This is a genomic window from Pantoea sp. NGS-ED-1003 (assembly GCF_000738765.1).
GTDB lineage: Bacteria > Pseudomonadota > Gammaproteobacteria > Enterobacterales > Enterobacteriaceae > Pantoea > Pantoea septica.
The window spans coordinates 1-113162 of the sequence record NZ_JPQA01000010.1; the positions used below are offsets into that span (position 1 = coordinate 1).

Here is a 113162-nt window from a genome sequence, read left to right on the forward strand (position 1 = left end):
CCGAACTCAGAAGTGAAACGCCGTAGCGCCGATGGTAGTGTGGGGTCTCCCCATGCGAGAGTAGGGAACTGCCAGGCATCCAACTGCGATAACCCTGACCTCACGGTCAGGGTTTTTTGCTTTTCAGACCAGAAAACAACGCGCTAAAAGATCTCTCCTTCAGCACGTCGGATCGCGTTACGCTCTGCCTAACCATTTGGCGATAAAGGCAGTAATCTCGTCGGGACGATTGAGATCCAGCAAGGGCACATCTGTGTCAAAGCGGCTATCGCTGGCGACAGCGATAACGTGCTCGTCCAGCAGCGGCAAATCCTCACCTTTTACGCCGGCGCGCCACAGAATAATTTTCGGCACCGGCTCATCTTTGAATCCTTCCACCAGCACCATATCCAGCAGCGTCGCATCCATACGACTGACCAGATAGCGCAAATCGAGCGTGACGTCCGGCGTCTCGCACATCAGCGCCCAGCGCTGCGAACTGGCGACAATAACCTGATCAGCACCCGCTTTTCGCAGCAGATAGCTGTCTTTTCCCGGCGTATCGATCTCCATCTGATGATGCGTATGCTTTATCAAGCCGGGCCGAATGCCTCGCGCTTTCAGCTGCGGGATCACCTGTTGCAAAAGCGTGGTTTTCCCGGTGCCGCTCCAGGCGGCGATAGCCAGTAACGGCAGCGTCATCGCGCGTTATCCTCGAGATCGTCAGGTGTATTCACATTGCGAAACGCGGCGTCATCCTGGCTTATCGTCACCGCATGGCCGCCCTGTTCGCGTAAAAACTGCATCAGGCGTCGCTCCCCGCGCTGCAAATAATCAGCAAGCGGCTCCGCAAGGCTGCGATGCAACAGCGCCAGCGCGGGATGATCGCGCTCGACCGAGCGCGCCCACACGGCAGGTGCCTGTGCTTTGCGTCGTTCTAGCTGCTCTACGTAATCAATGGGCACGAAGGGCGTGTCGCAGGAACAGAAGACCACCCATTCCGTTTGCGCGGCTTGCAGGCCGCTCAGCATGCCCGCCAGCGGTCCCGGATAGTCAGGCAAAGTATCAGAGATCACCCTACAGCCGCTCGACTGATAACGATCAAGGTTACGGTTGGCGCTTATCATGACAATGTCGACTTGCGGCCTGAGCCGTTGAAGAACATGCTGATAAAGCGGGATGCCGCGAAACAGCACCAGCCCTTTATCCTGACCGCCCATGCGACGCCCCTGTCCGCCGGCCAGAATAACGCCGGTTAATGCTGTCATGCCGATACTCCTGTTTAAAGGCTTATAACAAAGCTGTGATGAGGACAAATAGATGAAATACCATCGCCTGAATGAACTGCTTGAGCTACTGCGTCCTGCGTGGCAACAGGAGCCTGACCTTAACCTGACGCAGTTTTTACAAAAACTGGCGCAGGAATCGGGTTTCAGTGGCCCATTAAGTGAATTAACCGATGACGTATTGATTTACCATCTGAAAATGCGCAATGCCGATAAGTATGCGGAAATTCCCGGCCGACAAAAAGATTATGAAACGGATTTTAAAACTGCGCTGCTGCGCGCGCGCGGTGTGATTAAGGATGATAACTAATGCTATGCTTGGCGGCTTCGAGTAAAGACTGTAACGGATAATCCTATGGATGCCGCTTTTAATTTCCAGACGCTTGATCCTGACGCCATCCTCGATGCGCTATGGGAAACCGGACTTCGGGTTGAGTCTGGATTAACCGCGCTTAACAGCTATGAAAACCGCGTCTATCAGTTCAGTGATGAAGACCGGCATCGCTACGTGGTGAAGTTTTATCGCCCGCAGCGCTGGAGCGCGGCGCAAATTGAAGAAGAGCATAGCTTCACGCGCGATCTGCAGGCGGATGAGGTGCCGGTTGCCGCGCCTCTGATCCTGCAGGGAAAAACGCTGCATAGCCATGCTGGCTTCATGTTTACCGTGTTTCCCAGTCTTGGCGGTCGTCAGTATGAAACCGACAATGATGAGCATCTGGAGTGGGTGGGTCGCTTTCTCGGGCGCATACACCAGACCGGGCGCAAGCAGCGCTTTGAACACCGTCCCACCATGGATTTAGAGGAATATCTGCATCAGCCGCGCGCCGAACTGGCGAGCAATGCCCTGGTGCCCGCTTCCCTGAAGCCGGCGCTGTTGCAGGCCGTAGATAAGCTTGGCGTCGCCTTACAGCAGCGCTGGCATCACAGCTGGCAGCCGCTGCGTCTCCATGGCGATTGCCATCCGGGCAATATTCTGTGGCGCGACGGACCCTTCTTCGTCGATCTCGACGATGCGCGTAACGGGCCGGCGGTGCAGGATCTCTGGATGCTGATCAACGGCGATCGGCAGGAGCAGCGCATTCAGTGGGATATCCTGCTTGAGGCTTATACTGAGTTCAGCGATTTTGATATTAATGAATTGTCACTGATTGAGCCTTTACGCGCCATGCGCATGGTTTATTATCTGGCCTGGGTTGCGCGCCGCTGGCAGGATCCAGCCTTTCCCCGTGCGTTTCCATGGATGACGGATGAGGATTTCTGGCGCAGACAGATTTCGCAATTTACCGAGCAGGAGAAGCTGTTGCAGGAACCGCCGCTGCAGCTGACCCCGCAATTTTAAATAGAGAAGTCAGGAGAATTTTTCACAATGAAGAAAATTTGGTTTGCACTGGTTGGTTTAGTGCTGGCGTTCAGCGCTTCTGCTGCCCAGTTTACCGATGGTCAGCAATACGTCAGCCTGCCAAAACCCGTTGCTGGCGAACCGCAGGTGCTGGAGTTCTTCTCCTTCTTTTGTCCGCACTGCTATCAGTTCGAGCGCGTCTATCACATTGGCGAGGCCGTAAAAAAGAATCTGCCCGCTGATACCAAAGTGGTTAAATATCACGTCGACTTTTTGGGCGGCGATTTCGGTCCGGTTGTAACGCATGCATGGGCGGTGGCAATGGCGCTGGGCGTCGAGGATAAAGTCACGGCGCCGATCTTTGATGGCATTCAGAAAACCCAGACTATTACCGATGCCGACAGCCTGAAAGCCGCCTTTATTAACGCGGCAGGCATCTCTTCTCAGGAATATGACGCCGCCTGGAACAGCTTTGCCGTAAAAGCGCTGGTTGCGCAGCAGCAAAAAGCCGCTGCTGACGTTGATCTGCGCGGTGTGCCGGCAATGTTCATCAACGGCAAATATATGGTTAACAATGGCGGTCTCGACACCAGCTCCATGGATAACTTTGTCGCGGAATATGCCAACGTGGTGAAATTCCTGGTCAGCCAGAAATAAAAACGCGCATTACGTCTGAAAACGCCGACAGTGTCGGCGTTTTTTTATGATTGAAATTATTTAGCTAAATAGTCCATCTGCATCCTTTCCGATTTAATATCCACATAAGCCACTGCCTGTGCAGAAAGGCACACCCTGTCACGGTAATAACTTAAGTTGCTGATTTAGAGTGCTTTTACAAAACATGTCGGCATTTTATACCGTTAGCCGTAATACGTTATGATTTTTGCGCACAAAGTTATCCACAGAAAGATCCTTGCGATCCGTACCGTAAAAGCGCGAAAAAATCGCAGCATGGGCGGCCTGCGTTCAACATTCTGCTCAAGCTGTGGCATCCTTATAGTCCAATCCATGGCAACGAAGATTACACAGACTTATGGCGCAAATTGCAGAAAATCCCCTGATTCTGGTTGATGGCTCATCCTACCTTTACCGCGCTTATCATGCGTTTCCGCCGCTCACCAATAGCGCAGGCGAGCCTACCGGCGCGATGTATGGCGTGCTCAACATGTTGAAAAGTCTGCTGGCGCAATACAATCCAAGCCACGTTGCCGTGGTATTTGACGCCAAGGGCAAAACCTTCAGGGATGAGCTGTTCGAGCACTACAAATCGCATCGCCCGCCGATGCCGGACGATCTGCGCGCGCAAACCGCGCCGTTGCACGAGATGGTGAAGGCGATGGGCCTGCCGCTGCTGGCGGTAAGCGGCGTCGAGGCGGACGACGTGATCGGTACGCTGGCGTTGCAGGCGGAGAAAGAGGGTCGTCCCGTGCTGATCAGCACCGGCGATAAAGATATGGCGCAGCTGGTGACGCCCAATATCACTCTGATCAACACCATGACTAATACCATCCTCGGCCCTGAAGAAGTCGAGCAAAAGTATGGCGTGCCGCCAGCGCTGATTATCGACTTTCTGGCGATGATGGGCGACAGTTCGGATAACATTCCAGGCGTGCCGGGCGTGGGCGAAAAAACTGCGCAGGCGCTGCTGCAGGGATTAGGCGGCATGCGGTCGATTTATGAAAATCTGGATAAGGTCGCGGAGCTCTCTTTCCGCGGCGCGAAAACCATGGCGGCCAAGCTTGAGCAGAATCGCGACGTCGCCTTTCTCTCTTATCAGCTGGCCACCATTAAAACCGACGTTGAGCTTGAGCTCAGCTGCAGCGAACTGACGGTCGCCGAGCCGGACGTCGCCGCTCTGCAGGCGTTATTCAGCCGTTACGAATTCAAACGCTGGCTGGCCGATCTGCAGGACGGCAAATGGCTGCAGGGTAAAAAGAGCAATCTGAAAGCGCAGCAGGCGCTGCCGGATGAAGCGCCTGCTAAGCCAGAGGCGACCAGCGTGCTCGCCTCTGACGGTTACGTCACCATTCTCGATCAGGCGACGCTCGACGAATGGCTGGAGAAGCTGCAACAGAGCGATCTGTTTGCGTTCGATCTCGAAACTGACTCGCTTGATACGCTCAGCGCCAACATTGTTGGCATCGCGCTGGCCGTCGCGCCGGGCGAGGCCGCTTATCTGCCTGTAGGTCACGACTATCTCGATGCGCCGGATCAGCTTGATCGCCGCGAGGTGCTGGCGCAGCTCAAGCCAATTCTTGAAGATGACAATGCGCTAAAGGTAGGCCAGAACCTGAAGTACGACCGGGGCGTGCTGAAAAACTACGATATCGAACTGGGCGGTATTAAGTTCGATACCATGCTGGAGTCATACATCCTTAACAGCGTAGTGGGCAAACACGACATGGACAGCCTGTCGGCGCGCTGGCTGAATCATAAAACCGTGACTTTCGAAGAGATCGCCGGCAAAGGGAAAAATCAGCTGACGTTCAACCAAATCGCGCTAGAGCAGGCAGCGCACTATGCGGCGGAAGATGCAGACGTCACGCTTCAGCTGCACCTGAAAATGTGGGCGGAGCTGGAAAAAGAGGCGGGCCCGAAGCATGTCTTCGAAGAAATCGAAATGCCGCTGGTCACGGTGATCTCGCGCGTCGAGCGTAACGGCGTGCTGATCGATCAGGGCATTCTGGCGCAGCACTCCAAAGAACTGACGCTCAGGCTGGCGGAGCTGGAGCAGAAGGCGCATGAGCTGGCGGGCGAGCCTTTTAACCTGTCGTCTACCAAGCAGCTGCAGACCATCCTGTTTGAAAAACAAGGCATCAAACCGACCAAGAAAACGCCGGGCGGCGCGCCTTCTACCAGCGAAGAGGTGCTGGCGGAGCTGGCGCTCGATTATCCGCTGCCGAAAGTCATCCTGGAGCATCGCGGTCTGTCGAAGCTTAAGTCCACCTACACCGACAAACTGCCGCAGATGATCAATCCGCTCACTGGCCGCGTCCATACCTCCTATCACCAGGCGGTAACCGCGACAGGGCGCCTCTCCTCTACCGATCCTAATCTGCAGAATATTCCGGTGCGCAATGACGAGGGCCGCCGCATCCGTCAGGCGTTTATCGCCGGGAAAGGCAACCGCATCGTCGCGGCGGACTACTCGCAAATCGAGCTGCGCATCATGGCGCACCTGTCGCAGGATAAAGGCCTGCTGGACGCCTTCGCGCACGGCGAAGATATCCACCGCGCCACCGCGTCAGAAGTCTTCGGCGTCGCGCTGGATAAGGTGAGCGGCGAACAGCGCCGCAGCGCGAAGGCAATTAACTTCGGCCTGATTTACGGCATGAGCGCGTTTGGCCTGTCGCGTCAGCTCAACATCGGCGCGGGCGAAGCGAAGCGCTATATGGATCTCTACTTTGAACGCTATCCTGGCGTGCTGCGCTATATGGAAAACACGCGCCAGCTGGCGGCCAGCAAAGGCTATGTCGAAACCCTGGACGGACGTCGACTGTGGCTGCCGGACATCAACTCCAGCAACGCTATTCGCCGTAAAGCGGCTGAACGAGCGGCTATCAACGCGCCGATGCAGGGCACGGCGGCGGATATCATTAAGCGTGCAATGATTGCGGTAGACGACTGGCTGCAACAGCGCAACGACGGCGCGATCAGGATGATCATGCAGGTTCATGATGAACTGGTGTTCGAAGTACAGGGCGATGAGGTTGAGTCCGCCAGCCAGCAGATCCGCGCGCTAATGGAAGGCAGCATGAAGCTGGACGTGCCGCTGCAGGTTGAGGTCGGCGTCGGCGAAAACTGGGACGAGGCACACTGATTGAGATCGCTCAGGCTGGCGACGACGCTTTGTTGCCAGCCTGCTCAGGATATAAGAAAAAAGTCTGTTTAACCGATTCAGCGCGAGACAAAAGCACGCGGTTTCTAACTGCTTCTCGGTTAAGCATTTTTTTAGTAATTAAACTACAGTCAGAGGCGATTTTTGTGACGAACGCATGAAAAATCATGTCGTTTGATGAAAGCTAACTACAAAAAACCCTTTGTCCGTCAGAAAAAATCAGGTAAAGTTCGAGGCGTAGGGTACAGAGGTAAGATGTTCTATCTTTCAGACCTTTTACTTCACGTAATCGGATTTGGCTGAATATTAGCCGCCCCAGTCATTTTATGACTGGGGCGTTTTTTATTGGGCTTTTGCTAAATTTCGCAAGGCTGTTACGCCTCAGCGGAGTCATCCTGCGCAGGCGCCAGTTCGTTAAACCAGACGTCCAGTTTTTGACGCAGCTTGTCGACGCCCATCTTTTTCAGGGAGGAGAACATCTCCACCTGCACATCGCCCATAAAGGCCAGCGCCGCTTCGCGCACCATATTGAGCTGCGCTTTGCGCGCGCCGGAAGCGAGTTTATCCGCCTTAGTCAGCAGTACCATCACCGGAATCCCGCTCTCTACCGCCCACTGAATCATCTGCTGGTCGAGATCTTTTAACGGATGACGAATATCCATCAATACCACCAGGCCTTTCAGCGCTTCGCGCTTTTGCAGATATTCGCCCAGCGCGCGCTGCCATTTGCGCTTCATCTCTTCCGGCACTTCGGCATAGCCGTAGCCGGGCAAATCCACCAGGCGTTTGCCTTCAGTGACCTCAAACAGGTTGATCAGCTGCGTGCGTCCAGGCGTTTTACTGGTGCGCGCCAGACTTTTTTGATTGGTCAGCGTATTCAGCGCGCTGGATTTACCCGCGTTGGAACGCCCGGCGAAGGCGACCTCAATACCGGTATCGGCTGGCAGATGGCGGATATCCGGGGCGCTGAGGATGAAATGGGTAACGTGATAATTCAGTGCAGACAAAGTTTAACTCCAGAGACGAATGCGGGCATTGGCGCTGATTATACGCGTTATGGCGCAAAAGTGCCCGAGAGCATCGATCGACCGGCTTTTGTAAGATATCAGCCATAAAAGCTGCCAGCGATTACTGTTTTTACTAAAAAATTTGAAAATTTAAAACCTTTATAATCATGTGCTTGAAGGCTGATGGGCGTTTAAAGGCGCAAAAAAGCCTGATGTCAGGTTGTGGGTTCCGCAGGTTGGTCTACATTATTGGGCAGTGCAGGGCTGCACCCATCAGGATGATGTGCTCAGGAGCGTCGGGACGACCGCGAGCAAAGGAGAGGAGACGGTCAGGGATAACAGGCCGGACAAGGACATGGATTCGCTCAGGAGTTGGGCAGGCGCGGGATCGACCGGGACGTTGCGAGCCAAAAGGGATTAAAAATATGATTCCTTCTGCGGAAGGTGCGAAATAAGGCGACAGCATAGGCTGTCGCCTTTTTTCTTTGTCCGCTTTCTGCTAGATTTCGCCGCAATTCTGTCCCCTCTGTTGTCAGACGAGCTTGAGAAGAAGATACGTACGTTAAGGTGCGCATCGCCGACAAAAAAGCAGCGACAGGAGTGAGAGGGTTATACTGATACTGATTAAAAACAGTGAGACCTGACATCATGAAGCAACCTGTACGCGGCGCGCACGCTAAACCGGCAAGTAAAACAAAGCGCAAATCGCGCGAAGAACTTAACGAGGCCGCACGCGATCGCAAGCGTGATAAAAAGCATCGCGGCAACGCATCCGGCAGCCGCGCCAATCCTGCCGTCAGCGCAGGGAAGGCTGGCCAGGGCAATAAAGCCAAAGATCCGCGCATCGGCAGTAAAAAACCGATCCCGCTGGTGGCGGATGGCGCAACAGCCAGCGCGCCGGTAAAAAAAGCGGCGAAGCCCGTCGCGAAAAAAGTGCGTCTTAGCCCGGAAGAGGAGCTGGCGCAGCTGGAAAACAGCGAGCGTCTCGACGCGCTGCTGGATCGCATGGAAAACGGCGACACGCTGTCGGCTGAAGAGCAGGCCTGGCTGGATGAAACCCTGGACCGCATCGATGAACTGATGGAGCAGCTCGGCATCGACATGGATGATGAAGCGGAAGACGAGCAGGCCGAAGAAGATATGTATCGCCTGCTGAAAGGCAACTGAGTTTTTTGATCGGCATGCGCTCCGGCGCATGCCGCGCCAGACAGGTAAATCGTTATGTTTTGGCCTGGATCAATTTTAGCGCTGCTGCTGTCGTGTTATCTCATCTGGTTATTGGCTAAACTACGCCGCCTGTCGCGTCTGAAGTCACGTTTACGTCGGGTTCAGTCCCGCCCACCTTTCCTCTCTTCTGCATCGCGACCTTCTCTCAGACGTCACCGGAAGGAGTAAGCATGTCTTTGCAACCTGTCTCCTGGGACCAGCGGCTTATTGAAAAATACAATTACGCCGGTCCGCGCTATACCTCATACCCTACTGCGCTTGAATTCAGCGACAGCTACGGCGAGGCGGATTTTCTGCGTGCCGTGGCGCGCTATCCGGAGCGCCCGCTGTCGCTCTACGTTCATATCCCGTTCTGCCATAAGCTCTGCTATTTCTGCGGCTGCAATAAGGTCGTGACGCGTCAGCTGCATAAAGCTGACCGCTATCTGGACGCGCTGGCGCAGGAGATCCGCCAGCGCGCGCCGCTGTTCCGCGACCGGCGCGTCACGCAGCTGCACTGGGGCGGCGGCACGCCGACCTTCCTTAATCATGACCAGCTTTCACGGCTGGTGGCATTGCTGAGGGATCACTTCAGCCTGGCGGACGATCTGGAGATGTCGATCGAGGTCGATCCGCGCGAAATCGATCCCGATACTATTTCGCACCTGCGCCAGCTCGGCTTTAACCGGCTGAGCATGGGCGTGCAGGATTTCAATAAAGCGGTGCAGGAACGCGTAAATCGCGTTCAGGACGAAGAGGCGATTTTTGCGCTGATGGCGCGAGCGCGCGAGCAGGGCTTTCACTCTACCAGCATCGATCTTATCTACGGCTTGCCGCTGCAAACGCCGGAGAGCTTTGCGTATACCCTGCAGCGCGTGATTGCGCTTAATCCGGACCGTATGAGCGTGTTCAACTATGCGCATCTGCCGGCGCTGTTTGCGGCGCAGCGTAAAATCAAAGAGCAGGAGCTGCCGTCGGCGCAACAGAAGCTGCAAATCCTGCAGCAGACCATCGCGACGCTGACGCAGCAGGGCTATGACTTTATCGGCATGGATCACTTTGCGAAGCCGCAGGACGAGCTGGCGCAGGCGCAGCGCGCCGGATTGCTGCATCGCAACTTCCAGGGCTATACCACTCAGGGCGACAGCGATCTGCTGGGGCTCGGCGTGTCCGCCATCAGCATGGCTGGCGACAGCTACGCGCAGAACGAGAAAGAGCTGAATCGCTGGTACGATGCGGTAGCAACGCGCGGCGAGGCGCTGTGGCGCGGCGTAGCGCTTACCGCGGACGACTGCCTGCGGCGCGACGTCATCAAGCAGCTGATTTGCAACTTCTCGCTCGATTTCCGCGCCATTGAAGCACAGCACGCGATTCGCTTCTGCAACTATTTCGCCGAGGATTTAGCGCTGTTGCAGCCGCTGATCGACGATGGGCTGGTGGAGCGGCGCGCTGGCGGTTTGCAGGTCACCGGCGCAGGCCGTTTGCTGATCCGCAACATCTGCATGTGCTTTGACGTTTATCTGCGCCAGAAGGCGCGCCAGCAGCAGTTTTCGCGCGTGATTTAAGGCGAAAACGCGCTGGCGCGGAGTTTAGTTAAACAGGTTGACCATGATAGCGCACAGCACGGTCGCGAAGGCAGCCTGCGGCGAGTGGCCGAAGGCGCTGCCGATAACGGCGACATTGTGCGAAATCATGTGAAGAAAGGAATCTAACATCGTTCATCTCCCGATAGCCGCCCGTATGATACTGAACGGCATCGGCATGTAAAGCGGGACAAGGCGACGCTTTGTGTAAAAAGCCGCCTTGCCCCTCGCTCGTTACTCCATGCCCAGCTCTTTCAGCTTGCGCGTGAGGGTATTACGTCCCCAGCCCAGCAATCTTGCCGCTTCCTGCTTGTGTCCCTGCGTATGACGCAGGGCGGTGGTCAGCAGGGTGCGCTCCATCTCCGGCTGCGCTTCGGAGAGCAGGTTTTGATGACCGGAACGCAGCGCGCGGTCGGCCCACTGCGCCAGCAGGGTCGCCCAGCTGTCCGGCAGCGACTGCACCGGACTTTCCGGCGTGCTGGACTCGAACAGCTCAGGAGGCAGATCCTGAATCAGCACCTCCTGACCGGCCGCCATCACCGTCAGCCAGCGGCAGGTGTTCTCCAGCTGGCGCACGTTGCCGGACCAGTGCAGACGCGTCAGCGCCGCTTCGGTTTCTGGATGAAGGATTTTCGCCTCGACGCCCAGCTCGCGGGCCGCCACCTGCAGGAAATAGCGCGCCAGGCGAGGAATGTCCTCACGGCGCTCGCGCAGCGGCGGCAGATGCACGCGGATCACGTTCAGGCGGTGGAACAGGTCCTCGCGGAACTTGCCTTCCTGCACCCGCAGCTCAAGATTCTGGTGCGTAGCCGCAATTATGCGCACGTCGACTTTGACCGGCGCATAGCCGCCGACGCGGTAGAACTGCCCGTCGGCCAGCACGCGCAGCAGGCGCGTCTGCACGTCGAGCGGCATATCGCCGATCTCATCCAGAAACAGCGTGCCGCCGTCCGCCTGCTCGAAACGGCCCTGACGAATCTGATTCGCGCCGGTAAACGCCCCTTTTTCATGACCGAACAGCTCTGACTCGATCAAATCTTTCGGGATAGCCGCCATATTGAGGGCGATAAAAGGCGCTTTGGCGCGCGGGCTGTGACGATGCAGCGCATGCGCGACCAGCTCTTTCCCGGTTCCCGATTCGCCATTGATCAGCACGCTGATCGACGAGCGCGACAAGCGGCCGATAATGCGGAACACATCCTGCATCGCCGGCGCTTCGCCGATGATATCGGTGGTGGGGCCGCTGACAGGCTGATTGCGCGGCTGCTGCTGCTCCTGATAGTGACTAATGGCGCGCTCGACCAGCGCTACCGCCTCATCAATATCGAAGGGTTTCGGCAGATAGTCGAACGCCCCTTGCTGATAAGCGCTGACGGCGGCGTCGAGGTCGGAGTGCGCCGTCATAATGATGACCGGCAGCATCGGATGACGCTGTTTGATTTGTTTCAGCAGCGCCAGCCCATCCATGCCCGGCATGCGAATATCTGACAGTAAAACGTCTGGGGTTTTGCTTGAGAGCGCGTCCAGCACCTCATTGCCGCTGTCGAAAGTGGCGCAGCTTAACCCGGCTCCAGTAAGCGCGCGTTCAAGCACCCAGCGGATGGAGCTATCGTCATCGACGATCCAGACTATCCCTCGTTGCATAGAAACCTCACTGGCGAATAGGCAGATAAACCGAAAATTCGGTGTGTCCAGGCCAACTGTTGAACTCAATTTTTCCTGAATGCTGATCAATCAGGCTACGGGCGATAGAGAGACCCAGGCCGGTGCCGCCTTCGCGCCCGCTCACCATCGGATAGAACAGCGTATCCTGCAGCTGCGCCGGAATGCCCGGGCCGTCATCCTCAACGTCGATGCGCGCCACAAGGCGGTAGCGCGTGCCGTGCAGGGTAAGCTGGAAGGCGGTGCGGGTGCGTAGAATAATGGTGCCGCCCTCGTCGCCTAGCGCCTGCAGCGCGTTGCGCACCACGTTCAGCAACACCTGCTCAATCTGATCGGGATCGTGCGGCAGCTCCGGCAGACTGGGATCGTAATCGCGCACCAGCGCGACATTCTCCGGCAGCTCCATCGACACCAGATTCACCACCCGTTCCGCAACCTGGTGAATGCTCTGCGTGATATGCATGCCAGGCTGCTGCGGACCGAGCAGACGATCCACCAGGTTACGCAGGCGGTCCGCCTGCTCGATAATGACTTTGGTATATTCGTTCAGCGACGGATCGGGCAGCGCGCGCGACAGCAGCTGCGCTGCGCCGCGAAGTCCGCCCAGCGGATTTTTAATTTCGTGTGCGAGTCCTCGCACCAGATCGCGCGCCGCCACCTGCTGCGCATGCTGAAGCTGCTCCTGGCTGAGACGGCGCTGGTTATCCATCGGCGCCATCTCCAGCAGAATAAAGCCGTCCGGCAGCCGTTGCGCCGTTAGCGCCATTACGTGCGCGCGACCGTCGACCACCAGCGTCACTTCGCTGTCGGTAAAACCCTGGCCAGCCTCCAGACTCTCGCGCATCACCTCGATATTCAGCGAAAAGTAGCCGGTCAGATCGGGCAGCGGGGTGCCGAACAATTTGCGTGAGCTTTGCGCCAGTAACTGCTGCGCCGCCGGGTTGGCGTAATGGATGACCAGATCGTCGTCCACCAGCAGAATACTGTTTATCAGGGAGTTGAGAATTTGCCCCGCGTCGGGCAGGGAGCCAGTTGCCATACAGCGTTCCTCTGCACTAATTTAGTGCATTATACTCTTCCGCGTCTGTTTCCAGACGGCTGAACGATGATTTCGCGGCGAAAAAAGCCCATCCGGAGATGGGCTAAAGTTTCCACGGCAACAAAAATCTTCTGCGCCTTGCGCGTCGCCGCTGCGTTAGCAGCCTCGGGATCTATCCTGTTGCCGCCTGAGGCGGCAACGCGACCGGTGCAGAATAAAGATTAAACGCTGTAGTAAAGCTCGAACTCGACCGGGTGCGGCGTCATGCGGATACGGTCGTTTTCGACTTTACGCAGTTCGATGTAGGCGTCGATGGCGTCGTCGGTGAACACACCGCCGCGGGTCAGGAACTCGCGATCTTCGTTCAGTGCGTTCAGCGCTTCTTCCAGCGAACCAGCAACTTTTGGAATCTCCGCTTCTTCTTCCGGCGGCAGATCGTAAAGGTTCTTGTCCATGGCATCGCCCGGGTGGATCTTATTGATCACGCCGTCCAGGCCAGCCATCAGCAGCGCGGTGAACGCCAGGTACGGGTTAGCGGCCGGATCCGGGAAGCGCGCTTCGATACGGCGCGCTTTCGGGCTGGCGACGACTGGAATACGGATAGAGGCAGAGCGGTTACGGGCAGAGTAAGCCAGCATAACCGGCGCTTCGTAACCAGGCACCAGACGCTTGTAGGAGTTAGTGGTCGGGTTCGCCAGAGCGTTGATCGCTTTCGCGTGCTTGATGATGCCGCCGATGTAGAACAGCGCGGTTTCAGACAGGCCGCCGTATTTGTCGCCTGCGAACAGGTTCACGCCGCCTTTAGAGAGAGACATATGGCAGTGCATACCTGAACCGTTGTCGCCGAACATCGGCTTCGGCATAAAGGTCGCGGTTTTGCCGTAGGCGTGCGCGACGTTGTGCACCACATATTTGTAGATCTGAATTTCGTCCGCTTTCTTGGTCATGGTGTTGAAGCGGGTCGCCACTTCGTTCTGACCAGCGGTCGCCACTTCGTGGTGGTGCGCTTCAACCACTAGGCCCATCTGCTCCATGGTCAGACACATGGCAGAGCGGATATCCTGCGCGGAGTCGACCGGCGGAACCGGGAAATAACCGCCTTTCAGGCCCGGACGGTGGCCTTTGTTGCCGCCTTCGTACTCTTTGCCGGTGTTCCAGGCCGCTTCGATATCGTCGATAGCGACGTGCGAACCGGAAGTTGACGAGCCGAAACGGATGTCGTCGAACAGGAAGAATTCCGGCTCCGGTCCAAACAGCACGGTGTCGGCGATGCCGGACGCGCGCAGATACTCTTCAGCGCGTTTGGCGATAGAACGCGGGTCGCGATCGTAGCCCTGCATGGTGCCTGGCTCGAGGATGTCACAACGAATGATCAGCGTCGGGTCTTCGAAGAACGGATCCAGAACGGCGGTGGTCGCGTCCGGCATCAGCACCATGTCTGATTCGTTAATGCCTTTCCAGCCGCCGATAGAGGAGCCGTCAAACATTTTGCCTTCTTCGAAGAAGTCAGCGTTAACCTGGTGAGCAGGGATAGTAACGTGCTGTTCTTTACCTTTGGTATCGGTAAAACGCAGGTCAACAAACTTAACTTCGTGCTCGTTCATCATCGAGAGAACGTGTTCAGCGGACATACTCAACTCTCCTGGAAATGGTCATTGTCATCGTGGTGAGTGGCTGCGTCGTCTGAAACATGAAGTGTCTGACCGCCATTCCCAACCAACCGATCTCGGCAAGCTCTGCAACCGTCGTGCAACTGCTGTTTTCGCTTGAAAGAGATAAAGCGAATTCTGTGCCAACTTTCTTTTTTGCAGCTAAATCACGCCTGCGCGCACTCTTTTGTTGCCAGCGTGCTGCACCAGACTGGCGAATTTGCACCAAAACTGTGCTTTGCCGCCTTTTGATAGCACCAAAATGGTGCGAACCTCCAACTTAGTGCATTAAGTGCACCGCATCCAGCGCAAATTTCCGCCAGTGCAATAAACTTCAGGTGAAAAGTGTGATCGTGTTCAGTATCCCGCTTAATCCGTGTACAATAGCGCGCTATTTCTAATGCCTGAGGCAAAGTTGTGATCGAAAATTTGCGTAACATCGCCATCATCGCGCACGTAGACCATGGTAAGACCACCCTGGTTGATAAGCTGCTGCAACAGTCCGGTACCTTTGACGCGCGTACCGAAGCGACTGAGCGTGTGATGGACTCCAACGATTTGGAGAAAGAGCGTGGAATTACCATCCTCGCTAAAAACACCGCTATCAAATGGAATGACTACCGTATCAACATCGTTGATACCCCAGGACACGCCGACTTTGGCGGTGAGGTAGAGCGCGTCATGTCCATGGTTGATTCGGTGCTGCTGGTTGTAGATGCGATGGATGGCCCTATGCCGCAAACTCGCTTCGTGACCAAAAAAGCCTTTGCCCATGGTTTGAAGCCGATCGTTGTAATCAACAAGATTGACCGTCCGGGCGCGCGTCCTGACTGGGTTGTTGACCAGGTATTCGACCTGTTCGTCAACCTGGACGCGACCGACGAGCAGCTTGATTTCCCGATCATTTACGCATCTGCGCTGCAGGGCATCGCCGGTCTGGATCACACCGACATGGCTGAAGATATGACCCCGCTGTACCAGGCGATCGTCGAGCACGTTTCTCCGCCGCAGGTGGAAGTTGACGCGCCGCTGCAGATGCAGATCTCGCAGCTGGACTACAACAACTACCTGGGCGTAATCGGCATCGGCCGCATCAAGCGCGGTAAAGTTAAGCCAAACCAGCAGGTGACCGTTGTCGACAGCGAAGGCAAAACGCGCAACGGTAAAGTCGGTAAAGTGCTGGGCCACCTGGGCCTGGAGCGTATCGACACCGACCTGGCGGAAGCGGGCGACATCATCGCGATCACCGGCCTGGGCGAGCTGAACATCTCCGATACCATCTGCGATCCGCAGAATGTAGAGGCGCTGCCAGCGCTGAGCGTCGACGAACCGACCGTAACCATGTTCTTCAACGTCAACACCTCGCCGTTCTGCGGTCAGGAAGGCAAGTATGTGACTTCGCGTCAGATCCTTGAGCGCCTGAACAAAGAGCTGGTACACAACGTTGCGCTGCGCGTAGAAGAAACAGAAGATGCGGACGCGTTCCGCGTATCCGGCCGTGGCGAACTGCACCTGTCGGTGCTGATCGAAAACATGCGTCGCGAAGGCTTCGAACTGGCGGTTTCCCGTCCGAAAGTTATCTTCCGTGAAATCGACGGCCGTAAACAAGAGCCGTTCGAGAACGTCACGCTGGATATCGAAGAGAACAATCAGGGCGCGGTTATGCAAGCCATGGGCGAGCGTAAAGGCGATCTGAAAAACATGGATCCGGATGGCAAAGGCCGCGTACGTCTTGACTACGTTATTCCGAGCCGTGGTCTGATCGGCTTCCGTAACGAATTCATGACCATGACTTCAGGTACCGGTCTGCTCTATTCCACCTTCAGCCACTACGACGACATTCGTCCGGGCGAAGTGGGCCAGCGTCAGAACGGCGTGCTGATCTCCAACGGCCAGGGCAAAGCGGTTGCCTTCGCCCTGTTCGGTCTGCAGGATCGCGGCAAGCTGTTCCTGGGCCACGGCGCGGAAGTCTATGAAGGCCAGATCATCGGTATTCACAGCCGCTCCAACGACCTGACCGTTAACTGCCTGACCGGTAAGAAGCTGACCAACATGCGTGCTTCCGGTACGGATGAAGCGACTACGCTGGTGCCGCCGGTGAAGATGACCCTTGAGCAGGCCATCGAATTCATCGATGACGACGAGCTGGTTGAAGTTACGCCGCAGTCGGTCCGTATCCGTAAACGTCACCTGACCGAAAACGACCGCAAACGCGCGTCGCGCGGTCCGAAAGAGTAAGACGTTTCGCTCTGATAAAAAGCCCCGCTCGTCGGGGCTTTTTTTATTCCTGCCGCCTTTCTGACACGCGTTGTCCCCCGCAACGGCGCCGCCCGCCGCCCGCGCGCGCTAAGCCCGCATGCGCAAGCTTCCATAACGGATTTTCTCCTGCCTGTTACCTGTTCAGCCCCTGGTTTTGCCGCTAGAGTGAATGATCCAGGGAACCAGAGGAGTAACGACATGTTGTACATTTTTGATTTAGGCAATGTGATTGTTGATATCGATTTCAATCGCGTGCTGGGCGTCTGGAGTGACCTCGGCCGCGTACCGCTGGCGCTGCTGCAAAGCCGCTTCCAGATGGATGAGGCGTTTGAGCAGCACGAGCGCGGCGAGATCAGCGACGAACATTTCGCCGCGGAGCTGTGCGAGCGGCTCGACATTGCGCTGAGCTACGAGCAGTTCGTGGCGGGCTGGCAGGCGGTATTTATGGGCGCGCGCGCCGATACGCTGGCGCTGATGAACCAGCTCCGCGCCGACGGACATCGCGTGGTGATCCTCTCCAACACCAACAAGCTGCACACCGAATTCTGGCCGACGCAGTATCCGGAAGTGCGCGCTGCAGCGGACGCCATCTATCTGTCGCAGGAGCTGGGAATGCGCAAGCCTGAAGCGCGCATCTTTGAGCACGTGCTGCAGCAAGAGGGCTATCGGGCCGATCAGGCGATCTTCTTTGACGATAACGCGGACAATATCGCAGGCGCGGAGGCGCTGGGCATCAGAAGCGTACTGGTCACCGACAGCAAAACCGTGCCGACCTGGCTGGCAAGCCATCGCTGAATGATGACGTCGCGCCCTTTTATTTCGACCTGCCACGCGCTCTGGCTGTGGCTCAGGCTGCTGTGGAAACGCATCGACGAAGACAACATGACGACGCAGGCCGGCAATCTGGCCTTTGTCTCGCTGCTGGCGCTGGTGCCGCTGATCGCCGTGGTGTTCGCGCTTTTCTCCGCGTTTCCGGTCTTTTCTGAAGTCAGCGTTCAGCTGAAAAATTTTATCTTCGCCAATTTTGTGCCGGCGACCGGCAACGTGGTGGAGCGCTATCTCGATCAGTTTGTGGCCAACGTGCACCGTATGACGGCGCTGGGCGCGATAGGACTGATTGTTACCGCGCTGCTGCTGATGCATTCGGTCGATACCGCGCTTAACACCATCTGGCGCAGTCGTAAGAAGCGTCCGCTGGTTTACTCTTTCGCCGTCTACTGGATGATCCTGACGCTGGGGCCGCTGCTGGCCGGCGCCAGCCTGGCAATCAGCTCCTACCTGCTCTCGCTGCGCTGGATAAGCGCCAGCGGGGTGTACGGCGTTATCGATCAGGTACTGAGGGTCTTTCCCTTGCTGCTCTCCTGGCTCGCGTTCTGGCTGCTTTACAGCATTGTGCCGACGCGCAGCGTGCCGTCGCGCGACGCCTTAATCGGCGCGCTGGTGGCGGGCGCGCTGTTCGAGCTGGGTAAAAAGGGCTTTGCTCTCTATGTTACGATGTTTCCTTCATACCAGCTGATTTATGGCGTGCTGGCGGTTATTCCAATTCTGTTTCTCTGGGTCTATTGGACCTGGTGTATTGTGTTGTTGGGCGCGGAAATTACCGTGACGCTGGGCGATTATCGCCAGCTAAAACAACAGGAAGGCGAAAAAGAACGAGAGGTTGCATGATTGCGTTGATTCAACGAGTACTCAGCGCCAGCGTCAGCGTGGATCGCGCGGTGGTAGGCGAAATCGGTCCTGGCCTGCTGGTGCTGTTAGGCGTAGAAAAAGAGGACGATGAGAAGCGCGCCGAGCGGCTGGCGGAAAAAGTGCTGGGCTATCGCATTTTCGGCGACGAGCAGGGAAAGATGAACCTTAACGTCCAGCAGGCGGGCGGCAGCGTGCTGGTGGTGTCGCAGTTTACGCTGGCGGCGGATACGCAAAAAGGCATGCGCCCCTCTTTCTCCGGCGGCGCGGCACCCGCCGAGGCGAATCGCCTGTATGAATATTTTAGCGACTGCTGTCGTCGCCGGGGTGTAACTACCGCCAACGGACGCTTCGCCGCCGATATGCAGGTCGCGCTGGTCAACGATGGTCCTGTCACCTTCTGGTTGCAGGTGTGAGTCTGGCAGCCGAGCGGCACGGGATCGGCCACGCAAGCTCTGAACGAGAGAACCACTTTATGTATCATCTTCGGGTACCGCAAACTGCGGAAGAACTGGATATGTACTACCAGTTCCGCTGGGAAATGCTACGCAAGCCACTGCGCCAGCCGCAGGGCTCGGAGCGGGACGGCTGGGACGCGCTGGCGCATCATCAGATGGTAGTGGACGAGCACGGCCAGCCGGTGGCCGCCGGACGTCTCTATATCAATGCCGACAACGAAGCGTCGATTCGCTTCCTCGCCGTGCATCCGTCGGTGCAAGGGAAAGGGCTGGGCACGCTGGTGGCGATGACGCTGGAATCGGTGGCGCGGCAGGAAGGCGTTAAGCGCGTGACCTGCGCCGCGCGCGAAGATGCGGTCGAGTTCTTCGCCAAGCTGGGCTACCTCAATCAGGGAGAGATCACCGCGCCGCAGACCACACCGGTGCGCCACTTCCTGATGATTAAACCGGTGGTGACGCTGGACGATATTCTGCATCGCGCCGACTGGTGCGGTCAGCTACAGCAGGCCTGGTACGACAATATTCCGCTCAGCGAGAAGATGGGCGTGCGCATTTTGCAGTTCACCGGGCAGAAATTTATTACCACCATGCCGGAAACCGGCAACCAGAACCCGCACCATACCCTGTTTGCTGGCAGCCTCTTCTCGCTGGCGACCCTGACCGGCTGGGGATTAATCTGGCTGCTGCTGCGCGAGCGCCATCTTGGCGGCACCATCATCCTGGCGGACGCCCATATTCGCTACAGCAAGCCGATTGCCGGCCGTCCGGGCGCGATTGCCGATATCGGCTCGATGAGCGGCGATCTGGATCGCCTGGCACGCGGCCGCAAAGCGCGCGTGCGCCTTGAAGTCGAGCTGTACGGCAATGAGGAGCCGGGCGCGGTGTTTGAAGGGGTCTATATCGTACTGCCCGCCGATCCCGACGAGCCGTTAGAAGAGGGCGGTTCCGGCGCGCGTATCAACTAAAGCACCAGGGCCGATGATGCGGCCCTGATGCTCTCTTTATCTTACTTCGCCCGCCTGCATCTGCTGCTGAACCTGCTGCGTATCGGTGCGCAGTGAGAGCGAGCCGTTGGCCGAGGATTTCAGCGGCGCGTCCGCCTTGAGCGAGGCGTTGAGCTCAAGCTGGAAATTGCTCGGGCCACTCGCTGGCAGCGCAGGCCAGCCCCAGTTTTGCAGTATCCCTGCGGGCACCGCCTGGCCTTTCAGCGTCAGCGCCACTGGCCGATCCGGCTGCTGGCCGACGCCGCCCGATCCTTCCAGCAGTCCATTGCCGCTAAAGGCGCTCATCTCCGTGACCTGAATCTGCCGATCGTCGGCGATAAGAGACAGCGATGGATGGCGCAGATCGACGCGGTTAAAGGTCGCTTCGGCGGCGTTGAGACTCAGCTTGCCTGACCAGATCCCCCACTGATGCTGACGCGCCAGCAGCAGGTTTTCGCCACTGCCCTCCAGCGAGGTCATCTGAAACGGAAACGCCGGATTGATATCGATGATCAGGTTGCGATTAGAGGTGAAACGTCGCACCTCCAGCGAATCGAGCCAGGTCGGCAGCGCCGCCAGCCAGCGATCGCGCCAGGCTTCCGGCAGCGTATATTCCAGTCCTGCGACCGCCAGATTATTCAGCGTCAGACGCTTGTCGCTGCGGCTCCAGCTGCCGTCGGCGCGGATCACGCCGTTGGCCCAGCGCGAGCTGAACTGGGTCAACGCAATGCCCTGCGGCGACAGGTCGAGATTGAGGATCGGATCGTTTAGCTCGAAGCGTCCGTTGATAAAGTTGCTGGCGTTTAGCGAGAGTGAACCGTCGTCGCTGCGCCAGTCGTCGCCCTGCCAGGTAAGATTTTTCAGCGTCAGGTCGAGATCGGTGACCGCCCAGTCCGGGCCCTGAAGGCGCGCGTCGGTCATATCCAGACGGTTAATAGTGACGGAAGGCAGCGCCTGAATCGGTCGCAGAAAGTCCGCCAGGCTCTGGGCGGTTTGCAGGCGAATATCGTTGAGGCGAAGCTGACGGATCAGCCAGTTGCCCTGTGCGTCGCGCTCGGCGCTGCCGGTCATCGAACCGCGCGCCAGATCGGCGCCGACGTTGCTGAACAACATGCGGCCCTGGGATACGCTGCCCTGAATCAGGACGTTAGCGCCTGACACCTTGTTCAGCGTCAGGTCGCCAGCGCTCATCTGAAACTGCGCGTCGCTGCCCAGCATGCTCTTCGTCGTGGGTCTCCACGGCATAACGCCGCCGTTTACCTGCTGAGCCTCAAGCGGCAGCGGCGTGTCTGGACTGTCGATACGCATATTGTTCAGCTGCAGGCGTCCCGCCTGGAAAGGCAGGGCGTCGCCGGGCGTCAGGTTCGCCAGATTCACCACGCCGTCGCGCAGCTCGATGCTGCCGAAGTTCAGCGGATCGCTGAACTGCAGCAGCGCGAATCCGAGATCGACGCGCTTCGCCACTACTGCGGCCGGCTGGCCGTCATGACCAAAGGTGAAGTTGTCGAGAATGATGTGCGAAGGCGAGGAGAAGTTATGCTCTATCTTGCTGAGGGAGAGATGCCAGGCGGTTTTATCGCTCACGTAGCGGCTGAACCAGCCCGCGCCCCATTGCGTCTGCAGCAGAACGTAGATTACCACCAGGCTCAGCACCAACAGCAACAGTACCGTAAGAAAAAATTTTCCAAGAAATTTCATTGTATCCATCCCGCCATCTTTCCGGTCAGTGCTTGTTATGCCTGAATTACCGTTGTAGCTCAACAGCCTGGATGTAAATACGAATAAATAGCAGAGGCGGGCCGCAGCCCGCCGGAGAGGTTACTTTTCCTGCGGGAAGATCAGGTTCAGCACGATGGCGGTGATGCCGCCGGCGGCGATGCCGGATGAGAGCAGGGTCTTCAGCCAGTCTGGCGCGAACTGCAGGATCAGCGGCTGCTGCGATACGCCCAGCCCGACCGCCAGCGACAGGGCGATAATCATAATCGCGCGGCGGTTGAGCGGCTCGCGCGACACGATGCGCACGCCGGAGGCGGCGATGGTGCCAAACATGACAATGGTCGCGCCGCCCAGCACCGGTTCCGGAATATGCTGTACAAATCCGCTCACTGCCGGAAACAGACCCAGCACGATCAGCATCAACGCCACCACGAAGCCGACGTAGCGACTGGCGACGCCGGTCAGCTGGATCACGCCGTTGTTCTGCCCGAAGCAGGAATTAGGGAAGGTATTGAACAGCGCGGAGACAAAGGAGTTCAGCCCGTTCGCCAGCACGCCGCCTTTCAGGCGCTGCATATAGAGCGGACCGCTAACCGGCTGCTCTGAAACGTCCGAGGTCGCGGTAATATCGCCGATCGTCTCCAGCGAGGTGACCATAAACACCAGCATCAGCGGGATCAGCAGGTTCCAGTCAAAGCCCAGCCCATAATAGAGCGGCGTCGGTACCGCGACCAGCGGCTGGCTGGTCGGCGCGGCGGTTTGCGGCAGCATATCCATCAGCCAGGCGGCGAGATAGCCGACCGCCATGGCGATAACCAGCGACGCGACGCGCAAATAAGGATTACGCTGACGGTTGAGCACGATAATCACCGCCAGCACCACGCCCGCCAGCAGCAGATTTTTCGGCGCGCCGAAGCTGTGATCGTTCATTGCGGCAAAGCCGCCGCCAATAGAGGTCAGCCCGACCTGAATCAGCGACAGGCCGATAATCATCACCACGATGCCGGAGACCAGCGGGGTGATAATGCGGCGCGCCAGGTGCAGAACGCGCGACAGCACCATCTCGGTACAGGAGGCCACCATCAGCGTGCCGAACAGCGCCGCCATCATGGTCGGCACGTCGGCGCCGCCGTTTTTCAGCGCCATACCGCCCATAATCAGCGGCGTTACAAAATTGAAGCTGGTGCCCTGAATCGACAGCAGGCCCGAGCCGACCGGACCCCAGGTTTTAATCTGCAGCACCGAGGCCACGCCGGAGGCGAACAGCGACATGCTGATAATGTGCTGCGTATCCTGCGCAGGCAGGCCCAGCGCCTGACAAATCAGCAGCGCGGGCGTGATGACCGCCACGAACATCGCCAGCAGATGCTGACCGGCGGCAAACAGCGTTTGCGGCAGCGGCGGACGATCTTCAAGACGGTAAATCAGTTCGCTCTGGCGCGGCGTCGTCGATTTTTGGAGTGTGGCGTCTGGTTGATTAACGGACATAAAGTGGCTTCCCAATCTGTGAAGAGGGGGATTTTAAACCGCTGCTGGCTGAAAGCAATCGTTTGCCAGCCTTTATCTTATGCGCGCCCGGGCGCAAGCGCTGTCAGATCAGAAAGGAGAGGGAATTAGACGTTGGTATAGCGCGCGGTTTCCGGCAGCCAGCGCTCGATCAGCGCCTTCGCCTGTTCAGGATAGTGCTGGTGAATATGGCGCGCCACGCGTTGTACTTCCGGCACCATCGCCTGATCGCGCAGCAGATCCGCTACCTTAAACTCGGCGTTGCCGGTCTGGCGCGTGCCCAGCAGCTCGCCGGGACCGCGAATCTCCAGATCGTGCTGGGCGATGACGAAGCCGTCGTTGCTGTCGCGCAGCACCTGCAAACGACGCTGCGCGGTTTTGCTCAGAGGCGCTTTGTAGAGCAGTACGCAGTGCGACGCCACCGCGCCGCGGCCAACGCGTCCGCGCAGCTGATGCAGCTGCGCCAGCCCCAGGCGTTCCGGGTTTTCGATAATCATCAAACTGGCGTTAGGCACGTCGACCCCGACCTCAATTACCGTGGTCGCCACCAGCAGCTGCATTTCATTGGCCTTGAAGGCCGCCATCACCGCCTGCTTCTCCGCAGGCTTCATGCGGCCGTGCACCAGACCGATATTCAGGTCGGGCAGCGCGACTTTCAGGGCTTCCCAGCTTGCTTCCGCCGCCTGCGCTTCCAGCAGATCGGACTCTTCGATCAGCGTGCAGACCCAGTAAGCCTGGCGGCCGTCCTGGCAGGCGTGCCGCACGCGTTCGATGATGTCGTCGCGGCGGCTGTCAGGGATGGCGACGGTGGTAACCGGCGTACGGCCAGGCGGCAGCTCGTCAATGGTTGAGGTGTCGAGATCGGCGTAGGCGGTCATCGCCAGCGTGCGTGGAATCGGCGTCGCGGTCATAATCAGCTGATGTGGATGGAAGCCCTGCTCTTCGCCTTTCTCCCACAGCGCCAGCCGCTGATGCACGCCGAAACGATGCTGCTCGTCGATAATCACCAGCGCCAGACCGTTGAACTGCACCTGCTCCTGGAACAGCGCATGCGTGCCGACCACCATCGCCACCTGTCCGCTGGCGATCGCCTCTTGTTGCGCCTGCCGCGCTTTGCCTTTCTGCTTGCCGGCCAGCCAGCCGACTTCGATGCCCAGCGGCGCGAACCAGCTGCGGAAGTTGTTCGCGTGCTGCTCTGCCAGCAGCTCGGTGGGCGCCATCAGCGCCACCTGCTTGCCGTGCGCGATCACGTCGAGCGCCGCCAGCGCCGCGACCAGGGTTTTACCGGATCCGACGTCACCCTGCACCAGACGCATCATCGGGAAATCTTTGGCCAGATCGCGCTCAATCTCCTGCACCACGCGTTTTTGCGCGTTAGTCGGGGAGAAGGGCAGCGCCGCCAGCAGTTTGTCGCTCAGCGTATGGCGCGGCGCCATCGGCAGCGCGTAATAGCGCTGCGCGCCAGCGCGTACCGCCAGCATGCTGAGGTTGTGCGCCAGCAGCTCTTCAAGGATCAGGCGACGCTGCGCCGGATGGCGGCCGTGCTCCAGCTCGCTCAGGCGCAGGTCCGGCGGCGGGCGATGCAGCGTGCGCAGCGCCTCCGGCAGACTAATTAATCCCTGCGCCAGCTCCTGCGGCAGCAGTTCGGCGATCGGCACGCTCTCCAGCAGCGTCAACGCCTGATCGGTCAGGCTGCGCAGCGTAGCCTGACGAATACCTTCGGTAGTGGGATAGACCGGCGTCAGGGTCTCTTCCAGCGTAACCGGGCTCTGCTCGCCCTGAACGCGATACTCGGGGTGAATCATTTCCGCGCCGCGCTGGCCGCGCTTGATCTCGCCATAGGCGGTCACGCGACGACCCGGCGCCAGGCTGTTCTTCATTCCGGCATTGAAGTTGAAGAAGCGCATGGTGAGCACGCCGCTGCCGTCGCTGATCTGACACACCAGCATGCGGCGTCGGCCAAAAGAAACATCGGACTGCAGCACTTCGCCCTCTACCGTCGCCCAGATGCCGGGCAGCAGATCGTTAATGGCGTAGAGCTGAGTGCGGTCTTCGTAGCGTAGCGGGAGGTGGAGCAGCAGATCCTGAATGGTATGCAGGCCGAGCTTAGCCAGCTTCGCCGCCTGACTGGCGCCGACGCCGGTCAGGGTACTGAGCGGAATGGCATCCAGCAGGCGGCCTTTCATTTCTTTTTCCCTGTGGCCTGCATGCTGGCCCACCAGTCGGCGTCAGCTTCCACTTCGCCCTGGGCGTTGATATGCGGATAGGGCAGACCTTTCTGCTTCGCTACGCGCGCCAGCACCGGATAGCCGCCTTCGAACAGCAGGCGCTGCTGCTCCTCTTCGTCCAGCAGGCTGTGCCGACGCTGATAGAGTCCGGCGTTCTGCCGCTGGCGCTGCGCTTCGTAGAGGATCAGCGCGGAGGCCACGGAAACGTTCAGCGACTGTACCATGCCCACCATGGGAATAATGATGTCGCAATCGGCCAGCGCCAGCGCCTCGGCGGTGATGCCGGTTTTTTCCTGACCCATCAGAATGCAGGTCGGGCGGGTGTAATCTATTTCGCGAAAATCGACCGCTCTGGCCGACAGGTTGGTCGCCAGCACCTGCATGCCGCGATCTTTGAGATGGGTAACCGCCTGGGCGATATTGCGATGGGTTTTGACCTTCACCCAGCTGTTGCTACCGGCGGAAGCGGAGACCATGGTGCGCATGCGTTCACTGGGCCAGACGGCGTGCACTTCGTGAATGCCCACCGCATCCGCCGTGCGGATCACCGCCGATACGTTGTGCGGTTTGTGCACCTGTTCCATGCAGACGGTGAGGTCGTGCTGGCGAAGCGCCAGCATCTCCTGAATACGAGCGAAGCGTTGGGCGTTCATGCGCTAGTTACGGTTACGGTGGACTTTGATCACGTCCGGCATCACGCGAATTTTACGCATAATATTCGCCAGATGGACGCGATCGCGCGCGGTCAGGCGGATAAACGCGCTGTAAACGCGGCCGTCGCGCTCTTCGGTGTTGAGACTCTGGATATTCGAGCCTGCGGTATTAATCGCCGCCGTCAGGTTCGCCAGCGCGCCCTGATGGTTGAACATGTCGACTTTAATCTCCGCCACGAACTCCTGATCGGTGACCTTATCCCACTCCACCGGCATGAATTTTTCCGGCTCTTTCTGGTAGCCGCGAATATTACGACAGGATTCGTGATGCACCACCAGGCCCTTGCCGGGACTGACGTGGGCCACGATGGGGTCGCCGGGAATCGGGCGGCAGCATTTGGCGAAGGTGATCAGGACGCCGTCCGCGCCTTTGATCGGCAGCTTGCCGCGTTTGCTGCTGCTCGGCGGCGTCGCATTGCTCGACTGCAACAGGTTCTTCGCCACCACCACGCTCATGGCGTTGCCGAGGCCGATCTCTGCCAGCAGGTCGTCCAGCGACGTCAGCTTCATGCGATCCAGCTCTTGCTTGATATTCGCGGGCGAGATTTCCGCCAGCTTGCGGCTGCCGCCGAGCGCGTGGCTCAGCAGGCGACGGCCGAGATTGACGGAGTCTTCGCGCTTGAGGTTTTTCAGCAGCTGACGAATTTTGGCGCGCGCTTTGGAGCTGACGACGAAGTTAAGCCAGGCAGCGTTGGGACGCGCGCCCGGCGCCGTAATGATCTCTACCGTCTGGCCGCTGGTGAGCGGCTGAGAGAGCGGATAGGGCTGGCGATCGACGCGCGCGCCGACGCAGGCATGGCCGATATCGGTATGCACCGCATAGGCAAAATCGACCGGTGTCGCGCCGGCCGGCAGTTCGACGATACGGCCTTCCGGCGTAAAGACGTAGATCTCGTCAGGGAAGAGATCGGATTTCACGCTCTCGATAAATTCAAAAGAACTGCCCGCGCTCTGCTGCAGCTCCAGCAGGCTTTGCAGCCAGCGCTGGGCGCGAATCTGCGCGGTAGTGCCGCTTTCGCCCGCCTGTTTATAAGCCCAGTGCGCGGCGACCCCCATTTCCGCCATCTGATCCATATCTTCGGTACGGATCTGCACCTCGACCGGCACGCCGTGCGGACCAATCATCGAGGTATGCAGCGACTGATAGCCGTTGGCTTTGGGGATAGCGATGTAATCTTTCATACGGCCTGGACGCGGTTTGTACAGGCTGTGCATCTGACCGAGCACGCGATAGCAGGTATCCACGTCCTTCACGATCACGCGGAACGCGTAGATATCCATGATGGAGTGAAAGCGCTGCTCTTTCAGCGTCATTTTGCGGTAGATAGAATAGAGATGTTTTTCACGGCCGCTGACGCGGCAGGGAATGCCCGCTTCCTGCAGACGCCCGTCGATTTCCGACAGGATCTTCTGAATCATCTCTTTGCGGTTGCCGCGCGCCGCTTTGACGACCTCTTTAATCACGCGATAGCGATTAGGGTAGAGCGCCTCGAAGCCCAGCTCTTCCAGCTCGATCTTCAGGTGATGGATACCCAGGCGGTGCGCCAGCGGACTGTAGATCTCCAGGGTTTCCAGCGCGATGCGACGACGCTTGTCTGGACGCAGCGAGCCCAGCGTACGCATATTGTGCGTGCGGTCGGCCAGCTTGATGAGAATGACGCGGATATCCTGCACCATCGCCATGATCATCTTGCGGAAGTTCTCAGCCTGCGCCTCTTTCTTGTCGCGGAAGGTCAGCTTATCCAGCTTGGATACGCCTTCTACCAGCTCCGCCACGCTTTTGCCGAACAGCTGCTCCATATCCTGATAGGTTGCCGGCGTGTCTTCAATCACGTCGTGCAGCAGCGCGGCCATGAGCGTTTCATGGTCGAGCTTCATTTCCGCCAGAATGCAGGCGACGGCAACAGGATGGGTAATGTAGGGCTCGCCGCTGGAGCGTGTCTGTCCCTCGTGAGCATCACGTGCGACAAGATACGCTTGCTGGAGGCGCTTGATTTGCTCCTCCGGCAGGTATTTTTCAATCAGCTGATTGAGGCTTTCAAACAGATACAAGGTTGGCCTGCAGGTTGCTGTTAACGACGGCCTTCAGCGATAGCGGTAACGGCCTGTAATTCAGCGGCTTCCTGCTCTTGCTGTTCCTGACGATCGCGCACGTCGAGGATCTGGTTGGTGATCAGGCCTTCTTCGATTTCGCGCAGGGCGATAACGGTGGCTTTATCGTTCTCTTCCGGAACCAGCGGATCTTTGCCGCCTACCTGCATCTGACGTGCACGACGTGCAGCGACCAACACCAGGTCAAAACGGTTACCAATTTTTTCTACTGCGTCCTGAACGGTTACGCGTGCCATAGGTGTGCTACTCCACAGATGAAGAAATGACTGGGCATAATACTGAAACTGTCTTCAGACTGCCAATAGTTTGCTGATTAAAGCATCATGACGCGCCTTCTGGCGCCCCATGCGCAGGCGTTCAGCGCGGATGATGGTCTTCAGATCGGACAGCGCCAGATCGAAATCATCATTGATAATTAAATAGTCGTATTCGGCGTAGTGGCTCATCTCAGAGACCGCCTGAGCCATGCGGCGGGCAATCACCTCTTCGCTATCCTGACCGCGACCGCGCAGACGGCGGTCCAGCTCGTCCTGCGAAGGCGGCAGTACGAAGATGCTGCGCGCGGCGGGCATTTTCGCACGGATCTGCTGCGCGCCCTGCCAGTCGATATCAAGGAACACATCGACGCCGGTGGAGAGCACCTGCTCGATCGCTTTACGCGACGTGCCGTAATAGTTGTCGAAGACTTTCGCATGCTCGAGGAAGGCGTCTTCCGCGATCATCGCTTCAAATTCATCTTTCGAGACGAAGTAATAGTGTTCGCCATGGGCTTCGCCGGGACGCATGCCGCGGGTAGTGTGAGAAACAGACACCTGCGTATCGTACAGCGGTTGTGTCTTCAGTAACGCCTGAATCAGGCTGGATTTACCCGCGCCGCTGGGGGCGGAAACAATAAAAAGCGTGCCTTGAGCCATGGTCTTCTTGAATTGAGTAAAGAGCGGAATCGATTTCCTGCAAAGTATACACGGCTTGGGGCCGTCACGCAGCGTTTGCGCATGGCGCTGCGCTAAATCTTTTGCGGCGCGGCGCGTAAAACCGCCTTTTCCAGCCTGCAAACGCCCCTGTTTTCTGCCTGTTCCCTTCCGTTCTGCTGTTTTGGCTGTCGCCCTGTTGCTTCCATGCCGCTTCAATAGGCGAAACGTTGAGGAGGCTCATGATGAAAGAGACGCTACGCCTGCTGCTGTGCCTGTTGTTGCTGGCTGCCGATCCGGCACACGCGCTTTGTCCGGTATGGACGCCTGCGCGTGCCGGAGAGGAGATCGCCCGTCTGCAGCGGCAGCTGGAGCGCTGGGACGAAGCCTACTATCGCGACGGCAAGAGCCTGGTCAGCGATGCGGACTACGATACGCTGCTGCAGCGGCTGAAAAGCTGGCAGCGCTGCTTCGTGCCCGCTCGCCCGACCTATTCCTCTCAGCTGCCCGCCAGCGGCAGGGGCGCGCATCCGGTGGCGCATACCGGCGTAAAAAAAGTGCGCGATAAGCTGGCGCTGGCGTACTGGATGCAGGATCGGCGCGACCTATGGGTGCAGCCGAAAATCGACGGCGTCGCGGTCACGCTGGTCTACGAGGCGGGAAAGCTGGCGGCGTTAATTAGCCGCGGTGATGGCCTGCACGGCGAATCCTGGTTAGCGAAAGCGCCCTATATTCCCGCCATCCCGCTGAAAATCGAGAGCGATGCGCCGCGGGTGGTGCTGCAGGGCGAACTCTTTCTGAAGATGACCGATCATCGCCAGTCGCGCGACGGCGGTAAAAACGCGCGGGCGCAGGTAGCGGGCGCGCTGATGAGTCAGACGCCTGGGCCGCTGCTGGCCGATATCGGCCTGTTTATCTGGGGATGGCCAGATGGGCCCGCCGCGATGACGGATCGCCTGCGGCAGCTTGCCGGCTGGGGACTGGGTCTGGCGCAAACGTGGAGTCAGTCCGTACGCGACGAGGAAGAGGTCGCGGTCTGGCGCGATCGCTGGTTCAACGCGCCGTTGCCTTTCGCAACGGACGGCGTGGTGGTGCATCAGACGATGCGTCCCGCCGGACAAAGCTGGATGCCTGGCGAAGGTGACTGGGCGGTGGCGTGGAAATTTGAGCCGCCGGACGTCACCAGCGAAGTACGTTCGGTCGATTTCACCACCGGCCGCACCGGCAATATTGCCGTGGTGCTCACCCTTCAACCGGTCGCGCTCGACGATAAAATAGTCCGGCGCGTAAACATCGGCTCGCTGCGGCGCTGGCGGACATGGGACGTTATCGCCGGCGATCAGGTGGCCATTAGCCTGGCGGGACAGGGCATTCCTCGTCTGGAAAGAGTGATATGGCGAGTCGCAGAACGCGACTACCCGCAGCCGCCGGATGCTGAAAGCTTTACGCCGCTCAGCTGCCTGAGCATTACGCCCGCCTGCCGCCAGCAGCTGCTGGCGCGGCTAAGCTGGCTAAGCCAGAAGTCGGTGCTGGATATCGCCGGCGTGCAGCGCAGCACCTGGCTGCGGCTGCTGGAGAACCGCGCCATGTCGCATCTTTTCTCCTGGCTGACGCTGACGCCGGAACAAATCGCGCAGAGCTCAGGCATCAGTCCGGCGCGCGCGCAGCAGCTCTGGCATCAGTTCAACCTGACGCGTCAGCAGCCGCTGCGCCGCTGGATCGGCGCGCTTGGCATACCGCTGCCGCGGCGCGCGCTAAACGCCTTGCCGGATCTGACCTGGGATGAAGTTCAGCAGCGCGACGTGAAGCAGTGGCAGGCGCTGCCGGGCGTCGGCGCGATCCTGGCGCAGCGTATTCACGCCATGCTGCAAGACGCGCGCATACAAAAACTGATCGCGTTTCTGCGTCAGCAGGGCATTCCGGATGAGGTCAGTGCTCCGGGTGGGGATAGTTGAAAACCGGCAGGCCAAGCCGGAAGCGCAGCGCCAGCAGGCGTGCCAGAAAGCCGAACAGCAGGGTAATAATCACCACGGCCTCATGCGCCAGCGAGGTTTTCAGCAGCAGAATATAGATCCAGCCGGAGGCGAAGGCGATACCGGCATAGAGCTCTTTCTGAAACACCAGCGGAATACGATTACAGAACATATCGCGCAGCACGCCGCCGAATACGCCGGTAATCACCGCCGCAATGGCGGCAATAATCATCGCATGGCCGCTGTCCAGCGCAACCTGCGCGCCAATAATCGAGAAGACCACCAGGCCCAGCGCATCCAGCACCAGGAATACTTTGCGCAGGTGGGTCATCAGCGGTGCAAGCCAGGTCGTCAGCACGGCGGCGGCGGCAACGATCATGATGTATTCCGGATGCTTCACCCAGCCGAGCGGGTAATGGCCCAGTAAAATATCCCGCACCGATCCGCCGCCAATCGCCGTTACCGACGCGATGATAATCACGCCGAACAGATCCATTTTGCGTCGTCCGGCGGCAAGCGCGCCTGTCATGGCTTCTGCCGTAATGCCGATAATATAGAGGACGGTTAATAACATAGCTGGCTCCAGAGGGTGGGCGGCAAGGCTACGGGGTGAGTAAAATATCAGCAACTGAAAATTTCTCAGGCGATCGCTTCGCATCAGTTTAACTTATGCCGGCCTGCGGAAAAATGCCGACGTAGAGGGAAAGCACGTAGAGCGGCGCGGCAGCAGGATAAGAAAAATGAATCGCTAATTGGGCAGCCTGTAGAGCGAAAGGCTATTCAGGTAACGTTATCGGGGAAAAGCGCGAAAGGCGCAGCCTGGCTAGTCAGGAATAGCCGGAGGAAAGGAATAAAAAAATAGCGCGGATAAAAAGAAAAAAGCGTGCTGTCGCCAGCACGCGAATGCATCTTGTCAGATGCCCAGAGCCCACCATACAGACTTATTTTTATTATGCGATTCTTGCACGAATGCGACTGTAATCTTTAAGATTAAAACGATATTCCGGCTGAAAGCTCGAGCGGCCATAATAGCAGTAGATCAGCATGCGAATAGAGGCCATTGCCAGGTAACCCCAGATGGCGCACAGTACCGACGGCGTCAGCCAGACGGTAAATAACGTCACACCAAGTCCAAAAAGCACAGACAACGTTTCAGTAAAGGCGATGCGAGTATATTGCTTTTCGCGCTGTAAAACGGCGCGGTAATGCTGTCCCTGCGGAATAATAATAAAAATAACAGAGACCATTTCCAGCATAATAGCCAGTTCAGGCTGCTGCAGATAGTTGCCGATAAGATCGCTGCCGGTAAACAGCACGGCGAAAATAACCAGGCTCAGCAGCATATTGCCCCAGTAAAGCATCGACTGATCGCGTACCGACAGCGTGCCGCTGCGGATCAGCGCGTTGGAAAAGCTGCGGTCAGCCAGCGTATCGATGACCAGCAGCCCGATGATGGCGATCGCCAGCAGGTTCAGCTCGTTAGCCTGCAGTATTTGCGCCAGTAAAGAAAGCTGAAGCACCCCAATGCCGATGATTTTAATCGATGAAAGAATCGACCATTTTGCGCCGGTAAAGCTTCGTTCACGTATCGCCATGATATGCTCGTTAGGTACAGGTACCGAGTAAAATGTGACGTATGAAATAACAGGCTATTTCACACTAATAATTAATGCCATTCGCCTGCGCGAAGTCCAGACGCAGTACGCCAGGCCTCACCTGTTATTATTGATTCAATGCGATGGATTTCTGAAACGTAAATAATTTCCCCATTATTATTATCCCGGGACAGGGCCGTCTTTTCTGTGGTTAACAGAAAAGCGGCCAGATCCTGGGCAAATCCTTTTATATTTTTATATTCTCCAGCCAGCATCCTACCGGCGATCTCAACAAGTTCTTCTTCTGACAGCAGAGCCGTAGTTGAGCAATCCATTTTTTATTTCCTGGTGTTGTTATTTTTAAGTGTTGCTGTGTGTGGCTAATTTATACCTCGTTTTTTTTAATTTCACACCATAAGAAAAGTCCGATAACGTTGCTGCAGAAATAAATGGATTCACTATTTGCATGAAAATTTTTTAACTTCCGTTCTAAAGGTTTATTAATCGTTGTGCAGTAAAAAGGGTAAACCGCGGGTATAAAAAATGCGCACGCGCAGAGAATGCATGTATTTCAGGCGTTACAGCGAAACGGCAGTGTTCGCTACCCAGGACTTTTCCCGGATAGCGGGCTTTAATGAAACTGTTGTGAATCGAGAAGATGGCTTATGAAAAAGGTGAAAGCGCTTATGCGTTTTTACTGAACTTTTTTCACTTTTCTGAGCCGTAAGGCCCAGCCATGACTAAAGATCGGCGGCTTCTTCGCCGGTTTTACTGGGTGAGCAGGCAGTCGAGACGAGCAAGATCGCTTCTTACCCATTCAATATCCTGAGAAAACTTCCCGTCAGACATAAGCGGCTGGCGATAAACCACCATCACGACTTCCGCGCCCTGTTCATTGGCGACCACGCGCATCGGCATATAAATCTCTTTGCCAAAGCCGCTGTCAATCCAGTGATCCATTACGCCAAAGGGATTATGCGGGGTAAAGCGAAGCTTTACTGAACCTTGCGGCCCGCGAGCGCGCCAGTAACTGCCTTCCTGCTCCAGCTTGCTGCTGCTTAGCCCGGAAGCCCATCTGGCGAAGTATTCCGGCTTCCAGATAGTTTCATACAAATCTAACCAGTTACGCGCAATGGTCTGACTGACAACCTGGGACAACAACATGCTACCTCCGGAACCGGGTTAAAACGGCATTAAAGCATGTTGGGTGCAGGGGGAGAATCACGCGCAACCAGAAGTGTGGCGCAGACAGGGTTTCGTCCGGCAGGCCGGGCGGCCTGCCGGGAGCGGTCAGAGGAAACGTCCGCGCGCGTCAATCAGCTGGATCTCTGCGCGACCATCGGCGTGACGCAGCACATAGCTGTCCGACTGCGCCATAACCGCACAGCTGTGATTGGGGTAGATACGCAGCAGAGCGCCGACGCGGGGCGCGCGATCCTGCCAGGCGATAAAGCCATGCTCCTCCGACAGCTTGCCAATCTCATAGCAGGCGCCGTTCTCATCGACGGCGATACCGAAGCCGCTGGCGCTGGTGCCGTGCGGCCCTTTATCCGAACTCAACATTTTGGAACCGGCATCGATAATAGCGAAATGGCGGTTTACCGCCACCACGCGAGCGATCACGCTCAACGCCAGCTCATCAACGCGGCTCAGGCCGAGGCGGCAGGCGGTCAGATCGAGCAGGGCGTAGTTTCCCGGACGGATCTCATCGGTTCCGTCGGCCACCGGCGCAGCGAGCGCCGTGGGCGTCGCGCCGACGGAAACGGGGCAGTCGTCGAAACCCGCTGCGCGCAGCTGGCTTTGCACCTGCCGCATCAGCCGCGCCTCTTCCAGGGCGATCTTCGCAATGGCGTCGCGGTTCCCCGCGCCGTAGGCGTGCCCGGCATGCGAGACCAGACCGGCAAAACGTAGCCGCGCTGCCTGCATTGCCTGCGCCAGACTTACCGCGTCGTTGCGATGCGGATCAACGCCGATACGGTGGAGTCCGACATCGACCTTAATCGCTACCCCAACATCGGCATCAGGCTGCTGGTGCAGCGCCTCGGCGATAGCGGCTACGCCCTGCGGCGCATCGACAATCAGCGTCACTTTCGCCTGATGCTGCGCCGCCAGCTTCAGCAGCGGCGCAATGCTTTCGGCGCGAATAATGGGGTAAGCCAGCAGGATGTCGCGCTCGCCGCCGCGAATAAAGACTTCGCCTTCGCTCGGCTTGGAAACGGTAATGCCGCAGGCGCCCAGCGAACGCTGGCGGCGGGCGATATAGAGGCTTTTATGCGTTTTGATATGGGGACGAAGCGCGACGCCTGCGCGGCTGGCTTTTTCCTGCATGCTTTGCAGATTGGTTTCCAGCCTGTCGGCGTCGATTTCAATATAGGGCGTCAGGCGATCGTCAGGCAGAGGACGCTGCCAGCGTTGGTTCATATCCATACGAGGTTCCTGCACGAACAGAGAAAACCTCATCATTCAGCAATTCGCTGCGGGATGCCAGCCGCAAAAAGCGAAAACCGCATCATGAACGTCGTCATGATGCGGCTGCGAAACAGACTAAACGTAGAGCGAGGCTTCACCCGGCGGGCGGGTTTTGAAGCGGCGGTGCAGCCACAGATACTGCTCCGGCGCGCGCAGAATCTGGCTTTCGATCACCTTGTTCATATAGGCGGCGGCGGCCGCTTCATCGGTATGCGGGTAGTTTTCCAGCTCGGGATCGATAATCAGCTGATAGCCGTAGTTATCGGGATTGCGGATCAGCGAGATGGTCAGCATCGCCGGATTGGCCAGGCGCGACAGAACGAAGGTGCCATTGGTGGTTGCGGCTTTCTCAACGGCGAACAGCGGAGCAAAGACGCTGCCTTTCGGGCCGTAATCCTGATCCGGCGCAAACCACACCGATTCGCCTTTCTTCAGCGCATGCACCATACCGCGCAGATCGCGTCGATCGATCATCGCCTTGTTAGAGCGCATACGGCCTTTGGTCTGCGCCCACTCCATCGCCCGATTGTTGTGCGGGCGATACATCGCCATCATCGGCTGACACAAACCGCTGATGCGGCCGCCCAGCTCCAGCGACATAAAGTGCACACCGATAACCATTACGCCGCGCTTCTGCTCCATGGCGGACCGCAGATGGTGCATGCCTGACACCTCAAACAGTTTTTTCACCGCGCGATCGGACCAGAACCATGCGATGCCGGTTTCCACCAGCGCCATGCCCAGCGAAGCGAAGTTGCCCGCAATCATGCGCTCTATGTCGTGTTCGGCAATGCCGGGAAAGCAGAGTTCGATGTTGCGTCGCGTAATGCGTTCCCGACGCTTAAGGAAATGACGAGAAAGCGTGCCGGCGTTGGCGCCGAGACGCATCAGAAGAGGATAAGGAAGCTGAACCAGCAGCCACAGGATGCCCAGACCTAACCAGGTTAACCAGTAACGCGGATGCAGCATTGAACGGCAAAAAGCTCCGGTCTTTTTCATAGCGCACCTTTATGTGATGAGTGTATGTATCGCATAAAGAAGCACTTCCCTAAGTTCCCCAGGCGCTACAGCTTGTAGTCAATCGGACCGGCACATTAGCAAAAAGTGCCGCGAAAGAAAGTGAAACTGCGGAATCATATGGAGATGAATGTTTCATTGAACGGGTGATTATCGTAGAGAGGGATAATGTGGAAGGTAAAATTAACAATAAAAACAATAAATTAAATAAACACTGAAGCGGTAGCTTATAGCCAGCGCCCTAACATTAAGAGTGGTCTGGAAATGAATCCTTATGTTTATTTACGCAGAATTTACGCTAGCGGACAGAGAAAAATGGCCAAAAGCTCGCCCGGAGGCGAGCCTTTCGTTCAGCAGGCGTCGCCTGTCACTCGATGTTCTGAATCTGCTCGCGCATCTGTTCGATTAACACCTTCAGCTCAATCGCCGATGCGGTGACGTCCGCATTGATCGATTTCGACCCCAGCGTGTTCGATTCGCGGTTGAACTCCTGCATCATAAAGTCGAGGCGGCGGCCGACGGCCTCTTTTTTGCCAAGGATGTTATAGGTCTCTTTAACATGCGCTTCCAGGCGATCCAGCTCTTCCGCAACGTCGATGCGCTGTGCCATCATCACCAGCTCCTGCTCGAGACGATTGTTTTCCAGCTGCACTTCCGCCTCTTCCAGCTTCGCCACCAGACGCTCGCGCTGCCATTTCAGGATCTCAGGCATCTGGGCGCGCACTTTCGCCACTTCCTGCTTCACGCCTTCGAGGCGCTGTTCGATCATGCCTTTCAGCGCGGCGCCTTCGCTTTCGCGCGCAACGATGAAGTCATCCAGCGCGCCGTCCAGCGCGCTCAGCAGCTGGGCGTTAATCGCATCGAGATCCTGCTCCTGCGCGGACATCACGCCAGGCCAGCGCAGAATGTCCATCGGATTGATGGCGCCTTCGTCGCTCTGCATCTTCACCCAGTTGGCGGCCTGCACCAGCTGCTTCGCCAGGGTTTCATTCAGCATCAGTTCGCCCTGCGCGCCGGGATCGGCGTCGAAACGCAGGTTGCACTCGATTTTGCCGCGCGTCAGGCGCTGACGAATGCGTTCGCGGATAACCGGCTCCAGGCTGCGAAACTGCTCCGGCAGACGGATATAGGTTTCAAGGTAACGCTGGTTAACGGAGCGAAGCTCCCAGGCGGCGCTGCCCCAAGTGCCTTTGGCTTCGCGGCGGGCGTAAGCGGTCATACTGCGGATCATAATCGGCTACTCTTTGTCAGAAATTATGCAGCAAGTATAGCGACACCCGCCGCGCGCTAACAGGCATAAGCGCAGGTGCATGCGAATAACGAAACATTTCCGCTTTTGCGGACAGACACTTATGATGGCCGCTAACCGTATTGATAAGGATACCGCCGATGTTCCGCTCTGTTGCCCTTTCCGTGGCGCTGGCCGCGCTACTGGCCGGTTGCCAGGCGCCGCTTCCGCCGCCGACCAAACCGATTGCCGTGTGCGCCGGCGGCGAAATGATGATGCAGACCACGCTCTGGTTTGGTCTCAGCAAACCGCAGGGCGGAGTGGTGAGCCGCGACGACTGGCAGCAGTTCCTTGATAAAGAGGTGACGCCGCGCTTCAAATCGGGACTCAGCGTCTACGACGCCAGCGGTCAGTGGCTGGAGAAAAGCGGCAAGCTGGCGCGCGAGCCCAGCAAGGCGCTGATGCTTATTCACGGCGCGGAGAACGGCGTCAACGACGATATCGAAGCGCTGCGCACGCTTTACAAGCAACGCTTCGGCCAGGAATCGGTGATGCGCGTCGACGCGCCGGTGTGCGTGGGATTCTGAATAAAAACGGCGGCTGGAAGGCCGCCGTACAGAGATTAGATAAACAGACCGGCGAAGGCTGCCGACAGCAGGCTCACCAGCGTGGAGCCGTAGACCAGCTTCCAGCCGAACCGGGAGACCACATTGCCCTGCTGTTCGTTCAGTCCTTTGATCGCGCCGGCGACGATGCCGATCGAGGCGACGTTGGCGAACGACACCAGGAACACCGAGAGAATGCCCAGCCCACGCGGCGTCATGCCGGCCGCCACCTTCTGCAGCTCAATCATCGCCACGAATTCGTTCGCCACCAGCTTGGTCGCCATAATACTGGCGGCCTGCAGCGCGTCGGCGGCAGGAATGCCGATCAGCCAGGCAAACGGATAGAAGAGATAACCGAGGATCTGCTGGAAGCTGTAGCCGAATAGCGCGCTGAATAGCGCATTGACCGCGGCGATCAGCGCGATAAAGCCGATCAGCATCGCCAGAATAATCATCGCGACCTTAAAGCCCGCCAGGATGTACTCGCCGAGCATCTCGAAAAAGCTTTGCTCTTCATGCAGCTTGTCGAGCGGGATCGCCGCTTCATCCTGCGCTTTGCCGGGATTGATAATCGAGAGAATAATAAAGGTGCTGAACATATTGAGCAGCAGCGCGGCCACCACATATTTCGGCTCGATCATCGACATATAGGCGCCGACGATAGAGAGCGACACGGTAGACATCGCCGTGGCGGCCATGGTGTAAAGGCGCTTCGGCGGAATATCGCCCAAAATGCCTTTATAGGCGATAAAGTTCTCCGACTGGCCGAGAACCAGCGTACTGACGGCGTTGAACGACTCGAGCTTGCCCATGCCGTTAACTTTCGACAGCAACGTGCCTACCAGCCGTATCAGCAGCGGCAGAATGCGCCAGTGCTGCAGAATGCCGATCAGCGCCGAGATAAACACGATGGGGCAGAGTACGCTAAGAAAGATAAAGGCCAGCCCTTGCTTGCTCATATTGCCAAACACGAAGTCGGTGCCCTGCGCGGCGAAGGTCAGCAGTTTCTCAAAAAAGCCGCTGAAGGCGCCGACCGCCGCCTGTCCGCTGACGGAGTGCAGGAAAAACCAGCCCAGCGCGGCTTCCACCACGATCAGCTGCACGATGTAACGCAGGCGTATCTGTTTACGGTCATGACTGACCAGCAGCGCAAGGGCGAAAATCACCGCCAGCGCCAGCAGGAAATGAAGAATTGAGGTCATACTTTTTATTTTCAGTGAGTGAGGAAGGCGCATTTAGCCACAGACCGCGCGGAAATTCATCCGCCGATGCGTAATCCCGTCAGCAAGACAGGCGACGAGGAAGTCCGTATAATGCGCAGCCAATTCATTTCAGCCGGAGATTACCATGCGTCCAGCAGGCCGAAGCGCACAGCAGGTGCGTCCCGTCACCCTGACCCGAAACTACACCAAACATGCCGAGGGCTCAGTACTGGTGGAGTTCGGCGAAACCAAAGTGCTCTGCACTGCTACCGTGGAAGAGAGTGTCCCGCGTTTCCTGAAAGGACAGGGACAAGGCTGGGTAACCGCCGAATATGGCATGCTGCCGCGCTCCACCCATAGCCGTATGGCGCGTGAAGCGGCCAAGGGCAAACAGGGCGGACGTACGCTGGAAATCCAGCGCCTGATCGCCCGCTCGCTGCGCGCGGCGGTCGATCTCAAAGCGCTGGGCGAATTTACCATCACGCTGGACTGCGACGTGATTCAGGCTGACGGCGGCACCCGTACCGCGTCGATTACCGGCGCCTGCGTGGCGCTGGCCGATGCGCTGAACAAGCTGGTAGCCGACGGCAAGCTGAAAGCGAACCCGATGAAAGGCATGGTGGCGGCGATTTCCGTCGGCATCGTTGAAGGCGAAGCGCGCTGCGATCTGGAGTATGTAGAAGACTCCGCCGCCGAAACCGACATGAACGTGGTGATGCTGGAAGATGGCCGCATGATCGAAGTGCAGGGCACGGCGGAAGGCGAACCGTTCAGCCATGAGGAGCTGCTGTCGCTGCTCGCGCTGGCGCGCGGCGGTATCGAGGAACTGATTCAGGCGCAGAAAGCGGCGCTGAACAACTGATTTACCAGGCGACCAGAGAGTCGCCTTTTTTTTGCGAGAGGAGTGAGAGATGAAAGCCTGGCAGCGTCAGTTTATTGAATTCGCCCTGAACAAGCAGGTGCTGAAGTTCGGCGAATTTACCCTGAAGTCTGGCCGTAAAAGCCCCTACTTTTTCAATGCCGGCCTGTTTAACAGCGGTCGCGATCTGGCGCTGCTGGGCCGTTTCTACGCGCAGGCGTTAGTGGACGGCGGCGTCGACTTCGATCTGCTGTTCGGACCCGCCTATAAAGGCATTCCTATCGCCACCACCACCGCCGTGGCGCTGGCCGATCACCATGACCGCGACGTGCCTTACTGCTTCAACCGCAAAGAGGCAAAAGATCATGGCGAAGGCGGTCTGCTGGTAGGCAGCCCGCTGGCGGGCCGCGTTATGCTGGTGGATGACGTCATCACCGCCGGCACGGCGATACGCGAATCGATGGACATTATCAACGCGCACAACGCCACGCTAGCGGGCGTGCTGATTTCCCTGGATCGACAGGAGCGCGGACGCGGCGATATTTCAGCGATTCAGGAGGTGGAGCGCGACTATAAATGTCAGGTTACCGCCATCATTACCCTGAAGGATCTGATTAGCTACCTGGAAGAGAAGCCTGAAATGGCGGACCATCTGGCGAAAGTGCGCGCCTATCAGAAAGAGTACGGCATTTAATGCCGTGGCTTCCCTTTCCCGCCTGGGAAAGGGAAGCCAGCCCGGCGGACGTAGGCGGACTACACCAGCTGCGCGGCCAGCAGCGGCCAGCGGATATCGAAGTCGGCGGTCGGCCGAAAACGAAATTCCGAGCGCACGTAGCGCGACAGGATGCCTTCGCAAAACGCCAGCAGCTGGCTCGCCAGCAGCGCCTCGTCCGTCTCGAAGCCTTCGCCTTCACGCATTCTGCGCTCGCGCATCACCTGACGTAGCTGCACTTCAATACGCTCAAACAGCTGATTAATGCGCCCCTGCAGGCGATCCTGCTCAAACATCAGCGCATGGCCGGTCAAAATGCGGGTCAGCCCCGGATTACGCTCACCAAATCCCAGAATCAGCTGCACGATAAGACGCAGGCGCGCCATCGTCTCTTTTTCATCTTTCAGGATCAGATTGATGCGGGTAATCAGACTGTCTTCAATAAACTCAATCAGGCTGTCGAACATGCGCGTTTTGCTGGGAAAGTGGCGATAGAGCGCCGCTTCAGAAACGCCGACGGTGGCCGCCAGCTTGGCGGTGGTAATACGCTGGCTACCGTCACTGGATTCCAGCATTTGCGCCAACGCCTGCAAAATTTCTTCGCGACGGTTCCGTTTGGCGAGTTTTTTTTCTGCCATGACCTTAAAAACCCCTGAAATTCACCTTAAACAGGCACATCTTCCTGTCAGCCCTAAGCGCGAAGCTTAAGGCTGATAAGAAATAAACAGATGGTTAAGCAAAAATGGGCGTTACTGGTGGCCTGAATGACCGAAACCGCCTTCGCCGCGGGCGCTGGCGTCAAAATCTTCCACCAGGTTGAACTCTGCCTGAACGACCGGTACGAAGACCAGCTGCGCAAGACGATCCCCTGGCTGCAGCGTAAAGCTCTGCTGGCCACGGTTCCAGACCGATACCATCAGCTGGCCCTGATAGTCGGAGTCGATCAGGCCCACCAGATTGCCCAGCACGATGCCGTGCTTATGACCCAGGCCGGAGCGCGGCAGGATAACCGCCGCCAGGCTGGGATCGCCGATGTGGATCGCCAGGCCGGTCGGCACCAGCGTGGTCATGCCAGGCGTGATTTCCAGCGCGCTGTCCAGGCAGGCGCGCAAATCGAGCCCGGCTGAGCCAGAGGTCGCGTAGGTCGGCAGCGGAAATTCCGCGCCCACGCGCGCGTCAAGAATCTTAACGTCGATTTTTTTCATCATAAAGGCGGACAATCTCGTCTAATAAATGTTGGCCAAGGAGCGTCTTATCGCTGAGCGGTAAGCGTTTTTCTCCCTCCTGCCAAAAAAGGTGAAGCGCATTGGTATCGCTGTTAAAACCCTGTCCGGCTTTCGCTACGTCGTTAGCGCAGATCAGGTCCAGATTTTTTCTTACCCGTTTTTGTCGTGCGTATTCTTCCACATTCTGGGTTTCTGCGGCAAATCCAACCACGTAGGGCCGGTTTTGCGACATTGCGGCGACGCCCGCCACGATATCCGGGTTTTTCACCAGCTGGAGCGTGATGGCATTATCTTCGCTGCCCTGTTTTTTCATCTTTTCCGTCGCGATGGCCGCAGCGCGATAGTCCGCTACGGCGGCGCTGGCGATAAAAATGTGCTGTTTCGCCGCGTCAGCCATCACGGCTGCCTCCATCTCCAGCGCGGAAGTCACGTCGATACGGCGGACCGCTGGCGGCGTCGGCAGGCTCACCGGGCCGCTTACCAGCGTCACGCTGGCGCCACGGCTGGCGGCGGCGGCGGCAATGGCGAAGCCCATCTTGCCGGAGCTGTGGTTGCTGATATAGCGCACCGGGTCGAGCGCTTCGCGCGTTGGACCGGCGGTGATCATAATGTTGAGATGTTGCAGATCGTTGACGGGCGAGGCCCACTGCACCGCATGGTCGACAATTACCAGCGGATCGAGCATGCGGCCAGGGCCCACGTCGCCGCACGCCTGGCTGCCGCTGTCGGGCCCCCAAATCAGCAGGCCGCGCGCCGCAAGCTGCTGCAGATTATGCTGCGTGACGGCGGCGCGATACATCTGCTGGTTCATCGCCGGCACCACAGCGACAGGCGCGGCGGTGGCGAGGCAGGCGGTGGTCACCAGGTCGTTGGCCATACCGGCGTGCAAACGGGCGATAAGGTCGGCCGACGCTGGCGCCAGCACCACTAAATCGGCCCATTTCGCCAGTTCGATATGGCCCATCGCCGCTTCGGCCGCGGGATCGAGCAGGTCTTCGAATACCGGATGGCCGGAAACGGCCTGCAGGCTGAGCGGCGTAATAAAGGCTTTGGCGGCGGGCGTCATCATAACGCGCACTTCGGCGCCGCGATCGCGCAGGCGTCGCACCAGCTCGGGCGCTTTATACGCCGCGATGCCGCCGCTCACGCCAAGCAGAATTTTTTTTCCGGCTAATCCCATCATGCTGTAGGCCTCATTTCGCTGGATGCCGCGTCAGGCGCGGCAAGTGGCAGGACTTTATCATAAAGCCGCCTCCGCGCCTTTTCACCTCCTGCGTTTGCGAGCCGCCTCGTAAATCCGGCAGAAGTTACTGGTTAAGTATACAGTATTTAACCATGATGTCGTCAACGGCAGGAGGCATTTATGGACGATATGACACCACGGGAAAAATTGCGGTTGATGGGCGCAGAGGCGTTAAGCGACGTCGAGCTGCTGGCGATCTTTCTGCGCACCGGCACGGTCGGCGCGAATGTCATCACGCTGGCGCAGCAGATGCTGCAGCGGTTCGGCTCTCTTTATCACATCATGACCGCGGCACCGGCGGAGTTCGACGAGATAAAGGGCGTCGGCGCCGCTAAGCTGGCGCAGCTGCACGCCATCGCTGAACTGGCGCGGCGCTTTTTCGCCAGTCAGATGGCGCGGGAAGATGTCATGGCGAACCCGCAGGTCACGCGACACTATTTACAGAGCGTGCTGGCGCATCAGGAGCGGGAAATCTTTATGGCGCTGTTTCTTGATAATCAGCACCGCGTATTACAGGCGCAGAAGATCTTTATGGGCTCTATCAACAGCGTCGAGGTGCATCCGCGCGAAATCGTGCGCGAGGCGCTGAAGCTTAACGCGGCGGCGATTATTCTCGCGCATAATCATCCTTCCGGCATGGCGGAGCCGAGCCGCGCCGATCGCCATATTACCCATAAGGTCAGCGCGGCCTGTACCCTGCTGAATATTCGCCTGCTCGATCATCTGGTGATCGGTCACGGCGAATATGTCTCTTTTGCGGAGCGCGGATGGCTGTAAAAAGCCAGGGCCGGCAGGTGCAGATGGCGGGTTTTTGCACGATCTTCAGGGATCTTTATCTGTTCGGGACTTGAGCACTTGCGCTGAGCGGCGTATACTACGCCACCTTTGAGAATCTCGGGTTTGGCGTTTGGGCCAGCTTAGCGGGTTCACATGGAACTCGCCTGGCGGGCTATGAGCCTGACGAGGCGGCCAAGACCTAGTTTTTAAAGCTCGAGCTGATTTGATTTTTGGAGAATAGACATGTCACGAGTCTGCCAGGTAACTGGAAAGCGTCCGGTGACCGGTAACAACCGTTCCCACGCAATGAACGCGACGAAACGCCGTTTCCTTCCGAACCTGCACTCACACCGTTTTTGGGTTGAGAGCGAGAAGCGCTTCGTTACTCTTCGTGTATCTGCTAAAGGTATGCGTGTTATTGATAAAAAGGGCATCGATACGGTTCTGGCCGAAATCCGCGCCCGTGGTGAGAAGTACTAAGGAACTGAATCATGGCTAAAGGTATTCGTGAGAAGATCAAGCTGGTTTCCTCTGCTGGTACAGGTCACTTCTATACCACCACGAAGAACAAACGTACTAAACCTGAGAAGCTGGAACTGAAAAAGTTCGATCCGGTTGTACGTCAGCACGTGATCTACAAAGAAGCCAAAATTAAATAATTTTGGTGTTCTGTGAAAAACCCGGCTTCGGCCGGGTTTTTTGTTTTTGCCGCTTTTTGAGGAGAGAACATGCCGGAATTACCCGAGGTCGAAACCAGCCGACGCGGCATAGAACCGCATCTGGTGGGCGAAAAAATTTTACATGCGGTGGTGCGCAATGGCCGCCTGCGCTGGCCGGTGTCGCAGGAGATCCATGCGCTCAGCGACCAGCCGGTGCTGAGCGTGCAGCGCCGCGCCAAATATCTGCTGCTGGAGCTGCCGCACGGCTGGATCATTATCCACCTCGGCATGTCCGGCAGCCTGCGCGTGCTGCCGGAAGAGCAGCCCGCCGCGAAGCATGACCATGTTGATTTGGTGATGAGCAACGGCAAAGTGCTGCGCTACACCGATCCGCGCCGCTTCGGCGCCTGGCTGTGGAGCACCGATCCCGAAGGCAGCAACGTGCTGGCGCACCTGGGACCTGAACCGCTCGGCGACGCCTTTAGCGGCGACTATCTGTATGAGAAGTCGCGCGGCAAGCGCACAGCGGTCAAACAGTGGCTGATGGACAACAAGGTGGTGGTCGGCGTCGGCAATATCTACGCCAGCGAATCGCTGTTCACGGCGGGGATCCTGCCCGATCGTCCGGCGATGAGCCTGAGTGATGAAGAGGCGCAGCGTCTGGCCGCGACCATTAAAGCGGTGCTGCTGCGTTCGATAGAGCAGGGCGGCACCACGCTGCGCGACTTTTTACAGAGCGACGGCAAGCCCGGCTATTTCGCTCAGGAGCTGCAGGTTTACGGCCGCGCCGGCGAACCCTGTCGCGCCTGCGGCACGCCCATCGTCAGCGGCAAGCACGGGCAGCGCAGCACCTTCTGGTGCCCTAACTGCCAGCGTTAATCAGGCCAGCTTCGCCAGCAGCGCCTGCAGCACGTGCGGCGGCAGAAAGGCACTGACGTCGCCGCCGTGACGCGCCACCTCTTTGACCAGCGAAGAAGAGACGAAAGAGAAGCCCTCGGTCGGCATCAGAAACACGCTCTCCAGCGTCGGCAGCAGATGGCGGTTCATATGGGCGAGCTGCATCTCATACTCGAAGTCGGAAACCGCGCGCAGGCCGCGCACCAGCACGTTGGCCTGCTGCGCCCGGGCGAAGTTCGCCATCAAATCACTAAATCCCGCCACCTCGACGTTCGGCAGATGCGCCACCATGTTTTGCGCCAGTTCGACGCGCTCGTCCAGGCTAAACATCGGCTTCTTGCTCGGGCTGGCGGCGACCGCCAGCACCACCCGATCGAACATCCGCGCGGCGCGCGTCACGATATCGAGATGGCCGAGCGTAACGGGATCGAAGGTTCCGGGATAAATCGCTTTGGTGCTCATAGACGGCCTTTGTCTGCGGCATGATTCAGCGCCCACAGCGCGGAATATTTGTTGAAGGTGTACTGCGCGTTGACCACGGCCAGAATCCAGCCCTGTTTGCCGTCGAGAAAGCCTGCGCGCAGCAAAAGCGTTTTCAGAAAGGCGCCCAGCGTATGGGAAAAAACAGAGAAGAGGCCGCAGCGCTTGCCGCGCTGATGGCGCTCCTGCGCCCAGGCGGCGGCGTAGGCCAGCTGCTTCTGCTGGAAAACGATCAGGTCACGGCAGGTGAGATGTTGCAGGTCGCCCTGCAGCCGTACCACCGGCGCGCCCTGCGTTTCCAGCGACTCGTGCACCAGGTTGTCGTTATAGCTCAGCGCGCGCGGATAGAGGCGCATAACGCGATCCGGGTACCAGCCGCTGTGACGCATAAAGCGGCCGAGAAAGAGGTTGCTGCGGTTCAGACTGTAGACGGTACCGGAAGGCGGCTGCGTCAGTACCGCTTCAATGCTGGCGCGCAGCGTCGGCGTCACGCGCTCGTCGGCATCGATCATCAGAATCATCTCGCCGCTGGCGTAGCGCTGCGCGCGCTGGCGCTGTTTGCCGAATCCGGCCCACGCCTCGGCGCGATAGACTTTAGCGCCAGCCTGGCGCGCAATCTCGGCGGTCTCGTCGCTGCTGCCGGAATCCAGCAGGATAATCTCGTCCGCCCAGCTGACGGAGGCGAGACAATCGGGCAGCAGTGTCGCTTCGTTTTTGGCGATCATCACTACGGAAAGGCGTTGGCGAGCGGTCATCAGTGGGCCCGCGGCGGTAAATGGGGTTCAAGCAACTGCAGCAAACGCTGCAGCGCGCCCTGATTCTGATGCAGCACTTCGACCGCATGACGGCCGTAATAAAGACGGTAATCTTCATCCTGCAGCAGATTGGTCACCTCTTTCTCCAGCGATATCACGTCGGTCACGGTAATCAGGCCCTGCGCCTGCTGTAACCTGGCGCAGATGTCTTTAAAGTTCCAGATATGCGGACCCATCAGCACCGGAATGGCGTGGGCGGCAGGCTCCAGCGGATTGTGTCCGCCGCGCTCTACCAGGCTGCCGCCGACGAAAGCGAGGTCGGCGATGCCATAAAGCAGCATCAGCTCGCCCATGGTGTCACCGATCACCACCTGGGTCGAACCGGAAGGAATTTCGCCGCTGCTGCGCAGGATAAAGCTGAAGTTGCGTTTCTGCGTCAGGTTGCGCGCATCGGTGAAACGCTCCGGATGGCGAGGCACCAGAATCAACAGCAGATCGGGAAAGGTTTGCAGCAGGCGACGATGGGCGTCCAGCACGATCGCCTCTTCCCCTTCGTGAGTGCTGGTGGCGATCCAGACCGGACGGCGCGGCGCCCACTGACGACGCAGCGTTATCGCTCTGGCGGCCAGTTCGGGCGTTACGGAAATATCGAATTTCAGGCTGCCTGTCACCGCCAGCTGCGAGCGTTTCAGCCCCAGCGCAAGAAAGCGGTCGGCATCTTCCGTATTCTGCGCGGCAATCAGAGTAATGCGCTGCAGCAGGTCGCGCATAAAGCCGCCCAGCTTGCGATAGCCTTTAGCGGAACGCTCCGACAGGCGCGCATTGGCGATGACCAGCGGGATCTGACGCTGATGCAGGATGCGGATAATATTGGGCCACAGCTCGGTTTCCATGATGATTACCAGCCGCGGATTGACCGTGTCGAGAAAACGGTTGATGGCGCCAGGCAGATCGTAAGGCAGATAAACGTGATGCACATCTTTGCCGAACGCCGACTGCGCGCGCTCAGAGCCGGTCGGCGTCATGGTGGTCACGGTAATCGGCAAGGTCGGATAGCGATGACGCAGCGCGCGCACCAGGGGAACCGCAGCCAGGGTTTCGCCGACGGAGACCGAATGCAGCACGATACCGTCCGGCTCCACTTTTCCCATGCAGTAGCCGTAGCGCTCTGCCCAGCGTTTACGGTACGCCGGCGCTTTACGGCCGCGCAGCCAGAGGCGCAGCCAGATGAGCGGCTGGATGAGGTAGAGCAGAACGGTATAGAGGGTTGTCATAGTTATCGTTTCGACAGCCTGGCAGAAAAAATTTCACATAAATCAATCTATGTTACCAGAAAGCCCAGATACGCTCACCACTTTGTCAGCGTCGCAGCAGGACCTGCTGATAAAGGGAAGTCAGCGACTGCGCCAGACGCTGAGGGCCGTAAGGCTCGATTCTGCGCCTTGCGGCTTCGCCTAAACGCGAATCAACCGAAAGCGCGGGTATCGACATAATAGCCTGGTTTAATTCCTTGATATCTAAAGCATCGCAAACGAAGCCTTCCTGACCAGCGGTAATAAATTCTGCGCCGCCGCAGCCGGTGCTGGTGATTACCGGTAAGCCGCAGGCCATCGCCTCCAGCACGACATTCGGAAAGGGATCGTAGAGCGTCGGCAGCAGCAGGCCGTCGGCGGCGTGGTAGAAGGGCTGCACATCCTGCTGCACGCCGACGAACCGCAGCCTGTCGAGGCAGTTCAGCTGATTGGCGAGCTGCTGATAGCGTGACAGCTGCTTGTCCTGGCCGACCACAATCAGATAGCGGTCGCTGTTCGCCAGCGCTTCGATCGCCGCCTTTAATCCTTTACGCTCGAAGCCGGAGCCGACGTAGATGAGCACCGTCGCGTTCTCCGGCAGCTGCAGCTGCTGACGCGTCGCACGGCGGCTCGCCTCGCTGGCGGGCTGAAAGCGCTGAGCGTCGATTGCGTTATGGATAACGTGGATTTTCTCCGCACTCAGCGAAAAACAGCGCAGGATGTCGCGCTTCACCATCTCTGAGTTGCAGATGACCGCCTTCAGGGACGCGGCGTTGAACATTTCCGCTTCCGCCCGCAGCACGTAGCGATGATAGGGACTCAGGGCGGCGCTGATGCGCTGCCACGGCGAGACGATGCGCGCCCGCTGCTCCAGCCAGACGCGATGCACGCCATCGCCGGCGCGAAAAATATCGCAGCCCGCGATGCGCTCGTGGCTCTGGACAATATCGAACCGCTCTTTTTCCCAGCAGGCGCGCGCCGCGCGCGCAAAACCGCGCTCGCGCGAAATCCGTCCCAGCTTCGGCGGATTGCAGATGTGCAGATGCCAGTCGGGATTCGGCGTTCCCTGCCAGCTGCGCGTGATGATATTGAGATCCAGCTGCTCGCTGCCAAGCGCTTCCAGCGCGCGCGAGATAAAGCGTTCGGCGCCGCCGTCGGGGCGATACTTCTGTCGGACGATCGCCAGGCGTAATTTAGTCATGGAGAAAATCCCTTGCGGCTTCGACTACATCGTCGACCGGAATAGTGCTGAGATAGCGCTCGCGGGTGTTGGTATCGATGGCGTCGGGATTGGGCAGCGGGCCGTAATCGCCGGCCCAGATAACGCGATTATGATCGCCCCATGGCCGCCAGAACTGCAGCTTGGTCGGCCCGAACAGCGCGATGCAGGGCGTGTCGAGCGCGGCGGCCATATGCATCGGCGCGGAGTCGACGCCGATAAAGAGTCGTGCGCGATCGATCAGCGCCGCCAGCTGCGGCAGCGTGAGCTGGCCCGCCAGCGTCACCAGATGCGGCGTCGTGCAGAGCGCCTGGATGCGCGCGATCATCGCCATCTCATGCTTGTCGGGCGCGGCGGTCAATACCACTTTGCGGTTCGCCTGCGCCAGCTGGTCGATGGTCGCGGCGACCTTCTCCTCTTCCCAGCACTTAAAATTCCAGCGAGAGGTAGGCTGAAAGACGATGAACGCCGAGTCGACGCCCTGTTCAGCCAGCAGCGCATCGACTTTTTGTCCGTCGACGGCGCTGTAGTGCATAGAGGCGCGCGCGCCCTGCGGCGAGATGCCGAGCGGCGTCAGCGCCGTCATATTCTGCTCTACCGTATGCAGCTGATTATGGTTGCTGGTCGGCACCAGACAGTTGTGGCAGCGCCGCCAGAAGGCGTTATTGCGCTTATTGAATGCGAAGCCGATACGCAGCGGCGCGCCGCTAACCAGGGTAATCAGCGCGCTGCGCCACTGATCGGCGAGATTGATAACGATATCGTAATGGCTGGCGCGCACGGCGGCGAGCAGGTCGCGCTCGTGGCGCAGTTTGCGCCAGCTTCCTTCCTGCTTCCACTTGCGGTCGATAACGTGCAGCTGGCGAATCGCCGGATGCGCCTCCAGCATCGGCCGCGTCTCTTTGTAGAGCAGCACGTCGATATTGGCCTGCGGATAGCGCTGGCGCAGCGCGTTGATAACCGGCGTGGTAAGCAGCATATCGCCGTGGTGGCGCAGCTTGATTAGCAAAATATTGTGTGGGGTAACGTCTGCGTGAGTCGGGTTTGCCATACACAAATGCTCTTAATTTTCAGTGAGGCGATTGTAGGGCAAACCCTTCGGAGGGGAAACCTGCGGCGGCGGTTATTTGTCTCGCCAGCGCCAGAGGCGAGTCAGCCACAGCAGCAGCTGATACCACTGTTTAACGCCACGCGCGTTGCGCAGCATACGCAGATGCGTCTTGCTGGCGAAAATATCCTGGATAATCGCCTGTTTCGCGGCCGGGTCGGGCTCGCGGCGCACGCAGTGGCAGACGCTCAACGCTTCGTGAGTAATCTGCGCATGAAAAGCCGGATAGATGGTCACGCTCTCTCTATAGCGCGCGTTGATCTCCTCCAGCATGCGGGCGATCTTCAGGTAGTGGCGCTGATACTCCACGTTGCGCTGGCCGGTACGCTTGCGGTTGCTGATCGAGGCGTCGTGCATGTAGTAGCGATAGAGCACCTGTTCGGTATAGCGCACGCGCCGCGCGTTAAACATAAATTCGGTGGTCCAGGGAATATCCTGATGATGCAAACCGGGTTCGAACCAGAGCTGCTTCTGCTCGATCAGCGACCGGCGGTAGATGCCCAGCCAGACCACATGCAGGTAACGCCGGGTTTTCAGCGCGGTATTCAGCCAGGCGGCGCCGTCCAGCACCGGCGTGCTGCGCAGGCGCTCCAGCGGGATCATCGGCCTGGTGCGCTGGTCGCGCTGGAAAAACCATTCGGCGTTGCACTGCGCGGCGTCGAGATCGTCCTGTTCCGCCATCTCTACCAGCGTTTTATACATCTCGGGCCGCATGGTGTCGTCTGAATCGGGAAAGGTGACGTACTTGCCGCGCGCGACGCGCAGTCCGGCATTGCGCGCGCGTGATACGCCGCCGTTTTCCTGATGAATAACCCTGATATGGGGATGCTGCGCCGCCCAGGCGTCGGCGCGCGCGCCGGAATCGTCGGTAGAGCCGTCGTCGACGATAATGATTTCCAGCGAGGTCAGAGTCTGCGCCAGCAGCGACTGCATAAAGGCATCGAACATCTCGCCTGCGTTGTACATGGGAGAGATGATACTGAGCAGCGGTGAAGTAGGAGTTGAATGCATAAGCTCTATTTTTTTAGTTTGTGCTTTCGGTAATTCTGACGACATCCTTTAACGTCGGTCGTACCCGCTTCGATGCGAGGTAAAAATTGCCTGACTAATTATGGGGGCTAATAAGATTTTTGTGACGCATTTCATGCGGTTATCGCATCTTACTGCGCCGTGTCAGGCTGGCGTTAGCTTAGCCTGACGCTAGCCTGCATACTAGTCGCAGCGATTTTGCATAAAGCTGGCGTGATATTCCGTCAGCGTGCGCCCCTGAAAGCGCGGACCGACCCAGCTGAATAGCGCCTCCAGATCCGCATACAGCCGCTCGATATCCTGTTCGTTTTTAAACGTCGGGCTGCCGTCCGGCATAAATTCTGAGGAGTGCAACATAAACTCCACATAATCCTGGCCCTCCGCCAGCGATTGTTCAATCACCCGCTTCATGCTTGCCACATTGCCGCCGGAAGGGCGCAGCCAGTAAACCGCAGGGCTACGCTGCTTGCCGCGCAGCTTATAGATACCCTGTTTAAAGGCGCTCATCAGAGGAGAATATTTATACTGGATGCTCATCGGCACTTCCAGCAGCGGCGAATCACCGGGACGAGAAATATTACTGGGATCGATAAAATAGGCGCAGCGCGGAAAATGAGTGTAATCCGTGCCGCCGTTGCCCTGCGGCGCGCCGCGATTGAAACGCCAGTTTACGCGCGGCGTAACAGAGCAGTCTACCAGATAGCCCAGTTCCGTGAGCGCCGCTGCGTAGCGTTCGTCGAACGCCCAGCGGCCTGCGCGATGGCTGCGCATTTTGGTCTGAAACGTCTCCTCCAGCAACTGCGTCATAAAAGCGACTTTCGCGCGCAGCACATCATCAGGATATTCAATCAGGTAAGGCTGCCAGCGCCAGTCGTCGTCTGTCAATGGCGCTTCTGGCGGGCTGTTCCAGGCGTGTAGATGCATGCCGACTTCGCCTTGGTTGCGCACAATCACGTCGCGCGCGAATTCGACGTAGGCTGGATCGGTCGCCATTTCATAGTTGGTTAACCAAGTTGGCTTCAAGCCAAAACGTTCGCACAGAGACTGAAAGCGCGGCAGAAAAGCCGTATTGCGCGTGGTGATGATGCGATGGTTGCGCCAGAGATTATCACCTTCAGTATCGATGGTAATAATGAATGATGGCTGTTTCATAGTGTCTTCCCGAACGCCCTGAAAAGGCGCAATAGTACGCCGGGCCGTTAGTCCGCGCAAAGGCTTGTGTCACGCATTTACTGCTTGTCAGCGCTTCCGTACTATAGCTGAGCACAGAGAGTCCTGATGGCGGACTTTTCTCTTTTTCAATAAGGAAATACTTTGTCGAAACGTATCCTGATGGTGATCGACGGCCTGCCCGGCGGCGGCGCAGAAAAAGTAGTCATAACGCTGGTCGCGGGATTGCTTGCCGCTGGACACCGGGTGTCTCTCTTTTCACTGCGTAAGGTGTGCGAATATGTGTTGCCGACGGGCGTAGACTATCAGGTTATCGAAGATCGCTGTCGTCAGCCTTGGCGTAAGCTGACGGAGCTGGCGCGTCGAGCGCGTCAGCTGGAAAAGGCGGTAGCGGAGGCTGAGTGCGCTGGCGGCCCGTTCGATCTCGTCGTCTCGCATCTGCATAAGACCGACCGCATCGTCAGGCGTTGCACCGCGCTAAAGGCGGAAAAAACCTGGTTCTGTCTGCATGGCGTGTTTTCCGCTTCTTATCTGGGGCATCGTCGCGGATGGTCGCGCTGGCTTAAAGCGTGCAAAATCCAGAAGGTCTATCAGCAGCGTAACGTGATAGGCGTTTCCGCTTATGCGTTGGATGATTTAAAACGCACTTTTAACGTCAGCCCACGACGTGAGGCGGTGATCGCCAATCCTTTCGATATCGCCGCCATACGCTCACTGGCGCAGGCACCGCTGACGCCGCCCGCCCGCGAGTTTATTTTGCACGTAGGCCGCTTTCACGAAACTAAACGCCACGATCGTTTACTACAGGCCTATGCGCTTACCGATCTTGCGATGCCGCTGGTGCTACTAGGCAAGGGAAGCGCGGAAAAAACGGCTGCTCTGCAGGCGCAGGCGGCAGCGCTGGGTATTGACCAGCGCGTGATATTTCAGGGCTTCGCCGACAATCCTTACGCCTGGATGGCGCGTGCCAGTTTGCTGGTGGTCAGTTCGGATAGCGAAGGTTTCGGCAATGTGCTGATAGAGTCGATGCTGTGTGGCACGCCGGTGGTCAGTACGCGCTGTCCGGGCGGTCCGGAGTCGCTATTGCAGGGCGAACTGGCGCGCGGACTGGCCGATCTTAATCCCGTTTCCCTGGCGAATGCGATGCTGGAGATTTACCGACAGCCACCGGACTTAACGCAGATCGACTTTTCGGCGTTTGCTACGCCTGCTATCTGCGAGCAGTATCTGGCGCTAATCGCGAAAGAGTGATTGTGATAGGCGGATGGGCTGGGGCAGATGCGCAATGCGTCCCAGCCCATTTGTAAGCTAATCCCAGCTCAGCACCACTTTTCCTGAACGTCCGGAGCGCATCTCATCGAAGCCCTGCTGGAAGTCGTCGATAGCGTAGCGGTGCGTGATGATGGGCGTCAGATCGAGCCCTGACTGAATCAGCGCCGCCATCTTGTACCAGGTTTCAAACATCTCGCGGCCGTAGATGCCCTTAATAAACAGCCCTTTGAAGATCACCTGATTCCAGTCGATCGCCATCTCGCCCGGCGGAATACCCAGCAGCGCAATACGCCCGCCGTGGTTCATTACCTCCAGCAGGGTACGAAACGCCGGCGGCGCGCCGGACATCTCCAGCCCTACGTCGAACCCTTCCGTCATTCCCAGCTCGCGCATCACCGCGCGCAGATCTTCATGCGCCACGTTGACCGCGCGCGTCACGCCCATGGTGCGCGCCAGCTCAAGGCGATAGTCGTTGATGTCGGTGATCACCACATTGCGCGCGCCGACATGTTTGCACACCGCCGCCGCCATAATGCCGATAGGGCCGGCGCCGGAGATCAGCACATCTTCGCCCACCAGATCGAACGACAGCGCGGTATGCACCGCATTGCCGAAGGGATCGAAAATCGCGGCCAGCTCGTCGGAAATGTTGTCGGGAATGCGGAAGGCGTTGAAGGCGGGGAGCACCAGATACTCGGCAAAGCAGCCCTGCCGGTTGACGCCGACGCCAATGGTATTGCGGCACAGATGGGTGCGGCCGGCGCGACAGTTGCGGCAGTGCCCGCAGGTAATATGCCCTTCGCCGGAGACGCGATCGCCGATGCTGAAGCCGCGCACCTCCTGGCCGATGGCGACGACTTCGCCGACATACTCATGCCCGACGATCATCGGCACCGGAATGGTTTTGCGCGACCAGTCATCCCAGTTGTAGATATGGATATCGGTACCGCAGATGGCGGTTTTACGGATCTTGATCAGCAAATCGTTATGGCCCGGCTCCGGGATCGGCGCATCGGTCACCATCCAGATGCCTTCCTGCGCGTGAAGTTTGGCTAACGCTTTCATACAGAGCTCCTCAGGCAATGACGCCAAGCTGTTGTCCAATGCGGGTAAAGGCCTCGACCGCGCGCTCCAGCTGCTGCTGGGTATGCGCCGCCGAAATCTGCGTGCGGATACGCGCCTGGCCGCGCGGTACCACCGGGTAGAAAAAGCCGGTAACGTAAATGCCCTCTTGCTGCAGCAAACGGGCGAACTCTTGCGCCACGCTCGCTTCGCCCAGCATCACGGGAATAATGGCGTGATCGGCGCCCGCCAGGGTAAAACCAGCCGCTGTCATCTTTTCGCGGAAGAAACGGGCGTTGTCCCACAGGCGCTGCCGCAGACCGTCGCCCTCGCTCAACAGATCAAGCACGCGGATCGAGGCGGCAACGATCGCCGGCGCCAGCGAATTAGAAAAGAGATAGGGACGCGAGCGCTGGCGCAGCCATTCGACGACCTCGGCGCGAGCGGCGGTATAGCCGCCGGAAGCGCCGCCCAGCGCCTTGCCCAGCGTGCCGGTAATAATGTCGACGCGATCCATGACGTCGCAATATTCATGCGTGCCGCGACCGGCCGCGCCGACAAAGCCCACCGCATGGGAGTCATCTACCATCACCAGCGCATTGAACTCGTCGGCGAGATCGCAGATGCCGCGCAGGTTGGCGATCACTCCGTCCATAGAAAAGACGCCGTCGGTGGCGATAAGAATATGGCGCGCGCCTTTCTGCCGCGCCTCGACCAGACAGGCGCGCAGCGCCTGCATATCGTTATTGGCGTAGCGATAGCGCTGCGCCTTACAGAGCCGTACGCCGTCGATAATCGAGGCGTGATTGAGCGCGTCGGAAATAATCGCGTCTTCCGCGTCGAGCAGCGTTTCAAACAGGCCGCCGTTGGCGTCGAAGCAGGAGGAATAGAGAATGGCATCCTCCATGCCGAGAAACGCCGCCAGCTTTTTCTCCAGCTGCTTATGCGTCTCCTGCGTGCCGCAGATAAAGCGCACCGATGCCATGCCGAAACCGTGCGTTTCCATGCCCTCTTTCGCCGCCTGAATCAGCGCCGGATGGTTTGCCAAGCCTAAGTAATTATTAGCGCAGAAGTTAATGACCTGCTGCGCGCCCACCTCAATATCGGTTTGCTGCGCGGAGGTAATAATGCGCTCCTGCTTAAACAGCCCTTCCCGGTGCGCCGTATCCAGCTGCTGGCGGATCTGCTGATAAAATTGCGCTGTCATCATTGTTCTCCTCAGATGGCATAAATTCGGCACATCTTACTGAAGAAGAAGGGTGCTAACGATAAATCCACCAGGAGAATGTTAATTTTGCAGCATAGTTCACGTCAGAGAGGGGGGAGGCGACGGCGTGTCGGAGTCATCTGGCTGTCTGCTCCGTGATGAAATGTTATGATGTGAGACATTAGCGCGTGAAACCGCCTGTTTCATGCCCCAACGTTTAAAGGTAGAGCACATGATTATCGTCACTGGCGGCGCAGGAATGATTGGCAGCAATATCGTCAAGGCGCTCAACGATCGCGGCATCAGCGATATTCTGGTCGTCGACAACCTGAAAGATGGCACCAAGTTCGTCAATCTGGCCGATCTCGATATCAGCGACTACATGGATAAAGAGGAGTTTCTCACCTATATCGCAGCGGGCGAGGATTTCGGTCCGATCGAGGCGGTATTCCATGAAGGCGCCTGCTCCGCGACCACGGAGTGGGACGGCAAGTACATGATGGACAATAACTATCAGTACTCGAAAGATCTGCTGCACTACTGCCTCGAGCGCGAAATTCCTTTCCTTTACGCCTCCTCCGCCGCCACCTACGGCGGCCGCAATGACAACTTTATCGAGAAGCGCGAATATGAGCAGCCGCTGAACGTCTACGGCTACTCTAAAATGCTGTTCGATCACTATGTGCGCCAGATCCTGCCGGAAGCGGATTCGCCGGTGTGCGGCTTCCGCTACTTCAACGTCTACGGCCCGCGCGAAGGCCACAAAGGCAGCATGGCGAGCGTGGCGTTTCATCTCAACACCCAGATCGCTAACGGCGAAAATCCTAAGCTGTTTGAAGGCAGCGAAGGCTTCCAGCGCGACTTTATCCACGTTGACGACGTGGTCGCGGTCAATCTGTGGTGCTGGGAAAACAAGATTTCTGGTATCTATAACTGCGGCACCGGTCGCGCCGAATCGTTCCAGGAAGTGGCGGACGCGGTGCTGAAATTCCATCAGAAAGGGCAAATTGAGTACATTCCCTTTCCGGAAAAACTCAAAGGCCGCTATCAGGCCTATACTCAGGCGGACCTCACCAGTCTGCGCGCGGCCGGCTATGACAAGCCGTTCAAAACCGTGGCGCAGGGCGTGGCCGAGTATATGGCCTGGCTGAACCGCAGCGCATAAGGAACGCGTACCCGCGATGAAAATTCTGGTTATTGGCCCATCGTGGGTCGGCGATATGATGATGTCGCAAAGCCTCTATCGCACCCTCAAAGCTCAACATCCGGACGCCGTGATTGACGTAATGGCGCCAGCATGGTGCCGTCCGCTGCTGTCGCGCATGCCGGAAGTGAGTCAGGCGCTGGCGATGCCGCTCGGACACGGCGCGCTGGCGCTCGGCGCGCGTCGACGCATCGGCAAATCGCTGCGCGCCAGCGGGTACGATCGCGCCTATGTGCTGCCGAATTCATTTAAATCTGCACTGGTGCCTTTTTTCGCCGGGATCAAACGTCGCATCGGCTGGCGCGGCGAGATGCGCTACGGCCTGCTGAACGATGTGCGCGTGCTGGACAAAGCGGCGTTTCCGCTGATGGTGGAGCGCTACATCGCGCTGGCCTGCGACGCGCCGGTCGCTTCGGCGCAGCAGCTGCCGCAGCCGCTGCTCTGGCCCCAGCTTCAGGTAGACGACCAGGAGAAAATCGAAACCTCCGCCCAGTTTCAGATCCCGGCGGAGCGGCCGCTGATCGGTTTTTGCCCGGGCGCGGAGTTTGGTCCGGCGAAGCGCTGGCCGCACTATCACTATGCCGCGCTGGCGCAGCAGCTGATTGCCGAAGGCAATCAGGTAGTGCTGTTTGGTTCGGCAAAAGATCGCGAGTGCGGCGAAGAGATTATCGCAGCGCTGCCCGCCGAAGCGCGCCGCTACTGCCGCAACCTGGCGGGCGAGACGCAGCTTGAGCAGGCGGTTATCCTGATTGCGCGCTGCGACGCCGTGGTCAGCAACGATTCGGGACTGATGCATATCGCCGCCGCGCTCAACCGGCCGCTGGTGGCGCTGTACGGTCCCAGCAGCCCCGATTTCACGCCGCCGCTTTCAAAGCAGGTGCGCATTATTCGCCTGATTACCGGCTACCATAAGGTGCGCAAAGGCGATGCCGTGCAGGGCTATCATCAGAGCCTGATCGACATCCCGCCGCAGCGCGTTTATCAGGAACTGAGCGAACTGCTGGCTCATCCGCAGGAGACGGCATGCACGTCCTGATCGTCAAAACATCGTCGATGGGCGATGTGCTTCATACCCTTCCCGCTTTAACCGACGCCATGCAGGCGATCCCTGGCATTCGCTTCGACTGGGTGGTGGAAGAGAATTTCGCCCAGATCCCCTCCTGGCATCCGGCGGTGGATAAAGTCTTGCCGGTCGCCATTCGCCGCTGGCGCAAACACTGGTTCGGCAGTCAGCAGCGCGAAGAGCGGGTGCGCTTCAAGCGCGATTTGCAGTCGCGCCAGTATGATGTGGTGATCGACGCGCAGGGCCTTATCAAAAGCGCCGCGCTGGTGACCCGTCTCGCCAGAGGCGTCAAGCATGGCCAGGATAGCCGCAGCGCGCGCGAACCCTTCGCCAGCTGGTGGTACGACCAACGCCATGAGATTGATAAAAAGCAGCATGCGGTAGAGCGCACGCGCGAGTTGTTCGCGAAGAGCCTCGGCTACGAGAAGCCGCAAACCCAGGGCGACTACGCCATTGCCGCGCACTTTCTGCGCGACGTGCCGCAGGATATCGCACCCTATCTGGTGTTTCTCCACGCCACAACGCGCGACAACAAGCACTGGCCGGAAAGCCACTGGCGCGAGCTGATCGGCCTGCTCCAGCCCTCGGGACTGCGTATCAAGCTGCCGTGGGGTGCCGAGCACGAGCATCAGCGCGCCCAGCGTCTGGCGGAAGGCTTCGACTATGTCGAGGTGCTGCCGAAGCTGACGCTGGAAGCGATAGCGCGCGAACTGGCGGGGGCGAAGGCGGTGGTGTCGGTAGATACCGGACTAAGCCATCTTACCGCGGCGCTCGATCGCCCCAACATTACGCTCTACGGCCCGACGGATCCGGGGTTGATTGGAGGATATGGGCAGAATCAGCAGGCCATCAAAGCCAGCAACGGCGATTTGGCATCGACCAGCGCCGAAGCAGTCTGGAACAGGCTTAGGGAACTACTTTGAATGGGATCGCTCTGGAAACAAATTTATCGCTATACCCATCCGCGCGATTATCGGCACAGTGAAAACCTATGGCCCCATGTGAAGATAGCGCGCGCGCCTGAGGGACACATCCGTTCGCTGGTCTGGAAAGGCCGCCAGATCGCGATTGAGGATTTAACGGCGCTGCGCGCTACGCATCGTGATACGCTGGCCATTGTCGCGACCGGGCCGTCGGTCAAAAGGCTCGATACGCAAAAGCTGGCGCAGTTTAGCGCGCTGGGCGTCAACGGCGCCTACCACCTGCGCGATCGTCTGGCTTTTCACTACTACGTTATTGTCGATCGCGACTTTGTAAAAAATAGGCAGGAAGTGGTGCGTCAGGTGGTTCAGGACCGCGATCTGCTGCTGTTTATCACTGTCCACTGTCTGCACGATATTTTAAACATGCTAGGCAGTGATGTTGTTAAATGCCGTCTCGCGATTATCGAAGATGTCAGACACAAGGTTTATCAACCCCTGGTGGAGCCGTCCGGTTACGCTGCGCAAAGCAGGCATCTTGCCGGACTGAGTCTTGATGCCGAAAGGCGTGACATCGGGTTTTGCCGCGATATCCGCTGCGGCGTGGTCGATGCGGGAACGGTTGCCTATTGGGCGCTGCAAATTGCGTACTATTTAGGCGCGCAGACCGTTCTGCTCGCCGGGGTCGATATGACTAATTTTTCAGCGCCGCGTTTTTATGAAAGCGAGGCGGACATTATGCCGAGCCAGCTCGAATCTCAATTTATGTCTTTGATTAAACCCTCATTTGCGCACTCCAGTCGAATAATGAAGGAGAAGAATATCGTGGTATATAATTTGTCACCAGACAGTGCTCTGGGCAGCGAAATTTTTGAGAAGGTATCTCTGAATGATCTCTGAGCATAATCGAAAACGCATCGTTACTGTCGCCTCCTGCTCTTTTATGGTATTTCTGTTTTTAATGCCGCTGTTTACGTCTCAGGGAAAAATTAATAATTTCTTCTATCTTTCGCTGATTTTAATGGTAGTGATTTTTCTGGTCGATCGGCAACGTTTGCAGCATTTTATTCAAGACGCAAAAACGCCGCTGGTGTTTATTTCTGCCTTCCTTTTTTACTTTAGCCTTAGCAATTTATGGAGCATTGGTGAAGGGACCTTCACCTCGGCGCTGAAACACAGTTTTTATATCCTGTTTTTTATCCTGATGGTTAATCATGTAGTTAAGAACTACGGGATAATCAGGCTACACTCGCTGATTTTCGCCGCCGTTTTCACGCTATTGATCCTGACCTTTATTTTCGTCGATAAAAGCACGCTGCTGACTGGCCGGCTGGAAAACGGCTTCTTTGGCGCGCCGAGCAACGTGATCGATTTGGGTGGCTATTTCGCTATCGGCATTATCAGCGCCTTTATTATCGCGCGCGAGTCGGGCAAACACTGGATTTACTTTCCCGCATCGCTGCTGTTTATCGGCCTGCTGCTAACGCAAAGCCGCGGCCCGCTGCTGGCGTTGATCGTTTCCTCTTTTCTACTGTTTGCCAAATATAAACATATTCATCTGCGGCATATTCTCTCGACCTTGGGTTGTATTGTGGTGATCAGCCTCTTTTTTTACTTTACCGGCTACGGCAGCGAATATTCGCAGCGACTGATTGACGCCTATCAGCAGAGCTATGTGCGCTTTGGCATCTGGCACCATACGCTGGAGCTGGTCGAGCAGAAGCCCTGCTTCGGCTGGGGATTCGATAAAACGCTATCTTTCAGAAATAGCTTGGGCGACATTGTCACCACCACGCACAGCGTCTATTTCTCGACGCTGCTCAAAGGCGGCGTCGTAGGGTTAGTCCTGCTGTCGGGCGTCATTATCTCAGGGCTGGGCTGCGCCTGGCGGCGTTTCCACGAGGAAATGGCGCTAGAGGCGATGCTTTACCTGTTTTCGCTGATGTTCTTTATTACGCAAGGCATGTTCGTTATCGGTTCACCCAGCGAAGCCTGGATGTTGTTTTGGCTGCCGCTGGCGGTTGCGATGGCCAGCCGTCGTGTCGCAGATTAATGTCCGGGCTGCGTAATTAAGCCCTTTATCAGCGACTGGATCTGAGCGAACACAGATTCAGCGCTGATCTTGCGCAGCGGCAACATCTTGTCATCGCCAGCCTCAGGCTCAATGCGCAGAATTTTATGCAGATGTGGATCCTGATAAGGACCCGTATGACGAGGATTCGCCCCGACGTATAAGCTGAGCGTTGGCGTGCGTGCGGTAATAGCAAGGTGCAGCGGACCAGTGTCGCCAGTAACCAACAGCGTAAACGTACCGATCTGCTGGATAAGCTCCGTCAGGCTGGTCTTGCCGATAAGCGAGGTCACCCTGGCGTGCAGCGTGCCAGGCAACAGCGCAAGAAAGTCGCGCGCCAGTCCGCTATCCTGACCGGCACCCGTCAGCACGATTTCCGTCTGCGGATCCGCAGCTAAAATAAGGGTCGCCAGCTCGGCGAAACGTTCAACCGGCCAACAGCGATCGGGCTTCGACGCTCCCATTTGAAAGCCGATGCGGCGCCTGTCTACGGGTTTCGGCGGCAAAGGTATCTCAAGTGGGAAGGTCATGCTGATATCCGTCGTATCGCAACCTAAATATGCCAGCGTATTGAGTTTACGCTGGATAATATGCGTATCTTCAAACCGAGAGTAGTGGTCCAGCCAGCGGTTGAGGTTGGTTGGATCCTGGGCGAAATTGTCGCGCACAATGTAAGTTGAGCCTGAAAGCTTAGCGCACAGCACATCGTAATAAATATTTGAGTGCAGGATAAAGGTGATTTCTGGTTTGAACGCCCACAGCTTTTTCAACAGGCGATGCATATTTTTTACTTTATTATCCCAAACTTCCACTTTGTCAAACCAGGGACTGCCGTTTACCAGCGCACTGTTCTTCTGGCTGGTAACGAATGCTATTTTCGCCTGCGGATAGCGTTTTCTGATCGCTTTGATTGCTGGCGTATTAAATAAAAGATCGCCTAGCGCCGTAGTTGAGTAAATAGCGATACGTTGGAATTCAAGATCCTTGCTCAGAACCGCTTTATTCCGGTGTCCGTTAAACAGCGAATATAAAGCGATAGCGGCATTAATAACAAATATCTTTTTTTTCGGTTTCATTGAGATTGAGCGTAGTGGTCTTTACAAAAAAATAGCAAGGAATCGCCTTTCGGGCGCCTGAAATTGCGCATCCATCATAGGGGATGCGCAACGGATAACAAGTCACGTGAGCATTTATTACGCTTTCTGGCCGATATCAAAACAGTTGCCTGATTGTTGTCGCCAGCACGCCTGACGCTACACTCTCCCACACCGCATCAAGCGCCTTCGTCGCCGGAACCGGCTGCGGCTGCACTTTACAAATGCCTGGCGGCTGGAAGCCCGGCTTATGCGGGCGCGGCTGCGGCTGCGGTTTCGCTGGCGACGCTGCGCCGTGCAGCGGTTCGTTCAGCAGCTGGCTTGGGCGCACCAGCGTAATATCCGCAGGCAGCGTCGGCAGCATCTGCTGCAGCACGCGCACCGTATTGGGATGCGGATGGCCGATAGCGATGGCGTAGCCGTCGCGCTGCGCCAGCTTCACGGCGCGCGTAAACTGCTGGCGAATCGCGTTGATATCCTGGCTGTCGTCCAGGAATACGCGGCGCTTCAGCACCTTCACGCGCGTGCCTTGCGCGGCGGGCACCGACTGGCTGTTGCCGATGGTCATGCTGTCGAGAAAGTAAAAATTGTACTGATTAAGCGCCTGCATCATCTTTACCATGCCGGGCAGGCTGGAGGTCATTTTGCTGCCCATATGGTTGTTCAGGCCGACGGCGTAAGGCACGCTGTTGACCGCGCTGCGCAGGATGCGCGCGATCTCTTCGCTGCTCATCTCCGGCGTCAAGGTATCCTTCTCCAGCGGCTGTTTGCTGAGCGGCGCCATAGGGAGATGGATCAGTACCTCATGGCCGCTTTGATGCGCTTTCGTTGCCATCTGGCGCGCGCCGGGCGCATCAGGCAGCACCGCGACGGAGATCGCGGCGGGCATCTGCAGCACTTTGTTCTCTTCAGAAGGGCGATAGCCGAAGTCGTCGATAACGATGGCGAGTTTGCCCGCATGGGCGGCGCAGCTTAACAGCAATCCGCCGATAGCGGCGGCGAGATGGCGACGTTGAAAAAACACTTATCTTCCTAACCACGGGAGTGGATTGACGGCCTGTCCCTGACGTCGGATTTCAAAATAGAGCGACGGCGTACCGCGTCCGCCGCTGGTGCCCACCAGGGCGATAGGCTGTCCTGCCTTCACCTGGGCGCCAACGCTAACCAGCGCGCTCTGGTTATAGCCGTAGAGACTCATATCTCCTTTGCCGTGCTCAAGCACCACGACGAGCCCGTAACCCTGCAGCCAGTCGGCCATCAGCACGCGCCCGTCGGCAATCGCTTTGACTTCGGCGCCTTCCGGCGCATCGATCACCAGCCCTTTCCAGCGCAGTTCGCCCTGAAGCTGTTCGCCGAAGCGATGTTCGATACGACCGCGCACCGGCCACAGCGCCTGGCCGCCTGCGCGGCCCAGACCGCCGGTTCGCGCCACCAGCTCGCGCTCGCTCTGGGTAGGCTGGTAGGTCGAGCCTTTGGCTTTCGCCTGCGCCTGACGCTGGCGCACTTTTTCCGCTTCCCGCGCCTCGCGCGCCGCGCGCTCTCGCGCTTCGCGTTCCGCCCGGGCGATTTTGTCCTGCAGGCGGCTTTCGTTCTGCCGCATCTCCACCAGATCGGCCTGGTCTTTTTCCAGCGCGTTCTCCAGTTCGCTCAGCGTTTTCTTACGTGCCGCGCTCGCCTGCTGCAGCTTCTCCTGCTGGCCTTGCTGCTGCGCCAGCAGCGTTTTTTGCTGCTGCTGTTTCTGCTCCAGCGACGCTTTTTGCTCACCCAGCGTTTGACGCGTTTTTTGCAGCGCGTCGATGCTCTGCTGACGCGCGTCGTTAAGGTAGCCGAAGTAGGCGAGAATACGTTCGCTGCGCTGGCTCTCTTCGCCGCCCAGCAGGAGCTGCACGCCGTTATGCTTGCCCTGACGGAAAGCCGCATCCAGCTGCTGAGCCAGCAAGGTTTCCTGCTGCGTCTGCTGCTTTTCAAGCCGCGCGATAGAGGCGGTGAGCTGGCTGACTTCGCGGCTGAGCGCGCTCAGGCTGTTGCGAGTATCGCGCAACTGACGGCTGGCCTGCGCAATGATCTTTTCCTGGCTCTGCAGCTGATCGAGCAGCTTGCTGCGCGCAAGCTTCTGCGCCTTAACGCTTTTCTCTTTTTCGGCGATATTTTGCTGAATGGATTTCAACTGCGATTTGCTGTCGTCGGCGCTGTGCGCGGCCGCAGGCAATAACAGAACGCCCGCGCAGAGCAGGCTGAAGGAGAGAGTGGACAGGTGTGCAGGCAACGGGCGTTTCTTTCCGCTGTGACGAGTCCTTGTGGCTAAAACAGTCGCTTTTCCCTTCATAGGCCAGTGATTATTCCACGATGAACAGCCGCTTACCAGCGCAACGCCGCGGGATTTCCTTTTCCAAAGATGTCGGTATTTATCCTGATGCCGAATAAGGGTTGCGTCATTTTTGCGATACGGCAATTTTTTTTAGAAAATGACGCACAAATCGTAACTCTGGCCGCTTAGCGTCTGTACATGAGAAGTGGCGCAGGTATACTCAGAACCCTTGTTTTTAGCTTAATTAGCCCGGTCTGGAGTCTTTACCCCTCATGCAAGAAATTATGCAGTTTGCAAGCAATCACACCATCCTCAGTCTGGCATGGGTCGTTTTACTGGTTTTGGTGATTGTTACCACCTTTAAAGGGATGTTTTCTAAGGTGAAAGTTATCAGCCGCGGCGAAGCGACCCGCCTGATTAACAAAGAAGAGGCGGTAGTAGTGGACGTGCGGTCGCGTGACGATTACCGCAGAGGACATATTTCGGGCGCGCTGAACGTTGCGGCGGCGGACATCAAAAAAGGCAGCTTCGGCGAGCTGGAAAAGCATAAAGCTCAGCCCATAATTGTGGTGTGCGCCACCGGCCAGAGCGCGAGCGAGCCGGCTGAAAAACTGAGCGCCGCTGGCTTTAGCCAGGTGACCGTTCTGAAAGACGGCATCAGCGGCTGGAGCGGAGACAACCTTCCGCTGGTGCGCGGAAAATAACATCTACCGAGGTACGTAACATGGCTAATGTTGAGATTTACACCAAGGCGACCTGTCCTTTCTGCCACCGGGCGAAGGCGCTGTTGAGTCAAAAAGGTGTGTCGTTTCAGGAGATCCCTATCGACGGGAACGCCGCGAAACGCGAAGAGATGATCAAACGCAGCGGCCGCACCACCGTGCCTCAGATTTTCATTGACGCGCAGCACATCGGCGGCTGCGACGACCTTTACGCGCTGGACAGTCGTGAAGGATTAGATCCGCTACTGCAGGCGTAAGAGCGGCGCAGGATTTTTCAACTCACAGGACTTAGTCAGATGTCAGAACAAAACACCAACGAAATGCAATTCCAGATTCAACGCGTTTACACCAAAGACGTTTCTTTCGAAGCGCCGAACGCGCCGCAGGTTTTCCAGAAAGAGTGGGAACCGGAAGTGAAGCTGGATCTGGATACTGCGTCATCACAACTGGCTGACGAAGTGTATGAAGTGGTGCTGCGCGTGACCGTGACCGCCAGCGTTGGCGAAGAAACCGCATTCCTGTGCGAAGTTCAGCAGGCGGGCATCTTCACCATCAGCGGCATCGAAGGCACGCAGATGGCGCACTGCCTGGGCGCTTACTGCCCGAACATCCTGTTCCCGTACGCGCGCGAATGCATCACCAGCCTGGTGTCTCGCGGCACCTTCCCGCAGCTTAACCTGGCGCCGGTAAACTTTGACGCGCTGTTCATGAACTACCTGCAGCAGCAAGGCGAAGGTGCCGAACCACATCAGGATGCCTGATGACTACACACGCTTCGATTAGCGTCATCGGTGCCGGCTCGTACGGCACCGCTCTGGCCATTACCTTAGCCCGCAACGGCCATCCCGTGCTGCTGTGGGGACACAATCCCGCGCATCTGGCGCAGCTGCAGGCCGAACGCTGCAACAGCGCTTTTCTCCCCGACGTGCCTTTTCCCGACAACCTTGAACTTGAACCCGATTTAGCCCGCGCCATTGCGGCCAGCCGCGATCTGCTGGTGGTGGTGCCGAGCCATGTGTTCGGCGACGTGCTGAAGCAAATCAAACCGCATTTGCGTTCTGAGTCGCGCATCGTCTGGGCGACCAAAGGGCTGGAGAGAGAGACCGGAAGACTGCTGCAGGATGTGGCGCGCGATATCCTCGGCAACGCGACGCCGCTCGCAGTAATCTCCGGACCGACCTTTGCCAAAGAGCTGGCGGCGGGCCTGCCGACCGCGATCGCGCTGGCGGCGACCGATGCCACTTTCGCCGACGATTTGCAGCAAAAGCTGCACTGCGGCAAGAGCTTCCGCGTTTACAACAATCCTGATTTTATCGGCGTGCAGCTTGGCGGCGCGGTGAAAAACGTCATCGCCATCGGCGCGGGCATCTCCGACGGCATCGGCTTCGGCGCTAATGCGCGTACCGCGCTGATTACGCGCGGCCTGGCGGAAATGAGTCGTCTCGGCGCCGCGCTGGGGGCCGATGCCACCACCTTTATGGGTATGGCCGGCTTAGGCGATCTGGTGCTGACCTGTACCGATAATCAGTCGCGCAACCGTCGTTTCGGCCTGATGCTGGGCCAGGGCGAAGAGGTGGATAACGCGCAACGCATTATCGGACAAGTTGTAGAAGGCTATAGAAACACCAAAGAAGTCAAGGTGTTGGCTGAGCGTGTCGGCGTTGAAATGCCGATTACCGAGCAAATCTATCAGGTGCTCTATTGCGGAAAACCGGCGCGAGAGGCAGCATTGAGCCTGTTAGGCCGTACAAGGAAGGACGAAAACGGTTCAGGCTGATGCGGGATGCGCAGCATGGTCACCTGTAGCGCCATTCAGGCGCTTTTTTTTTCGGGAGAAAACTGCAATGTCGTCTGATGAGTTAGAACTGGTCTGGAACAACATCAAAGCGGAAGCGCGCGCGCTGGCCGATTGCGAGCCGATGCTGGCCAGCTTTTATCATGCGACTTTGTTGAAACACGAAAATCTCGGCAGCGCCCTGAGCTATATGCTGGCCAACAAGCTCGCCAATCCCATTATGCCCGCTATCGCCATTCGCGAAATCGTCGAAGAGGCCTATCGCCAGGATCCTTCGATGATCGCTTCGGCCGCGCTCGACATCCAGGCGGTGCGCCAGCGCGACCCGGCGGTAGATAAATACTCTACGCCGCTGCTCTACCTGAAAGGCTTTCATGCGCTGCAGGCCTATCGCATCGGCCACTGGCTGTGGAACGAAGGGCGTCGCGCGTTAGCGGTCTATCTGCAAAACGAAATTTCCGTCTCCTTCGCCGTGGATATTCATCCGGCGGCGAACATCGGGCACGGTATTATGCTTGACCACGCCACCGGCATCGTTATCGGCGAAACGGCGGTCGTGGAGAACGACGTCTCAATCCTGCAGTCGGTGACGCTGGGCGGTACCGGCAAAACCAGCGGCGATCGCCATCCGAAAATCCGCGAGGGCGTGATGATCGGCGCAGGGGCGAAGATCCTCGGCAATATCGAGGTCGGGCGCGGCGCGAAGATCGGCGCAGGTTCGGTGGTATTGCAGCCGGTGCCCCCGCATACCACCGCCGCAGGCGTGCCGGCGCGCATCGTCGGCAAACCGGCGAGCGACAAACCCTCGATGGACATGGATCAACACTTCAACGGCACCGTGCCGGGCTTTGAGTTCGGCGACGGGATCTAACTGAGCCGCGCGCCTGCGTAATCAAGCTGGCGCCAGGCTTCATATACCACCACCGATACCGCATTCGACAGATTCATGCTGCGGCTCTCCGCGCGCATCGGGATGCGGATTTTCTGCGCTGGCGGCAGCGCGTCGAGGATCTCGGCAGGCAGTCCGCGGCTCTCCGGGCCGAACAGCAGATAGTCGCCCGCCTGGTAGCTCACTGCGCTGTGCGCCGGCGTTCCCTTAGTGGTGAGCGCAAACAGCCGCGCCGGCTGCTCGGCGCGCAGAAACGCCTCATAGCTTTCATGCTTCTGAATCGCGGTAAATTCGTGATAGTCGAGACCGGCGCGGCGCAGCCGTTTGTCGTCCCATGCGAAACCGAGCGGCTCAATCAGATGCAGCCTGAAGCCGGAGTTGGCGCAGAGGCGAATAATATTGCCGGTATTCGGCGGGATTTCTGGTTCAAATAAGACGATGTTAAGCATAAGGCCCCCGATAACAGGGGCCGAAGCATAGCAAATTATTGGCGGCTGGAGGAGTAGAACGGCAGCCAGAGCGTCAGGCGCAGCCCGCCGAGCGGGCTGTCGTCGGCCTTCACCCAGCCGCGGTGCTGCTGGATGGCGGTTTCGACAATCGCCAGACCGAGCCCCGTGCCGCCTGACTCACGGTCGCGCGCCTCATCGGTGCGGTAGAAAGGACGGAATATCTGCTCGCGATCTTCCGGGCTGACGCCTGGGCCGTCATCGTCGACATGCACCGTCAGGCCGCTGATATCTACCGAAAAGCTGACGCTGATATGCGAGTGCGAGTAGCGTAGCGCGTTGCGCACGATGTTCTCCAGCGCGCTCTCCAGCGCATGCGGGTTGCCGTAAAGCGGCCAGGGGCCGGGCGGATAGGGCACGTCGAGCTGCTTGCCCATCTGTTCGGCTTCGAACTTCGCATCTTCCAGCACGTCGTTCCAGAGCTGATTCGCTTTCATCGCCTCGCTGACTAGCGCGTTCTTGTGCTGGGTGCGCGACAGCACCAGCAGATCGTTGATCATGCCGTCCAGACGCTGCGCTTCCATCTCGATACGCTCCAGCTCTTTGCCTTCGCCGTGGCGGCGGCGCAGCAGCGCCGTGGCCAGCTGCAGACGCGTCAGCGGCGTGCGCAGCTCATGGCTGATATCTGACAGCAGACGCTGCTGCGAGGTCATCATGCGCTCGAGCGCGCTCACCATCTGGTTGAAGCTGGAGCCGGCGGCGAGAAACTCCTGCGGCCCCGATTCCAGTTCCGGATGCTGGCGCAAATTACCGCTGGCGACTTCATCCGCCGCGTATTTCAGCTTGCGCGCCGGACGCGCCAGGCTCCACGCCAGCCACAGCAGCAGCGGCGAACTGATCAGCATGGTGACGATCAGCAGCAGCAGCGGCCGGTCAAATAGCAAATTGATAAAATCGAGCTGCGAGCTGGTCGCCGGTCGAATCAAGTAGAGCTGATAGTTATCTTCGCCGTCGCGCACTGCGAAGGGGCCGACCATTTCGATACGGCCATACTTCTTTTTCTGGGGGTGATCGGCATTGTCGGACTGTCCGATAAAGTTGCGGATCACCTGCATTTCATTATGCTGCGCGCCAATGACGCGGCCTTCGCTGGTGACCAGCAGCAGGCGCTGGCCCGGCGGCGCCCATTTGTCGATAGCGCGTGAGAGCCGACGCCACCACATCAAATCGTTGGGCGGATCCTGCGCCAGTTCAACTTCGACATGCTGTTCAATCATGGTGCCCTGGCGCTGCTCGCTATCGAGCAGCGAAACCATCTGGCGGGAATCGAGCTTGGGCACCATCAATACCAGCATCAACACCAGCGCCAGGGTTAGCCAGAAAATGGCGAAGATGCGGGTGGTGAGGCTGCCAATCATGAAGCCGAGACCATCAGATAGCCGCGACCACGTAAGGTTTTGAACCAGGGATGGCCGTCGCGGCGCTCAGGCAGTTTGCGGCGCAGGTTAGAGATATGCATATCGATAGCGCGGTCGAACGGCGTCAAACGCTTGCCAAGCACCTCCTGGCTCAGATGCTCGCGCGAGACGACCTGGCCGAGATGCTGCGCCAGCAGGTAGAGCAGGGTGAACTCGGTGCCGGTAAGATCCAGCGTCTGATTGTCGAAACTCGCTTCCTGACGGCCTGGGTTCAGGCGCAGGCAGTCTACTTCCAGCGTCGGCGAACTGCTGTCGTGCTGCTGTTGCTGCTCGCTCCAGTTGGAACGGCGCAGAATCGCGCGTATACGCGCCACCAGTTCGCGATCGTTAAACGGCTTGGGCAGATAGTCATCTGCGCCCAGTTCAAGCCCCAGCACGCGATCCAGCTCGCTGCCGCGCGCGGTCAACATGATAACGGGCGTCTGATGTTGCTGGCGTAGCTCTTTCAGCGTGTCGATACCGTTCTTTTTCGGCATCATCACATCGAGCAAAAGTAGATCAATAGAGGTATCCAGCAGGCTTAACGCCTGTTCGCCGTCGCTGGCTACCACCACCTCAAACCCTTCCATTTCTAACAGTTCTTTAAGCAGCGAAGTCAATTCGCGGTCATCGTCAACCAACAGGATTTTATTCATTTTTTATTGCCCTCCGCAGGCAAAATACCGTGTTCCTGACTTGTCAATCCAACGCTTTACGTAGTTTTACACCCCCTGACGGATGTTTGCAGCTGTCGCCGTACACTGGTCCTCGTTGAATCGCAAAACGGAACGGACTGGAGTAAACGATGCGCACAGTAACCGCCGTCGTCATTGCCTCAGCGATGGTTCTCAATCACGCCAGCGCAGGAGTGGCAGACACGACGACGATTGACGAAATGCATCACGGCGGATTGACGACAGGCAGTATGACGCAAAATCCGCAAAGCCACATGTTCGACGGCATCGAGTTGACGGAAGAACAGCGTCAACAGATGCGAGACCTGATGACACAGGCGCGATATGAACGTTCTCCTGTCAGCATCGGCGATATCGAAAACATGCATGGCCTGATTACGGCGGACACTTTTAACGAAGCGGCTATCCGCGCCCAGGCTGAGAAAATCGCTCAGGCGCAGATCGAACAGCATGTCGAGATGGCGCGCATTCGCAACCAGATGTATCACTTGCTTACGCCGGCTCAGCAGGCCGCGTTGCAGAAGAATTACGAGCGGCGGCTTGCCGAGCTGCGCAAGCTCTCAAATTTGCAGTCGGCTTCATCGCTGCAAGCAGTGAGTAGTACCAGCAGTAACCAGTAACATAGTATCCCTGTTTTCCTTGCCATAGACACCATCCCTGTCTTCCCCGCCATGATGGCGGGGTTTTTTTTGCCTTCTTGCGCGTTTCCAGCCGTAGTGTCAACTTTGACATGCCGATCTCTCTTCAGCATTCACCCTTTATTTATGAAAGGCACTAACCCCTTAAATCTTCAGGCATTTAGCAAACTATTGTTCTTTATCGTCTCGTTTATTTTTTTATAAGGCATATGTTATGGCGTGAAAATATATCTACAAGCGAAGCGGATTTAAATAAAAAAGCGAAGCGACTATTTATTTAAATATATGATAAGAAAAAACTAAGCTTTACGATTATATTTAAAGTTAATAATTATCAATAAGTTAATTATTTTGCCATTTTCTTGAATTCTTCTGGCTTACCTCTACACTTAATTTTGTCGCAGCAAGGAAAGCGCACACCCCGGGAATTTAAATGGAGTGCAGTAACCACATTACGTAAACAATCTGAATATATATTAACGGAGTAAGTTATGGCAGAACATCGTGGTGGTTCAGGCAATTTCGCAGACAATCCGCAAAAAGCCTCTGAAGCCGGTAAAAAAGGCGGCAAAAGCAGCGGCGGTAGCGGTAATTTCAAAAACGATCGTGAAAAAGCCTCTGAAGCAGGCAAAAAAGGCGGTCAGAACAGCCACGGCGGCGGCCGTAGCTCTTCCTGACGAGGTTAGAGCTTAGCGGTAAACCGTGCGTTTCCCACGCGGGAAACGGTACCCCGTCCTCTTTGAGGGCGGGGTTTGTTTTTTCTGGCATTCTGCCAGCTTTTCTCTTCTGATGACGCAGGGTTTATGCGCAGCGACAATCTGGATGTTAAACTTTAGCCATTCCTTTGTTTCGGGTGCATGCCTGTAATGGCTGAGGGAGCACACTATGCAACCCACCTATGCTCGTCTGGTCAAGCGCGCGGCGCTGGCGGCGACGATGCTGGCGACCTGTCTGCTTATCGTCAAAATTTTTGCCTGGTGGTATACCGGTTCGGTTAGTCTGCTGGCGGGCCTGGTCGACTCACTGGTGGACATCGCCGCCTCGCTAACTAATCTTTTAGTCGTGCGCTACGCGCTGCAACCTGCTGACGCTAACCATACTTTTGGTCACGGCAAGGCGGAATCACTGGCGGCGCTGGCGCAAAGCATGTTTATCTCTGGTTCGGCGCTGTTCTTGTTTTTAACCGGCATTCAGCATCTGGCTTCGCCGAATACGCTGCGCGCGCCGCTGGTCGGGGTGGTGGTTACTGTGGTGGCGCTCTGTTCGACGCTGCTGCTGGTAGCGTTTCAACGCTGGGTCGTGCGCCACACGCACAGCCAGGCGATTCGCGCCGACATGCTGCACTATCAGTCCGATGTAGTGATGAACGGCGCTATTCTGATCGCCCTGGGCTTAAGCAGCTATGGCTTCGCTCGCGCAGACGCGCTGTTCGCGTTAGGCATCGGCGTCTACATCTTGTACAGCGCATTGCGGATGGGCTATGACGCCGTGCAGTCGCTGCTGGATCGCGCGCTGCCGGAGGAAGAGCACAATATCATTCTCGATCTGGCGCTGAACTGGCCGGGCGTGGAGGGCGTGCATGACGTGCGTACGCGTCAGTCGGGGCCGACTAAATTCATCCAGCTGCATCTGGAACTTAATGACGATTTGCCGCTGGTGCAGGCGCATCGCGTAGCGGATCAGGTAGAGAAGGCGCTGCGTCAGCGTTTCCCCGGCTCGGACGTGATTATTCATCAGGATCCCTGCTCTGTCGTGCCGATTGAACAGCAGAATTCACCCGGCTTTTAACCTGATTGAATCAATTTAATCTATTTAAAATGACGAAGCGCTAACATTACTGCAAAAAAATTAGTGAAAACTTGTCTGACCTGAATCAATTCAGCAGCAAGCCTTTGATATACTATCTGCCATCACGGGTCGCGCATAGGGTATGCCGCTTAGCGGCGCACGACAGGCAGGATTAACTTTTCGTTTTAACAATCCAGAGGTTGTCATGATCAAAAAAATTGGTGTATTGACCAGCGGCGGCGACGCCCCCGGCATGAACGCAGCCATTCGCGGCGTTGTGCGATCAGCGCTGAGCGAAGGACTGGAAGTTTTTGGTATCTATGACGGCTATCTGGGACTGTACGAAGATCGGATGATCAATCTCGACCGCTACAGCGTATCGGACATGATTAACCGCGGCGGCACCTTCCTGGGTTCGGCGCGTTTCCCTGAGTTCCGCAACGATGAAGTGCGCCAGGTCGCGATTGAGAATATGAAAAAGCGCGGCATCGATGCGCTGGTTGTCATCGGCGGCGACGGCTCCTATATGGGCGCGAAGCGTCTGACCGAAATGGGCTTCCCGTGCATTGGCCTGCCAGGCACCATCGATAACGACGTTGCGGGTACTGACTACACTATCGGCTACTTCACCGCGCTGGAAACCGTGGTCGAGGCGATTGACCGCCTGCGCGACACCTCCTCTTCGCACCAGCGCATCTCTATTGTCGAGGTGATGGGACGCTACTGCGGCGACCTGACTCTGGCGGCGGCGATTGCGGGCGGTTGCGAATTTATCGTGCTGCCGGAAATTCCTTACACCCGCGAAGAGCTGGTCATGGAGATCAAAGCGGGCATCGCCAAGGGCAAAAAGCACGCCATCGTGGCGATCACCGAACATATCTGCGATATCGACGACCTGGCGAAGTACATCGAAGCGGAAACTAAACGCGAAACGCGCGCGACCGTGCTCGGTCATATTCAGCGCGGCGGCGCGCCCTGCGCTTACGACCGTATCCTCGCGTCTCGCATGGGCGCCTATGCCATTGAGCTGCTGCTGCAGGGCTACGGCGGCCGCTGCGTCGGCATCCAGAACGAGAAGATGGTGCATCACGACATCATCGACGCTATCGAAAACATGAAGCGTCCGTTTAAGCGCGACTGGCTGGAAACCGCGAAAAAACTCTATTGATCCTAAACACGCTTCAGGCGCGCCTCTCAGGCGCGCTTTTATTTTAGTTGTCTATATTCCTGCCAGTTATAAATGCTTATTTTTAATTCTTTTAGCTCTAAAATGGTTTATGTCACGCTACCGGCATAATGACATCGGGAGCGTGCATAATGAACAAGTGGAGTATCGGTATTACCCTTCTGCTGGCCTCTGCCAGCGTTCTGGCAAAGGATTACCAGCTGTTAAACGTCTCTTACGATCCGACGCGCGAGCTGTACGAGCAGTACAACAAAGCCTTTGCGGCGCACTACAAGCAGGAAACCGGCGACAACGTGGTAATCCGCCAGTCGCATGGCGGCTCAGGCAAGCAGGCGACCTCGGTTATTAACGGCATTCGCGCCGATGTCGTGACGCTGGCGCTGCAATCCGATGTCGATGCCATCGCCGAACGCGGCCGTATCGATAAGAACTGGCTCAAGCGTCTGCCGGATAACTCCGCGCCTTACACCTCCACCATCGTTTTCCTGGTGCGCAAAGGCAATCCCAAAGGCATTCACGACTGGTCCGATTTAATTAAGCCAGGCGTTTCAGTCATTACCCCGAATCCGAAAACCTCAGGCGGCGCGCGCTGGAACTATCTGGCGGCATGGGGCTGGGCGCTGGATCAAAACAACGGCGATCAGGCGAAGGCGCAGGCTTACGTAAAAGCGCTGTTTAAAAACGTCGAGGTACAGGACTCCGGTGCGCGCGGCGCAACCAATACCTTTGTAGAGCGCGGTATCGGCGATGTGCTGATCGCCTGGGAAAACGAAGCCTATCTGGCAGTCGATAAGCTGGGCAAAGACAAATTTGAAATCGTCACGCCGAGCGAATCCATTCTGGCTGAACCCACCGTTTCCGTGGTGGATAAAGTGGTGGACGATCAGGGGACGCGCGCAGTTGCGGACGCCTACCTGAAGTATCTCTACTCGCCGGAAGGCCAGACTATCGCAGCGCAAAACTACTATCGCCCGCGCGATGCGGAAGTGGCGAAGAAATTCGCCAGCACTTTCGCGCCGGTGAAGCTGTTTACCATCGATAATAAGTTCGGCGGCTGGACGCAGGCGCAGAAAACGCACTTTGCCGATGGCGGCACCTACGATCAGGTGATGAAGCCTTAATCGCGCCAGCGCAGTTAAGACGGCCAGCCAGCGTGCTGGCCGTTTTTATTTGTGCGTGACATTGCGCGGCAGCCAGGCGAGGATGCGCAAAAAAAGCGGAAAGAGGAGTCTTGCTATGCAGGGACGTCGCCGTGCGCTGGGCCTGATTGCGCTGCTGCTGTTGATCCTGATAAGCGGTTTAGCGATTGCCGCCTTCCACCTGCATAAAAACAGCGATGCGCTGTGGCACATCGTCAGTGAAAAGTGCGAGCCGAATCAGCGCGCAACGGGCAAGCCCACGCCTTGCCAGCGCGTCGAGCTTGAGCAAGGCTATGCGCTGCTCAAAGATCTGAACGGGCCGCTGCAGTATCTGCTGATCCCGCTGGCGAAAATCACCGGTATGGAAAGCCCGGCGCTGCTCAATCCGGCGACGCCCAATTTCTTCGCCTTCGCCTGGCAGGCGCGCACGCAGCTGGCGGCAAAGCGCGGCTCGCCCATCGCCGACAGCGCGCTGTCGCTGGCGATCAACGCCGAATATGGCCGCACCCAGAATCAGCTGCATATCCATATCTCCTGCCTGCGTCCCGATGTGCGCCGCGCGCTGGACCGCCTTGCACCCGCGCTCTCCAGCCGCTGGCAGACGGAACAGCTGCGCCAGCACGCTTACCGGATACGCGCGCTCAGCCTGCCGGAGCTGACGCAGCAGAGCCTGTTTATCCGCGTGGCCAACGAAATCCCCAACGCGCGCAGCGGGATGGGCAAATACGGGCTGGCGCTGGCGGCGCTGCCGGATGGACGCCTGGCGGCAATGGCGCTTGAACGAAACTGGCTATTGCTAAATCGCGGCTCGGCGGAAGAGCTACAGGACCACAGCTGCGAGATTTTGCGGCAATAAAAAAGGCGGCCATCAGGCCGCCTTTTTTGCGTATCGAAGGTTACGCTTTTTTCGCTTCCGCCGCCGCTTTAACGATAACGGCGAAGGCGTCAGCCTTCAGCGAGGCGCCGCCGACCAGCGCGCCATCGATATCCGGCTGGGTAAAGAGTTCAGCCGCGTTCTTGTCGTTAACAGAACCGCCGTACTGAATGATCACCTGCTCGGCGACCGCAGCGTCTTTCTTCGCGATGTGCTGGCGAATAAATTTGTGTACCGCCTGCGCCTGCGCCGGGGTCGCTGATTTTCCGGTGCCGATAGCCCAGACCGGCTCATAGGCGATAACCACGCCGTTAAAGGCTTCCGCGCCCTGGGTTTCCAGCACCGCGTCGATCTGGCGCGCGCAGACTTCTTCAGTCTGACCCGCTTCGTTTTCCGCTTCGGTTTCACCAATGCACAGCACCGGCACCAGGCCAGCTGCTTTCAGCACGGCGAATTTCTTCGCGATGAACTCGTCGCTCTCTTTGTGGTAGGTACGACGCTCAGAGTGGCCGATGATGATATATTTCGCGCCGATATCTTTCAGCATGTCCGCGGAGGTTTCGCCGGTGAAAGCGCCCGAGAGGTTGACGTCGACGTTCTGCGCGCCCAGAGCGATGTGGCTGCCGGAGATGGCGTGTTTCGCCTGGTCGAGATAGATAGTCGGCGGGGCGATCGCCACGCCGCAACCGTCAACGCCGGAGAGCGCTTTGCGCAGGCCTTCGATCAGCTCGCCTGTCATCTGCTTGCTGCCATTCAGTTTCCAGTTACCCATAACCAATGGATGTCGCATTCTATCCTCCGCGTTACGCGATTCATTAAATTGCACTGCCGTCAGGCAGCGTAGACTGCCAGACAGTATAGAGATCTATCAGGTCAATGGCTTTGCTTTTCGTCATTTTTGCCGCCCTGATCGGCAGGCGGCAGCGCCAGTTTTATGGGCTCGACGGCGAAGGTCAGGCCCTTGTCGCCGTTGTCCGCGACCACGAAACGCAGCGCCCCTTCAGTGCGGGAAAAATAGCGCGCGCCTTTGCCTTCGCTCAGCAGCGCGTTCAGCTTTTGCCGCGCTTCGTCCGGGGAAAGACCGGGTACAAAAAAGCGCAGCAGCGCCGTCATGTAGGCGAGCGCTTTCTCCTGCGACGCTTTCTGATCCGGTCCCGGCACCGGCAGCCAGGTCAGCTGTAGCGTCTTCACTTTTCCGGTTCCCTGTTCCAGCGCGGTGGAGGCGTAGAGCGTTTCGCTGATTTTACTCGCCGCGCGCGTCAGGCGGCTGCTGTCGTTTCTGTTATCGATGGCGCGATACTCCATCAGCGGCAGGGCGGCGTTGGCGGCGTTATACCTTTCGCGGAACTGGCCGATGGTCATATCAAAGGTAGGCGCGCCCGGCAGCAAATAGGGTGCGGCAGGCACGGATTCGCTGCGCTCGCGCAGCGTGGGATCGGCGGCAAATGCCGGGGCCGTTAGCGCAAGGCTCAGCAGCAGCGCGCCAGGCAAATTCTTCATTTCGTAGGCTCGACCAGTAAACTCTGCGCCAAATTAGAACGGGTTTTACCTGCGAAAGTCAAAAGCGCGACGGGCAAAACTTGCCCCAGGATAAGAATTATCTCATCCCATCGCAGCTTACCAGTAGTGCTCGCTGGTGATATGCCCGGGTTTACGCTTCAGATGCTTGCGCATATCGCGCGTCTCTTTCAGCATCTGCTGAGTATCACGCACCATCTGCGGGTTGCCGCACAGCATAATATGGCCCGACTCCGCCTCTATCGGCAGGCCCACCGCGCGCTCCAGTTCGCCGCTTTCGATAAGCGCCGGCACGCGGCCGGTAAGGGATCCCTCTGCGTTTTCGCGACTCACCACCGTCTGAATGCGCAGCTTGCCGTTGTAGATCTGCTGCAGCGACTGCATCAGCGGCAGGTAGCTGAGATCGGCGGCATAGCGCACCGCGTGCACCAGCACGATATGGTCGAAGCGATCCAGCCCTTCGCCCTGTTGCAGAATAGAGAGGTAAGGCCCAATCGCCGTGCCGGTCGCCAGCATCCATAGCGTTTTGCACGGCGGGATCTCATCCAGCACAAAAAAGCCGGCGGCCTCTTTCGTTACCATCACGGTGTCGCCCGGCCTGAGCGCCTGCAGACGCGGGCTCAGTTTGCCCTCCGGCACCGTGACCAGATAGAACTCCAGTAAAGGATCGCTGGGCGCGTTCACGTAAGAGTAAGCGCGCTGCACGCGTTCGCCGTCTATCTCCAGCGCCAGCTTGGCGAACTGACCGGCGGTGAATGCATCGATCGGCGCATGCACGCGCAGACTGAACAGCGCGTCCGTCCAGTTCTTCACTTCCTTTACTTGCGCATTGACCCATTCAGCCATCGTTACTCTCCTGGTCGTTGATTTTTCAGGCACAGTGTTATCATCGCGGCTGCTCGACGCTTTTTCCACCCGCGCGCCCCTTTTTTGGCTCTAATCGACAAATGCGCCGCACGTCTCAACACGCCGTTGTCCGCGGTTGACAAGGTGGTACGAAAACTTGACGCCTTTACGGCAGCCTCTTTACGCCCGTCTCTCGATTTGTCACGTAATCCTGATATTTTTCCCGCCATTAACCCGATGCAGCGCATTTTGCTGCTGAATTAACTTTATTTCCCAGACCGAGATGTCGATGAAGAAGATGGAAAATCGTCCGCTGTTGCTGATGTTGATTTTAATGCTGGCGGTTGGGCAAATGGCGCAGACGATCTATGTCCCGGCGATGGCCCAGATGGCGGACGCGCTCAACGTGCACGACGGCACGCTGCAGCGCGTGATGGCGGCCTATCTGATGACCTATGGCGGATCGCAGCTGATCTATGGTCCGCTCTCCGACAGCATCGGGCGCCGTCCGGTGATCCTCGCCGGCATGACGATCTTTATGATCGGCGCCGTAACCGCGATGCTGGCGCCATCGCTGAACGTGCTGGTGCTGGGCAGCGCCATTCAGGGGCTGGGCACCGGCGTGGCGGGCGTGATGGCGCGCACCATGCCGCGCGACCTCTATGCGGGCGTCGCGCTGCGTCAGGCCAATAGCCTGCTCAATATGGGGCTGCTGGTCAGTCCGCTGCTGGCACCGGTCATCGGCGCGCTGCTGACGAAGCTGTTCGGCTGGCACGCCTGTTTTGCTTTCCTGCTGCTGCTCTGCGTCGCGGTGACCGGCGCGATGATGCGCTGGCTGCCGGAGACGCGTCCGCAAGGCGGCGAAGTCACGCCTTTTTTTCGCCGCTATCAGCGACTGCTGCGCGACGCCAGCTTTGTACGCTTTATTGTGCTGCTGATCGGCGCGCTGGCGGGCATTGCGGTCTTCGAAGCGAGCTGCGGCGTGCTGCTGGGCGGCGTGCTGGGGCTGGATGCCTTTACCGTCAGCATTCTGTTTATTCTGCCGATCCCCGCCGCCTTTTTCGGCGCCTGGTTCGCCGGACGCGAGGCGCGCTCCTGGCATAGCCTGATGTGGACCGGCGTCAACAGTTGCCTGCTGGCGGGCGCGCTGATGTGGATCCCGGCGTGGTTCGGCATCATGAATATCTGGACCCTGCTGGTGCCCGCGGCGCTCTTCTTCTTCGGCGCGGGCATGCTGTTCCCGCTGGCGACCTCAGGCGCGATGGAGCCCTACGCGTGGCTGGCCGGCAGCGCCGGCGCGCTGATTGGGGGATTGCAAAACCTGGGATCGGGCGTGGTCGCCTGGGCGTCTGCGCTGCTGCCGCAGCGCGATCAGTTCAGCCTGGGCATGCTGATGTTCGCCACCGCGCTGGTAATGTTGCTCTGCTGGCTGCCGCTGTCGCGACAGCCAGAAAGCCAGAGCGGCACGGTTACAGGATAAAGGGATGCAGCGCCGCGTCTTTGCGGTCCAGATAGTGGATCGACTGGATGCGGCGAATAGTGCGCGATTTACCGCGGATCAGCAGGGTTTCGCTGGTGGCGATATTGCCCTGACGCGTAATGCCTTTCAGCAGATCGCCGCTGGTAATGCCGGTGGCGGCGAAGATGACGTTGTCGTTGCGCGCCATTCGCGCCAGCGGCAACACCTCGCCCGCTTTAATGCCCATCTCGTCGCAGCGCGCCAGCTCCTGCTCGCCGATGCGGCGATTCTCTTCGCTCTCGCCCTTAACCTCATGACGCGGCAGCAGACGGCCCTGCATATCGCCATCCAGTGCGCGGATCACCGCCGCCGACACCACGCCCTCTGGCGCGCCGCCGATGCCGTAGAGCACGTCGACTTCGCTGTCGGGCATACAGGTCAGGATAGAGGCCGCCACGTCGCCGTCCGGGAAAGCGAAGACGCGCACGCCAAGCTGCTGTAGCTGCGCGATAACCGCGTCGTGGCGCGGTTTCGCCAGAATAGAGACCGTCAGCTGCGCCAGCGGCTTACCCAGCGCTGCGGCGATATTACGCAGGTTAGTTTCCAGCGGCAGATTGAGATCGATATGGCCGCGCGCCGCAGGGCCGACGATCAGCTTCTCCATATACATATCTGGCGCGTGCAGAAAGCTGCCCTTGTCGCCGACCGCCAGCACCGCCAGCGCGTTGGCCTGGCCCATGGCGGTCATCCGCGTGCCCTCGATCGGATCCACCGCGATATCGACCGCGTCGCCGCGCCCGCTGCCGACTTTTTCGCCGATATAGAGCATCGGCGCTTCGTCGATCTCCCCTTCGCCGATCACAATCTGACCGTCGATATCAATGGTATTCAGGACGTGTCGCATCGCGTGGACGGCAGCGCCGTCGGCGCCGTTTTTATCGCCGCGCCCCAGCCAGCGGTAGCCAGCTAAAGCCGCCGCTTCGGTTACGCGGGAAAATTCTATGGCAAGTTCTCGTTTCATGGCCTGCACCTGCTGAAAAAAGGGCAGTGTAGCATAGCGGGGAAGGGCAAAAAAAAGCCCGCGACAGCGTCGCGGGCCCGGAAGGTTGAGATGTTTGCCAGCGGCTGCTGGCGTACGCTCATATTACTCGTCGTGATCTTCCCACGCCTGCGCGCGCGCCACCGCTTTTCTCCAGCCGGCATAGCGAACGTTGCGCTCGGTGGTCTCGATGCTCGGGCGGAATTCGCGCTCGATAACCGCCTTAGCGCGCACCTCTTCCAGGTCGCCCCAGAAGCCTACCGCCAGACCCGCCAGATAGGCGGCGCCCAGCGCGGTGACTTCGCGCACTTCCGGACGCTCAACGCGCGTGCCGAGAATGTCCGACTGGAACTGCATCAGGAAGTTGTTCGCGACTGCGCCGCCGTCCACGCGCAGCGACTGCAGGCGGGTATCGGCGTCGTTCTGCATCGCTTCCAGCACGTCGCGCGTCTGGTAGGCGATAGACTCCAGCGTGGCGCGAATAATGTGGTTGGCGTTAGCGCCGCGCGTCAGGCCGAAAATCGCGCCGCGCGCATAGGGATCCCAGTAAGGCGCGCCCAGGCCGGTAAAGGCCGGAACCATATAAACGCCGTTGGTATCCTTCACCTTAAGGGCGAAGTACTCCGAGTCGGTCGAGTCGCTAATCAGCTTCATCTCGTCGCGCAGCCATTGAATCGAGGCGCCGCCGATAAACACTGCGCCTTCCAGCGCGTAGTTCACTTCGCCGCGCGGACCGCAGGCGATGGTGGTCAGCAGGCCGTGCGAAGAGGTCACCGCTTCGGTGCCGGTGTTCATCAGCATAAAGCAGCCGGTGCCGTAGGTATTTTTCGCCATGCCCGGCTGAACGCAGAGCTGGCCGTAAAGCGCCGCCTGCTGGTCACCTGCGATACCGGCGATAGGAATACGCGTGCCGCCTTTACCACCGATGTTGGTCTGACCGTACACTTCTGAAGAGCCTTTCACTTCCGGCAGCATTTCACGCGGGATATCGAGGATTTCCAGCATGCGCTGATCCCACTCCAGCTTGTGAATGTTGTACATCATGGTACGCGAGGCGTTGGTGTGATCGGTCACATGCACGCGCCCCTGGGTCATTTTCCAGATCAGCCAGGTATCGACGGTGCCGAACAGCAGCTCGCCGCGCTTCGCGCGTTCGCGCGCCCCTTCCACATGGTCGAGGATCCACTTCACTTTGGTGCCGGAGAAGTAGGGGTTAATCACCAGGCCGGTGGTGTGCTGGATATACTCTTCCAGCCCCTCTTTTTTCAGCTTGTTGCAGTAGTCCGCGGTGCGCGGATCCTGCCAGACGATGGCGTTATAGATCGGCTTGCCGGTCTCTTTGTCCCAGACGATGGCGGTTTCGCGCTGGTTGGTGATGCCGATCGCGGCGATCTCATCGGAACGGATGTCGGCGTGCGCCAGCACCTCTACCAGCGTCGAGCTTTGCGATGCCCAGATGTCCATCGGGTCATGTTCAACCCAGCCCGCTTTCGGGTAGATCTGGGTAAATTCGCGCTGCGATACCGCAACGATGTTGGCGTCGTGATCCAGCACGACGGCGCGTGAGCTGGTGGTGCCCTGGTCGAGCGCAACAATATATTTTTTATCAGTGGTAGTCGTCATAATGCATTCCCGATGAAAAGGTGAAACTTACGCTTTACGCTGCTCAGCGCGTGCGACCGGTTTTTCTGTTTTGCTGCTAGCCAGTACGGCGCCAGGCAGGTGGCGGCCAATCAGCGCGCGATAGCCGAAGGCGCCCAGACAGGCTCCCACTAACGGGCCAAAGATCGGTACCAGGAAGTAGGGGATATCTTTACCGCCCGTGAAGGCCACGTTACCCCAACCCGCAAAGAAGGCGAACAGCTTGGGTCCGAAATCGCGCGCCGGGTTCAGGGCGAAGCCGGTCAGCGGACCCATTGCGCCGCCGATAACGGCAACCAGCAGGCCGATCAACAGCGGCGCCAGCGGACCACGCGGTACGCCGTTGCCATCGTCGGTCAGCGCCATAATTACCGCCATCAGCACCGCCGTGATCACCATTTCAACCAGGAACGCCTGGCCTACGCTGATGTGCGGATTAGGGTAGGTTGAGAAGATACCGGCCAGATCCAGACTCTGAACCGTGCCGCGCACCATCTGATGGCTTTGCTCGTAATCGAAGAACAGATTGTAATAAAGGCCGTAAACCAGCGCGGCAGCGCAGAATGCGCCAGCGACCTGCGCCAGGATATAAGGCACCACCTTGCGCCCTTCAAAGTTGGCGAACAGACAAAGCGCCACCGTGACGGCAGGGTTAAGATGAGCGCCAGATACGCCGGCGGTAAGGTAGACGGCCATGGAGACGGCGAGTCCCCAGATAATACAGATTTCCCATTGCCCGAAGGCGGCGCCGGCGACTTTCAGCGCGGCTACGCAGCCTGCGCCAAAGAAGATAATCAGGCCGGTTCCGATAAATTCGGCGATGCACTGCCCTTTCAGTGTGTTCGATGTCTGACTCATAATGGTATTCCTGAAGCGAGGTTAAATTTTATCAGTTTTTGTTCTCAATCCATGAGTCACCCAGCTCTCTTGTAGGGCTGGTGTAAATTTATCGTTAACGAGCATAAACGAGAAATAGCGAAATCTAAATCTGTGTGCTGAGTCAAAAAAATGCGCGTTTTCGCGCCTTTTCACTTTCATGAAACATCATTTCAACTTTTCCGCCGCCTCGTTTTCCGCCGCGCGCATGCGCAGCGGCAAGCAGCCAGGTATAAGCCGAAAAGTGTTACAGACTGCGCCCGCAGTGCCCGCGTCGCTGGACTTGCGCTATCAGGCTACATACAATCGGAAACATTGTTGCTGGCCTGGCTGATACAGGGCGTCACGCGCTAAGGCTGGCATCATCAACGCCCTGCGAGAATTTAGGAGAGGTCAGAAAGATGTCATTTGAAGTATTCGAGAAACTGGAAGCGAAAGTACAGCAGGCGATTGATACCATCACCCTGCTGCAGATGGAAATCGAAGAGCTGAAAGAGCAGAACAACGCGCTGAAAAACGAAGCGCAACAGGCGGCGGGCAATCATGACTCGCTGGTGCGTGAAAATCAGCAGCTAAAGGAAGAGCAGCATCTGTGGCAGGATCGCCTGCGTGCGCTGCTGGGAAAAATGGAAGAGGTGTAAGCGCCTCATTAGAATGAAAAACGGGAGCGCATCGCTCCCGTTTTCGTTTTCGGCATTACTCGATATCGAGCGGATCTTCGGAGAGGATTATGCCGGTATTGTCGGCGTAGAGATGGTCGCCGGAAAAGAAGGTGACGCCGCCGAAGTTAACGCGCACATCGCTCTCGCCAATGCCTTCGCCCGCCGCGCCCGCCGGCACAGCGGCAATCGCCTGAATGCCGATCTCCAGCTCCTCCAGGTCATCTACCTGACGCACGGAGCCATAAACCACTAAGCCTTCCCATTCGCTTTCGACCGCCAGACGCGCCAGCTGCGCATCCACCAGCGCGCGACGCACCGAACCGCCGCCGTCAATCACCAGCACGCGGCCCCGGCCGTTCTCTTCCAGCAGATCGTAGAGCAGGCCGTTGTCTTCAAAACATTTCACTGTGGTTATCTGACCACCAAATGAGGTGCGGCCACCAAAGTTTGAAAAAAGCGGTTCAACAACGTTCACTTCTTCATGGTAGATGTCGCAGAGTTCAGAGGTATCGTATTTCATGATGGGTTCATCTGTTTGCCACAGGAGGGGTAAGTATACCGCCAGTTGCGGATTGTTGGCAAAATCATCAGCGGAAAAAAAGGCGCTGCATCAGCAGCATGCAGAAAAAAAAAGCCCGGCGCAGTGGCCGGGCTTTGCGCAAGCGCATAGAAAAAACGGAATTACAGGATAAAGCGGCTAAGATCTTCGTCCGCTACCAGCTCATCCAGATGCTTGCTGACATACTCCGCGTCGATGGTGACGGAATCGCCGTGGCGATCGCTGGCGTCATAGGAGATATCTTCCATCAGACGCTCCAGCACGGTATGCAGACGGCGCGCGCCGATATTCTCGGTGGTTTCGTTGACCTGCCATGCCGCTTCAGCGATGCGGCGAATACCGTCCTCGGTGAACTCGACGTTAACCCCTTCAGTGCCCATCAGCGCTTTGTACTGCACGGTCACAGAAGCGTTCGGCTCGGTGAGAATGCGCTCGAAATCATTTACGGTCAGCGCCTGTAGCTCAACGCGGATCGGCAGACGGCCCTGCAGTTCCGGGATCAGATCCGACGGGCTGGCGACCTGGAACGCGCCTGAGGCGATAAACAGAATGTGATCGGTTTTCACCATGCCGTGCTTGGTCGATACGGTACAGCCTTCTACCAGCGGCAGCAGATCGCGCTGTACGCCTTCGCGCGACACGTCCGGGCCGGACGACTGGCCGCGCTTACAGATTTTGTCGATCTCGTCGATAAACACGATGCCGTGCTGCTCTACCGCTTCGATCGCGTCCTGCTTCAGCTCTTCCGGATTGACCAGCTTGGCCGCTTCTTCTTCAATCAGCAGCTTCATCGCGTCTTTGATTTTCAGCTTGCGCGGCTTCTGTTTCTGGCCGCCCAGATTCTGGAACATCGACTGAAGCTGGTTGGTCATCTCTTCCATGCCCGGAGGCGCCATGATTTCGACGCCAGCCGGCGCGGCCGCGAGGTCGATCTCAATCTCTTTATCGTCCAGCTGGCCTTCGCGCAGCTTCTTGCGGAACGACTGGCGCGCGGCGGAAGGTTCGCTGCTCTGCTCCGGCTGGCCCCAGTTGTTCTTGGCCGGCGGGATCAGCACGTCGAGGATGCGCTCTTCCGCCATCTCTTCGGCACGGTATTTGTTCTTTTCAATCGCCTGGCTGCGCACCATTTTCACGGCGGCGTCGGTCAGGTCGCGAATAATGGAGTCGACTTCTTTACCGACGTAACCCACTTCGGTGAATTTGGTCGCTTCCACCTTGATAAACGGCGCGTTGGCGAGTTTCGCCAGGCGACGGGCGATTTCGGTTTTACCGACGCCGGTCGGGCCGATCATCAGAATATTTTTCGGCGTCACCTCGTGGCGCAGCTCTTCGTCGAGCTGCATACGGCGCCAGCGGTTACGCAGCGCAATGGCGACGGCTTTTTTTGCGCCGTCCTGGCCGATGATAAAGCGATTCAGTTCGCTGACGATTTCGCGGGGAGTCATCTCAGACATCTTTAATCCTTACGCCCTGGACGGCAGTTCTTCGAAGTTAACATTGTGGTTGGTGTAGATGCAGATGTCGCCTGCGATATCTAAGGATTTCGCGACGATGTCATGCGCGCCCAGCTCGGTATTCTCCAGCAGCGCACGCGCCGCTGCCTGAGCGAAGGGGCCACCGGAACCAATGGCGATGAGATCGTTTTCGGGCTGGATAACGTCGCCGTTGCCGCTGATGATCAGCGAAGCGTTTTCATCGGCGACCGCCAGCAGCGCTTCAAGACGGCGCAGCATGCGATCGGTGCGCCAGTCTTTCGCCAGCTCGACGGCGGCTTTCACCAGGTGACCCTGATGCATTTCCAGTTTACGTTCGAAGAGTTCAAAGAGCGTGAAGGCATCTGCAGTGCCGCCAGCGAAACCGGCAATTACCTTATCGTTGTAAAGACGACGCACTTTTTTCACGTTGCCTTTCATCACGGTATTGCCGAGCGTTGCCTGGCCATCACCGCCGATAACGACTCGTCCGTTGCGTCGTACGCTTACTATTGTTGTCACGGGCAGACCCCTTGTTGCAGTAGAAAAAAAGCGCCGCGCGGCAAGGCGCGGCGCATCATGCAACCAGATATGGGGCGGCTTTGGCGGGTTTCAACCCCCGACGGCGAGCGGAATACAGTTTGAATGGCCGTTGCCGCGCAGCCGCTTCAGGGTGCTGTCGGCGGCGCTGCGATCCTTAAATGGACCTATCACCACGCGATTCCAGCCGCCGCCGGTGGTGATGCGGCTTTCGAAACCTTCGAACGCCAGACCGGCGCGCACCGATTCCGCCTGGTCGGAGCCTTTGAACGAACCGCACTGCACCATCCAGCGCTGCGAAGAGGCCGGTTTTTCCGCCGTTTTCTTCGCCGTCTCCTGCGCAGGTTCGCGCGTGACGGGCGCAGGCTGCTGCGTCTGCGTCTGCGTCTGCGTCTGGCGCGGCTGCGGTGCCGGACGCGCGCTCGGCTGCTGCTGCTGCGGCGGCTGAGACTGATGCGTGGTCTGCGTCTGACGCGCAGGCTGGCTCGGCTGCGTGGTCTGTTGACGCGCCGGCGCGCTTTGCGTCGCCTGCTGCTGCTGACGCGACTGCATCTGAAGCTGCTGCTGGCGCTGCAGGGTCTGCTGACGCTGCGCCGGCGTCTGTTCGTTCCACGGCACTTCATTCAGCTGCGTCGGCGACTGGCGCATATCCGCCTGCATCTGCTCCAGCAGCTGGCGCTGTTCGTCGGTGAGCTGCGTATGCGACTGGACCTCGCCGCCCGCCGAAGGTTCGGTCGGCGTCGGCACCGTCACCTGACGGTTCTCCAGCTCTTTAATATATTTCCAGCGCTCTTCAGGTTTCGGCGGCAGGCCGTTGCCGTTGGCTTTATGATCCGGGATCACCGGCACATCTTCTTTTTTATGATGCGCAAGGAACCATAAACCACCGGCAAAGGTCACCAGCACCGCGACGGCCAGCCCTATCATGAGTTTGGAAACACCTGAACCGCCTTTGCTTTTCTTTCCACGGCTGGTGCTGCTTTTTTTGCGACGCGTCCCTGTTGAACGCCCGCGGCCTACGTAATCTCTCTGTGCCACTCTCGTTCTGATACCCTTCAAAAAATCGTGCCAACGGGGCGAAAACGCCTGAAAAGACCGCCCGGCAAGGAGTCCGCCATGTTACTTAAGGGTTGGAACTTTGACCAGCAGTGTTCGCCTTAAGAATCTACTGAAAATAACCCAAAAGTGCGGCTATTTCTCGCGCTTCTTCTCAGGCGCGGTGCTGCCGCGCACGGTGAGTTCGGCGTCCAGCAGACGCGAACCGTTATTCACGCGCTTGCCCTGCAGCTCATCCAGCAGCAGCAGCATCGCTTCGCGCCCAATCTGATAGCGCGGCTGCGTCACGGTGGTGAGCGGCGGCTCACAGTAGCGCGAGAGCTCGATATCGTCGAAGCCGACAATCGAGAGATCCTGCGGCACGCGCAGGCCGAGGCGTTTAGCCTGATTCATCGCGCCGAGCGCCAGCATATCGCTGTGACAGAAGAGCGCGCGCGGCGGTTGCGGCAGCGCCATCAGCTGTTTCAGCGCCTGCGCGCCCGCTTCAAAGCTGAAGTCGCCGCGCACGATATAGGTGGGATCGACGGTGAGATTGCTGCGGCGCAACGCCTGAATATAGCCCTGGGTGCGGTACTGGCACAGCGGCATCGCTTCTGGCCCGGCGATGCAGGCGATCTGGCGATGGCCCAGCTGCAGCAGATGGTTGACCGCCTCGAAAGCGGCCGTCAGGTTGTCGATATGCACGGTAGGCAGCGCCATCTCCGGGGCGAACTCGTTCGCCATCACCATCGGCGGCAGATTGCGATGCTCCTCGTGAACGGGATCGAACGGGATCTGCGAGCCAAGCAGCACCATGCCGTCGATCTGGCGCGTCAGCAGCAGATCGAGAAAGGTTTTCTCCTGCTGGTTCTGGTGCGCGCAGTCGCCAATCAGCACCAGATAGCCTTCCTGCGCCGCCGTCACTTCGACGCCGCGAATAATTTCGCTAAAGAAGGGGTCGCAGATATCGGGGACAATTACCAGGATGGTCTGCGTGTCGCCGCGACGAGCGTTGCGCGTCAGGCCGTGCGACGCATAGCCGACGGCGATCACCGCCTGTTCGACTTTTTGCCGCGTCGCCGCCGACACTTTTTCAGGATTCATCAGCGCACGTGAGACGGTGGCGGTCGAAACGCCGGCCTTTTCAGCCACATCTTTCATGGTGGCGGGCGCTTGAGGGTTCTGCTCCAACACTCTACTCCTGACGCATTCAAAGGATAGTTGTGGCCGAAAAAAGCCACGCCGCGCACATTGTTAACGATTGCGCGGCTGTGTTGTTACTTAATTTGCATAAAAATTGTGACTTGTGCGACTTTTTTCGATCTGGCTCGCAGGCTCAGCTTTCGGTGGGGTCGATATCAAGCGTCCATTTAACTTTGCGCGCGGCGGGCAGGGTCGCGATCAGCGGCAGCGAGCCGTCGAGCAGCTGCTGTAGCCGCTTACGCGAGGCGTGCTGCACCAGCAGCTGCCATCGCCAGCGTCCGCCGCGCTTCGGCTGCAGCGCCGGTACCGGGCCCATGAGCCACATCGCGGTATCCTTCAACGGGCTGGCGTCGAGCAGATTGCGCAGCTGCTGCAAGAATTCAGCAGCCTGCTGGTTGTCGTGATCTTCGGCGCGAAACAGCGCGTGGCTGGTCCAGGGCGGCAACATAACCGACTGGCGCTCCAGCAGCGTCTGCTGGGCGAAGGCGAAATAGCCCTGGTGCAGCAGCGTTTGCAACAGCGGATGTTCCGGATGGTGGGTCTGCAACAGCACTTCGCCCTGTTTGCCCGCGCGGCCGGCGCGACCGGCGACTTGCGTATAAAGCTGCGCGAAGCGCTCGGCGGCGCGGAAGTCGGCGGAAAAAAGCGCGCCGTCGACATCCAGCAGCGACACCAGCGTCACGTCCGGGAAGTGGTGGCCTTTCGCCAGCATCTGCGTGCCCACCAGGATGCGCGCGCCGCCGCGATGCACGTCGGCCAGATGCTGCTCCAGCGCGCCTTTGCGGCTAGTGGTGTCGCGGTCGATACGCGATATCGGCACGCCAGGGAAGAGCGTGCCGAGCTGCTGCTCCAGCTGCTCCGTGCCGACGCCGACCGGCAGCAGATGGGTCGAGCCGCACTGCGGGCACTGATTGGGCAGCGGTCGCTGGCTGTCGCAATGGTGGCAGCGCAGCTGGCGCTGCTGCTGGTGCAGGGTGTAGTAACGTTCGCAGCGCTGACACTCCGCAATCCAGCCGCAATCATGGCAGAGCAGCGCGGGCGAATAGCCGCGGCGGTTGAGAAACAGCAGCACCTGATTATTCGCCTGCAGATGCTGACGCATTTTGCCGATCAGCGCGGGTGCCAGCCCGCCAATAAGCTGCTGGCCTTTGAGATCCACCAGCTGCTGCAGGGCCGGTTTCGCATTACCGGCGCGCTTCGTCAGGTCCAGCTGGCGATATTTGCCGCTGTGCACGTTGTGCAGCGTCTCCAGCGCGGGCGTCGCCGAGCCCATCACGATCGGGATATCCTCTTCGCGCGCGCGGAATACCGCCAGGTCGCGCGCCTGATAGCGCCAGCCTTCCTGCTGTTTATAAGAGCTGTCGTGCTCTTCGTCGATAATGATCACGCCCGGACGCGCCAGCGGCGTAAACAGCGCCGACCGCGTGCCGATGATAATGGCGTTTTCGCCCTGGCGCGCGCGCAGCCAGACGGCAAGGCGTTCGCTGTCGTTGAGCGCGGAGTGCAGCACGTCGACCGGCGCGTCGAAGCGCTCGCGGAAGCGGGCGATGGTCTGCGGCGTCAGGCCGATCTCCGGCACCAGCACCAGCGCCTGCTTGCCGCGCGCCAGCACATTTTCCAGCACGCTAAGATAGACTTCGGTTTTGCCGGAGCCGGTGATGCCGGCCAGCAGCCAGGCGGCGTAGTGCTCATCTTCGCTGCGGATAGCGCCGACCGCCATCGCCTGATCGGTATTGAGCCGTAGTCGCTCGCCTTTAACGGCGTAGTGCGTGCGCCAGTCCAGCCGCTGCGGCTGGTGTTCGCGCAGGTCGCACAAGCCTTTCGCACGCAGCGCCTGAAAAGCGGTTTCGGTAAGATCCTGCTCCGCGACCTGATGGCGATAGAGCGGCTGATGACGCAATGCCGCCAGCGCCTGCTGCTGTTTCGGCGCGCGCTTCAGGCTCTCCGGCGTGGTCGCCTGACCCTGTTCGGTGATGATCCATTGCCACAGCGGCGCCTCCTGCGCCGGCTTGCCCTGGCGCAGCAGCACCGGCAGCGCGTGGCTCAGCACCTCGCCCACGGGCGAATGGTAGTAGCCCGCCGCCCAGTTGAGCAGTCGCCATAGCGAAGGCGGATAGAGCGATTCGTTGTCCAGCACGTCGGCGACGCGCTTGAGCTGCGCCTCCGGCAGATCGCTCTGGTCGCGGAAACCCACCACGACGCCGACCATTTTCCGGTTGCCGAACGGCACGCTGACGCGTCCGCCCAGCACCGGCTGCGCGCCGTGCGGCAGTAGATAGTCAAACAGACGGGGTAGCGGAACGGGCAGGGCAACCTGAACGACGGGCATGGCGATCTCTTTCCGGTTCAACGATTCATAGCGGGACGCCTAGTGTACACGCTGGCGCGACCAGCGGGTATCTTGCAGAAGATTTGCTAAAAGCGGTTATTTTCTGTATAGTATGCCGCCTTTGGTGAGAAAGGTCTCGCCAGAGCTTAAACATTAATGTTCAACCGCGTGTGGTGCTGTGCAGGTTTTTAGCCTGGCACGGAGAGCGACACGGCCTTTTATGAGGTTCTCCCATGAAACAAGGTATTCACCCGAAATACGAAGCTGTGACCATCACCTGCACCTGCGGTAACGTGATTCACACTCGCTCTACTATGGCTCACGACATGAACCTGGACGTCTGCGGTAAATGTCACCCGTTCTACACTGGTAAGCAGCGTGAAGTTGCCACCGGTGGCCGCGTTGACCGCTTCAACAAGCGTTTCAGCGTACCGGGCGCTAAAAAATAAGTTTTCTGAGCGGAATGATTCGCGCCTGGCGCTGAGTCATTCCGCTCTGCTGTTTTCCCTCGCATTATCTCTCTGACTCTCTCCGTTCTGTATTCCCTGATAAAAATCCTTTTACTGCCTCTATGCGCAGCGCACGCTTACGCCTTTATTCATACGGACGCGGAATAACCTGACCATTCAGGCTTTTTTTATTTTCTGTTCCTTAAAATGCCAGAGAATGTCGCAAAGATAGTTCTGCAAAGAAAAGACAATAATTAAACAGGGAAGGGACTCTGGTGCCGAAAAAATTAAGTTTTGATGAGACCAGGCAGAAAATTAAGAAGAGGGCGGGAGAAAACTATGGCAGCAGAGTCTCAAACGATAATCTGCTGCCAGCGGCAGGCTATGCTATTAATATTCCCAGGTGTCGGGATCGACGCCTTTTTCGCGCATGATTTTTTTCGCTTCTTCCGGAATTTCATCGCTGCGTTCTTTACGCAGATCGACATCGTCCGGCAGCGGCTGTCCGGTGAAGGCATGCAGAAAGGCTTCACACAGCAGTTCGCTGTTTGTGGCGTGACGCAGGTTGTTCACCTGACGACGAGTGCGCTCATCCGTTAAAATTTTCAGCACGCTCAACGGGATAGAGACAGTGATTTTTTTAACCTGCTCACTCTTCTTACCGTGTTCAGCGTAGGGGCTGATATATTCGCCGTTCCATTCAGCCATGGGTTACCTTAATCAAAAGTTGAAAGTGGGAAATCCGTGGATTATGCCCGATTTTACCGTGCCTGACCTCTTGAACTGCGGGGTTTCTTCATCCTGGCCGCAAAAGCGGACGCAAAACGCAGGCAATGAGGGGTAATTTTAGCGGGTTATAGCATTCTGCTCAATCTATACGCAAAGACATTTAGATGTCCAGATGTATTGACGTCCAATTGTGGAATGTTATCCTGATGCCTCTTTATTACTCTCTTCAGGAACAAAAAGCACCATGACGCGTAAACAGGCAACCATCGCAGTCCGCAGCGGTTTGAATGATGACGAGCAATATGGCTGCGTTGTCCCGCCGATTCACCTCTCCAGCACCTATAACTTCCTCGATTTTAACGAACCGCGCGCGCATGACTATTCGCGCCGCGGCAACCCGACGCGCGACGTGGTGCAGCGCGCGCTGGCGGAGCTGGAGGGCGGGGCGGGCGCGGTGCTGACCAATACCGGCATGTCGGCGATCCATCTGGTGACGACGGTGTTCCTGAAGCCGGGCGATCTGCTTGTCGCCCCGCACGACTGCTATGGCGGCAGCTATCGCCTGTTCGACAGCATGGCGAAGCGCGGCGCTTACCGCGTGAAGTTCGTCGATCAGGGCGATCGCGCGGCGCTGGATGCGGCGCTGGCGGAAAAACCGAAGCTGGTGCTGGTGGAGAGTCCGAGCAATCCGCTGCTGCGCGTGGTGGATATCGCCGCTATCTGCGAGGCAGCGCGCGGCGCAGGCGCCGTCAGCGTGGTCGACAATACGTTCCTCAGCCCGGCGCTGCAAAACCCGCTGGCGCTGGGCGCGGACCTGGTGATCCACTCCTGCACCAAATATCTCAACGGCCACTCCGACGTGGTGGCGGGCGCGGTGATTGCGAAAGATCCGGCGCGGGTAACCGAACTCGCCTGGTGGGCGAATAATATCGGCGTCACCGGCGCCGCTTTCGACAGCTACCTACTGCTGCGCGGTCTGCGCACGCTGGCGCCGCGTATGGCGGCGGCGCAGCGCAACGCGCTGGCGATTGTGAGCTATCTGCAACAGCAGCCGCTGGTGAAAAAGCTGTATCATCCTTCGCTGCCGGAAAACGCCGGACACGAATACGCGGCGCGTCAACAGCGCGGCTTCGGCGCGATGCTGAGTTTCGAGCTGGACGGCGACGAAGCCTTGCTGCGTCGTTTTCTCAAAGCGCTGCAGCTGTTTACGCTGGCGGAATCGCTCGGCGGCGTAGAAAGCCTGATTTCCCACACGGCGACCATGACGCACGCCGGCATGTCGGCGGAAGCGCGCGCGGCGGCGGGCATTTCCGAGACGCTGCTGCGCGTCTCGGTGGGCATTGAGGATCATGATGATTTAATTGCCGATCTGGATAATGCGTTCCGGACGGCATCCGAGGGTTAAAAATGACGATTTCAGCCGGCGCGGCAACGCCGAATAGTAAGCAGTTGCACAAATTTGGCGGCAGCAGCCTGGCGGATGCGCGCTGTTATCAGCGCGTCGCCAGCATTATGGCGGATTACAGCCAGCCGGGCGATTTGATGGTGGTGTCCGCGGCTGGCTCTACCACTAACCAGCTGATTAGCTGGCTAAAACTCAGCCAGAGCGATCGCCTGGCCGCGCATCAGGTGCAGCAGGCTTTACGGCGTTATCACAGCGAGCTGATCGCCGGACTGCTGCCGGTTGAATATGCCGAGCCGCTCATGGCGAATTTTATTCGCGATCTGGAAAAGCTCGCCGCGCTGCTCGACGGCGCTATCAGCGACGCGGTCTACGCCGAAGTGGTCGGCCACGGCGAAGTGTGGTCGGCGCGGCTGATGGCGGCGGTGCTGAGCCAGCGCGAGATCGATGCCTGCTGGCTCGACGCGCGCGACTTCCTGCGGGCAGAGCGCGCCGCGCAGCCGCAGGTCGACGAAGGCAAATCCTGGCCGCTGCTGCAAACGTTGCTGGCGCAGCATCCGCACCAGCGTATCGTGGTGACCGGCTTTATTAGCCGCAACGACGCGGGCGAGACCGTGCTGCTGGGGCGCAACGGTTCCGACTACTCCGCCACGCAGATCGGCGCGCTGGCGGGCGTCGGCCGCGTCACCATCTGGAGCGACGTGGCCGGCGTCTATAGCGCCGATCCGCGCAAAGTTTCCGACGCCTGTCTGCTGCCGCTGCTGCGCCTCGACGAAGCGAGCGAGCTGGCGCGCCTCGCCGCGCCGGTGCTGCATACGCGCACGCTGCAGCCGGTGTCCGGCAGCGATATCGATCTGCAGCTGCGCTGCAGCTATCAGCCGGAGCAGGGCTCGACGCGCATCGAGCGCGTGCTGGCATCCGGTACCGGCGCGCGCATCGTCACCAGCCATGACGATGTCTGCCTGATTGAAGTTCAGGTGCCGGATCAACACGATTTCGCGGCGCTGCATAAAGAGGTCGAGCTTCACCTTAAGCGGGCGCAGCTACGTCCGCTGGCGACCGGCGTGCATCCGGATCGCCAGCTGCTGCAGCTCTGCTATACCGCCGAAGTGGTCAACAGCGTGTTTCAGCTGCTGCAGGATGCGGGCCTTCCCGCTCATCTGCAGCTGCGCGAAGGGCTGGCGCTGGTGGCGCTGGTCGGCGCGGGCGTCACGCGCAATCCGCTGCACAGCCACCGTTTCTGGCAGGAGATCCAGGACCAGCCGGTCGAGTTCGTCTGGCAGTCGGAAGATCACATCAGTCTGGTAGCGGTGCTGCGCGTCGGGCCGACGCAGTCGCTGGTGCAGGGGCTGCATCAGTCGCTGTTTCGCGCGGAAAAACGTATCGGCCTGATGCTGTTCGGCAAAGGCAATATCGGCTCGCGCTGGCTGGAGCTGTTCGCGCGCGAGCAGGAAGCGCTGTCGGCACGCACCGGCTTTGAATATGTGCTGGCGGGCGTGGCGGACAGTCGTCGCAGTCTGCTGAGCTATGAGGGGCTTGACGCCAGCCGCGCGCTCGCCTTCTTCGATGACGAAGCGGAGGAGCGCGACGAAGAGTCGCTGTTCCTGTGGATGCGCGCGCATCCGTTCGACGATTTGGTGGTGCTCGACGTCACCGCCAGCACGCCGCTGGCGCAGCAGTACCTCGATTTCGCCAGCCACGGCTTTCACGTCATCAGCGCGAATAAAGTCGCCGGGGCGTCCGACAGCCAGACCTGGCGGCAGATCCGCGACGCCTTTACCAAAACCGGACGACACTGGCTCTATAACGCCACGGTCGGCGCCGGTTTGCCGATTAACCACACGGTGCGCGATCTGCGCGACAGCGGCGACACCATTTTAGCCATTAGCGGCATCTTCTCCGGCACGCTCTCCTGGCTGTTCCTGCAGTTCGACGGTACGGTGCCCTTTACCGAGCTGGTAGACCAGGCGTGGCAGCAGGGCCTGACCGAACCCGATCCGCGCGTCGACCTGTCGGGACAGGACGTGAAGCGCAAGCTGGTGATCCTCGCGCGCGAGGCGGGCTACAACATCGAGCCTGACCAGGTGCGCGTCGAGTCGCTGGTGCCGGCCGGCTGCGAGGCGGGATCGATCGACGACTTCTTCGAGCATGGCGAGGCGCTTAACGAGCAGATGCTACAGCGTCTGGAAGCGGCGCAGGAGATGGGGCTGGTGCTGCGCTACGTGGCGCGTTTCGACGCCAGCGGTAAAGCGCGTGTCGGCGTCGAAGCGGTGCGGCCCGAGCATCCGCTGGCGTCGCTGCTGCCGTGCGATAACGTCTTCGCAATCGAAAGCCGCTGGTATCGCGACAATCCGCTGGTAATCCGCGGTCCTGGCGCGGGACGCGACGTCACCGCCGGCGCAATTCAGTCTGATATTCATCGACTTGCTCAACTGCTGTAATATTTTGCGCGCCTGCCCCGTTGGCAGGCGCTCAACGCCACTTTTTCATCCGCATGAATTTCCCTCACTATGTTTGAATATTTGTCACGCCGCTTTATCACTTTTCAGTTGACGACTCCCTGAGATTGGGTCATTTTGTGCATCTGGACGTCTAAACGTATGGATGTTCGCAGGCCGCAAATTAACCCGACGTTTTTGATGAGGTAAGCAGGATGAGTTTCTTTCATGCCAACCAGCGCGAAGCGCTGAATCAGAGCCTGGCGGAGCTGAACGGGCAAATTAATGTCTCATTCGAGTTTTTTCCGCCTCGTACCAGCGAAATGGAAGAGACCCTGTGGCACTCGATCGATCGTCTCAGCAGCCTGAAGCCGAAATTCGTCTCCGTCACCTACGGCGCCAACTCCGGCGAGCGCGACCGCACCCACAGCATTATCAAAGGCATTAAAGATCGCACTGGCCTCGAAGCCGCACCGCACCTGACCTGCATTGACGCCTCGCGCGACGAGCTGCGCGCGATTGCGGAAGATTACTGGAAAAACGGTATTCGCCACATTGTGGCGCTGCGCGGCGATCTGCCGGCGAACGGCGGCAAACCCGATATGTACGCCTGCGATCTGGTGTCGCTGCTGAAAGAGGTCGGGGATTTTGATATCTCGGTGGCCGCCTATCCGGAAGTGCATCCCGAGGCGAAAAGCGCGCAGGCCGATCTCATCAACCTGAAGCGCAAAATCGATGCGGGCGCCAGCCGCGCGATCACCCAGTTCTTTTTCGATGTCGAGAGCTACCTGCGGTTTCGTGACCGCTGCGTCGCCACCGGCATCGACGTCGAGATCGTGCCAGGCATTCTGCCGGTGTCGAACTTTAAACAGCTAACGCGCTTCGCCACCATGACTAACGTGCGTGTGCCGGGCTGGATGAACGCGATGTTCGAGGGGCTGGATGATGACCCGGAAACGCGCAAAATGGTGGGTGCCAATATCGCCATGGACATGGTGAAAATCCTGTCGCGTGAAGGAGTGAAGGATTTCCACTTCTATACGCTGAACCGTGCGGAAATGAGCTACGCCATTTGTCATACGCTGGGCGTACGGCCGGTGCTGGCCGCCTGAGCGGCCTGAGGGGGGCAGCGCTGCTGCCCCATGTATCGCTAAAACACCACCGCCTGACCATCCTTTCTGCTCTCTGTCGCCGCGATATAGAACCCCTGCGGGTCGCGAACGATCGCCTGCGCGCCGCCGAAGTTATAGCCCTGCAGCGGATCCTCCAGCGTCACCTGATGTCCTAGCCGACGCAGCGCCGCCAGCGTATTGCGCTCAAGCGCGGATTCGAACACCACGTGACGACCCTGCTCCACGCGCCAGCGCGGCGCGTCGATTGCCGCCTGCGGATTCTGTTTGTGCAGCATAATACGCAGCGCCAGCTGCAGGTGGCCCTGCGCCTGCATCGGCCCGCCCATAACGCCGAACGACATGAGCGGCGCGCCCTGCGCGTCGAGCGCGAAAGCCGGGATAATGGTATGGAAAGGGCGCTTGCCGCCCGCCACCACGTTGGGATGCGCGGGATCGAGCGAGAAGCCCGCGCCGCGATTTTGCAAACTGATGCCGGTGCCAGGCACCACCACGCCGGAGCCAAAGCCCATAAAGTTCGACTGAATAAAAGAGACCATCATGCCGCTGGCATCGGCGGCGCTGAGATAGACGGTGCCGCTCTGCTGCGGCGCGCCGAAGACGAAGTCGCCCGCGCGTTGAGGATCGATGAGCGCCGCGCGTTGACGCAGATAGCCCTCGCTCAGCAGCCGCTGCGCCGGAAACTCAAGATGATCTTCATCGCTGACGTAACGCGCCAGATCCACCAGCGCCAGCTTCATCGCCTCAATAGAGAGGTGCAGCCAGGGAACGGAGTCGGGCGCGTAGCGGCCGATATCGAGCTGCTCGAGAATGCCCAGCGCAATCAGCGTGGCGATCCCCTGGCCGTTGGGCGGCAACTCCTGTACCGAACCGCCGGCAAACGGCTGCGACAGCACGCTGACCCAGTCGGCTCGATGTCTGTCGAGATCCTCCAGCGTCAGCGCGGCGTTATGCTGGCGGGCGAAGGCGACCATTTTTTCCGCCAGCTCGCCGCGATAAAAACTCTCTCCGTTGCTTTCGGCGATCTTTTGCAGCGTGTCGGCCTGTGCCGGATTGCGAAACAGTTCGCCAGCGCGCGGCGGCCTGCCGTCGGGCGCAAAACATGCGCCAAAGCCGGGCTGATGCTGGAGCTTGTCGAAACCGCGCTGCCAGAGTTCGGCGATCAGCGGCGAGACCGGAAAACCGTTGCGCGCGTAATCGATGGCAGGCTGTGCCAGCGTGGTCAGCGGCAGGGTGCCGAAGCGCTGCGCCAGCGCCGCCCAGGCCGATACCGCGCCCGGCACGGTGACCGCTTCCCAGCCGATCTCCGGCATACGGCTGCGGCCGACGAAGCGCCCGGGATGCCAGGCGGCCGGCGCGCGGCCCGACGCGTTCAGACCGTGCAGCCGACTGCCGTCCCAGATGATGGCGAAGGCGTCGCTGCCGATGCCGTTGCCGGTCGGCTCCAGCACCGTTAGCGCCATGGCGGTGGCGATCGCCGCGTCCACCGCGTTGCCGCCCTGCAGCAGCATACGCAAACCTGCCTGCGACGCCAGCGGCTGAGAAGTGGCCACCGCGTTGCGGCCCATCACCGGCACGCGATGCGACGCGTAGCTGGCGTGAAAATCGAACTCAGAATGCATTTCCCGTTCCTTAGCTGAGTGCAGCTGCGCCATACCGATGCGCCGAGGTGGTGCAATGTCTATCCTGTCGCAGGCCGGGGGAGAGGTGAAACAAGAAAAAATCACAGGCTTTGCATCCTGGCGCGATTTTTGCCTGATTATTAGACAGAAAGCTTTACAGTAGCAGTGTAAACGGTGCGCATTTTTTGCAATTTTTGCGCTTTTTTTAAGCGCAGCGCGGTGGGTTTGCCTTTTGTGATCAAGGGCTTGTTTTGCTTATAGCAAAAAGGACAGCTTTAGCTAAAAAAATAATCGATATTCCCGCAGCAAATCGTCAGGTCTCTATCCATACTTAGAATCCCGGCGAGATGACCCATTGCTCTGACAAACTTATCAGACAGTGGGCATCAGGCTGTGTCCCGTAGGGGTTTCACTAACGATAACCATAAACCCTTGCGGGATACAGCCTGCAAAGATCGGTGTGTGAACCATTTGGTTTTTACCTCTACTTTCACGTGATTCATAGTGAGTTTTAAGGAGTTCTCTATGGAAGTAAAAGATCCTGTTTTTGAATTGCTCAGCAGCCTTGAGCAGATTGTACTGACACGTGATGCAACACCTGCCACAACTGAAATTCAGCTTCAGCCCGCCATGCCAGAGCCGCAGCGCCTGCGTGAGTTAACCGGAATGAAAGTAGATGAATTTGCCAAAGTGATGGGCGTCAGCGTCTCCTCGGTAAAAAGCTGGGAAGCGCGCCGTACACGTCCTTCCGCGACGGCGCAGAAACTGATGAAATTGCTGCATGCCAATCCCTATCTCGGACGGCAGTTACTGGACTAAAAACAAGAACAAAAGATAACCCGCCGCGGCGGGTTTTTTTTTAGCTCAGCCCGCTATATTTCGCCGCCTGTTTAACGAACCAGCTTTCCGGCACGCTGTAGGGCGGTTGGCCGAGCTGCGCGATCCCCTGTTCGATAACGGCGCTGGCCTGCTGCCATAGCTGGGCGTCGCCCTGCTTAAGCAGCTGGATCTGAACGCGTTTCTCCACCAGATAGATGCGGGCGAAGTGGGGATCGAAGCGTACGATGGCGCGCGTATTATCGATAATATCGGCTAGCTTGACGGTTTGCGCCTCGGGCGACGCCTCGGCGGTATGGCGAAAGTGCGCCAGCTTGCGCGCGGCGCGGTTTTTCGCCTGCGGCTGGGCGCTATCGGTCAGCATCCCGACCAGCTGTGCCACGCGCGAACCGAAGTGCAATTCAATGTCGGCCAGCGTGGTGGCGGTATCTTCAACCGTATCGTGCAGCCAGGCGGTCGCCAGCAGGGCGTCGTCTGCGCTGACGCTGCGCACCAGCTCCGCCACGGCGGCGGGATGAACGATATAGGGTTCGTCGGTATATTTGCGCCGTTGACCGGCTTCAGCATGAGCGCGCGTCGCGTAGCGTCGCGCCTGCTCTTCCAGAGATTCCAGCATGCAAAAGCCCTCCTGGTTAAAAGTTGCTTGCAATTGTCTAGCGCGCTATTTATATTGATTGCCATGAACAGTAACCAAAATGACAAAAAAGCGAAGGCGGCGCCACTGTTGGTCAATCAACAGCTTTGCTTCGCACTCTATTCCGCCAACCTGGCGATGAATAAAGTCTATCGGCAACTGCTGTCGCAGGTCGACCTCACCTATCCGCAATATCTGGTGATGCTGGTGCTGTGGGCGCAGGACGATCTCACCGTCTCGGAAATCGGCGAGCAGCTGTTTCTCGATTCCGCCACGCTGACGCCCCTGCTGAAGCGGCTGGAAAGCGCAGGGTTGATTAACCGCCAGCGTTCGCGTCAGGATGAACGTCAGGTGGTCGTGACGCTGACGGATCAGGGCCGCGAGCTGCAAAGCCAGGCGAGCGCCATTCCGGAGTCGATTCAGTGCGCCACGGCCTGCGACGAAGAGACGCTGCTGGCGCTGAAGAACGGGCTCGATTTACTGCGCGACAATCTCAACCGGTCGCGCTAAAGATTTAGCGGGCGCTCGCGCCCGTCGAAACATCGGCTACACTTTTATTAATCGCGTACGATTAAATCGTTTATAAAGAGAGGAAGTTATGTCTTTAGAGAAAGTTGTTTATACCGCAAAAGCCAAAGCAACCGGCGGCCGTGATGGTCGTGCAACCTCTTCTGACGGCGTGCTGGACGTGAAGCTGGGCGTGCCGAAAGAGATGGGCGGCGCCGGCGGCGAAGTCACCAACCCGGAGCAGCTGTTCGCTGCCGGCTATTCCGCCTGTTTCCTCGGCGCGATGAAATTTGTAGCGGGCCGCGACAAAATCGCGATGCCGAAAGACGCATGGATTGAAGGCGAGGTCGGTATCGGTCCGATTCCGAACGGTTTCGGCATCGAAGCCAAACTGAATATTCACCTGCCGGAGATGGACGAAGCGGAAGCGCAGAAGCTGGTTGACGCCGCGCATATCGTTTGTCCGTACTCTAACGCCACGCGCAACAACATCGACGTGACGCTGAATATCATTCGCTAAGCTTTACGGGCCCGGCAGCGGGCCCACTTTCATTTTCCCCGCTTTTCTGGCACCTGTTCGCTGCCGTCTTTTCTGGCCTGCCTGGTTATTTTATGTTCTACTGTGCAGCCTCGTGAAAGAGCCGTCCGATCCCGTTCAGATTCTTCTTGTTCGCCTGACAATCGTTATGTCTCTGCGCTAATTCAGCGAACTCTTCCGCGTTGCGATAGTCACAATAGCGTTCAACATCGTGCTTAAGTCCCGGGAAAACCCTTTAAGATGAATTATATTAAGACCATAACTCAGCAAAAGCTGTCGCTGCTGCTGGCGTTATACATCGGCATCCTGCTGAATTTGCCGATTTTTTACCGTCGTTTTGACGGCTTTCTTATCAAATCCACACCCACCAACTGGCTGACGGCTTTCACGGAAGTGATGGCTATCGTCGTGCTGACTTTTTTCCTGATGCGTCTGCTGTCGCTGGGCGGCAAGCGGCTCTATCGCATACTCGCGACGCTGCTGGTACTGATTTCCGTCGCTGCGGCCTACTATATGGCCTTTTTTAACGTGGTTATCGGCTACGGCATCGTCGCCTCGGTGATGACCACCGACGTCGATCTGTCGAAAGAGGTGGTCGGCCTGCACTTCGTGCTCTGGATGGTCGGCGTCAGCGCGCTGCCGCTGCTGATGATCTGGCGTAATAACCTCAGCCAGACGCTGATGGAGCAGCTGCGCACGCCGGGACAGCGCCTTAAGCCTGCGCTGTTGATGCTGTTGTGCGTGGCGCTGGTGTGGCTGCCGATCCGCTATTTCGACAAGCTGCAAAAGGCTAATGAAGAGATTACCAATATCGATCTGCCGAGCTACGGCGGCGTGGTGGCGCACTCTTATTTGCCGTCAAACTGGCTGGCAGCGGTAGGGCTGTTTGCCTGGACGCGCATTGATGAGACGCTGGACAGTCAGGAGCTGCTCGATCCGGCGAAGAAGTTTACCTATGTCGCGCCGCCGGGCATTGACGATACCTATGTGGTGTTCGTGATCGGCGAGACCACGCGCTGGGATCATATGGGCATGCTGGGCTACGATCGCGATACCACGCCGAAGCTTTCTAAAGAGAAGAATCTGGTGGCGTTCCGTGGCGAGTCGTGCGACACCGCCACCAAGCTGTCGCTGCGCTGTATGTTCGTGCGCGAAGGCGGCACCGAGGATAGTCCGGGACGTACGCTGAAAGAGAAGAATATTTTTGCCGTGATGAAGGAGCTGGGCTTTTCGTCCGAGCTGTTCGCCATGCAGAGCGAGGTCTGGTTTTACGATAACGCGGAGGTTAATAATTTCGCTTTCCGCGAGCAGATTGGCTCTGAGCCGCGCAATGCCGGCAAGTCGGTAGACGATATGCTGCTGGTGCCGGAACTGAAGGCGTCGCTGGATCGCTATCCGCACGGCAAGCATCTGGTGGTGCTGCATACCAAAGGTTCGCACTATCTCTATTCGCAGCGCTATCCGCGCAGTTTCGCGCGCTATCAGCCAGAGTGTATGGGCGTCGATGAGACCTGCAGCAAGGCGCAGCTGATTAACGCCTACGATAACTCGATTCTTTACGTGGATAGCATGCTCGATAGCGTGTTCGATCAGCTGCGCGATAAGAAAGCGATTGTGTTTTATGCCGCCGACCACGGCGAGTCGATTAGCGAGAATATGCACCTGCACGGTACGCCGCGCGAGCTGGCGCCGCCGGAGCAGTTCCGCGTGCCGATGATGGTGTGGGCGTCGGATAAGTATCTGGCCGATGCCAATAACCGCGCTAATTTCGAGCGTCTGCAGGCGCAGCAGCGCGTCGGTAAGACGCATCGCCACGTTGAGCTGTTCGATACGATTCTGGGTTGTCTGGGCTACAGTTCGCCGAACGGCGGTATTAAAGCGGCGAATAACTGGTGTCAGGCGCCGGTTTCGTCGCACAGCGACGCGCGGGATGTGACTGAGAAGCACCAGAATTTTGGCGGGCAGGCTGCTTTCCAGGCGAACGCGGCTAAACCGCTAAAAAGCGGTTGACGCTGACAATCGGGCGCAGTAACATGCGCCCCCATCGGTGAGTGGCGCAGCCTGGTAGCGCACTTCGTTCGGGACGAAGGGGTCGGAGGTTCGAATCCTCTCTCACCGACCAGATTTAAGAAACCTGCTTGAAAAAGCAGGTTTTTTTTCGTCTGCAGGAAAACGACGCTGTAAGACTCGTGCTCACGCGGATGGTATGGACGGATCGCAAAGTCGCTGTACGCATCCCTGCGCGCTCGGCCCGCGACGGCCCTGTCGCGGGACGCTTTGCTCTTCCGTCCATACCATCCGCGTTTCGACTGAGGCGCTGTCTGTTTGAAAAGAGATTGCTCACGACTCGTGTTTCTCCGCCCATGCCATCCGCGTTTCGACTGAGGCGCTGTCTGTTTGAAAAGAGATTGCTCGCAACTCGTGTTTCTCCGTGCATGCCATCCGCGTTTAAGCTCAGGTGCGGCCTGTTTGAAACATATGTCGCCTAAGAACTTTAATGCAGCATATTGGCACTTGTTTTAATGTCATTCTCTTCATGCTCGAATGCGCTATCCAATAAAAAGCAGGCATGATTAAACTGTCATTCGCATAAGTTTTTGTGAGGCGTTAACCGCGCGTATCGAACAATTTCGCTGGCTCTTTTTTCGATATAATATCGCCTGTGATTGTTTCTGCTTTTTCCCTCAGTTTTATTAAAAACTTCACTAAATTCCCCATTGCCGCCGTTCAGGCGGGTTTCATCTGATTATTGCCGTTTTCAACGCGCTAATGCGCGCCGCATCAGGCCCAGACGCTTATTTCGCATCGCGTTTTTCTTATGACCTTTTTTATCGTCATGCGGATTGCTTATGCCTGAATCCCAGCATTTTCTACTGCCTGGACGCGATAACGCACGCTGGATCGTTCAGTTATTCAACATTTATCGCGCAAGCGCCGATGTTTTTTAGCGGTGAGAATCACTGTCAATTATCGTCAGGCTTAGTGAGATATATGGTCTGGCAGCGAAAAGCGCTGTGCAATATCTGGCGATTAAGTGAGAAGGCTTTTTTTTACCGTTGCTTGCTATTCCTCACACTCTGTGTAAATAACTCGCGGCTGTATTGACGTTCATTGCAACTGTTGACAAATTGATGCGTCAATAAAGTTGCAGAAGCGGCGTGATCCGGCAGTTTCCACGGCGTCGGGAAAACACAACAAGAACGCTCCGCACTTTCGACCACGTCAGTGGTCCGCCTGAACCGCATAAAAAAAACAGAGGTCGGGCAATACACACAACATCACATCACAATGGAGCAAAAGCATGATCAACTCCCTGGCCAAATCCAGGATGCTGAAGGTCGGTCTGAGCCTGATTGCTATGACCGTCGCCGCAGGTGTTCAGGCAAAAACCCTCGTTTACTGTTCAGAAGGCTCGCCGGAAGGCTTTAACCCGCAACTGTTCACCTCTGGCACCACCTATGACGCCAGCTCCGTGCCGATCTATAACCGTCTGGTTGAGTTCAAAATAGGCACCACCGAGCTGCAGCCTGGCCTGGCGGAGAAGTGGGACGTCAGCGATGACGGCAAAACCTACACTTTCCACCTGCGTAAAGGCGTGAAGTGGCAGACCACCAAAGAGTTTAAGCCGACGCGTGAATTCAACGCCGACGACGTCGTGTTCTCGTTCGAGCGCCAGCTGGATAAAAACAACAGCTTCCACAACGTTTCCGGCGGCAGCTACGAATATTTCGAAGGCATGGATATGCCGAAGCTGATCGGCAAAATCGAGAAAGTCGACGACTACACCGTGCGCTTTACCCTGACGCGCCCGGAAGCGCCGTTCCTTGCCGACCTCGGCATGGATTTCGCGTCGATTCTGTCGAAAGAGTATGCGGACAAGATGCAGAAAGCCGGTACGCCGGAGAAGCTGGATCTGAACCCGGTCGGCACCGGTCCGTTCGTGCTGCAGCAGTACCAGAAAGATTCGCGCATTCTCTATAAGGCCAACCCGGACTTCTGGGGCACCAAGCCGAAAATCGATCGTCTGGTCTTCTCTATCACGCCGGATGCCTCCGTGCGTTATGCCAAGCTGCAGAAGGGCGAGTGCCAGGTGATGCCGTACCCGAACCCGGCCGACATCGCCAGCATGAAGAAAGACACCAAGATCAACCTGATGGAGCAGCCGGGCCTGAACGTTGGCTACCTCTCGTTCAACACCGAGAAGAAGCCGATGGATAACGTCAAGGTACGCCAGGCGCTGACTATGGCGGTGAATAAGCAAGCGATTATCGACGCTGTTTATCAGGGCGCAGGCCAGGCCGCGAAGAACCTGATCCCGCCGACCATGTGGGGCTACAACGACGCGATTCAGGACTACGCCTACGATCCGGAAAAAGCCAAAGCGCTGCTGAAAGAAGCGGGTATGGCTGACGGCTTCTCTATTGACCTGTGGGCGATGCCGGTTCAGCGTCCTTACAACCCGAACGCGCGCCGTATGGCGGAAATGGTTCAGGCTGACTGGGCGAAAATCGGCGTGAAAGCCAAAATCGTGACCTACGAGTGGGGTGAATACCTGAAGCGCGCGAAAGCGGGCGAACACCAGTCGGTGATGATGGGCTGGACCGGCGACAACGGGGATCCGGACAACTTCTTCGCCACGCTGTTTAGCTGCGCGGCGGCAAAAGATGGCTCCAACTACTCGCGCTGGTGCTACAAGCCGTTTGAAGATCTGATCCAGCCGGCGCGTGCGGAGTCGGACCACAATAAACGTATCGAGCTTTATAAGCAGGCGCAGGTAGTGATGCATGACCAGGCGCCGGCGCTGATTATCGCGCACTCTACGGTGTTTGAGCCGGTGAGCAAAAAAGTCTCTGGCTACGTGGTCGATCCGTTAGGTAAACACCATTTCGAAAACGTCGATATCCAGGAATAACTCCTGTGGTGCGGGCCGACCTGTTCGGCCCCTGAGCGGGCGCTTGCCCGCTCGGTCGACGCGCATTTTCGGCTAACTTCTTCGAATAAAACCCAACATCTTCGCGCTGCAGGAAAGCGGCGAGCCGACCAGTCTCCGACATTTGCCGCGGTAAACGTCGGGCCGGGGCCCTCGCGCCTGCGCAGCGAAAGATGACGGTTAACGCACTTTGCGTCGCGCCCGCGATTTTTTTCGGGAGCGAGTTGTGAGCAATAGATCCCGCAGCTTACCGCGGCGGGAAAAGACTGAGAATCCGGCTTATGCTGCAGTTCATACTCCGACGTCTGGGACTTGTCATCCCGACATTTATCGGCATTACCCTGTTGACCTTCGCATTCGTGCATATGATCCCCGGCGATCCGGTGCTGATCATGGCGGGCGAACGCGGGATCTCCCCGGAACGTCACGCCCAGCTGATGGCGGCCTTTGGCCTCGACCAGCCGCTGTGGAAACAGTACGTTCACTACATTTACGGCGTGCTGCATGGCGATCTGGGCATTTCGCTCAAGAGCCGCATCCCGGTATGGGATGAGTTCGTACCGCGCTTTAAAGCCACGCTGGAACTCGGCATCTGCGCCATGATCTTCGCCGTTGCCGTGGGTATCCCGGTAGGCGTTCTTGCGGCGGTGAAGCGCGGCTCTATCTTCGACCATACTGCGGTCGGCATCTCCCTGACCGGCTACTCCATGCCGATTTTCTGGTGGGGCATCATGCTGATCATGCTGGTGTCGGTGCAGCTTAACCTGACGCCGGTTTCCGGGCGCGTCAGCGACACCGTGTTCCTGGACGACAGCAATCCGCTTACCGGCTTTATGCTGATCGACACCTTCTTCTGGGGCGAGGCGGGCGACTTCAAGGATGCGGTGATGCATATGATCCTGCCCGCTATCGTGCTCGGCACTATCCCGCTGGCGGTGATTGTGCGTATGACGCGTTCAGCAATGCTGGAAGTGTTGGGCGAAGATTATATCCGCACCGCGCGTGCGAAAGGCCTGACGCGCATGCGCGTTATCGTGGTTCATGCGCTGCGTAACGCCATGCTGCCGGTGGTCACGGTGATCGGCCTGCAGGTCGGCACGCTGCTGGCGGGCGCTATCCTGACGGAAACCATCTTCTCCTGGCCTGGCCTCGGCCGCTGGCTGATCGAAGCGCTGCAACGCCGCGACTATCCGGTAGTGCAGGGCGGCGTGCTGCTGACTGCGGTGCTGATTATCCTGGTCAACCTGCTGGTTGATCTGCTGTACGGCGTGGTCAATCCGCGCATACGACATAAGAAATAAGGGGGCGTCATGTCTGTTGTTGATCCCGCAAGCGTACCCGCTGCACCCAAGCCGATGACCCCCATTCAGGAGTTCTGGCACTATTTTAAACGCAATAAAGGCGCGGTCATCGGCCTGGTCTATGTAGTGTTAATGCTGCTGATCGCCATCTTCGCCGGCGCGCTGGCGCCGCATGCGCCCGCAGAGCAGTTCCGCGATGCGCTACTGCATCCGCCGGTCTGGCAGGAAGGCGGCAGCTGGAGCTATATCCTTGGCACCGACGATGTGGGCCGCGACGTGCTGTCGCGTCTGATGTATGGCGCGCGCCTGTCGCTGCTGGTGGGCTGTATGGTGGTGGTGCTGTCGCTGATCCTCGGCGTGGTGTTCGGCCTGCTGGCGGGCTACCTCGGCGGCGTGGTGGACGCCATTATCATGCGCATCGTGGATATTATGCTGGCGCTGCCGAGCCTGCTGCTGGCGCTGGTGCTGGTGGCGATCTTCGGTCCGTCGATCGTCAACGCCTCTATCGCGCTGACCTTTGTCGCGCTGCCGCACTATATCCGTCTTACCCGCGCCGCGGTGCTGGTTGAGGTTAACCGCGACTACGTCACCGCTTCCGGCGTGGCGGGTGCGGGCATGCTGCGTCAGATGTTCGTCAACATTCTGCCTAACTGTCTGGCGCCGCTGATCGTGCAGGCGTCGCTGGGCTTCTCCAACGCCATTCTCGATATGGCGGCGTTGGGCTTTCTCGGTATGGGTGCGCAGCCGCCGACGCCGGAGTGGGGCACCATGCTCTCCGACGTACTGCAGTATGCGCAAAGCGCCTGGTGGGTGGTGACCTTTCCCGGTCTGACCATTCTGCTCACCGTGCTGGCCTTTAACCTGATGGGCGACGGCTTACGCGACGCCCTCGACCCGAAACTCAAGCAGTAAGAGGCACCGAGATGGCGTTATTAAATGTAGATAAATTATCGGTGCATTTTGGCGACGATAAGACACCGTTCCGCGCGGTCGACCGCATCAGCTATCAGGTTGAGCAGGGGCAGGTCGTGGGGATCGTCGGCGAGTCCGGCTCGGGCAAATCGGTCAGTTCGCTGGCGATTATGGGCCTGATCGACTTTCCCGGCAAAGTAATGGCGGAGAAGCTGGAGTTCAACCAGCGCGACCTGAAACGCATCTCCGAAAAAGAGCGCCGCCAGCTGGTGGGCGCGGAAGTGGCGATGATTTTCCAGGATCCCATGACCAGCCTGAACCCCTGCTACACCGTCGGCTACCAGATCATGGAAGCGATTAAGGTGCATCAGGGCGGCAACCGCCGCACCCGCCGTCAGCGCGCTATCGATCTGCTGACGCAGGTCGGCATTCCCGACCCGGCGTCGCGACTGGATGTCTATCCGCACCAGCTGTCGGGCGGCATGAGCCAGCGCGTGATGATCGCCATGGCGATCGCCTGTCGGCCAAAGCTGCTGATCGCCGACGAGCCGACCACGGCGCTGGACGTGACCATTCAGGCGCAGATTATCGAGCTGCTGCTGGAGCTGCAGCAGCAGGAGAATATGGCGCTGATCCTGATTACGCACGATCTGGCGCTGGTGGCGGAAGCCGCGCACCACATCATCGTGATGTATGCGGGTCAGGTGGTCGAGAGCGGCAAGGCGAGCGATATCTTTAAAGCGCCGCGCCACCCCTATACGCAGGCGCTGCTGCGCGCGCTGCCGGAGTTCGCCGCCGATAAGGCGCGTCTGGCGTCGCTGCCGGGCGTGGTGCCGGGCAAATATGACCGTCCTGTCGGCTGTTTGCTGAATCCGCGCTGCCCCTACGCCACCGATCGCTGCCGTAAAGAAGAACCTGCCTTACGCGACATTCCGGGGCGTCAGTCCAAATGTCACTATCCGCTGGATGATGCCGGGAGACCGACCTATGAGTCTTGATAATACCAGGCAGGATTACCTGCTGCAGGCGATTGACCTGAAAAAACACTATCCGGTGAAGAAAGGCCTGTTCGGCCAGGAGCGCCTGGTGAAAGCGCTGGACGGCGTCTCCTTTAATCTGGAGCGCGGCAAAACGCTGGCGGTGGTCGGCGAGTCCGGCTGCGGGAAATCGACGCTCGGCCGCCTGCTGACCATGATTGAAACGCCGACCGAAGGTCAGCTCTTCTGGCACGGTCAGGATCTGCTGAAGCACGATCCGCAGGCGCAGAAGCTGCGTCGTCAGAAAATCCAGATTGTGTTCCAGAACCCCTACGGTTCGCTTAATCCGCGCAAGAAAGTCAGCCAGATCCTTGAGGAACCGCTGCTGATTAACACCGCGCTGAGCAAGGCGGAGCGTAAAGAGAAGACGCTGGAGATGATGGCGAAGGTCGGCCTGAAAACCGAGCATTACGATCGCTATCCCCATATGTTCTCCGGCGGCCAGCGTCAGCGTATCGCCATCGCGCGCGGGCTGATGCTCGAACCCGACGTGTTGATCGCCGACGAACCGGTCTCGGCGCTCGACGTCTCCGTGCGCGCGCAGGTGCTTAACCTGATGATGGATTTGCAGCAGGAGATGGGGCTCTCTTACGTCTTTATCTCGCACGATCTCTCGGTGGTGGAGCACATTGCGGACGAGGTCATGGTGATGTATCTGGGCCGCTGCGTGGAGAAGGGCAGCAAAGAGGCGATCTTCAGCAATCCGCGCCATCCCTATACTCAGGCGCTGCTGTCGGCCACGCCGCGTCTTAATCCAGACGACCGGCGCGAACGCATCAAGCTGACCGGCGAACTGCCCAGCCCGCTCAATCCGCCGCCGGGCTGCGCCTTTAACGCGCGCTGCCGTCGCCGCTTCGGGACCTGCGTGCAGCTACAGCCGAAGCTGAAGCGCTACGGCGATCAGCAAATCGCCTGCTTCGCCGTCGACCAGGATGAAAACCAGCCGATCGGCGCGGCGGAAGGGATTGTTTAAACACAGAGGCTCCGTAAGGAGCCTTTTTATTGCCCACTCTTCATGTCATCTGATACATCTTCAGCTGCCGTAATAACATTTAGGTAAAAGATTATCGTCGCTGACGTGAGCGGCTGTCGCGACGCTTTGTCTAAAGCGTAAAACGCCTGTCAGCTTTGCATTAAGAAAAAACGCAAAAAAGTCTCTATACGCTATTGGCAGCGCCATCAAAGGGTAAGGCGTAACTTTTATTATTGGACCCCCAATAATTGCTTATCTATTTCAGTTAAGGCTAATTAATTAATTTATTAACAAAACCGACAAGAACGGCTTGTGAGAGTTTTAAATCAATCATAAAGATAAAACTCTTTTATTGAATGTGCGTCTTTTATAATCAGATTTTTCTCACCGGGCCTAAATGAATGTGATATATTCCTGGCAAATTTTTTCCTGAATGCAGGCCATGGCCCGATGAAAAATTACGACGATTTGCAGCGTTTCAAAGAAAAAACGCAAACGCTCGATATCGCCTTTAAAGATATGTCAGGCCAGCTGCAGGAACCCGCTGAAAATAGCCAGTGGGCGCTTATTCGCCAGCTGGCAAATGAAGACGCCTCAACGCCGTTCAGCGGCAGCCAGCGTATCGATTTGCCACAGCCGCAGCCGCTGCGCGGCGATGAGTTTCGCGCGTCAGCCGCCTCGCCGCTGATGCGTCAGCCTGCGGCGTCGCAGCCTGTCGGCGCACGCAGCAGCATTCTCGATAGCCTGACGGATCGCGCGCCTGCTGCTTCGTCGCCCCGATCTTCGCTCTTTCCGGCGCCGCCTGAAGCCGTCGCACCGCCCGCCGTCGCGCCCGTTTCCCCGTCGCCTGTTCCGCCGCTTAGCGTACCCGCCGCATCCGTTTCCGCGCCGCCCGTTCAGGCGTTTAGCCTGCCCGCGGCCGCGCCCGTGCGCCGCTTTGGCGGCCTGTTTCGCGCGCGCCACAGCGAGCCGGTCAGCCTGCCGAAAGAAACCCTGCTCAAACCGTTACTGGAGAAGATTGCGCTATGCCGTTAGTTTGTGTGTGCTCGCCAAAAGGGGGAGTCGGGAAAACCACGCTGGCAGCCAATCTGGCCTGGGGATTAGCGCGGGCGGGCAGCAAGGTATTAGCGATCGATTTTGACGTGCAGAACGCCCTGCGTCTGCATTTCGGCGTGCCGCTCAACGACGGCCGCGGCTTTGTCGCGCGCTCGGAAGAGCAGGCGGACTGGAGCCAGTCGATCCTTACCACCGGCGGCAACATTTTTGTCTTGCCCTACGGCGACGTGACCGAGCCGCAGCGCGAGCGTTTTGAAGAGAACCTGGCGAAAGATCCCCACTTCCTGCGGCGCGGGCTGGATACGGTGCTGAACTATCCCGGTCTGGTGATCGTTGCCGACTTTCCGCCCGGCCCCGGCCCGGCGCTAAAAGCGATGAGCGCGCTGGCGCAAATGCATCTGGTGGTGATGCTGGCCGATACCGCCTCGGTTTCGCTGTTACCGCAAATTGAAAATAACCGCATGATTGGCCAGCCGCTAAATAATCAGCTGGGTCACTACTTCGTGCTGAACCAGAGCGATAACCGCCGCAATATTAGCCGCGACGTCACCGCTTTTATGCAGCAGCGGCTGGGCGACAGCTTACTGGGCGTGGTGCATCGCGATGAGAGCGTGGCGGAAGCCAACGCCTCACAGCAGTCGGTTTACGATTTCAGCCCTGCGTCCGCCGCCGCGTTCGATATTGAACTGATTGGAAAACGCGTGGCGAATATCCTCAATATTTCCGTCGGCAATGGCGAAGTTCAGGCGCCGATCCGCAGCAGCCACTACTAATTGCCTGGCGTCGCCGGGCTATAAAAAACAGCGCTTTTCCAGGGTGAATCATGAATAAGATCGGGTTTTACCTGTTGCTGCTGGTGCTTGCGCCGGCGGCCGCGGTAATCGTCATTACGCCGATGGACAGCCAGAAACAATATATATTTGGCTTAATCAGTATTTTGATGATGTTTTTACTGGGGTTCAGCAAAAGCCGTAAAATAACGG

The 113162-nt window shown here is 58.2% G+C and carries 109 protein-coding genes, 1 tRNA gene and 2 pseudogenes (1 of these 112 running past the window's edge); 56 read left to right on the forward strand and 56 right to left on the reverse strand.

The window, feature by feature from the left end:
* Positions 1-177: 177 nt before the first annotated feature.
* Both mobB and mobA read right to left on the reverse strand, forming a co-directional pair.
* Positions 178-681, reverse strand: coding sequence for a molybdopterin-guanine dinucleotide biosynthesis protein MobB (gene mobB / locus JS46_RS18460; protein ID WP_033754208.1), 504 nt, complete (start codon positions 679-681; stop codon positions 178-180).
* Positions 678-1247, reverse strand: a complete 570-nt coding sequence (gene mobA / locus JS46_RS18465; RefSeq protein ID WP_033754211.1) for a molybdenum cofactor guanylyltransferase MobA — start codon at positions 1245-1247, stop codon at positions 678-680. The genes mobB and mobA overlap by 4 nt, the downstream gene beginning before the upstream one ends.
* A 52-nt stretch (positions 1248-1299) precedes the next feature.
* Here mobA and JS46_RS18470 point away from each other — a divergent pair, with 52 nt between their 5' ends.
* From JS46_RS18470 to polA, 4 genes are all read left to right on the forward strand, one after another.
* On the forward strand, positions 1300-1575 hold the full coding sequence (locus JS46_RS18470) for a DUF1040 family protein (protein WP_033754214.1): 276 nt from the start codon (positions 1300-1302) through the stop codon (positions 1573-1575).
* Positions 1576-1620: 45 nt separating this feature from the next.
* Entirely contained in the window at positions 1621-2604 is a 984-nt protein-coding gene (locus JS46_RS18475) for a serine/threonine protein kinase (protein WP_033754217.1), read from the forward strand.
* Between the two features lie 27 nt (positions 2605-2631).
* Positions 2632-3261 (forward strand): thiol:disulfide interchange protein DsbA, encoded by a 630-nt coding sequence (dsbA, locus tag JS46_RS18480; protein ID WP_033754221.1) that lies wholly within the window; start codon positions 2632-2634, stop codon positions 3259-3261.
* A 376-nt stretch (positions 3262-3637) separates the two neighbouring features.
* A complete protein-coding gene (gene polA, locus JS46_RS18485) occupies positions 3638-6424 on the forward strand; it encodes a DNA polymerase I (protein WP_033754223.1) in 2787 nt (928 codons plus the stop codon).
* 392 nt (positions 6425-6816) lie between these two features.
* On the opposite strand, the gene yihA is transcribed toward polA, so the two are convergent.
* A complete protein-coding gene (yihA, locus tag JS46_RS18490; RefSeq protein ID WP_033754226.1) occupies positions 6817-7449 on the reverse strand; it encodes a ribosome biogenesis GTP-binding protein YihA/YsxC in 633 nt (210 codons plus the stop codon).
* Between the two features lie 648 nt (positions 7450-8097).
* Here yihA and yihI point away from each other — a divergent pair.
* Together yihI and hemN are read left to right on the forward strand one after the other, a co-directional pair.
* Complete coding sequence (yihI, locus tag JS46_RS18495) at positions 8098-8616, forward strand: Der GTPase-activating protein YihI (protein ID WP_033754229.1); 519 nt, start codon at positions 8098-8100, stop codon at positions 8614-8616.
* Positions 8617-8846: 230 nt separating this feature from the next.
* Positions 8847-10220: an oxygen-independent coproporphyrinogen III oxidase gene (gene hemN / locus JS46_RS18500; RefSeq protein ID WP_033754232.1), complete on the forward strand. Its 1374-nt coding sequence runs from the start codon at positions 8847-8849 to the stop codon at positions 10218-10220.
* 24 nt (positions 10221-10244) lie between these two features.
* Here the strand turns inward: hemN and JS46_RS24250 are convergent, their stop codons facing one another.
* From JS46_RS24250 to JS46_RS24255, 5 genes are all read right to left on the reverse strand, one after another.
* The gene (locus JS46_RS24250; protein WP_147632217.1) at positions 10245-10370 is read right to left on the reverse strand and encodes a YshB family small membrane protein; all 126 of its coding nucleotides are present in this window, start codon (positions 10368-10370) and stop codon (positions 10245-10247) included.
* Between the two features lie 102 nt (positions 10371-10472).
* Positions 10473-11882, reverse strand: coding sequence for a nitrogen regulation protein NR(I) (gene glnG, locus JS46_RS18505; RefSeq protein ID WP_033754235.1), 1410 nt, complete (start codon positions 11880-11882; stop codon positions 10473-10475).
* A 7-nt stretch (positions 11883-11889) separates the two neighbouring features.
* Positions 11890-12939, reverse strand: coding sequence for a nitrogen regulation protein NR(II) (glnL, locus tag JS46_RS18510; protein WP_033754238.1), 1050 nt, complete (start codon positions 12937-12939; stop codon positions 11890-11892).
* 221 nt (positions 12940-13160) lie between these two features.
* On the reverse strand, positions 13161-14570 hold the full coding sequence (gene glnA / locus JS46_RS18515; RefSeq protein ID WP_033754241.1) for a glutamate--ammonia ligase: 1410 nt from the start codon (positions 14568-14570) through the stop codon (positions 13161-13163).
* Entirely contained in the window at positions 14560-14814 is a 255-nt protein-coding gene (locus JS46_RS24255) for a hypothetical protein (protein ID WP_152560716.1), read from the reverse strand. The genes glnA and JS46_RS24255 overlap by 11 nt, the downstream gene beginning before the upstream one ends.
* Positions 14815-15005: 191 nt before the next feature.
* Here JS46_RS24255 and typA point away from each other — a divergent pair, with 191 nt between their 5' ends.
* The 5 genes from typA to fabY all read left to right on the forward strand — a co-directional run bounded on the left by typA (position 15006) and on the right by fabY (position 19956).
* Complete coding sequence (typA, locus tag JS46_RS18520; protein WP_033754244.1) at positions 15006-16826, forward strand: ribosome-dependent GTPase TypA; 1821 nt, start codon at positions 15006-15008, stop codon at positions 16824-16826.
* 219 nt (positions 16827-17045) lie between these two features.
* A complete protein-coding gene (gene yihX / locus JS46_RS18525) occupies positions 17046-17642 on the forward strand; it encodes a glucose-1-phosphatase (protein ID WP_033754247.1) in 597 nt (198 codons plus the stop codon).
* A gap of 3 nt (positions 17643-17645) precedes the next feature.
* A complete protein-coding gene (locus JS46_RS18530; protein ID WP_096073853.1) occupies positions 17646-18515 on the forward strand; it encodes a virulence factor BrkB family protein in 870 nt (289 codons plus the stop codon).
* Positions 18512-18949, forward strand: a complete 438-nt coding sequence (gene dtd / locus JS46_RS18535) for a D-aminoacyl-tRNA deacylase (RefSeq protein ID WP_033754251.1) — start codon at positions 18512-18514, stop codon at positions 18947-18949. Before JS46_RS18530 ends, dtd begins: the two co-directional genes overlap by 4 nt.
* Before the next feature lie 59 nt (positions 18950-19008).
* A complete protein-coding gene (fabY, locus tag JS46_RS18540; protein ID WP_033754253.1) occupies positions 19009-19956 on the forward strand; it encodes a fatty acid biosynthesis protein FabY in 948 nt (315 codons plus the stop codon).
* Positions 19957-19992: 36 nt separating this feature from the next.
* Here the strand turns inward: fabY and JS46_RS18545 are convergent, their stop codons facing one another.
* The 7 genes from JS46_RS18545 to gmk form a co-directional block, all read right to left on the reverse strand.
* Positions 19993-21672, reverse strand: coding sequence for an AsmA family protein (locus JS46_RS18545; RefSeq protein ID WP_033754255.1), 1680 nt, complete (start codon positions 21670-21672; stop codon positions 19993-19995).
* A gap of 120 nt (positions 21673-21792) precedes the next feature.
* Positions 21793-23178, reverse strand: coding sequence for an NCS2 family protein (locus JS46_RS18550; protein ID WP_033754257.1), 1386 nt, complete (start codon positions 23176-23178; stop codon positions 21793-21795).
* 125 nt (positions 23179-23303) lie between these two features.
* Positions 23304-25382, reverse strand: a complete 2079-nt coding sequence (recG, locus tag JS46_RS18555; RefSeq protein ID WP_033754260.1) for an ATP-dependent DNA helicase RecG — start codon at positions 25380-25382, stop codon at positions 23304-23306.
* Positions 25379-26077: a tRNA (guanosine(18)-2'-O)-methyltransferase TrmH gene (trmH, locus tag JS46_RS18560; RefSeq protein ID WP_033754263.1), complete on the reverse strand. Its 699-nt coding sequence runs from the start codon at positions 26075-26077 to the stop codon at positions 25379-25381. The genes recG and trmH overlap by 4 nt, the downstream gene beginning before the upstream one ends.
* Positions 26078-26080: 3 nt before the next feature.
* Positions 26081-28189: a bifunctional GTP diphosphokinase/guanosine-3',5'-bis pyrophosphate 3'-pyrophosphohydrolase gene (gene spoT / locus JS46_RS18565; protein ID WP_033754265.1), complete on the reverse strand. Its 2109-nt coding sequence runs from the start codon at positions 28187-28189 to the stop codon at positions 26081-26083.
* 20 nt (positions 28190-28209) lie between these two features.
* Positions 28210-28485, reverse strand: coding sequence for a DNA-directed RNA polymerase subunit omega (rpoZ, locus tag JS46_RS18570; RefSeq protein WP_013511051.1), 276 nt, complete (start codon positions 28483-28485; stop codon positions 28210-28212).
* A gap of 54 nt (positions 28486-28539) precedes the next feature.
* Positions 28540-29163 (reverse strand): guanylate kinase, encoded by a 624-nt coding sequence (gene gmk / locus JS46_RS18575; RefSeq protein WP_033754269.1) that lies wholly within the window; start codon positions 29161-29163, stop codon positions 28540-28542.
* 242 nt (positions 29164-29405) lie between these two features.
* Between gmk and ligB the strand changes: the two are divergent.
* Positions 29406-31149: pseudogene (gene ligB / locus JS46_RS18580) on the forward strand (NAD-dependent DNA ligase LigB); the annotation flags it as partial.
* Here the strand turns inward: ligB and JS46_RS24655 are convergent.
* From JS46_RS24655 to JS46_RS18615, 7 genes are all read right to left on the reverse strand, one after another.
* On the reverse strand, positions 31090-31707 hold the full coding sequence (locus tag JS46_RS24655) for a trimeric intracellular cation channel family protein (RefSeq protein WP_033754272.1): 618 nt from the start codon (positions 31705-31707) through the stop codon (positions 31090-31092). The pseudogene ligB and the gene JS46_RS24655 sit on opposite strands and share 60 nt — an antisense overlap.
* Positions 31708-32083: 376 nt before the next feature.
* A complete protein-coding gene (locus JS46_RS18590; RefSeq protein WP_033754275.1) occupies positions 32084-32728 on the reverse strand; it encodes an oligosaccharide flippase family protein in 645 nt (214 codons plus the stop codon).
* A gap of 71 nt (positions 32729-32799) precedes the next feature.
* On the reverse strand, positions 32800-33063 hold the full coding sequence (locus tag JS46_RS18595; protein WP_033754278.1) for a hypothetical protein: 264 nt from the start codon (positions 33061-33063) through the stop codon (positions 32800-32802).
* 433 nt (positions 33064-33496) lie between these two features.
* Positions 33497-33892: a hypothetical protein gene (locus tag JS46_RS18600; RefSeq protein WP_033754281.1), complete on the reverse strand. Its 396-nt coding sequence runs from the start codon at positions 33890-33892 to the stop codon at positions 33497-33499.
* Positions 33893-34018: 126 nt separating this feature from the next.
* Entirely contained in the window at positions 34019-35155 is a 1137-nt protein-coding gene (locus JS46_RS18605; protein WP_033754284.1) for an alanine racemase, read from the reverse strand.
* Between the two features lie 117 nt (positions 35156-35272).
* A complete protein-coding gene (gene lpxP, locus JS46_RS18610) occupies positions 35273-36196 on the reverse strand; it encodes a kdo(2)-lipid IV(A) palmitoleoyltransferase (RefSeq protein ID WP_033754286.1) in 924 nt (307 codons plus the stop codon).
* Positions 36197-36581: 385 nt separating this feature from the next.
* Complete coding sequence (locus JS46_RS18615) at positions 36582-37445, reverse strand: YicC/YloC family endoribonuclease (protein WP_033754290.1); 864 nt, start codon at positions 37443-37445, stop codon at positions 36582-36584.
* Between the two features lie 158 nt (positions 37446-37603).
* On the opposite strand from JS46_RS18615, the gene JS46_RS18620 reads away from it, so the two are divergent.
* A complete protein-coding gene (locus JS46_RS18620; protein WP_033754292.1) occupies positions 37604-38029 on the forward strand; it encodes a DUF3574 domain-containing protein in 426 nt (141 codons plus the stop codon).
* A gap of 35 nt (positions 38030-38064) precedes the next feature.
* Here the strand turns inward: JS46_RS18620 and JS46_RS18625 are convergent, their stop codons facing one another.
* Positions 38065-39249: a NupC/NupG family nucleoside CNT transporter gene (locus JS46_RS18625; protein WP_033754295.1), complete on the reverse strand. Its 1185-nt coding sequence runs from the start codon at positions 39247-39249 to the stop codon at positions 38065-38067.
* Positions 39250-39394: 145 nt separating this feature from the next.
* On the opposite strand from JS46_RS18625, the gene rph reads away from it, so the two are divergent.
* Together rph and pyrE are read left to right on the forward strand one after the other, a co-directional pair.
* The gene (gene rph, locus JS46_RS18630; RefSeq protein ID WP_033754298.1) at positions 39395-40111 is read left to right on the forward strand and encodes a ribonuclease PH; all 717 of its coding nucleotides are present in this window, start codon (positions 39395-39397) and stop codon (positions 40109-40111) included.
* A 49-nt stretch (positions 40112-40160) separates the two neighbouring features.
* Positions 40161-40802 (forward strand): orotate phosphoribosyltransferase, encoded by a 642-nt coding sequence (pyrE, locus tag JS46_RS18635; protein WP_033754300.1) that lies wholly within the window; start codon positions 40161-40163, stop codon positions 40800-40802.
* A gap of 59 nt (positions 40803-40861) precedes the next feature.
* Here the strand turns inward: pyrE and slmA are convergent, their stop codons facing one another.
* The 3 genes from slmA to coaBC all read right to left on the reverse strand — a co-directional run bounded on the left by slmA (position 40862) and on the right by coaBC (position 43229).
* A complete protein-coding gene (gene slmA / locus JS46_RS18640; protein ID WP_033754303.1) occupies positions 40862-41458 on the reverse strand; it encodes a nucleoid occlusion factor SlmA in 597 nt (198 codons plus the stop codon).
* Between the two features lie 111 nt (positions 41459-41569).
* Positions 41570-42028: a dUTP diphosphatase gene (gene dut, locus JS46_RS18645; RefSeq protein ID WP_033754307.1), complete on the reverse strand. Its 459-nt coding sequence runs from the start codon at positions 42026-42028 to the stop codon at positions 41570-41572.
* Positions 42006-43229 carry a bifunctional phosphopantothenoylcysteine decarboxylase/phosphopantothenate--cysteine ligase CoaBC gene (coaBC, locus tag JS46_RS18650; protein ID WP_033754309.1) on the reverse strand — a complete coding sequence of 408 codons (1224 nt, stop codon included), beginning with the start codon at positions 43227-43229 and terminating at the stop codon, positions 42006-42008. Before coaBC ends, dut begins: the two co-directional genes overlap by 23 nt.
* 180 nt (positions 43230-43409) lie before the next feature.
* Between coaBC and radC the strand changes: the two genes are divergently transcribed.
* The 4 genes from radC (at position 43410) to mutM (ending at position 45604) form a co-directional block, all read left to right on the forward strand.
* Positions 43410-44066, forward strand: a complete 657-nt coding sequence (gene radC, locus JS46_RS18655; protein ID WP_033754310.1) for a DNA repair protein RadC — start codon at positions 43410-43412, stop codon at positions 44064-44066.
* Between the two features lie 243 nt (positions 44067-44309).
* On the forward strand, positions 44310-44546 hold the full coding sequence (gene rpmB, locus JS46_RS23590) for a 50S ribosomal protein L28 (RefSeq protein ID WP_010616494.1): 237 nt from the start codon (positions 44310-44312) through the stop codon (positions 44544-44546).
* Between the two features lie 11 nt (positions 44547-44557).
* A complete protein-coding gene (rpmG, locus tag JS46_RS18660) occupies positions 44558-44725 on the forward strand; it encodes a 50S ribosomal protein L33 (RefSeq protein ID WP_001051798.1) in 168 nt (55 codons plus the stop codon).
* A 69-nt stretch (positions 44726-44794) separates the two neighbouring features.
* Positions 44795-45604 carry a bifunctional DNA-formamidopyrimidine glycosylase/DNA-(apurinic or apyrimidinic site) lyase gene (mutM, locus tag JS46_RS18665; RefSeq protein ID WP_033754315.1) on the forward strand — a complete coding sequence of 270 codons (810 nt, stop codon included), beginning with the start codon at positions 44795-44797 and terminating at the stop codon, positions 45602-45604.
* On the opposite strand, the gene coaD is transcribed toward mutM, so the two are convergent.
* The 7 genes from coaD to JS46_RS18700 all read right to left on the reverse strand — a co-directional run bounded on the left by coaD (position 45605) and on the right by JS46_RS18700 (position 52657).
* Positions 45605-46084: a pantetheine-phosphate adenylyltransferase gene (gene coaD / locus JS46_RS18670; RefSeq protein WP_033754318.1), complete on the reverse strand. Its 480-nt coding sequence runs from the start codon at positions 46082-46084 to the stop codon at positions 45605-45607.
* The gene (locus JS46_RS18675) at positions 46081-46857 is read right to left on the reverse strand and encodes a glycosyltransferase family 2 protein (RefSeq protein WP_033754322.1); all 777 of its coding nucleotides are present in this window, start codon (positions 46855-46857) and stop codon (positions 46081-46083) included. The genes coaD and JS46_RS18675 overlap by 4 nt, the downstream gene beginning before the upstream one ends.
* On the reverse strand, positions 46857-48131 hold the full coding sequence (waaA, locus tag JS46_RS18680) for a lipid IV(A) 3-deoxy-D-manno-octulosonic acid transferase (protein WP_033754325.1): 1275 nt from the start codon (positions 48129-48131) through the stop codon (positions 46857-46859). Before waaA ends, JS46_RS18675 begins: the two co-directional genes overlap by 1 nt.
* An 85-nt stretch (positions 48132-48216) precedes the next feature.
* Positions 48217-49350, reverse strand: coding sequence for a glycosyltransferase family 4 protein (locus JS46_RS18685; protein ID WP_033754328.1), 1134 nt, complete (start codon positions 49348-49350; stop codon positions 48217-48219).
* Complete coding sequence (gene rfaQ / locus JS46_RS18690) at positions 49343-50419, reverse strand: putative lipopolysaccharide heptosyltransferase III (RefSeq protein ID WP_033754331.1); 1077 nt, start codon at positions 50417-50419, stop codon at positions 49343-49345. The genes JS46_RS18685 and rfaQ overlap by 8 nt, the downstream gene beginning before the upstream one ends.
* A gap of 72 nt (positions 50420-50491) precedes the next feature.
* On the reverse strand, positions 50492-51487 hold the full coding sequence (locus JS46_RS18695; protein WP_072010463.1) for a glycosyltransferase: 996 nt from the start codon (positions 51485-51487) through the stop codon (positions 50492-50494).
* Positions 51488-51688: 201 nt separating this feature from the next.
* Positions 51689-52657: a deacetylase gene (locus JS46_RS18700; protein WP_033754337.1), complete on the reverse strand. Its 969-nt coding sequence runs from the start codon at positions 52655-52657 to the stop codon at positions 51689-51691.
* Between the two features lie 180 nt (positions 52658-52837).
* On the opposite strand from JS46_RS18700, the gene JS46_RS18705 reads away from it, so the two are divergent.
* Entirely contained in the window at positions 52838-53926 is a 1089-nt protein-coding gene (locus JS46_RS18705) for a glycosyltransferase (RefSeq protein ID WP_033754684.1), read from the forward strand.
* A 57-nt stretch (positions 53927-53983) separates the two neighbouring features.
* Here JS46_RS18705 and tdh read toward each other — a convergent pair whose 3' ends face one another.
* Entirely contained in the window at positions 53984-55012 is a 1029-nt protein-coding gene (gene tdh / locus JS46_RS18710; RefSeq protein WP_033754339.1) for an L-threonine 3-dehydrogenase, read from the reverse strand.
* A gap of 10 nt (positions 55013-55022) precedes the next feature.
* A complete protein-coding gene (locus tag JS46_RS18715) occupies positions 55023-56216 on the reverse strand; it encodes a glycine C-acetyltransferase (RefSeq protein ID WP_033754341.1) in 1194 nt (397 codons plus the stop codon).
* Positions 56217-56448: 232 nt separating this feature from the next.
* On the opposite strand from JS46_RS18715, the gene rfaD reads away from it, so the two are divergent.
* The 5 genes from rfaD to JS46_RS18740 are packed head-to-tail and all read left to right on the forward strand — an operon-like array spanning position 56449 to position 61456.
* Positions 56449-57381 (forward strand): ADP-glyceromanno-heptose 6-epimerase, encoded by a 933-nt coding sequence (rfaD, locus tag JS46_RS18720; RefSeq protein WP_033754343.1) that lies wholly within the window; start codon positions 56449-56451, stop codon positions 57379-57381.
* Positions 57382-57397: 16 nt separating this feature from the next.
* Positions 57398-58456: an ADP-heptose--LPS heptosyltransferase RfaF gene (rfaF, locus tag JS46_RS18725; protein WP_033754344.1), complete on the forward strand. Its 1059-nt coding sequence runs from the start codon at positions 57398-57400 to the stop codon at positions 58454-58456.
* Positions 58444-59406, forward strand: coding sequence for a lipopolysaccharide heptosyltransferase RfaC (gene rfaC / locus JS46_RS18730; protein ID WP_033754346.1), 963 nt, complete (start codon positions 58444-58446; stop codon positions 59404-59406). Before rfaF ends, rfaC begins: the two co-directional genes overlap by 13 nt.
* Complete coding sequence (locus tag JS46_RS18735) at positions 59407-60303, forward strand: hypothetical protein (RefSeq protein WP_033754349.1); 897 nt, start codon at positions 59407-59409, stop codon at positions 60301-60303.
* Positions 60293-61456: an O-antigen ligase gene (locus JS46_RS18740; RefSeq protein WP_033754352.1), complete on the forward strand. Its 1164-nt coding sequence runs from the start codon at positions 60293-60295 to the stop codon at positions 61454-61456. Before JS46_RS18735 ends, JS46_RS18740 begins: the two co-directional genes overlap by 11 nt.
* On the opposite strand, the gene JS46_RS18745 is transcribed toward JS46_RS18740, so the two are convergent.
* The 3 genes from JS46_RS18745 to envC all read right to left on the reverse strand — a co-directional run bounded on the left by JS46_RS18745 (position 61453) and on the right by envC (position 64894).
* On the reverse strand, positions 61453-62550 hold the full coding sequence (locus JS46_RS18745) for a glycosyltransferase family 9 protein (protein ID WP_033754355.1): 1098 nt from the start codon (positions 62548-62550) through the stop codon (positions 61453-61455). The two genes, JS46_RS18740 and JS46_RS18745, sit on opposite strands and share 4 nt — an antisense overlap.
* 136 nt (positions 62551-62686) lie before the next feature.
* Entirely contained in the window at positions 62687-63592 is a 906-nt protein-coding gene (locus JS46_RS18750; protein WP_033754359.1) for a divergent polysaccharide deacetylase family protein, read from the reverse strand.
* Positions 63593-64894, reverse strand: a complete 1302-nt coding sequence (envC, locus tag JS46_RS18755; protein WP_033754362.1) for a murein hydrolase activator EnvC — start codon at positions 64892-64894, stop codon at positions 63593-63595. It abuts the gene before it with no gap.
* Between the two features lie 254 nt (positions 64895-65148).
* Between envC and JS46_RS18760 the strand changes: the two genes are divergently transcribed.
* From JS46_RS18760 to cysE, 5 genes are all read left to right on the forward strand, one after another.
* Positions 65149-65580, forward strand: a complete 432-nt coding sequence (locus tag JS46_RS18760; RefSeq protein ID WP_033754365.1) for a rhodanese-like domain-containing protein — start codon at positions 65149-65151, stop codon at positions 65578-65580.
* 20 nt (positions 65581-65600) lie between these two features.
* Positions 65601-65855, forward strand: coding sequence for a glutaredoxin 3 (grxC, locus tag JS46_RS18765; RefSeq protein ID WP_033754368.1), 255 nt, complete (start codon positions 65601-65603; stop codon positions 65853-65855).
* A gap of 39 nt (positions 65856-65894) precedes the next feature.
* On the forward strand, positions 65895-66359 hold the full coding sequence (gene secB / locus JS46_RS18770; RefSeq protein WP_033754370.1) for a protein-export chaperone SecB: 465 nt from the start codon (positions 65895-65897) through the stop codon (positions 66357-66359).
* Complete coding sequence (gpsA, locus tag JS46_RS18775) at positions 66359-67375, forward strand: NAD(P)H-dependent glycerol-3-phosphate dehydrogenase (protein ID WP_200879044.1); 1017 nt, start codon at positions 66359-66361, stop codon at positions 67373-67375. The genes secB and gpsA overlap by 1 nt, the downstream gene beginning before the upstream one ends.
* A 67-nt stretch (positions 67376-67442) precedes the next feature.
* Positions 67443-68264 (forward strand): serine O-acetyltransferase, encoded by an 822-nt coding sequence (gene cysE / locus JS46_RS18780; RefSeq protein WP_033754376.1) that lies wholly within the window; start codon positions 67443-67445, stop codon positions 68262-68264.
* Here the strand turns inward: cysE and trmL are convergent.
* The 3 genes from trmL to cpxR are packed head-to-tail and all read right to left on the reverse strand — an operon-like array spanning position 68261 to position 70841.
* The gene (gene trmL, locus JS46_RS18785; RefSeq protein ID WP_033754379.1) at positions 68261-68731 is read right to left on the reverse strand and encodes a tRNA (uridine(34)/cytosine(34)/5-carboxymethylaminomethyluridine(34)-2'-O)-methyltransferase TrmL; all 471 of its coding nucleotides are present in this window, start codon (positions 68729-68731) and stop codon (positions 68261-68263) included. The genes cysE and trmL overlap by 4 nt on opposite strands.
* A 35-nt stretch (positions 68732-68766) precedes the next feature.
* Complete coding sequence (cpxA, locus tag JS46_RS18790) at positions 68767-70146, reverse strand: envelope stress sensor histidine kinase CpxA (RefSeq protein ID WP_033754381.1); 1380 nt, start codon at positions 70144-70146, stop codon at positions 68767-68769.
* Positions 70143-70841: an envelope stress response regulator transcription factor CpxR gene (cpxR, locus tag JS46_RS18795; RefSeq protein ID WP_033754385.1), complete on the reverse strand. Its 699-nt coding sequence runs from the start codon at positions 70839-70841 to the stop codon at positions 70143-70145. Before cpxR ends, cpxA begins: the two co-directional genes overlap by 4 nt.
* Before the next feature lie 149 nt (positions 70842-70990).
* Here cpxR and cpxP point away from each other — a divergent pair, with 149 nt between their 5' ends.
* The 6 genes from cpxP (at position 70991) to JS46_RS18825 (ending at position 76487) form a co-directional block, all read left to right on the forward strand.
* On the forward strand, positions 70991-71500 hold the full coding sequence (gene cpxP / locus JS46_RS18800; protein WP_033754388.1) for a cell-envelope stress modulator CpxP: 510 nt from the start codon (positions 70991-70993) through the stop codon (positions 71498-71500).
* Positions 71501-72009: 509 nt separating this feature from the next.
* On the forward strand, positions 72010-72195 hold the full coding sequence (locus JS46_RS18805; protein WP_033754389.1) for a general stress protein: 186 nt from the start codon (positions 72010-72012) through the stop codon (positions 72193-72195).
* 208 nt (positions 72196-72403) lie between these two features.
* A complete protein-coding gene (fieF, locus tag JS46_RS18810; protein WP_033754391.1) occupies positions 72404-73306 on the forward strand; it encodes a CDF family cation-efflux transporter FieF in 903 nt (300 codons plus the stop codon).
* A gap of 205 nt (positions 73307-73511) precedes the next feature.
* A complete protein-coding gene (pfkA, locus tag JS46_RS18815) occupies positions 73512-74474 on the forward strand; it encodes a 6-phosphofructokinase (RefSeq protein ID WP_033754393.1) in 963 nt (320 codons plus the stop codon).
* A 149-nt stretch (positions 74475-74623) separates the two neighbouring features.
* A complete protein-coding gene (locus JS46_RS18820) occupies positions 74624-75613 on the forward strand; it encodes a sulfate ABC transporter substrate-binding protein (protein WP_033754394.1) in 990 nt (329 codons plus the stop codon).
* A gap of 115 nt (positions 75614-75728) precedes the next feature.
* On the forward strand, positions 75729-76487 hold the full coding sequence (locus JS46_RS18825) for a CDP-diacylglycerol diphosphatase (protein ID WP_033754397.1): 759 nt from the start codon (positions 75729-75731) through the stop codon (positions 76485-76487).
* Positions 76488-76527: 40 nt separating this feature from the next.
* Here JS46_RS18825 and tpiA read toward each other — a convergent pair whose 3' ends face one another.
* The 3 genes from tpiA to fpr all read right to left on the reverse strand — a co-directional run bounded on the left by tpiA (position 76528) and on the right by fpr (position 78869).
* The gene (tpiA, locus tag JS46_RS18830) at positions 76528-77295 is read right to left on the reverse strand and encodes a triose-phosphate isomerase (RefSeq protein ID WP_072010464.1); all 768 of its coding nucleotides are present in this window, start codon (positions 77293-77295) and stop codon (positions 76528-76530) included.
* Between the two features lie 83 nt (positions 77296-77378).
* On the reverse strand, positions 77379-78005 hold the full coding sequence (locus JS46_RS18835) for a DUF1454 family protein (RefSeq protein ID WP_033754403.1): 627 nt from the start codon (positions 78003-78005) through the stop codon (positions 77379-77381).
* A 117-nt stretch (positions 78006-78122) separates the two neighbouring features.
* The gene (gene fpr / locus JS46_RS18840) at positions 78123-78869 is read right to left on the reverse strand and encodes a ferredoxin--NADP(+) reductase (RefSeq protein ID WP_033754406.1); all 747 of its coding nucleotides are present in this window, start codon (positions 78867-78869) and stop codon (positions 78123-78125) included.
* Positions 78870-79158: 289 nt separating this feature from the next.
* Between fpr and emrD the strand changes: the two genes are divergently transcribed.
* Positions 79159-80349 carry a multidrug efflux MFS transporter EmrD gene (emrD, locus tag JS46_RS18845; protein ID WP_200879045.1) on the forward strand — a complete coding sequence of 397 codons (1191 nt, stop codon included), beginning with the start codon at positions 79159-79161 and terminating at the stop codon, positions 80347-80349.
* On the opposite strand, the gene glpX is transcribed toward emrD, so the two are convergent.
* The 3 genes from glpX to JS46_RS18860 all read right to left on the reverse strand — a co-directional run bounded on the left by glpX (position 80339) and on the right by JS46_RS18860 (position 83866).
* Positions 80339-81349 carry a class II fructose-bisphosphatase gene (gene glpX, locus JS46_RS18850; protein WP_033754412.1) on the reverse strand — a complete coding sequence of 337 codons (1011 nt, stop codon included), beginning with the start codon at positions 81347-81349 and terminating at the stop codon, positions 80339-80341. The two genes, emrD and glpX, sit on opposite strands and share 11 nt — an antisense overlap.
* Before the next feature lie 123 nt (positions 81350-81472).
* A complete protein-coding gene (gene glpK, locus JS46_RS18855) occupies positions 81473-82990 on the reverse strand; it encodes a glycerol kinase GlpK (RefSeq protein WP_033754415.1) in 1518 nt (505 codons plus the stop codon).
* Positions 82991-83017: 27 nt separating this feature from the next.
* Positions 83018-83866: an MIP/aquaporin family protein gene (locus JS46_RS18860; RefSeq protein WP_033754419.1), complete on the reverse strand. Its 849-nt coding sequence runs from the start codon at positions 83864-83866 to the stop codon at positions 83018-83020.
* Between the two features lie 419 nt (positions 83867-84285).
* Here JS46_RS18860 and zapB point away from each other — a divergent pair, with 419 nt between their 5' ends.
* Positions 84286-84525 (forward strand): cell division protein ZapB, encoded by a 240-nt coding sequence (zapB, locus tag JS46_RS18865; RefSeq protein ID WP_033754422.1) that lies wholly within the window; start codon positions 84286-84288, stop codon positions 84523-84525.
* 55 nt (positions 84526-84580) lie between these two features.
* On the opposite strand, the gene rraA is transcribed toward zapB, so the two are convergent.
* On the reverse strand, positions 84581-85066 hold the full coding sequence (gene rraA, locus JS46_RS18870) for a ribonuclease E activity regulator RraA (protein WP_033754424.1): 486 nt from the start codon (positions 85064-85066) through the stop codon (positions 84581-84583).
* On the opposite strand from rraA, the gene JS46_RS24395 reads away from it, so the two are divergent.
* Positions 85065-85238: a hypothetical protein gene (locus JS46_RS24395; RefSeq protein WP_160173338.1), complete on the forward strand. Its 174-nt coding sequence runs from the start codon at positions 85065-85067 to the stop codon at positions 85236-85238. The two genes, rraA and JS46_RS24395, sit on opposite strands and share 2 nt — an antisense overlap.
* On the opposite strand, the gene hslU is transcribed toward JS46_RS24395, so the two are convergent.
* The 5 genes from hslU to priA form a co-directional block, all read right to left on the reverse strand.
* A complete protein-coding gene (gene hslU / locus JS46_RS18875) occupies positions 85228-86559 on the reverse strand; it encodes an HslU--HslV peptidase ATPase subunit (RefSeq protein ID WP_033754427.1) in 1332 nt (443 codons plus the stop codon). The genes JS46_RS24395 and hslU overlap by 11 nt on opposite strands.
* A gap of 9 nt (positions 86560-86568) precedes the next feature.
* The gene (gene hslV, locus JS46_RS18880; protein ID WP_071997483.1) at positions 86569-87099 is read right to left on the reverse strand and encodes an ATP-dependent protease subunit HslV; all 531 of its coding nucleotides are present in this window, start codon (positions 87097-87099) and stop codon (positions 86569-86571) included.
* A 90-nt stretch (positions 87100-87189) separates the two neighbouring features.
* Entirely contained in the window at positions 87190-88155 is a 966-nt protein-coding gene (ftsN, locus tag JS46_RS18885; protein ID WP_033754430.1) for a cell division protein FtsN, read from the reverse strand.
* 153 nt (positions 88156-88308) lie between these two features.
* The gene (gene cytR, locus JS46_RS18890) at positions 88309-89343 is read right to left on the reverse strand and encodes a DNA-binding transcriptional regulator CytR (RefSeq protein WP_152560718.1); all 1035 of its coding nucleotides are present in this window, start codon (positions 89341-89343) and stop codon (positions 88309-88311) included.
* A gap of 145 nt (positions 89344-89488) precedes the next feature.
* Complete coding sequence (priA, locus tag JS46_RS18895) at positions 89489-91684, reverse strand: primosomal protein N' (RefSeq protein ID WP_033754436.1); 2196 nt, start codon at positions 91682-91684, stop codon at positions 89489-89491.
* 233 nt (positions 91685-91917) lie between these two features.
* Between priA and rpmE the strand changes: the two genes are divergently transcribed.
* Positions 91918-92133 carry a 50S ribosomal protein L31 gene (rpmE, locus tag JS46_RS18900; RefSeq protein ID WP_033754439.1) on the forward strand — a complete coding sequence of 72 codons (216 nt, stop codon included), beginning with the start codon at positions 91918-91920 and terminating at the stop codon, positions 92131-92133.
* A gap of 390 nt (positions 92134-92523) precedes the next feature.
* Here rpmE and metJ read toward each other — a convergent pair whose 3' ends face one another.
* Positions 92524-92841, reverse strand: a complete 318-nt coding sequence (gene metJ, locus JS46_RS18905; RefSeq protein ID WP_033754441.1) for a met regulon transcriptional regulator MetJ — start codon at positions 92839-92841, stop codon at positions 92524-92526.
* Between the two features lie 265 nt (positions 92842-93106).
* Between metJ and metB the strand changes: the two genes are divergently transcribed.
* The 3 genes from metB to metF all read left to right on the forward strand — a co-directional run bounded on the left by metB (position 93107) and on the right by metF (position 97814).
* On the forward strand, positions 93107-94267 hold the full coding sequence (metB, locus tag JS46_RS18910; protein WP_033754444.1) for a cystathionine gamma-synthase: 1161 nt from the start codon (positions 93107-93109) through the stop codon (positions 94265-94267).
* 2 nt (positions 94268-94269) lie between these two features.
* Positions 94270-96705 carry a bifunctional aspartate kinase/homoserine dehydrogenase II gene (locus JS46_RS18915; RefSeq protein WP_033754447.1) on the forward strand — a complete coding sequence of 812 codons (2436 nt, stop codon included), beginning with the start codon at positions 94270-94272 and terminating at the stop codon, positions 96703-96705.
* A gap of 212 nt (positions 96706-96917) precedes the next feature.
* Positions 96918-97814 carry a methylenetetrahydrofolate reductase gene (gene metF, locus JS46_RS18920; RefSeq protein ID WP_033754449.1) on the forward strand — a complete coding sequence of 299 codons (897 nt, stop codon included), beginning with the start codon at positions 96918-96920 and terminating at the stop codon, positions 97812-97814.
* A 38-nt stretch (positions 97815-97852) separates the two neighbouring features.
* Here the strand turns inward: metF and JS46_RS18925 are convergent, their stop codons facing one another.
* Positions 97853-99454 (reverse strand): gamma-glutamyltransferase family protein, encoded by a 1602-nt coding sequence (locus tag JS46_RS18925; protein WP_033754451.1) that lies wholly within the window; start codon positions 99452-99454, stop codon positions 97853-97855.
* Between the two features lie 525 nt (positions 99455-99979).
* Between JS46_RS18925 and JS46_RS18930 the strand changes: the two genes are divergently transcribed.
* Positions 99980-100273 carry an HTH-type transcriptional regulator gene (locus JS46_RS18930; protein ID WP_033754453.1) on the forward strand — a complete coding sequence of 98 codons (294 nt, stop codon included), beginning with the start codon at positions 99980-99982 and terminating at the stop codon, positions 100271-100273.
* Positions 100274-100313: 40 nt separating this feature from the next.
* Here JS46_RS18930 and JS46_RS18935 read toward each other — a convergent pair whose 3' ends face one another.
* Complete coding sequence (locus tag JS46_RS18935) at positions 100314-100907, reverse strand: HD domain-containing protein (RefSeq protein WP_033754455.1); 594 nt, start codon at positions 100905-100907, stop codon at positions 100314-100316.
* A gap of 63 nt (positions 100908-100970) precedes the next feature.
* Between JS46_RS18935 and JS46_RS18940 the strand changes: the two genes are divergently transcribed.
* The 12 genes and pseudogenes from JS46_RS18940 to bcsA form a co-directional block, all read left to right on the forward strand.
* Complete coding sequence (locus JS46_RS18940; protein ID WP_033754457.1) at positions 100971-101435, forward strand: MarR family winged helix-turn-helix transcriptional regulator; 465 nt, start codon at positions 100971-100973, stop codon at positions 101433-101435.
* Between the two features lie 88 nt (positions 101436-101523).
* Positions 101524-101952 (forward strand): organic hydroperoxide resistance protein, encoded by a 429-nt coding sequence (locus JS46_RS18945; RefSeq protein WP_033754461.1) that lies wholly within the window; start codon positions 101524-101526, stop codon positions 101950-101952.
* A gap of 258 nt (positions 101953-102210) precedes the next feature.
* A pseudogene (gene eptB, locus JS46_RS18950) lies at positions 102211-103884 on the forward strand (kdo(2)-lipid A phosphoethanolamine 7''-transferase); the annotation flags it as partial.
* A 131-nt stretch (positions 103885-104015) separates the two neighbouring features.
* A tRNA-Pro gene (locus JS46_RS18955) sits at positions 104016-104092 on the forward strand.
* A gap of 1179 nt (positions 104093-105271) precedes the next feature.
* Positions 105272-106882, forward strand: coding sequence for a dipeptide ABC transporter periplasmic-binding protein DppA (dppA, locus tag JS46_RS18960; protein ID WP_033754464.1), 1611 nt, complete (start codon positions 105272-105274; stop codon positions 106880-106882).
* Positions 106883-107181: 299 nt separating this feature from the next.
* Positions 107182-108201, forward strand: a complete 1020-nt coding sequence (gene dppB, locus JS46_RS18965; RefSeq protein WP_033754467.1) for a dipeptide ABC transporter permease DppB — start codon at positions 107182-107184, stop codon at positions 108199-108201.
* Positions 108202-108210: 9 nt separating this feature from the next.
* Positions 108211-109113 carry a dipeptide ABC transporter permease DppC gene (gene dppC / locus JS46_RS18970; RefSeq protein ID WP_033754469.1) on the forward strand — a complete coding sequence of 301 codons (903 nt, stop codon included), beginning with the start codon at positions 108211-108213 and terminating at the stop codon, positions 109111-109113.
* Between the two features lie 11 nt (positions 109114-109124).
* Positions 109125-110111, forward strand: a complete 987-nt coding sequence (gene dppD, locus JS46_RS18975) for a dipeptide ABC transporter ATP-binding protein (RefSeq protein WP_033754472.1) — start codon at positions 109125-109127, stop codon at positions 110109-110111.
* On the forward strand, positions 110101-111123 hold the full coding sequence (gene dppF, locus JS46_RS18980; RefSeq protein WP_033754474.1) for a dipeptide ABC transporter ATP-binding subunit DppF: 1023 nt from the start codon (positions 110101-110103) through the stop codon (positions 111121-111123). The genes dppD and dppF overlap by 11 nt, the downstream gene beginning before the upstream one ends.
* A gap of 450 nt (positions 111124-111573) precedes the next feature.
* Positions 111574-112158, forward strand: a complete 585-nt coding sequence (bcsO, locus tag JS46_RS18985) for a cellulose biosynthesis protein BcsO (RefSeq protein WP_033754476.1) — start codon at positions 111574-111576, stop codon at positions 112156-112158.
* A complete protein-coding gene (gene bcsQ, locus JS46_RS18990; RefSeq protein ID WP_033754478.1) occupies positions 112149-112952 on the forward strand; it encodes a cellulose biosynthesis protein BcsQ in 804 nt (267 codons plus the stop codon). The genes bcsO and bcsQ overlap by 10 nt, the downstream gene beginning before the upstream one ends.
* Positions 112953-113002: 50 nt before the next feature.
* Positions 113003-113162: the 5' portion of a UDP-forming cellulose synthase catalytic subunit gene (gene bcsA / locus JS46_RS18995; protein ID WP_051563683.1), read on the forward strand. It continues 1940 nt past the right edge of the window; 160 of the gene's 2100 nt are visible here — the first part of the coding sequence; its start codon is at positions 113003-113005; its stop codon lies off the right edge, out of view.

Bases quoted from the DNA above. Each gene is read 5' to 3' on its own strand.
- mobB (WP_033754208.1), bottom strand. From the start codon at position 681: ATGACGCTGCCGTTACTGGCTATCGCCGCCTGGAGCGGCACCGGGAAA.
- mobA (WP_033754211.1), bottom strand. From the start codon at position 1,247: ATGACAGCATTAACCGGCGTTATTCTGGCCGGCGGACAGGGGCGTCGC.
- JS46_RS18470 (WP_033754214.1), top strand. From the start codon at position 1,300: ATGAAATACCATCGCCTGAATGAACTGCTTGAGCTACTGCGTCCTGCG.
- JS46_RS18475 (WP_033754217.1), top strand. From the start codon at position 1,621: ATGGATGCCGCTTTTAATTTCCAGACGCTTGATCCTGACGCCATCCTC.
- dsbA (WP_033754221.1), top strand. From the start codon at position 2,632: ATGAAGAAAATTTGGTTTGCACTGGTTGGTTTAGTGCTGGCGTTCAGC.
- polA (WP_033754223.1), top strand. From the start codon at position 3,638: ATGGCGCAAATTGCAGAAAATCCCCTGATTCTGGTTGATGGCTCATCC.
- yihI (WP_033754229.1), top strand. From the start codon at position 8,098: ATGAAGCAACCTGTACGCGGCGCGCACGCTAAACCGGCAAGTAAAACA.
- hemN (WP_033754232.1), top strand. From the start codon at position 8,847: ATGTCTTTGCAACCTGTCTCCTGGGACCAGCGGCTTATTGAAAAATAC.
- JS46_RS24250 (WP_147632217.1), bottom strand. From the start codon at position 10,370: ATGTTAGATTCCTTTCTTCACATGATTTCGCACAATGTCGCCGTTATC.
- glnG (WP_033754235.1), bottom strand. From the start codon at position 11,882: ATGCAACGAGGGATAGTCTGGATCGTCGATGACGATAGCTCCATCCGC.
- glnL (WP_033754238.1), bottom strand. From the start codon at position 12,939: ATGGCAACTGGCTCCCTGCCCGACGCGGGGCAAATTCTCAACTCCCTG.
- glnA (WP_033754241.1), bottom strand. From the start codon at position 14,570: ATGTCCGCTGAACACGTTCTCTCGATGATGAACGAGCACGAAGTTAAG.
- yihX (WP_033754247.1), top strand. From the start codon at position 17,046: ATGTTGTACATTTTTGATTTAGGCAATGTGATTGTTGATATCGATTTC.
- JS46_RS18530 (WP_096073853.1), top strand. From the start codon at position 17,646: ATGACGTCGCGCCCTTTTATTTCGACCTGCCACGCGCTCTGGCTGTGG.
- dtd (WP_033754251.1), top strand. From the start codon at position 18,512: ATGATTGCGTTGATTCAACGAGTACTCAGCGCCAGCGTCAGCGTGGAT.
- fabY (WP_033754253.1), top strand. From the start codon at position 19,009: ATGTATCATCTTCGGGTACCGCAAACTGCGGAAGAACTGGATATGTAC.
- JS46_RS18545 (WP_033754255.1), bottom strand. From the start codon at position 21,672: ATGAAATTTCTTGGAAAATTTTTTCTTACGGTACTGTTGCTGTTGGTG.
- JS46_RS18550 (WP_033754257.1), bottom strand. From the start codon at position 23,178: ATGTCCGTTAATCAACCAGACGCCACACTCCAAAAATCGACGACGCCG.
- recG (WP_033754260.1), bottom strand. From the start codon at position 25,382: ATGAAAGGCCGCCTGCTGGATGCCATTCCGCTCAGTACCCTGACCGGC.
- trmH (WP_033754263.1), bottom strand. From the start codon at position 26,077: ATGAACGCCCAACGCTTCGCTCGTATTCAGGAGATGCTGGCGCTTCGC.
- rpoZ (WP_013511051.1), bottom strand. From the start codon at position 28,485: ATGGCACGCGTAACCGTTCAGGACGCAGTAGAAAAAATTGGTAACCGT.
- gmk (WP_033754269.1), bottom strand. From the start codon at position 29,163: ATGGCTCAAGGCACGCTTTTTATTGTTTCCGCCCCCAGCGGCGCGGGT.
- JS46_RS24655 (WP_033754272.1), bottom strand. From the start codon at position 31,707: ATGTTATTAACCGTCCTCTATATTATCGGCATTACGGCAGAAGCCATG.
- JS46_RS18590 (WP_033754275.1), bottom strand. From the start codon at position 32,728: ATGGCGATACGTGAACGAAGCTTTACCGGCGCAAAATGGTCGATTCTT.
- JS46_RS18595 (WP_033754278.1), bottom strand. From the start codon at position 33,063: ATGGATTGCTCAACTACGGCTCTGCTGTCAGAAGAAGAACTTGTTGAG.
- JS46_RS18600 (WP_033754281.1), bottom strand. From the start codon at position 33,892: ATGTTGTTGTCCCAGGTTGTCAGTCAGACCATTGCGCGTAACTGGTTA.
- JS46_RS18605 (WP_033754284.1), bottom strand. From the start codon at position 35,155: ATGGATATGAACCAACGCTGGCAGCGTCCTCTGCCTGACGATCGCCTG.
- lpxP (WP_033754286.1), bottom strand. From the start codon at position 36,196: ATGAAAAAGACCGGAGCTTTTTGCCGTTCAATGCTGCATCCGCGTTAC.
- JS46_RS18615 (WP_033754290.1), bottom strand. From the start codon at position 37,445: ATGATCCGCAGTATGACCGCTTACGCCCGCCGCGAAGCCAAAGGCACT.
- JS46_RS18620 (WP_033754292.1), top strand. From the start codon at position 37,604: ATGTTCCGCTCTGTTGCCCTTTCCGTGGCGCTGGCCGCGCTACTGGCC.
- JS46_RS18625 (WP_033754295.1), bottom strand. From the start codon at position 39,249: ATGACCTCAATTCTTCATTTCCTGCTGGCGCTGGCGGTGATTTTCGCC.
- rph (WP_033754298.1), top strand. From the start codon at position 39,395: ATGCGTCCAGCAGGCCGAAGCGCACAGCAGGTGCGTCCCGTCACCCTG.
- pyrE (WP_033754300.1), top strand. From the start codon at position 40,161: ATGAAAGCCTGGCAGCGTCAGTTTATTGAATTCGCCCTGAACAAGCAG.
- slmA (WP_033754303.1), bottom strand. From the start codon at position 41,458: ATGGCAGAAAAAAAACTCGCCAAACGGAACCGTCGCGAAGAAATTTTG.
- dut (WP_033754307.1), bottom strand. From the start codon at position 42,028: ATGATGAAAAAAATCGACGTTAAGATTCTTGACGCGCGCGTGGGCGCG.
- coaBC (WP_033754309.1), bottom strand. From the start codon at position 43,229: ATGATGGGATTAGCCGGAAAAAAAATTCTGCTTGGCGTGAGCGGCGGC.
- radC (WP_033754310.1), top strand. From the start codon at position 43,410: ATGGACGATATGACACCACGGGAAAAATTGCGGTTGATGGGCGCAGAG.
- rpmB (WP_010616494.1), top strand. From the start codon at position 44,310: ATGTCACGAGTCTGCCAGGTAACTGGAAAGCGTCCGGTGACCGGTAAC.
- rpmG (WP_001051798.1), top strand. From the start codon at position 44,558: ATGGCTAAAGGTATTCGTGAGAAGATCAAGCTGGTTTCCTCTGCTGGT.
- mutM (WP_033754315.1), top strand. From the start codon at position 44,795: ATGCCGGAATTACCCGAGGTCGAAACCAGCCGACGCGGCATAGAACCG.
- coaD (WP_033754318.1), bottom strand. From the start codon at position 46,084: ATGAGCACCAAAGCGATTTATCCCGGAACCTTCGATCCCGTTACGCTC.
- JS46_RS18675 (WP_033754322.1), bottom strand. From the start codon at position 46,857: ATGACCGCTCGCCAACGCCTTTCCGTAGTGATGATCGCCAAAAACGAA.
- waaA (WP_033754325.1), bottom strand. From the start codon at position 48,131: ATGACAACCCTCTATACCGTTCTGCTCTACCTCATCCAGCCGCTCATC.
- JS46_RS18685 (WP_033754328.1), bottom strand. From the start codon at position 49,350: ATGACTAAATTACGCCTGGCGATCGTCCGACAGAAGTATCGCCCCGAC.
- rfaQ (WP_033754331.1), bottom strand. From the start codon at position 50,419: ATGGCAAACCCGACTCACGCAGACGTTACCCCACACAATATTTTGCTA.
- JS46_RS18695 (WP_072010463.1), bottom strand. From the start codon at position 51,487: ATGCATTCAACTCCTACTTCACCGCTGCTCAGTATCATCTCTCCCATG.
- JS46_RS18700 (WP_033754337.1), bottom strand. From the start codon at position 52,657: ATGAAACAGCCATCATTCATTATTACCATCGATACTGAAGGTGATAAT.
- JS46_RS18705 (WP_033754684.1), top strand. From the start codon at position 52,838: ATGGTGATCGACGGCCTGCCCGGCGGCGGCGCAGAAAAAGTAGTCATA.
- tdh (WP_033754339.1), bottom strand. From the start codon at position 55,012: ATGAAAGCGTTAGCCAAACTTCACGCGCAGGAAGGCATCTGGATGGTG.
- JS46_RS18715 (WP_033754341.1), bottom strand. From the start codon at position 56,216: ATGACAGCGCAATTTTATCAGCAGATCCGCCAGCAGCTGGATACGGCG.
- rfaD (WP_033754343.1), top strand. From the start codon at position 56,449: ATGATTATCGTCACTGGCGGCGCAGGAATGATTGGCAGCAATATCGTC.
- rfaF (WP_033754344.1), top strand. From the start codon at position 57,398: ATGAAAATTCTGGTTATTGGCCCATCGTGGGTCGGCGATATGATGATG.
- rfaC (WP_033754346.1), top strand. From the start codon at position 58,444: ATGCACGTCCTGATCGTCAAAACATCGTCGATGGGCGATGTGCTTCAT.
- JS46_RS18735 (WP_033754349.1), top strand. From the start codon at position 59,407: ATGGGATCGCTCTGGAAACAAATTTATCGCTATACCCATCCGCGCGAT.
- JS46_RS18740 (WP_033754352.1), top strand. From the start codon at position 60,293: ATGATCTCTGAGCATAATCGAAAACGCATCGTTACTGTCGCCTCCTGC.
- JS46_RS18745 (WP_033754355.1), bottom strand. From the start codon at position 62,550: ATGAAACCGAAAAAAAAGATATTTGTTATTAATGCCGCTATCGCTTTA.
- envC (WP_033754362.1), bottom strand. From the start codon at position 64,894: ATGAAGGGAAAAGCGACTGTTTTAGCCACAAGGACTCGTCACAGCGGA.
- JS46_RS18760 (WP_033754365.1), top strand. From the start codon at position 65,149: ATGCAAGAAATTATGCAGTTTGCAAGCAATCACACCATCCTCAGTCTG.
- grxC (WP_033754368.1), top strand. From the start codon at position 65,601: ATGGCTAATGTTGAGATTTACACCAAGGCGACCTGTCCTTTCTGCCAC.
- secB (WP_033754370.1), top strand. From the start codon at position 65,895: ATGTCAGAACAAAACACCAACGAAATGCAATTCCAGATTCAACGCGTT.
- gpsA (WP_200879044.1), top strand. From the start codon at position 66,359: ATGACTACACACGCTTCGATTAGCGTCATCGGTGCCGGCTCGTACGGC.
- cysE (WP_033754376.1), top strand. From the start codon at position 67,443: ATGTCGTCTGATGAGTTAGAACTGGTCTGGAACAACATCAAAGCGGAA.
- trmL (WP_033754379.1), bottom strand. From the start codon at position 68,731: ATGCTTAACATCGTCTTATTTGAACCAGAAATCCCGCCGAATACCGGC.
- cpxA (WP_033754381.1), bottom strand. From the start codon at position 70,146: ATGATTGGCAGCCTCACCACCCGCATCTTCGCCATTTTCTGGCTAACC.
- cpxR (WP_033754385.1), bottom strand. From the start codon at position 70,841: ATGAATAAAATCCTGTTGGTTGACGATGACCGCGAATTGACTTCGCTG.
- cpxP (WP_033754388.1), top strand. From the start codon at position 70,991: ATGCGCACAGTAACCGCCGTCGTCATTGCCTCAGCGATGGTTCTCAAT.
- JS46_RS18805 (WP_033754389.1), top strand. From the start codon at position 72,010: ATGGCAGAACATCGTGGTGGTTCAGGCAATTTCGCAGACAATCCGCAA.
- fieF (WP_033754391.1), top strand. From the start codon at position 72,404: ATGCAACCCACCTATGCTCGTCTGGTCAAGCGCGCGGCGCTGGCGGCG.
- pfkA (WP_033754393.1), top strand. From the start codon at position 73,512: ATGATCAAAAAAATTGGTGTATTGACCAGCGGCGGCGACGCCCCCGGC.
- JS46_RS18820 (WP_033754394.1), top strand. From the start codon at position 74,624: ATGAACAAGTGGAGTATCGGTATTACCCTTCTGCTGGCCTCTGCCAGC.
- JS46_RS18825 (WP_033754397.1), top strand. From the start codon at position 75,729: ATGCAGGGACGTCGCCGTGCGCTGGGCCTGATTGCGCTGCTGCTGTTG.
- tpiA (WP_072010464.1), bottom strand. From the start codon at position 77,295: ATGCGACATCCATTGGTTATGGGTAACTGGAAACTGAATGGCAGCAAG.
- JS46_RS18835 (WP_033754403.1), bottom strand. From the start codon at position 78,005: ATGAAGAATTTGCCTGGCGCGCTGCTGCTGAGCCTTGCGCTAACGGCC.
- fpr (WP_033754406.1), bottom strand. From the start codon at position 78,869: ATGGCTGAATGGGTCAATGCGCAAGTAAAGGAAGTGAAGAACTGGACG.
- emrD (WP_200879045.1), top strand. From the start codon at position 79,159: ATGAAGAAGATGGAAAATCGTCCGCTGTTGCTGATGTTGATTTTAATG.
- glpX (WP_033754412.1), bottom strand. From the start codon at position 81,349: ATGAAACGAGAACTTGCCATAGAATTTTCCCGCGTAACCGAAGCGGCG.
- glpK (WP_033754415.1), bottom strand. From the start codon at position 82,990: ATGACGACTACCACTGATAAAAAATATATTGTTGCGCTCGACCAGGGC.
- JS46_RS18860 (WP_033754419.1), bottom strand. From the start codon at position 83,866: ATGAGTCAGACATCGAACACACTGAAAGGGCAGTGCATCGCCGAATTT.
- zapB (WP_033754422.1), top strand. From the start codon at position 84,286: ATGTCATTTGAAGTATTCGAGAAACTGGAAGCGAAAGTACAGCAGGCG.
- JS46_RS24395 (WP_160173338.1), top strand. From the start codon at position 85,065: ATGATGGGTTCATCTGTTTGCCACAGGAGGGGTAAGTATACCGCCAGT.
- rraA (WP_033754424.1), bottom strand. From the start codon at position 85,066: ATGAAATACGATACCTCTGAACTCTGCGACATCTACCATGAAGAAGTG.
- hslU (WP_033754427.1), bottom strand. From the start codon at position 86,559: ATGTCTGAGATGACTCCCCGCGAAATCGTCAGCGAACTGAATCGCTTT.
- priA (WP_033754436.1), bottom strand. From the start codon at position 91,684: ATGCCCGTCGTTCAGGTTGCCCTGCCCGTTCCGCTACCCCGTCTGTTT.
- rpmE (WP_033754439.1), top strand. From the start codon at position 91,918: ATGAAACAAGGTATTCACCCGAAATACGAAGCTGTGACCATCACCTGC.
- metJ (WP_033754441.1), bottom strand. From the start codon at position 92,841: ATGGCTGAATGGAACGGCGAATATATCAGCCCCTACGCTGAACACGGT.
- metB (WP_033754444.1), top strand. From the start codon at position 93,107: ATGACGCGTAAACAGGCAACCATCGCAGTCCGCAGCGGTTTGAATGAT.
- JS46_RS18915 (WP_033754447.1), top strand. From the start codon at position 94,270: ATGACGATTTCAGCCGGCGCGGCAACGCCGAATAGTAAGCAGTTGCAC.
- metF (WP_033754449.1), top strand. From the start codon at position 96,918: ATGAGTTTCTTTCATGCCAACCAGCGCGAAGCGCTGAATCAGAGCCTG.
- JS46_RS18925 (WP_033754451.1), bottom strand. From the start codon at position 99,454: ATGCATTCTGAGTTCGATTTTCACGCCAGCTACGCGTCGCATCGCGTG.
- JS46_RS18930 (WP_033754453.1), top strand. From the start codon at position 99,980: ATGGAAGTAAAAGATCCTGTTTTTGAATTGCTCAGCAGCCTTGAGCAG.
- JS46_RS18935 (WP_033754455.1), bottom strand. From the start codon at position 100,907: ATGCTGGAATCTCTGGAAGAGCAGGCGCGACGCTACGCGACGCGCGCT.
- JS46_RS18940 (WP_033754457.1), top strand. From the start codon at position 100,971: ATGAACAGTAACCAAAATGACAAAAAAGCGAAGGCGGCGCCACTGTTG.
- JS46_RS18945 (WP_033754461.1), top strand. From the start codon at position 101,524: ATGTCTTTAGAGAAAGTTGTTTATACCGCAAAAGCCAAAGCAACCGGC.
- dppA (WP_033754464.1), top strand. From the start codon at position 105,272: ATGATCAACTCCCTGGCCAAATCCAGGATGCTGAAGGTCGGTCTGAGC.
- dppB (WP_033754467.1), top strand. From the start codon at position 107,182: ATGCTGCAGTTCATACTCCGACGTCTGGGACTTGTCATCCCGACATTT.
- dppC (WP_033754469.1), top strand. From the start codon at position 108,211: ATGTCTGTTGTTGATCCCGCAAGCGTACCCGCTGCACCCAAGCCGATG.
- dppD (WP_033754472.1), top strand. From the start codon at position 109,125: ATGGCGTTATTAAATGTAGATAAATTATCGGTGCATTTTGGCGACGAT.
- dppF (WP_033754474.1), top strand. From the start codon at position 110,101: ATGAGTCTTGATAATACCAGGCAGGATTACCTGCTGCAGGCGATTGAC.
- bcsO (WP_033754476.1), top strand. From the start codon at position 111,574: ATGAAAAATTACGACGATTTGCAGCGTTTCAAAGAAAAAACGCAAACG.
- bcsQ (WP_033754478.1), top strand. From the start codon at position 112,149: ATGCCGTTAGTTTGTGTGTGCTCGCCAAAAGGGGGAGTCGGGAAAACC.